This window comes from Chromobacterium sp. FG22, from assembly GCF_057809415.1.
The window spans coordinates 1-112,015 of sequence record NZ_JBMDJX010000015.1; the positions used below are offsets into that span (position 1 = coordinate 1).

Below are 112,015 nucleotides of genomic sequence, written 5' to 3' on the forward strand. Positions count from 1 at the left end.
GCTCCAGCCTGGGCGCGGGCACGGGCTCCCCCGCCGCCGCGCGGCGCGTCACCACGCCGCGTTGCAAGCCGGCCCAGGACCAGCGCGGCTCCGCGCCGTCCGGCTTAACGCTGGCCAGCAGCGGCGCCTGGGCCGCCAGCCGTCGCCGCCGTCCCCTGGCCAGGCCTTGCAGCGCCCGCCATTCTCCGCCCTCCTCCGTCAAAGACAGCACGCCGGGCAAGAGCGGACGGTCCAGGCCTTCGGCCAATAGATAGGGCAGCAGCGCCGACGCCTCGCCGCCGCCGGAGCGTTCGCCGCACAGAATCAGTTCGAAATCGCCCAGCGCGGCGATCAGCGCCGGCGTCGGGTCGCTGTCCGCCGGCGGCTGCAACACGGCGATGGCCGCCGCGCCCTGGGCCAGGTAGTCGGCCAGCGCCTCCTTGTCCGCGTCCCCGGCGTGCAAGACGACGAAGGCTCGGCCCAGCCGGCGCGCCAGCGCCAGCGCCGCCAGATCGCCCGGACCGGCGCAGGGCCGCCCGCTGACCGGATGCGGCGCCGGGGCCACCAGCACCGCCGTTTTCGCCGCCGTTCCGGCGGAAAGCGCCGTCTCGCTCATGGTCCGACCTCCTTGTTCTCAAGCTCCAGCAAGGCCTGCAAGGCCTGAATGAAGGACTGGCAGTCGTCGATCACGCTCAGGTCCGCGCGCTTGACCATGGGCGCGGCCGCGTCCAGATTGACCGCGATCACATGGCGGCAGGCCTTGATGCCTTGCAGGTGCTGCACCGCGCCGGAAATGCCCAGCGCCAGATAGGCGCTGGCCTGCACGCTGCGGCCGGTGGCGCCCACTTGCTGGTCGCGGCGGAAACGCCCGTCGTCCACCGCCACCCGCGAGGCGCCCACCGCCGCGCCCATGGATTCCGCCAGCCGCAGGAAGGCCGGCACGTCGCTGACCCCATTGCCGGCGGCCAGGATCAGGTCCGCCTCTTCCAGCGCCAGTTGCGAGGCCGGGCTGGCGACGCCGCCCAGGTCCCGCACCCGCTCCTCCGCCGCCTCCGGCGCGCAAGCCTGCCGCAGCCCGCGCCCGACGAAGGGCAGGCGGACATCGGCCACGCCGCGCGCGAGCAAGAGCGCCTGGGCGCGCGGGTGCACGCTGAAGCCCGCGCCCGGCCGGCGGCGGCGCACGCCGTCAGCGGCGATTTCCACCACGTCGGTCAGCACCGACAGGCGCTCGCGGCAGGCGAAGCGCCGGCCCAGGTCGGCGTCCTCGCCGCGGTCGGCGAACAGCACATGGCGCGGCTGCTCCCGCCGCCACAGCCGCCGCAACAAGGCCAGCTTGGCTTCCGGCGCAAAGCCCGGATCGGCCGGCGTCAAGACGCGGTCCAAGGCCAGTTCCGCCAGTTCGGCGTCGGCGCAGCCTTCCATGCCGAACAAGACCGCCAGCACCTCCTCGCGCGGGCCGGCCAGCAGGGCAGCGGCGGCGATGGCCTCGCGCGCCGCCTCGTCCAGCTGACCGCGCTCGGCGTGCGCCACCACCAACAGCCGTCCATCGAACGGCCCGGCGCTGCGCAGCGGCTTGAGCTTGGCCGCGCTCGCCGGCGGCGCGTCGCGCAGGCCGCCATTCTCGCCCAGCACGATGCGCTTGAGCCCGTCCGGCGAGCGCACCCAGGGCCGGCGCGGGTCCACCCGCGGCGCGGTCTGCTTCATCGTCATGCCTCCTCCTTCGCCAGCCGGCCTTGCGCCGCCGCGCGCCGCGCATCGCCCCGCTCTTGCCCGGCCTCCGGGCCGGTCTCCAGACGCTCCGCCACCAGTTCCGCCAATTCCACCACCTCCGCCCGCGCGCCGCTGACGCCTTCCAGCATCGCGGTGCAGTTGGGGCAAGCCACCGCGACGCGGCCGGCGCCGGCGGCGCGGACGTCGTCCATGCGCATGTCCGGAATCCGGCGCGGCCCGGGCACGTCGGTAAAGGCCGCCCCGCCGCCCCAGCCGCAGCAGCGAGCGTCGCGGCCGGAGCGGCTCATCTCCACCACCTGGATGCCGATGCCGGCCAGCACGCGGCGCGGCGCGCCGTAGCCCTCGTTGTAGCGGCCCAGATAACAGGGGTCGTGATAGCTCAGCGGCTCGGCCGAGTCGCGGGAGCGCACGCGGATCGCCCGCGTCTCCAGCAGTTGGTCCAGCAGCCGGCTGTGATGCCAGACTTCGTAATGTCCGCCCAGCGCCGGGTACTCATTGGCCAGGCAATGAAAAACATGCGGGTCCGGCGTGACGATGCGGGTGAAGCGATAACGGCCCAGCGTGGCGATATTGGCCAGCGCCAGCCGCTGAAAACCCGCCTCGTCGCCCAGGCGGCGCGCCAGGTCGCCGCAGTCGCGCTCGGCTTCGCCCAGCGCCGCCACGCGCAGGCCGGCGGCCTTGAGCACGGTCAGCAAGGCGCGCAAGGCGCGCTGATAGCGCATGTCGAAAGCGCCCTCGCCCGCCAGCAACAGCCAATCGACGGACTCGCCCTCCCGCAGCAGCGGCAGGTCCAGGTCCGCCGCCCAGTGGTAGCGCGCGCGCAGCGGATGGCCGCCGACGGTGTCGGTATGGCGCAGATTGGCCAGCGCCGCCGCGCCCTTGCCCGGCAGTTCGCCCCGCGTCAGGGTCTGATGCCGGCGCAGATCGATCACCGCGTCGACGTGCTCGATCAGCATCGGGCAGTTTTCCACGCAGGCGCGGCAGGTGGTGCAGGACCACAAGGTGTCCGCCGCCAACGCGCCGCCGACGATGTCCCGGTCCGCGCTCGCGGCCGCGGCCGCCGGCCGGCCCGGATGCGGGCTGCCGGCGTAGGCCGGACCGCCGCCGCCCATGGACGCCACCAGGTCCTGGATCAGACGCTTGGGATTGAGCGGCTGGCCGGCGGCGAAGGCCGGACAGGCGGCTTCGCATTTGCCGCATTGCACGCAGGCGTCGAAGGACAGCAGCCGGTTCCAGGCGAAATCGGCCGCCCGCGCCGCGCCCAGCTCGCCGGCGGCCAGGTTCAAGGGCTTCAGATCGGCGGACTTGCCGGCAAAGCGCTCGGCGCGCGGATGGAAGGCCAGGTGCAGCAAACCGGCCACCGCGTGCTTCATCGGCCGGCCCAGGCCTATGCCCAGGGCCAGCTCCGCGCCGCCCAAGGCCAGCAGCGACAGCGCGACGGCGGCCAGCCCTTGCCCGGCGGCGCTCAGCCAGACCTCGCCGCCGGCCAGGGCCGCCGCCAGCAGCGCGCCCAGCGCGAAACAGGCCAGCCGCGCCGGCAGCCGCTGCCATTCTCCCAACGACAGCCGGGCCGGCGGCGCGCGGCGACGCGCGCGCATCAAGGCCGCGCCGATCAGCATCAGAACGGCCGACGCCGCCAGCAGCAGGTCCAGCCAGCGCTGATGCAGCAGCAGGCCGTAATTGAGCGCGATCAGCAGCAGCGCCGCCGTCCCGCCGCCGGCCGCCGCCACATGGGCGCGCGCCGCGGCCGGATCGCGGGCCACCACGCGGTGCAGGTCCACGAAGTAACGCTTGGGCGCGGCCAGCAGGCCGCGCCAGGACGCCGGCGCGGCGCGGCCCCGCCGCCACAGCCGCGCGCGCCGGAGCAGCCCGGCGCTCAGCAGCAGCGCGCCCAACCAGAACAGGCCGCTGAGGAGATAGGGAAAACTCATGTCAGAAATCCTTGGCCAGCCGCAGCGCGTCGTAGAGCGCGCCGTGGATGTTGTGCATGGAGACGCAGTCGCCGACGCGGAACAGCAGGAATTCCCCGGCCGCCAGCGGCCAGTCCAGACAGGGCTGCGGCTCGGCGGCGAACAGCGCCCGCACATCGGTCTGGCCGCGGTTGCGCGACAAGGGCTTCAGTTGCCCGTACAGGGCGTCGTCCGGCAGCACGCCGTTGTCTATCACCACCTGGTCCACCGCCCGCTCTTCCAGCGCTTCGGTGTATTCGTTGCGCAGCACGGCGATTTTCTTGTCGCCTTCGGCGTAAACCGCCTCCAGCCAGACATTGGGGGTGGGGATGATGCCTTGGGCGTACAGACGGCGGTAGAAGATGGGAAAGGTGGTGCCGCCGGTGTCGTCGCCCACCTTCACGTCCGGCGTGACGATTTCCACCGTGCTGCCGCGGCTGGCCAGATAGTCGGCGACGCCGAAGCCGGCGTGGGTGCTCAGCGCGTCGTAGACCAGCACGTTGCGGGCCGGCTCCACCTGGCCGGACAGGATGTCCCAGCTGCTGACGGCCAGCCCCTCCGCCACGCCCCAGGCCGGCACCTGGCCGGTGTGCGGCCGGCCGCCGGTGGCCAGCACCACGATATCCGGCCGCTCGTCCATGATCATGGAGCGGTCCGCCGCCGCGCCCAGCCGGCGGTCCACGCCCAGGCGCTGGGTTTCCATGTCCAGCCAGCGCACGATGCCGGCCATTTGTTCGCGCTGCGGCGCGCGCGCCGCCAGCAGGATCTGACCGCCCACCTGCGGCTGCCGCTCGAACAGCACCACCTCGTGGCCGCGCTCGCGCGCCACCCGCGCCGCCTCCAGCCCGGCCGGCCCGGCGCCCACCACCGCCACCCGGCGCGGCCGCGCTGCCCGGGAGATCAGATGGGGCATGGTGGACTCGCGGCTGGTGGCGGCGTTCTGGATGCACAGCACGTCCTGGCCGTAGTACTGGCGGTCTATGCAGTAATTGGCGCCCACGCACTGGCGGATCTGGTCTTCCTTGCCGTCCCGGATCTTGATCACCAGATGCGGATCGGCCATGTGGGCGCGGGTCATGCCCACCATGTCCACCATGCCGGCGGCCAGGATGCGCTCCGCCTGCACCGGGTCGCGTATGCTCTGCGCGTGCATCACCGGCACCTTGGACACCGATTTGATGCCGGCGGCCAGATGCACGAAAGGCTCGGGCGGCAGCGCCATCGGCGGCATGCAGTTGGCCAGGCTGTTGTGGGTGTCCGCGCCGGAGCCTATCACCGACAGGTAGTCGATCAGGCCGGTTTCGGACATGGCGGCGGCAATCTCCTTGAGCATGTCGTGGCTGAGGCCGTCTTCGTGGAATTCGTCGCCGCTCATTCTCAGGCCGACGCAGAAGTCCGCGCCCACCTCGGCGCGCACCGCCTGCAGCACCTCCATGCCGAAGCGCAGCCGGTTGTCCAGGCTGCCGCCCCATTCGTCCTCGCGCTGATTGGTGCGCGGGCTCCAGAACTGGTCGATCAGGTGCTGGTGGGCGGCGGCGATCTCGATGCCGTCCAGGCCGGCGGCCTTGACCCGCCGCGCCGCCAGCGCGAAATCCGCGATCACGCGATGGATGTCCTCCGTCTCCATGATCTTGGCGTTGCCGCGGTGCACCGGCTCGCGCACGCCGGAGGGGCTGAGCAGATGCGGCCAGTGTTCGCCTTGATAGCTGGAGCGCCGCCCCATGTGGGTGGCCTGGATCATGATCTTGGCGCCGTGGCGGTGCATGGCTTCCGCCAGCCGCGCCAGCGGCTCTATCACCGCGTCGCTGGCCAGGTTCACCGATTTCCACCAGCCCTGCGGGCTGTCGATGGACACCGGGCTGGAACCGCCGCAAATCGCCAGCGCCAGGCCGCCCTTGGCTTTTTCTTCGTAGTAGCGGATGTAGCGCTCGCCCGGCAGGCCGCCGGCTTCGGCGTAGACCTCGGCGTGGGCGGTGCTGACGATGCGGTTGCGCAAGGTCAGCCGGTTCAGGGTGATGGGTTCGAACAAATGCGGGTAAGACATGGCCGGCTCCTAAGGGTCTGTTGACGTATGTTTTCCCCGCCGCGCTGACCGAGAAAAGTGCGCTCTACAAGGCGAAGGGCGCAGGCCTTGGCAAACCAAGGCCAAGCCTGACAACGCCGTAGAGGAGGCGTTCCTCGGTCAGCCCTCCGGGTTCGTCCCCAGCAGGTGCCTCGCTTTGTCGGCCGCCGCATCCGGCTGGGGACGAACGCAGCGGTAAAACATACGTCAACAGACCCTGACTACAAGGGATGGACCGTGAACGCGCAGTACGGCGCGCCCTGCCCGGCGCACTGGCTTTCGCGGCAGACGGTGCGGTAGTCGCGCCCCAGGCTTTCCCCCACCCAGTCCATCGCGCCGGCGAACCAGCCGGCAAACAAATAGCAGGCCATGTGCTCGCTTTGCGGCGCGCCGGCCTCGCCCTGGGCCAGCACGAAACAGGAGTGGTCCAGCCGGATCTGGGCGTTGCCGCTGGCCACGTCGGCCTCCAAAAAGCGGAAGCAGCCCCAGCCGCGCAGGGACAGCCGGCTCAGGTAGTGCTCGAACACGGCCAGGCCGGCCAGGCCGTGGGTGGCCGCCTCGCTGGCGCACCAGAAGTGGGCGGAGCGATGGCCGGCCTGATAGAGCGCGTCCGCGTACTGGTAACGGCCCAGCGCCGCCTCCATGGCCAGGTGGTTGTTGATGAAGAAATGACGCGGCACGTACAACATGGGCAGGCCGTTGGTGCGCCAGACGCCGCTGTCGGGGTCCACGTCGATGGGAAGTTGCGGTTGCATGCCGTTCTCCTGAGAGCCTGTTCAAGGTCTGCTGCGCTTCGTCGGACATGGCGTGGTGAGTACGGCTTCAGAATGCCCATATGCCGCATGACCCTTCCGCTTCCTCAGCGGTTTTCGCCTTGTCTCGCCCTTGCTCGCCAGACGGTGAACCGGCTCTGAGCAAGTCGGGCGCAGCCCGTCATTGCCGGCATCTTGCCGCAGGCCATTCCGGGCCGGAGCCGTCGGCGCGACCGGTTTTTGCCCATTGCCGACACCGCGCGGCGCGGGCGCAAAAAAGGCGGACCACGGTCCGCCAAGGGGAGGCATGACATTGAACGCGCAGTGGTTCAGGGCGCCCACTCCGCCACCCGCTCCGGATGGGCCCGAATCCAGGAGGCCGCCGCCGCCGCGGGTTTGGCGCCGGTTTCCACCGCCAGCATCAGCGGGCCGATCTCTTCCGGCCGCCAGCGGAAGCGCTGCAGGAAGGCCAGCACCCGCGGCGCCTTGGCGCTCAGGCCGGGATGGGCCACATTGTTGACGTGCTCGGCCTCGCCGAACACTTTTTGCGGGTCGTCGAGAAAACGCAGCTTCCATTTGGCGAACATCCAGTGCGGCACCCAGCCGGTCACCACGATGGGCTTGCGGGCGTTGATCGCACGCGCCAGTTCCGCCGTCATGCCCGGCCCGGAACTGGGCATCAGCGTCAAATTCAACCGGTAGGCCTTGATCGCCGCCTCGGTCTTTTGCATCACCCCGGCGCCGGCGTCTATGCCGACGATGCGCCCCTGATACGCCGCGCGCTCGGCGTTGAGATCGCCTATGGCGCGGGCGGCCACATAGTCCGGCACCACCAGGCCGATGCGGGCGTCGGCGTAATTGGGCCCCAGGTCCAGCACCTTGTCCTTGAACTGCCGGTAATACGCGCCCTGGGTCACCGGCAGCCAGGCCGACAGCGTGGCGTCCAGATCGCCGCGCGCCACGCCCTGCCACATGATGCCGGCGGCCACCGGCATCAGCTCCACCGGGTGGCCCAGCCGGCCGCGAATGATCTGGGCCGCCACCTGGGTGGTGACCACGCTGTCCGCCCAGCCTTCGACGTAGCCGATCTTGATGAGCGGTTTGCCGGGCGTGGCCTCGGCCGCGTGGGCCGGCACGCACAAGAGCAGCAGTAGGATGCAACACCATTGCCTCAACATATTCGTTTCCTCCCTTAAGACCCGCTAAGCCAACCCCCGACCCTGCGTTGCGCCTGCTGGTACTGCCTGCGTCGGCGCGCCTTGGTCCAGCGTCTCTACGAGGTTTTGTTAGCGGCGCTAAAGCGGTTCAAGGTCTGATACAAGCTTGCCAGCGGCGTGAGAATGCCCATGCGCCCCATTCCGCGTCTTCCAGCGCTTATTGAATCTGCTCCGGCTTCACCACCAGCCAGTTGCGGTCCGCCGTCGCCGGCTGGCCCAGCTTGCGCTGCTGCCTGGCCGCTTCCCGGCTCCAGCTGCGGATCCGATCCCAATAACCCGCTTTGCGATCTACCCAGAGCCGCAAGCCGCCCTTGGCCGTGTCGGTGCCGTTCAGCAGCATGTAGCCATCGGACTGCGGCGTGTCGCCGGCCACCAGCACCGGCTTGCGCCATTGGTCTATCCAGCCCAGGATGGTCCCGGCCTTGCCCTCGTACCAGGTCATCGGGTTCATCAGATAGGGGGTCAGTTCCAGGTCCAGATTGCGTTCCGGCTCATAGCCGCCGCGCTTGATCTGCAAACGCGAGGTGGTCAGCGCGCCGTTCGTTCGGTCTTTCAGCAGCAGGTTGACGCCCAGCACGTTCTGCGGCGGCGCCCGGTAGCCGTAGCGCGGATCGCTGGCCACCATGCGCACCAGTTCTTCGCTGGCCGCGGTCATCACGTAGACGGCGATGCCGTTCTCCTGCAGCTTGGCGTACAGCTCGACCATGCCGGTGAACACGCGCGGCGCCGGCACGCTGCCCTCCACCGGCTTGCCCTGATGGAAATACCTGACCGGCACCGGGGCGCCGCTGGCCATCAGCGCGTCCACCTGGGTCTTGAGTTGGCGCAGCGTCAGTCCGGAAAACACCTGCGCCGCCCAGGGGTAGCAGATCAGTTCGTCTATCTCGCACAGCCGCAGATAGTAGCTGTACAGGCTTTCCGGCCGGTCCGGCTCGTCGCGGAAGGGGATCAGCTTCAAGGACGGGTCCAGCCGCTCGCGGCTCAGCAAGCCCTTGGCCTCCATATAAGGCAGCAGCGCTTCTTCCAGATCATAGCGATAGCTGGTGTTGTCCATGTCGAACACCGCGTATTCGCCCTTATGGGCATTGGCCTTGATCATGGCGTTCAGCCGTTCCGCGATCTTGGGCGGCCAGTGCTTCAGCTCGGTCTCCGCCGCCGCCGGCTGGGTCCAAAGCGCGGCCGACAACAGCAAAGCCCCCAATACTTTAACTTGCTTCATAAGTCCTCCTGAATGTGCTTCGGATGCGGCGGGCCCGCCTTGGAACCTGTTCAAAGTCTGCTGCGCTTCAGCGATACGGCGTTGAAAACCAGCTCAAAATGCTCATGTACCACGTGTACATTCCGCTTTTTCGCTTGTTTTCGCCTTGTCTCGCCCTTGCTCGCGAGACTTTGAACGGCTCTTAAGAAATACCCATGCGCCGCTTGCGCGCGAGGAGGCTCAACGCGGGATCAGGGCCGTGGCCGGGGGGCTAAGCCCCCCATACCTCGCCGAACACCCGCAACCAATTCTCGCCCAGCACTTTGCGGATCTTGCGCTCAGGCCAGCCGGCCCGCAGCATCGCCGCGGTCAGATTGGGCGTTTCGCCTATGGTGCGAATGCCTTCCGGGTTGAGGATGGTGCCGAAATCGGTCAGCCGGCGATACCGGCCTTTGTCGTGGGTGATCCAGTCGAAGAAGCCCTGATCGTAGCCCTGGGTGAAGTCGGTGCCGTAGCCAACGCAGTCTTCGCCCACCAGCGCGATCACGTAATCCATCGCTTCCACGTAGTCGTCCACGGTGGCTTCGATGCCGCGGCGCAGAAAGGGCGGAAACATGGTGACGCCGATGAAGCCGCCGTGATCGGCGATGAAGCGCAGCTCCTCGTCGCTCTTGTTGCGCGGATGCGGCTTGAGGCCCGAGGGCAGGCAATGGGAGTAACAGACCGGCTTTTTCGATTCCAGAACGGCTTCGCGCGAAGTCAGGCCGCCCACATGGGACAGGTCCACCATGATGCCGACGCGGTTCATTTCCACAATGACTTCGCGGCCGAAGCCAGACAGGCCGCCGTCGCGTTCGTAACAGCCGGTGCCGATCAGGTTTTGCGTGTTGTAGCACAGCTGCACCACGCGCACGCCCATGTCGGCGAAGGCTTCGACGGATTCCAGCCTGTCCTCGAAGGCATGGGCGTTCTGAAAACCCAGGATGACGCCGGTGCGGCCCTCCGCCTTGGCGCGGCGGATATCCTCGACGCCGCGCACCAGGGTCAAGAGATCGCCGTGCTCGCGGATCAGCCCTTTCATCTCGGCGATATTGTTCACGGTGTCCTGAAAGCCCTCCCACACCGACACGGTGCAATTGGCGGCGCTCAAGCCGCCGCGGCGCATGTCCTCGAACACCGGCCGCGCCCATTTGGCGATGATCAGTCCGTCTATCACCAGCGCGTCTGCGTGCAAATCCATTGCCATCTCCTTCTAGCTTCTTGTCCACGCCTCGGTCCAACTATCCCGCCGCAGCGCCGCGGACTTTGAATAATTTTTTAAGAACTCTCGCTCAGGACCGCCGCCGGCGCCAACTGCGCCAATTGCGCCCACAGCGGATGGCCGGCGTCTTCCGGCAGCTCGCACACCGCGAAGCCGTAAGGCCGCGCCGCGCGCCGCAACAGCAGCCAGACGTAGTCGGCAAAGCTGCGGCGGCACACCACGAACACACCGTCGCCGTCCAGGCGCAGCACTTGAACCGCCGCCTTGCCCAGCAAGGTGCCGACGCCCTGGCCGGGACGCAGCGCTTCGAAATCGTAGCCGCCCAGATGGCGCAGCACGGCCAGGTGCGGCTCGCCGCACAGGTAGACGGCGGTGAAGCCGCCGCTGACGTCCAGCGCCTGGGCGAACAAGCGCTGCTCGGCAAAGCCCCGCTCCAATGCCGGCAGCCAGCCGGCCAGGCGCTGGCGGCGGCTGATCAGCAGCCATTCGTCCGGCGACAGCCACAGCAGCGCGCCGCCCTCCCCCTGGCTCAAGGTCTTGGGCCGGCGCGGCGGCTCCAGCCCGGTGATCCGCGCCGTCAGCTCGAAAAACCCGGCCTCGGCACCGTCGCCGCGCAGCAGCGCGTAGCCCAGATTGGGCGCTTCATTGCCCCAGACGCGGCCGTCGGCGCGGCGCGCTTCGGCCGCTTCCGGCAAATCCAGATGCCGCAAGGGCGATTCCAGCACAGGCTTGAATGTGGATTCAGACATGCTGACGCTCTCCTTCCTTGTCGACGAAGACCGCGGACGCCACCCGCGCCGGCGCGCTATGGCCCTGCCACCACACGTGCACGGTGTCGCCTTCGCGGCGGACGCCGTCCTTCAACACCGCCATGGCGATGGAGCGGCCCAGGCATTCGCTGTGGTAGCTGGAGGTGACATGGCCCTGCATCGCCGCCGGCGCGGCGTCCTTGCCGTCGTTGAGGATTTGCGCGCCTTCCGGCAACACCAGCCGCGGGTCCTCCGTCAGCAGGCCCACCAACTGTTTGCGGCCCGCGCCGGCGGTGTCGGCGCGCAGCAAGGAGCGGCGGCCGAGGAAGCTGAACGGCTTTTTCATGCCCACCGCCCAGCCCATGGCCAGATCGTTGGGGCTCATCGAGCCGTCGCTGTCCTGGCCGACGATGATGAAGCCCTTCTCGGCGCGCAAGACGTGCATGGCCTCGGTGCCGTAGGGCGTGATGCCGAACTCGGCCCCGGCCCGCATCGCCTCCTCCCACAGATAACGGCCGTAGCCGGCGTCCACATTGATCTCGTAAGCCAGTTCGCCGGAGAAGCTGATGCGGAACACCCGCGCCGGCACGCCGGCCACGGTGCCGACGCGGCCCTCCATGAACCGGAAGGCCTGAGGGTCGAGATCAATATCCGTGCACAGCTTGCGCAGCACCTCCCGGCTTTGCGGGCCCACCAGCGCCGTGGTGGCCCAGTGATCGGTGATGGAGCTGAAGCGCACCTTGAGTTCCGGCCATTCGGTCTGGTGCCAGCGCTCCAGCCAGCTGTAAACCCGGGCCGCGCCGCCGGTGGTGGTGGTCATGTGGAAATGGTCGTCCGCCAGGCAGGCGGTGACGCCGTCGTCCATCACCATGCCGTTTTCGTCCAGCATCAGCCCATAGCGGCATTTGCCCGGCTCCAGCTTGCTCCAGGCGTTGCTGTAGACGCGGCCCAGAAACTCGCGCGCGTCCGGGCCGCGCACATCGATCTTGCCCAGGGTGGAGGCGTCCATCACCGCCACCCCCTGGCGGGCGGCGCGGCATTCGCGGCGCACCGCCGCGTGCAGGTCCTCGCCCGGCCGCGGGAAATACCAGGGCCGCAGCCACTGCCCCACCAGCTCGTATTCGGCCCCGCGCGCGGTATGGCTGTCGTGCATGGCGGTGTAGCGGCGCGGGTCGAAAGTTTCTCCGACATGGACGCCGGCCAGCGCGCCGAAGCTGACCGGGGTGTAGGCCGGCCGGTAGGTGGTGGTGCCCACCTCGGCGATGGGCTTGCCCAGCGCCTCGGCGGCGATGGCGAAGCCGTTGACGTTGGACAGCTTGCCCTGATCGGTGCCGAAGCCCAGCGCGGTGTAGCGCTTGACGTGCTCGATGGAGCGGTAGTTTTCGCGCACCGCCAGATGGATGTCGGCGGCGGCCACGTCGTTCTGGAAATCGACGAAGGCCTTGGCGCCGACGCCTTCGCGCCGCCCGTCCGGCAAGCGGAAGATTTCACGCGGCGCGGCCACCTCCTCCGCCTCCACCCGCGGCGCGGCGCCCAGACCGCGCTGGCTTCCCCAGCCAAGCTGGGCCAGCATGGCGGCATGGCATTGGGCCAGGGCCTCGCCCAGCTCCCAGCGCCCGGTGACCGCGCCCACGCAGACGACGCCGGGCCGGCCCGCGTCCGGGCAAACGAAGGACAGACGGTCCGGACGCCACAGCGGACGGCCGCCGTTGTGGCAGAACAGATGCACGGTGGCGCTGAGCCCGCCGGAGGAGAGCACGCCGTCCAGCTCCAGCCGCGGCCCCTTGCCGGCCACGCTCCGGCCATCCGCGGCCAGCTTCACCAAGTCCGCGCCGCTGACGCCGGCGCCGCCGTTCACCCGGGCGATGCCGTAACCGGCCAGCAACTCCACGCCGGCATTCTGCGCGGCGCGGCTGCGCCAGGCCGCCGCGCCGGCTGGGCGAGCATCGGCCAGCGTCACCGCCGCCCCGGCCAAGGCCAGCTCCAGCGCCGCGTCGTAGGCGGCGTCGTTCTGGGTCTGCAGCAGCAGCCGGCGCCCCACCGCCACGCCGTAACGGTTCAAATAACTGTGGCCGGCGGCGGCAGTCATCACCCCGGGCAGATCGTTGTTGCCGAACACCAGCGGCCGTTCGATGGCGCCGCTGGCCAAGACCAGTTGGCCCGCGCGTATCTTGTGCAGGCGCTGGCGCGGCCGGGCCGGATCGCGCTCGGACGGCGGCAGGTGGTCCTGCAACAACTCCACCGCCAAGGCCAGATTGCCCTCATGCAAGGCGAAGACGGTGGCGCGCGGCAAGCGCTGGACATTGGGCAGCGCCGCCAGCTCCTGCAAGCGCTGCTGCGTCCATTCCATCGCCTCCAGGCCGTCGATGCGCAGCCGGCGCTCGCTCAGCAGCCAGCCGCCCATCTCCGCCTGTTCGTCCAGCAGCAGCGTTTTCAGGCCGGCGCGCCCCGCCAGCGTGGCCGCCCACAAGCCGGCCGCGCCGCCGCCCACCACCAGCAGGTCCACGTGGTGGTGCAGATGATCGTAATGCTCCGGGTCCGGCAGCCGCGGCGCTTGGCCGTAACCGGCGGCTTCGCGGATGCGGCGCTCGTAAAACGGCCAGGCCCCCGCCGGCTGCATGAAGGTCTTGTAATAAAAACCCGGCGGCATGAAACGCTCCAGCCGGCCCAGCGCGCCCTTGAGCCGCATGCCCCAGGACGCGTCCCCCAAGCCGCTGAAGGCCTGCAAGCCTTGGTACAGCTCCACCTGGGTGGCTTTGAGATCCGGCGTGCTCAAGGCGCCGCTTTCCAGCTGGATCAAGGCGTTGGGCTCTTCCGCGCCAAAACCGACGATGCCGCGCGGCCGGCCGTACTTGAAGCTGCGGCCCAATAGCCGCACGCCGTTGGCCAGCAGCGCCGAGGCCAGGGTGTCGCCGGCGAAGCCGTGATAGGCCGCGCGGTCCAGGGTGAAGACCAGCGGCCGATTGCGGTCGATGCGCTCGCCGGGACGATGGATGCGATAGCCGCTCACGCCTGATCCTCCTGCAAATAACGGGCCTTGCCCTCGGCCAGCGTCCAGCTGCCGGCGATCTCGTAGCTGACGGTGTGACGCCGGACGGCGAACACCTTGCGGCAGCCGGCGGCGTGCTGCCATTGCTCCCAATGCCAGCCGCGCGGGTTCTTGCGGCAGAACAGGTAATCGCCCCAGGCCTCGTCGTCCACCTGCTCCGGCGCCGCCGGGCGGACGATGAAGGCCTCCCCGGCGTAGTCGAACTCCTCCTCCTCCCGCGCCTCCCCGCAATGCGGGCAATGAATCAGCAGCATCGGCGTCTCCCTCAATGCGCCACGGCGGCGGCGCCGTGTTCGTCTATCAAGCGGCCGGAGGCGAAGCGCTCCAGCGAAAAAGCCGCGTTCAGCGGATGCGGCTGGTCATGAGCGATGGTGTGGGCGAATACGTGGCCGGAACCCGGCGTGGCCTTGAAGCCGCCGGTGCCCCAGCCGCAGTTGAAATACAGGCCCTGGATCCGGGTCTTGCCGATGATGGGGCAGGCGTCCGGCGACACGTCCACGATGCCGCCCCACTGCCGGTTCATCCGCAGCCGCGAGAAGGACGGAAACAGCTCGACGATGGCCGCCGCCGTGTGCTCGATCACATGCGGGCTGCCGCGCTGGCCGTAACCCAGATAGCTGTCTATGCCCGCGCCTATCACCAGTTCGCCCTTGTCCGACTGGCTGATGTAGCCGTGCACCGCGCCGGACATCACCACCGTGTCCAGGCAGGGTTTCAGCGATTCGGACACAAAGGCCTGCAAGGGGTGGCTTTCCAGCGGCAGCCGCAAGCCGGCCATCCGCGCCAGCGTGGAACTGTTGCCGGCGGCCACGCAGCCCACCTTGTCGGCGCGGATCTCGCCGCGCCCAGTTCGCACCCCGCGCACCCGGCCGCCCTCGATCAACAAGCCGGTCACTTCGCACTCCTCGATGATGTCCACGCCCAATTCGCTGGCGGCGCGGGCGAAGCCCCAGGCCACCGCGTCATGGCGCGCCACCCCGCCGCGCGGCTGATAGCTGGCGCCCAGGATCGGATAGCGGACGTCGCCGCCGATGGCGATCAAGGGCACCCGCTCCTTGATCTCCCGCGGGGACAGCACCTCGGCGTCCACGCCGTTGAGCAGGTTGGCGTTGACCCGGCGCTCGATGTCGCGCATGTCCTGCAGGCTGTGGCCCAGGTTCATCACTCCGCGCTGGCTGAACATCACATTGAAGTTCAACTCCTGGGACAGGCCCTCCCACAGCTTGAGCGCGTGCTCGTACAGCTGCGAAGACTCGTCCCACAGATAGTTGGAGCGGATGATGGTGGTGTTGCGCGCGGTGTTGCCGCCGCCCAGATAGCCTTTTTCCAGCACCGCCACCTTGCGGACGCCGTACATGCGGGCCAGGTAATAGGCGGTGGCCAGGCCGTGGCCGCCGCCGCCGACGATGATGACGTCGTAGCTGCTTTCCGGCTGCGGACTGCGCCAGGCCGGCTGCCAGCCCTGGTGATGCCCAAGCCCGTGCCGGATCAGGCTCCACAGCGAATATCGGTTTGCCATCTGCGCTCCCGCCGCCGGGCCGCCATGGGCCCGCGCCGCTGCTGTCGAGGTTGAGGAAGGCCTCATTCTCAGGGCGACGCCGCCGGCGCATTTGGCTGGAAAGGACGGCCTCTTGCCCGCACGCGACACGGCGATGTCCAAAATCCACGCAAAGCGGACGCATGGCGGACAGCGCGCGCGCGGGACAAGGCCTAGATTGGCCCGTGCCGCCCCACAAACAGGACACGCCAATGACCTCAGACGCCCCCTCCTACGTGCTCAGCTTCGCCTGCCGCAGCGCCTCCGGCCAGGTGGCCGGCTTCTCCGCCTTGCTGGAACAGCAAGGCTGTTATATCGATGAACTGGCGGTGTTCGACGACGCCCGCAGCCGGCGCTTCTTCGTGCGCTGCGTCTTCCACCCGGAGCGGCCGGACTTCGCCCCGGAACGGCTGGCCGACGGCATGGCGCGGATGAGCGGCCACTATCAAGACCTGCAATGGCGGCTGCACGACCGGCGCCAGCGCGCGCGGGTGCTGATCATGGTGTCCAAACTGGACCACTGCCTGAACGATTTGCTCTATCGCCAGAAGATGGGCGATCTGGACATGACGGTGGCCGCCGTCGTCTCCAATCACCGCGACCTCGCCCCTATCGCCGAGGCCTACGGCCTGCCCTTCCACCATCTGCCGCTCACCCCGGACAACAAGCCGCGCCAGGAAGCCGCGCTGCTGGCGCTGATGGAGGACAGCCGGGCGGAACTGCTGGTGCTGGCCCGCTATATGCAGGTGCTCTCCAGCGCCGCCGCCGCAAAACTGGCCGGCCGCGCCATCAATATCCATCACTCCTTCCTGCCCGGCTTCAAGGGGGCGCGGCCGTATCAGCAGGCGCACGAGCGCGGCGTCAAACTGATAGGCGCCACCGCCCACTACATCACCGACGATCTGGACGAAGGCCCGATCATCGAACAAGTGGTGGAACGGGTGGACCACGCCTACAGCCCGGAGCAGTTGCAGGCCGCCGGCCGCGACATGGAGTGCCAGGCGCTGGCGCGCGCGGTGCGCTGCCACTTGGAGCGCCGCGTCTTCATCACCGAGCGGCGCACTGTGGTGTTGCGCTGACAGTTGTTCGCCTGGCAGGAACTTTGTCTATTGCAACGCAACAAAAGCAGGGTACAGTAGCCAGTTATCCGTCATACCAACCAAGAGGTGCCGTATGTGGTCGCAAACAGCCGTCTGGTCCAAGCTCTTCTCCTCCAACCCGGTCGCCGACTACTGGCGCGACGCCTGCGAGCGCAGCATCCTCTACTGGGACGTGCTGCATGACCGCGGCGCGGACTATCTGCAACACGTGCAAAGCGGCAAGCCGCCGGTCTTGGTGTTCGACTACAAAATCATCCTGGACGGCCGCAGCCTGCCGGACCCGGCCAACTACGCGCTGGCAGCCATCCTGCCGCCGGCCGGCTGCCCGGCCACCAATCCGGCGCTGCGCCCCTTCGTGGTGATAGACCCGCGCGCCGGCCACGGCCCCGGCATCGGCGGCTTCAAGATGGACAGCGAAATCGGCATCGCGCTGCAACAGGGCCACCCCTGCTACTTCATCATGTTCTTCCCCCAGCCTGTGCCCAGCCAGACCATAGAAAGCGTCAGCCGCGCCGAATACGTCTTCCTCGGCAAGGTCAGGGAACTGCATCCGGACAGCGACGGCAAGCCCTTCGTCATCGGCAACTGCCAGGGCGGCTGGGCGCTGGCCATGCTGGCCTCGGTGGCGCCGGAGCTGTGCGGCCCCATCCTGCTGGCCGGCACCCCGCTGTCCTACTGGGCCGGCGTCACCGGCAAATACCCGATGCGCTACTCCGGCGGCATGCTGGGCGGCACCTGGACCGCCTCGCTGGCCGGCGATCTGGGCAACGGCAAGTTCGACGGCGCCCATCTGGTCAACAACTTTGAAAAGCTGGACCCGGCCAACACCCTGTGGAAGAAGCCCTACAATCTGTACGCCAAGGTGGACACCGAGCGCGAACGCTATCTGGGCTTTGAACGCTGGTGGGGCGGCCACTACCTGCTGAACAAGCAGGAAATGGAATGGATTTCCCAGCAGCTCTTCGTGGGCAACCACCTGGTGGAAGGCAAGATCGTCAGCAGCGACCAGCACCGCGTGGACATGCGCAACATCCGCTCCCCCATCATCGTGTTCGCCTCCTGGGGCGACAACATCACCCCGCCGCAGCAAGCGCTGAACTGGATACCGGACCTGTACGACAACGCGGAAGACATCCGCGACAACGAACAAACCATCATTTACTGCCTGCACAACAAGGTGGGCCACCTGGGCATCTTCGTCTCCGCCGGCATCGCCAACCGCGAACACAGCGAATTCGCCAGCGCGCTGGACCTGATCGACGTGCTGGCCCCCGGCCTGTACGAAGCCATCATCGAAGACGTGGCCCCCGGCACCCCCGGTCAGGAATACATCAAAGGCCGCTACATCATCCGTTTCGAAGCGCGCGAAGTGGCCAACATCCTGGCCCTGGACGACGGCCGCGAAGACGAACAAGCCTTCGAAGTGGTGCGCCGCGTCTCCGAGATCAACCAAGGCGTTTACAACCGCTTCATCTCCCCCGCGCTCCAGGCCGTCAGCAGCGAAGCCAGCGCCCAATGCCAGCGCCAACTCAACCCGGCGCGGCTGGAACGCACGCTGATCTCCCCGCTCAACCCCTGGCTCAGCTGGCTCAAGCCCGCCGCCGAATACGTGCGCGCCCATCGCCATCCGGTGAGCGTGGACAACCCGCTGTGGCGGCTGCAAGAACAATGGTCCGGCTGGATGGCGCAAAGCCTGGACCGCTACCGCGACCTGCGCGACGCCGCCACCGAACACTGCTTCAAGGCCGTGTACGAATCCCCGTGGCTGGCCTCCGTCGTGGGCGTCCAGCCGGCCCGCGAAACCCGCGCCGCCCGCTGCGACAGCTGGGAGAAACGGGAACGGTTGCAACTCAAGCGCCAAACGCTGGACCCCGCCTACGAAACCGGCACCCTGGCAGACGGCTTCGTGCGCCTGCTCACCTACGTGGCGATTGGCCGCGGCATCATAGACGAGCGCCCGTTCAACGCCATCCGCCGCATCATGCGCGACATCCGCCACGAACACCCGCTGACCCTGATGCAGCTGAAAGAAATCGCCCGCAAGCAAGTCTTCCTGGTGCGGCTGGACGAAGCCCGCGCGCTGGCCGGCCTGCCCAAGCTGCTGCCGGAAGAACACCGCCGCCGCCAAGCCTGGCAGCTGGCGCACGAACTGCTGGCGCTCAGCGGCGATATCGCCCCGGAACAACAGCAGCGGCTGGACCAAGTGGCGCACGCGCTGCAACTGGACACCCGCGCGCCGTCGGCTCCGGCCATCCTGCCGCCCACAGAGCCCGTAGCGACAAGCGCAAGCGCTCCCGCCGCGGCGCCCGCCGTCAAAGCCAGCGCGCCGGCCAAGAAAGCGGCCGCTCCGCGCAAACCGGCCGCCAAAGCCCCGGCCAAAGCAGCGACGGCCGACAAGCCCAGCGCCGCCGTCAAACCCGCCGGCAGCACGCCGCCGGTTGCGGCCAAGCCGGCCTCAAGCAAGCCCGCGGCGGCCAAAACCGCCAAAGCGCCTGCCGCCAAGGCATCCGCAGCCAAAACCCCGGCCACGCGCAAACCCGCCGCCGGCAAGGACGCGGCCAAGCCCAAAACGCCGAGCAACTAAGCATCAGCCAGCGCAAAAACGCCCGGACAGCCAAACCGCCGTCCGGGCGTTTTCATGTTGATATCGCACTGCAACATTTTTGCCTCGCCCCATGTATACAGTCGTTGACTGAACAATACAGCAAACGCTAATATCCTTGCCTGCTGCGGGAGAGAGGGGCATGCGCCCCCGCCGAAGACGCAAACTCCCATAATCGCTCAGGCAACAGTACCGCAGCCCATGGATACCAGCCGATTGGAGAGAGGCCCTAAGCGCCCGTTCATCATCTGCTACGCTTCAGCGAGAGCGCGTCGGATGATGTGACCGGCCCTTAGCCGCCCACCGAAGGGGCAAGTGACACCCGGCAAGGCCCGCACACAGGCCGCGCCCGTCATCTAACTCTCAGGTAAAAGGACAAGGGGAGAGGCAATGCCGGCAGCGCCGCGCCGATGCGCGGCCCGCCGGCCGTGCTCAGAACGTGCTCACGATCTCGCGAGCAAGGACGAGACAAGGCGAAAACAGCTGAGAAAGCGGAATGTACTCGTGGTACATGAGCATTTCGAAGCGGGTTTCAACGCCGTATCGTCGCAGCGCAGCAGATCGTGCACCAGCTCTCAAGGAAAACCCGTGTTCGAAACTCTTGCCCAGGCTGCGCGCCACCTGGCATGGCCCGCCCATTGCCAACCCCTTTTCCCACCCGGCTTCGCCGCGCATCTCGGCGCCAGCCTGTTTGACCATTGCAACTACATGCTTACCCTGATCTATCTGATCGCCATCACCGCGGAAGCGATGACCGGCGCGTTGGCGGCCGGCCGCCGCAATATGGACATCTTCGGCGTTACCGTCATCGCCTTCCTCACCGCCCTGGGCGGCGGCACCGTGCGCGACATCGTGCTGGGCCGCTACCCGATAGGCTGGACCCAACACCCGGAATATGTCGGCCTCGTCATCGCCGGCGGCCTGGCCGCTGTGTTCGTGGCCCGCTATATGAAACGCCTGAGCCGCGTCTTCCTGGTGCTGGACGCGCTGGGCCTGATCGCCTTCACCATCATAGGCTGCGGCGTGGCCCAGTCCATGGACTACCACCCGGTGGTGGTGGTGATGGCCGGCATGATCACCGGCATTGCCGGCGGCATCCTGCGCGACGTGCTGTGCAACCGCGTGCCGGTGGTCTTCCGCCAGGAGCTGTACGCCAGCGTCTCCTTCGCCGTGGCCCTGCTCTACCTGGGCCTGATCAAGCTGGGCGTGCCGCATGATCTCAACGTGCTGGCCAGCTTCGCCGTCGGCCTCGCCATCCGCCTGGCCGCCATCTGGCGCGAATGGCGGCTGCCGGTGTTCATGTACCGGCATGATCTGCACTAACTAAGCGCATCTGTTTACCGCTGCCGGCATCAGGATTGAATCCCCGCCAGCAGCAGGAACAAGGCCGCCTGGCTGGACACGCCCAGCTTGGCGTACAGATGGCGGCGGTGCACCTTGGCGGTTTCCAGCGAAATGCCCAGCTCGCGCGCCACGCCCTTGGTGGAGTGGCCGCCGAGTATCAGCAGCGCCACCTCCACCTCCCGCTTGGTCAACGGCGAGGAGCCCTGCGCGCGCAGCGCCTCCTCCAGTTCCCGGCGGCTCTGCCTGCCCGTCCTGGCCGCCGGCTGACGCAGCCCTTCGTCCAGACGCGCGGCCAGCCGTGACAAGGGCAATAGCCAGGGGGCGAACAGATTGCAAACGCCCAGTTCCTGCTCGCTGAAGCGGCGTTTGCTGCCCAGCGACAGGGACAGCACGCCCTCCGGCAACACTTGCAGAAACTGGATTTCATCCGCCACCACATTGCGCGAAAAGTAACGGCGAAAGTACTCCGTCTCCCGGAAACGGTCCGGCGCCACCTCGTCCAGCCGGTACACGCCGGCGGCCGGGCGCTTCAGCGCAAAACCGTAAAACGGGTCCAGCAGATACAGGCCGCGCCGGTAGTCGGCGAACAAATCGTCGGCGGCGTAATTGGCCGCGTGATCCGCCAGCACCCACGGCGGCGCCTCCTGGCGAAACAGCACCGCCACCCAAGTATCGAAACTCAGGCGTTCCCGTAGAAACGCGGCCAACCCTTGCCAAAAGGCCGCGTTGTCGACGCCGTCCAACAAGCGCCCCAATTGCTGGTGAAACACCAGATCCGCCACATTCAGCTGCATGCCAGCTACCCCGATCAGGTTAGTCCCGCCTTCCGCTCTAACGCTTTCGCGTGATGTCCGCCGCCAAGGCGACTGACTAGTATGGCTCCAGCCTGCGCGACAAGACCAGCCGTGATGTGAGCGCTTCCCCCACCCCGTCGCGCCGCCTGAACAGGAGTGATCGCCATGCCCACGCAGGATCTGTCCTACTGGCAAGGCCGCGCCGCCGATTTGCGCCCGCCTTGCCTCGCCTTCATCAACGGCCGCTTCGTGCCCGCCGCCAACCAGCGCACCTTCACCGACATCAGCCCCATCCATGGCCGGCCCCTGGCCGAGATCGCCCGCTGCGGCGAGGCCGATGTCGAACGGGCGGCGCGGGCCGCCCGCGCCAGCTTCGAATCCGGCGTCTGGTCGCGCTGTCACCCGCGCCAGCGCAAGACCGTGCTACAAAAACTGGCGGCGCTGATCCGCCGGCATGGCGACGAACTGGCGCTGCTGGACTGCCTGGACATCGGCAAGCCCATTGCCGATGCGCTCCATATCGATGTGCCGGGCGCCGCCGGCGTGTTCGACTGGTACGCCGAAGCCGCCGACAAGCTGTACGGCGAGGCCGCCCCTGGCGCCGACGACGCGCTGGCCCTGATCACCCGGGAACCGCTGGGCGTGGCGGCGGCGGTGATCCCGTGGAATTTCCCGCTGGACATGGCGGCGTGGAAGCTGGCGCCGGCGCTGATGGCCGGCAATAGCGTGATCCTGAAGCCGGCCGAGCAATCCCCGCTGTCGGCCTTGCGCCTGGCCCAACTGGCCCAGGAGGCCGGCCTGCCGGACGGCGTGCTCAACGTCTTGCCGGGCTACGGCGACGAGGTGGGGCGGCCGCTGGGCCTGCACCCGGACGTGGATTGCCTGAGCTTCACCGGCTCCAGCGAAGTGGGCAAAACCTTTCTGCGCTACGCGGCGGACTCCAATATGAAAAGAGTGGCGCTGGAATGCGGCGGCAAAAGCCCCAATCTGGTGTTCGACGACTGCGACCTGGACGCCGCCGCCCGGCGCGCCGCCTTCGGCGTTTTCTTCAATCAGGGCCAGGTGTGCTCGGCCAACTCGCGGCTCTTGCTGCAACGCTCCATTCAAGACGCCTTCCTGGAACGCCTGCTGCGCGAGGCGGCCGCGCTGCAACCGGGCAACCCGCTGGACCCGGCCACCCGCAGCGGCTGCATCGTCGACGCCCGCCAGGCGGAGCGCATCATGGCCCACATCGACCAAGCCCGCCGCCAAGGCGCCCGCCTGCTGTGCGGCGGCGAGCGCTTCAGCCTGGACGGCGGCGACTGCTACATCCGCCCCACCGTCTTCACCGATGTCCGCCCGGACATGGCGCTGGCGCGCGAGGAAGTCTTCGGCCCGGTGTTGGCGGTGATGCCCTTCGACAGCGAAGCCGAGGCCGTGGCCATCGCCAACGACAGCCCTTACGGCTTGGCCGCCTCGGTGTGGACCCGGGACCTGTCGCGCGCCCACCGCGTGGCGCGCCGGCTACGCGCCGGCACCGTCTCGGTCAACACCGTGGACGCGCTGGACCCCGGCCTGCCGTTTGGCGGCTGCAAGCAGTCCGGCTTTGGCCGCGACCTGTCGCTACACGCCATCGACCACTACACCCACCTCAAAACCACCTGGGTGCAATGGCAAGACGAATAAGCGCCGTCCCGCAGTCGGCACAACAAGATAGTAGGAGACACACCATGCGCACACCGCAAGCCCACCTTGCTCCGCCGCCGGCCCCCGCCCCTTTTCGCGCCAGCCTGGGCCTCGCCCCGCTGCTCGCCGTCGCCATCGGCCTCGTCGTATCCCAAGGCGTGATGGTGCTGATGCTGCAAGGCGCCGGCATGGCCGGCATCGGCTTTCTGATCCCGCTGAGCCTGGCCTTCCTGCTGGCGCTCTGCTACGCCGTATCCTTCTCCGAACTGGCGCTGATGATTCCCCGCGCCGGCAGCCTCAGCAGCTACACCGAGGTGGCCCTGGGCCAGTTCCCCGCCATCCTGGCCACCTTTTCCGGCTATGTGGTGGTGGCGATGTTCGCGCTGTCGGCCGAACTCCTGCTGCTAGACCGCATCGTCAACCAGGTCTACCCCGGCGTCTTTCCCCTCAACAGCGTCGCCTACGGCGTGCTGCTGATCTTCACCCTGCTCAATCTGCTGGGCATTGATGTATTCGCCCGCCTGCAATCGGCGCTGGCCCTGGTGATGATCGTCGCGCTGCTGGCGCTGGGCAGCACCGCGCTGAGCGGCGGCGGCCCGCCGGCGCTGGCCCAGGCCGCCAACAGCGACTGGAACCCGCTGGGCGCCGGCGTGCTGACGCTGGGAGCGCTGGCGATCTGGGGTTTTGTCGGCGCGGAATTCACCTGCCCGCTGGTGGAGGAAAGCCGCCGCCCGCAACGCGACATCCCGCTGGCGATGATGCTGGGCCTCAGCGTGATCTTCATCACCATCGCCCTCTACTGCATGGGCGCTCTCTACCACCTGCCGCGCGCCGCCCTGACCGCAGCGCCGCTGCCGCACCTGCAATACGCCACCGCGCTGCTGGGCCAGGCCGGCAAGCTGACCGTGGTGGTGATCGCCTTCACCGCCACCTGCAGCACGCTCAACAGCTCCCTGGCGGCGGTGCCGCGCATGCTGTACGGCATGGCCTGCAACGGCCAGGTCTTTCCCCAGTTCAAACAGCTGAGCCGGCGCTACCGCACCCCATGGGTGGCGGTACTCTTCGTCGCCCTGATCACCGGCGCGCCGGTGCTGCTGATGGGAGACGACCCCGACACCATAGGCCTGCTGTTGCTGGCGGCGGCCATCGCCTGGCTGCTGGCCTACATCATCTGCCACCTGGACGTGATCGCCCTGCGCCGCCGCTACCCCGCGCTGGCCCGCCCCTTCAAAACCCCGTTCTACCCGCTGCCGCAATGCCTGGGCATCGTCGGCATGCTGATCGCCATCTACCACGTGTCGCCCAGCCCGGACATGAGCGCCGCCATCTTCGCCAGCGCCGGCCTCGTGCTGGGCCTGGTGTCCTTGATCGCCGTCCTGTGGATCAAGCTGGTGATGCGCAAGCCGCTGTTCCGCCCGGAACCATTGGACCAGGCGCTGACCCGGCACTAGCCAAACGCCAAACGCCAAACGCCAAACGCCTAACGCCGGGCCTGGCCCGGCCCCATCCCCAAGCAGGAGACCGTCATGACCGCTTCCACGCCCCGCCGCAGCACCCGCGACTACCAGCAACTGGACGCCGCCCACCACATCAACGCCTTTCTAGACCAGAAAGCCCTGAACCAGGAGGGCCCGCGGGTAATGGCCGAGGGCCGGGGCGTGTATCTGTGGGACACCGACGGCAAGCGCTATCTGGACGGCATGTCCGGCCTGTGGTGCACCCAGGTGGGCTACGGCCGGCAGGAGCTGATTGCCGCCGCCGCCCGGCAGCTGCAACAGCTCAGCTACTACAATGTGTTCTTCCACACCACCCACCCGGCGGTGAACGAACTCTCCGAGCGGCTGTTCTCCCTGCTGCCCGGCGACTACCGCCACGTGATCTACACCAACTCCGGCTCCGAATCCAACGAGCTGCTGATCCGCTGCGTGCGCCGTTATTGGGACGTGATGGGCAAGCCGGACAAAAAAATCTTCATCGGCCGCCACAACGGCTACCACGGCTCCACCGTGGGCAGCGCCAGCCTGGGCGGCATGAAGTTCATGCACGAGATGGGAGACCTGCCCATCCCCGGCGTGGAGCACATCGGCGAGCCCTACTGGTTCGCCCACGGCGGCGGGCTGAGCCCGGAAGCGTTTGGCCGTCAATGCGCGCAAGAGCTGGAAGACAAGATTCTGGCGCTGGGCGCCGACAAGGTGGCCGCCTTCGTGGCCGAACCCTTCCAGGGCGCCGGCGGCATGATCTTCCCGCCGGACAGCTATTGGCCGGAAATCCAGCGCATCTGCCGCCAATACGAGGTGCTGCTATGCGCCGACGAGGTGATAGGCGGCTTTGGCCGCACCGGGGAATGGTTCGCCCACCAGCATTTCAACTTTCAACCGGACACGCTCAGCATCGCCAAGGGCCTGACCTCCGGCTACATCCCCATGGGCGGCCTGGTGCTGTCGCGCCGCATCGGCGAAACGCTGGTGGAGCAAGGCGGCGTCTTCGCCCACGGCCTGACCTACTCCGGCCACCCGGTGGCCGCCGCCGTGGCGCTGGCCAACCTGGGCGTGCTGCAAGACGAAGGACTGGTCGAGCGCGCCAGGACGGACACCGGCCCCTATCTGCAAACCTGCCTGCGCGAGGTGTTTGGCCAGCACCCGCTGGTGGGCGAAATCCAGGGCGCCGGTCTGGTGGCGGCCTTGCAGTTCTGCCGCGACAAAACCACGCGGCAGCGCTTCGCCGACGAAACCGACATCAGCTGGCGCTGCCGCAGCATAGGCTTTGATGAGGGCGTGATCCTACGCTCCACGCTTGGCCGCATGATCATGGCGCCGGCGCTGGTGATCAGCCGCGGCGAGATCGACGAACTCATAGACAAGACCCGCATCGCCGTGGACCGCACCGCGGAGGAGATGGGCCTGCGCTAGCGGGATGGATAAGCGCGCGGCTAGGCCAGGCTGCTGCCTGGCCTTTTCATTTGAAAACTTGGAAAAATCTGACGAGAAAACCACCAAACCAAGCTATTCGCCACTTAGAACAGCTTTGCATCAACCGATGCCGCCTCTATTCAGCGGAATAAGCCAGCCTGTCCCTGAGACGGGCGATGATGTCCATTCGCTCATGCAAGACGGCAAGAATCAAAGCCGGACCGTTCACCCGAGGAAGGCAGAAAATGTAATGGCGCCCAGCCGCCTTCACCCTTAAACCGGGAAGCAGCGAACTCATATCCTTGAACACCCCTTTGCCAGTTGCCACAGCGGCGGCGGCCTTCTCGATCTGCTCGATATAGGTCCGACACTGCGAATCGCCCCAGTGCTTAGCGGTGTAGCGAGCGAGCTCTCGAATATCGGCGGCGGCGCTCTTGGTAAGGATATAAGGCCTGCTCACACAGACTTGCTCGATGCCAGCGCTTCACCGGCAATATCGGTGATGCTGCGGTCGATCACCTCCCCGCTCTGCGCCTCGGCCATGCGGAGGGCCAGCAGCGCTTTCAAATCTTCAAGCGCCTGGCCCTCGTCGGATGCCGAAGGAAACAGCCGCTCAAGAGCGTACTGCTTGATCGTTTTACCTTGCAACGCGGCCGCCGCCTTGAGAGCCTGGTGCTGCTGCTCGGTCACATCAATGGTCAAACGACTCATGGCCTATTACTCCAGATAGATAGATCAGTACCACATTATCACAAATGTGTTTTTGTGGATGAACAAACGGCCAAAGTCCCCTCAGAGCCTGTTCAAAGCCTCGCGAGCAAGAGCGAGACAAGGCGAAAACGAGCGAAAAAGCGGAATGTACAAGTGGTACATGAGCATTTTGAGCTCGGTTTCAACGCCGTATCGCCGAAGCGCAGCAGACTTTGAACAGGTTCTTAGGGCGTCCCTCGTCGGCAGCGCCTCCCAATAATTGCAAACACAGCTCGCGCACCGCCTCCGCCTTGCGCGTCAGCCTCAAGGCCTGCGGCCAGGCCAGCATGATGGGCAGCCGCGGCACCTCGTCGGCAATATCCAGGCAGGCCAGCTTGCCGCCGCCGTAAGCCAGGTCCACCTCCGGTCGCAAATTGAGCAAGGCGTAGCCGAAGCCCGCCGCCACCAGCCCGCGCGCCAGCTCGAAATTGATGGTGCGCAGCCCCACTTTCGGCTCCAGCCGCTGCTGCCGGAACAAGGACAGGAAATACTCGCGGCTGTGCGGCAGGTCCAGCAGTACCAAGGGCTCCGCCGCCAGCTCCGCCAGCGACACCTTGCCGCGCCCGGCCAGCGGATGATCCCCCGCCACCAAGGCGTAAGGACGCGCGCCGGACAGCGGCAGCTTGTGCAAGCCTTCCGGCAGCCCCAGGTCATAGGCCAAAGCCAGCTCGATCCGCCCGTCCGCCAGCGCCTCCCGCAGCTGCCGAGCGTCGCCCTCCAGCAAATCCACTTCCAACTCCGGGTGAGCGTCGCGCAAAGCGGACAACAGCCGCGGCAGCAAGATGGGCGCGATGGTGGTGAAACAGCCCAGCGTCACCCGGCCGCGCAAGGACTGGCTGATCTCCTGCGCTTGCGGCGTCAAATCCTCCGCCTGCTTCAGCAACTGACGCGCGGCGGCGATGAAGCTGCGCCCGGCCGGCGTCAGCGACACCCCGCGCGCGTGGTGGCGCATGAACAGCTGCAGGCCGAACACCTCCTCCAGCTGGGCGATGGCGCTGGACACGCCGGGCTGCGACGTGTGCAGCGCCTTGGCCGCCTCAGTGACGCTGCCGTGATCCGCCACGGCGACCAGATAAGCCAATTGCCTCAGGGTGTATTGCATAATTAAAAATTATCCAATGCAGAAGATATAACTATTTTCCGTATCCAGACTGGCTTCGTAGACTGCCCTTGTCAAGCACGCGACAGGAGGCGTCAAGATGGCAATCGAAACGACAGACACGCTGATCATCGGCGCCGGCCAGGCCGGCATCGCCATCAGCGAACACCTGAGCCGCCACGATGTGCCCCACATCGTGCTGGAGCGCCACCGCATCGCCGAACGCTGGCGCAGCCAACGCTGGGATTCGCTGGTCTGCAACGGCCCGGCCTGGCATGACCGCTTTCCCGGCCTGGAGTTCGCCGGCCTGGCCCCGGACGCCTTCGCGCCCAAGGAACGCGTGGCGGACTACCTGGCCGCCTACGCCCAAAAATTCAACGCGCCCATCCGCACCGGGGTGGAGGTGCTGAAAGTCAGCCGCCACCCGGACCGGTCCGGCTTCATCGTGGAAACCTCGGCCGGCGCCTTCCAGGCCGAACGCGTGGTGGCCGCCACCGGCCCTTTCCAACAGCCCGTCATCCCGGCCATCGCACCCAAGGACGACACGCTGACGCAAATCCACTCCGCCCACTACCGCGCGCCGGAACAGCTGCCGGAGGGCGCGGTGCTGGTGGTGGGGGCCGGTTCCTCCGGCGTGCAGATCGCCGACGAACTACAACGCGCCGGCAAGCGCGTCTATCTCTCCGTGGGCGCGCACAACCGCCCGCCGCGCGCCTACCGCCAGCGCGACTTCTGCTGGTGGCTGGGCGTATTGGGCGAATGGACCGCCACCGCCCCCAAACCGGACGCCGCCCACGTCACCATCGCCGTCAGCGGCGCGCGCGGCGGCCGCACCGTGGACTTCCGCGCGCTGGCGCAACAAGGCCTCACCCTGCTGGGCAGCGCCCAAGCGTTTGAGCGCGGCGTGGCCCGTTTCGCCCCGGATCTGGCCGACAACCTCGCCCGCGGCGACGCCAACTACCTGGCCCTGCTGGCGGCGGCGGACGCCTATATCGAACGTAACCGGCTGGACCTGCCGGAGGAACCGGCCGCGCGCCATATGCTGCCGGACCCGGAATGCGTGACCCACCCCATGCTGGAGCTGGACCTGGCCGCGGCCGGCGTCGCCAGCATCGTCTGGGCCACCGGCTACGCCGCGGACTACAGCTGGCTGCAAGTCCCGGCCTTCAACGAGCAGGGCCAGCCGCAACACCAGCGCGGCGTGTCCAGCGAGCCGGGCGTCTACTTCCTGGGCCTGCCCTGGCTGTCTCACCGCGGCTCCTCCTTCCTCTGGGGGGTATGGCACGACGCCCGCTTCATTGCCGACCACATCGCCACCCAGCGCCAATACGCCGCCTACCGCGACGCCGGCCAACGCGCACAACCCTAACGGAGCCCGCCATGACCCACACCCGCATCCGCCCGTTCAACACCCGGCAAACCTATCCGGAGCAAAATCTGGACAACGATCTGTGTCAGGCCGTGGTGGCCGGCAATCTCGTCTTCCTGCGCGGCCAGATCGGCCAGGACCTGGACAGCCGCGAATCCGTAGGCATAGGCGACGTGGCCGCCCAGGCCGAACAAGCGATGGCCAATGTAAAACTGCTGCTGGAAGAAGCCGGCAGCGAGCTGGGCGACATCTGCAAGATCGTGATCTACCTCACCGATCCGCGCTACCGCGAAGCCGTTTATCTAGTGGTGGGCCGATGGCTGAAAGGCGTCTATCCGGTATCCACCGGCCTGGTGGTGTCGGCGCTGGCGCGCCCGGAATGGCTGGTGGAAATCGACGTCACCGCCGTCATCCCCGAGGAGCGCCGCCGATGACCTTCTCCATTGCGGCCCGCTGCCGGGACAGCGGCATGGTGGGCGTCGCCATCGCCTCCTCCAGCATCTGCGTGGCCAGCCGTTGCGCCCATGTGCGCGCCGGCGTGGGTGCCGCGCTGAGCCAGAACGTCAGCAACCCGCTGCTGGGCCCGCTGGCGCTGGAACGGATGGCGGCCGGCGGCGCGGGCGAAGCGCTGAACGCCGGCCTGCTGGCGGCGGACCCTCACCTGGAGTGGCGGCAACTGGTGCTGGCCCCGCTTCAAGGCCGCCCGCAAGTCATCACTGGTCGGCACGCGCTGGGCCTGCATGGCGCCGCCATTGGCCGCGACTGCGCCGCCGGCGGCAATCTGCTGGCCACGGCCGAGCTGCCCCAAGCCATGGTGGCCGCCTACGAAGCCGCCGGCGGCGGCCTGCCGGAACGCCTGCTGGCGGCGCTGCAAGCCGCGGTGGACGCCGGCGGAGAAGCCGGCCCCATCCATTCCGCCGGCCTGCTGGCCACAGCCGATACCGCATGGCCGGCCATCAATCTGCGCATAGACTGGAGCGACGGCCAGCCGGTGGCGGAACTGGCCGAGCTGTGGCGCCGCTACCAGCCGCAAATGGACGCCTACCTTGCCCGGGCGCAGACCCCGCAGCATGCGCCCAGCTACGGCGTGGCGGGAGACCCATGATGCAACGCTACAGCTCGTTGGCCATGCTGGAACGGCTGGTCGGCTTCGACACCGTCAGCCACCGCTCCAACCTGGAACTGATCCGCTTCGTGCGCGACTACCTGGCCGGCTGGGGCATCTCCAGTCAGCTGATCCGCAGCGAAGACGGCGGCAAGGCCAACCTCTACGCCACCATCGGCCCCGCGGACCGGGGCGGCGTGATGCTGGCCGGCCACACCGACGTGGTGCCGGTGGACGGCCAAGCCTGGAGCGGCGATCCCTTCCGCCTCCAAATACGGGAGCAGCGCGCCTACGGCCGCGGCAGCGCCGACATGAAAGGCTTCATCGCCGCCGTGCTGGCCGCCGTGCCGGACTTCGCCGCCGCCCAGCTGCACACCCCGCTACACATCGCGCTGAGCTACGACGAAGAAATCGGCTGCATCGGCGTGCGCCGGCTGCTGGACGTGCTGGGCGGGCTGCCGGCCCTGCCCAGAATGGCCATCGTCGGCGAACCCACCCTCATGCGCGTGGTGGCCGCCCACAAGGGCAAGCTCGCCTACCATGTGCGCCTGCGCGGCAAGGCCGGCCATTCCAGCCTGCCCCAGGCCGGCGTCAATGCCGTGGAATACGCGGCGGAACTCATCGTCTTCATCCGCCAACTGGCGCGCCGGCGCGCGGCGGAAGGCCCGTTCGACCCGCTCTACCCCGCGCCCCACACCACCCTGCACGTGGGTGCCATGCGCGGCGGCACCGCGCTCAACATCATCCCCGAACACAGCGAATTCGAATTTGAAATCCGCCACCTGCCGGAAGACGAGCCGCAAGCGCTGCTGTCCGCCATCATGGACTTTGCCCGCCAACAACTGCTGCCCGCCATGCGCGCGGTGGACCCCGATGCCGACATCGTCTTCACCGAACGCAGCGCCTACCCCGGCCTGCTCACCGCGCCGGACGCCGACGTGGTGCGCTTCGCGCAATCGCTGCTGGGCGACGCCCGCGCGCCGGCCAAGGTTTCCTTCGGCACCGAAGCCGGGCTGTTCTCCCAGCAAGCCGGCATCCCCGCCGTGGTGCTGGGCCCTGGCAGCATCGCCCAGGCACACCAGCCGGACGAATGGCTGGCGCTGGAACAACTGAGCGCCTGCGACACCCTGCTCGCCGCGCTGCGGCGGCGGCTGAGCGAGCCCGCGCGCTGAGACGACGGGCCCCGACCTCCTTCAGAACCACGCGCCAAGAACGAGTCCAAACAAGCCTGCCGAAAAAGATCACGATCTGCCTTGCCCCATTAGACAATGCACATAGCATGGAATATGCTTGCACATGTCTCCAATTGACTAACGGGAAATGAGCAGGCTATTGGCATGGCAGAACCAACAATCAGCGTGATAGAGCTTGCCCGCCCCTACCAATGGCACCCTATCTCCTTGCCCTTTCCCGTGACGTCGGAAGAACTCGCCTCAGCCCTGATATTCTGTCCCGGCGCCACGAGAGTCTCTTTGGATGAGAACGACGTCCCGGCCTTGGAGGCTGCCATAGAAAATGAACTGTCCGCAGCAGCGTTTCAACAACGTTTGATTCAGGCCCTTCTTGATCAAAGGCTGAGAAAAGAAATCCACTTGAAGTCCTGTACGGACATCCGCGCGTCGATTGAAGGCATCCTGCGCCGAACACTGGGGCGCTAAGATGCCGCTCTCGCCTTCTGTATACCCGTTTCAATTCCGGCGGCTCCCTGACGCTTCTCTCGTCGCAATCAGCGCCACCGGCGATCATGCCTTCCTGCAAGCGACGGAGCTGGACATGCTGATCAACGCGCCGGCCAACCTTCCTCATACCAAGCGCGCCGAACTGCAATCCAAGTTCTTCATGGGCAGCGCCCATTCACGCGGCTCGCTGCGCTTACTAGCCTCCCGCATCGCCGCCAAGCGTGAAACCGTGCTGACAGGCCCAAGCCTGCACCTGATCGTCCCCACCTTGCAGTGCGCTCACACCTGTCGCTACTGCCAGGTCAGCCGCTCTCTTGAAGACGATGGCCATTCCATGTCGCCGGCCGACCTCATTGCCGCCTGCGACACCATCTTTGAAAGCCCATCTCCCACCTTGACGGTGGAGTTCCAGGGCGGAGACCCTCTGCTGCGTTTCGACCTGATACGTCAGGCCGTGGACTACCTGCTGGAACGCAATCAAAGCGAGCAACGCCGGCTGCGCTTCGTGGTCGCGTCGACATTGCACCAACTGACGCCCGCAATGTGTGACTTCTTCCGACAGCATCAAATCTATTTGTCCACCAGCATCGATGGTCCAGCCTCGCTCCACAACAAAAACCGCCCAACCCCTACGCGCAACGCCTATGAGCGAACGGTAGCCGGCATTGAAATGGCTAGGGAGCTACTGGGCCACGACGCCGTCTCCGCCTTGATGACCACCACGCGGGACTCCCTAAGCCAGGCGGAAGCCATTGTCGATGAATATGTAGAGCTGGGGTTTGGCGACATTTTTATCCGGAGGCTAAGCTCCTACGGCTTCGCTCGCCGCAACCAAGTCAAATTGGGCTACAGCCTGGAGGAATTCCAGACCTTCTATCAAGCCGCGCTGGAACGGGTCTTGTATTGGAACCGGCAGGGCACGCCCTTGGTGGAAGTCTCCGCGGCAATCCACCTGAACAAAATTCTCTCCCCTTTCGATGGCGGCTTCGTCGATCTGCAAAGCCCCACCGGCGCCGGCCTGGCTTGCTTGCTCTACAACTACGACGGCTTTGTCTACCCCGGAGACGAAGCTCGCATGTTGAAAGAAATGGGAGACAACTCCCTACGGCTTGGCCGTATTGGAGAGCCGCTTGAGTCGCTGCTGAACTCGGAAACGCAGCGCAACTTGATCCAGGCCAGCCTGGTGGAATTCACCCCCGGCTGCCAAAGCTGCGCTTACAACGCTTACTGCGGCCCTGATCCCGTCAACGCCCAAAGTCAGTTCGGCAGCCCCTACGCCCCGGTACACTTCACCGAGCATTGCCAGAAAAGCCAATGGATGTTCGACCTGATGTTCACCCTGCTGCAAGAGGGCCAGCCAGCGTTCCTCGATATTGCGCATCGCTGGGCCCACCCAAGAGCGGAGGGCGAAGCCCATGCGTAAACTGGCAGTCAAGCTGCAGGGCATCCAACGACGTCAACTCTGCCGCGTCTGCACGCTTTCCGGCTTACAGCAAGAATGGGAACCGGATTTGAATTTTCTGGTGCCCGCATCCTCCCCGGAAGAACTGCGTCAACTGGAAACGTTGACGCAAGCCGGCCTGAGCAATGTGGCCGCCTACCTCCCAAACAACGATGCGGCGCTCCTAAGCGCCATGCCGGCGGTTATCGGACCTCCCGACAGCCTGGAACAAGAAGACATCCTTACCCTGACCCCAGGCTCAAAACACGCCCACATCATTTATCGCCAAAGCGATCTACACCACTCTCTGTTTCTGACCAACCGGTGCAATAGCTATTGTTTGATGTGTTCGCAACCGCCCACTCAGCACGACGACTCCTGGCTGGTGGATGAAGCCTTGCAACTGGCTCGCCACATCAAGACATCGCCCTCCCTGCTTGGCATCAGCGGCGGCGAGCCGCTGCTGACGGGGCCCGCGCTGAGAGAAGTGATCGACACCTTCCAGCGCCTGCACCCGCAAACCGGTCTGGAGGTCCTCACCAATGGCCGGCTCTTTGCCAAAGCGCCGCTGGCGCAAAGCCTGCTGCAGGATTTGGCGCAACCCGTGCGCTGGCTCGTGCCACTTTACGGACACGTTGATTTCTTGCATGACTTCGTCGTGCAGTCCCCCGGCGCTTTTGAACAGACGCTGGAAGGTTTGCTGACGCTGCAAGACTTCCAGCAACCCATACAGCTGCGCATCGTCCTCATTGAACCGGTGCTGCGAGAGTTGTCCGAACTCTGCCACTTCATTGCCCGCAACCTGCCCTTTGTCCAGCAAGTGGCCCTGATGGGCTGTGAACCCATCGGCTTTGCGCTGGCCAACCGCGAGCTCTGCGAAGTCGACTTGCGCGCCTGGCAGCCCCAACTGCTTGCCGGCGCCACCGCCTTGCGCCGCGGCCGTGTGCCTTACGTACTCATGAACGCCCCGCTGTGCGCTTTGCCGGAAACGCTCTGGCCTGATGCGCATCGCAGCATTTCGGACTGGAAGCAAGTTTATGCCCCCGAATGCCAAGGCTGCTCCGTTCAATCCTCCTGTTCCGGTCTTTTCGCCTGGCATGAGCGCGGCTGGAAACCCACTGCAATCAAAGCCATTTCAATGAGGTACACCCATGAGCAAGTTCATTAAATCACTCACCCTCTTCCTGGCCGGACTACCGCTGGTCTCGGGAAAGGCAAGCGCCGCCACGCTGAACGATGCGCCGGCATTAGAGCCGCTGAAACTTGACCCGGTACAACTCCGCCCGCTGAACGGCCCGCTGGACAATCTGTTCGCATCGCACCGCTCCCACTCCAGCCATAGCTCACATTCATCGCACTCCTCCCACTCTTCTCATTACTCCGGGTCTGGTGGCGGCTACAGCTACAACCCCGCCCCCATAGACGACAGCGGCAGTTCATCCAACAGCACGATCTACCCGCGCAGCCACTCAACCCCCTCTTACAACCGTTCCAGGCCCACCGCCGCGGCCAGCGCCCCTGCCACGCAAACCAACCCGGTTCAATCCTTGGCCGAAAAGAGAAGGCTGCAAATCATGCGGGTACAGATTGCACTGACCCGCCTGAAGCTTTACAGCGGCGGCATTGACGGCGTGTTCGGCACGGCAACCCGGGCGGCGCTCACCCGCTACCAAACCATGCAAGGCCTGCCGGTCACCAGCTTGATGACGACCGAAACCTTGAACAGCCTGGGAGTGCCCGCCGCGCGCTAAGCTCAAATCCAGCAGCGGCAGACCCGCTGTGGCTTGAAACCGGAACTTCCCCGCCCGGCGACGGCCTACCCAAACCCATCACCCGCCGAAAGCGCCCCGCATGTTGAGCCTCGCCCCGCAAAACCAGCGCTTGGAAAGCGCCATCGCCTGGGCGCACAGCCGCCCGGACGTGGACGCGCTGATCCTCACCGGCTCCTTTGCTCGCGACGACGGCAGCGCCGACATTCACTCCGATCTGGACCTGGAAATCATCGGCCCGAACCCGGCGGCGCTGGCCGCGGACGACGGCTGGCTGCGCGACATCGGCCCCCTGCTCACCGTGCTGCGCCTGGGCGAAGGCCAAGCCTGGCCCACCCGCCTGGCCATCTACGGCGACAGCGTCAAAATCGACTTCACCCTGGCCGGCCCCGCCCGGCTGCACGCCATGCGCGAGCATGGGCTGGACCCGCTGTACCAGCGCGGCTACCGCGTGCTGCTGGACAAAACCGGCGCGGCCCAAGACCTGCCCGCGCCGCAAGGCCGCCCCGCCGCACCGGCTCTGCCCACGGCGGAAGCGTTCCGCGAGCGGGTGGAAGAGTTCTGGTTCGAGGCCTTTCACATCCCCACATACCTGGCGCGCGGCGAGCTGTTCGTCGTCAAATTCCGCGACTGGACCACGAAGGAACTGCTGCTGGAAATGCTGGAATGGCACGCCCATAGCCGCCCCGACGCGGCGACGGACTGCTGGCATATCGGCACCCGGCTGCAACACTGGGCCGAGCCGGCACACTGGCAGGCGCTGCATCAGGTATTTGGCCGCTTCGACGCCGCCGACGCCGAACGCGCCTTCCACGCCACGCTGCGGCTGTACAGCCAAGTGGCGCGCGAAGTGGCCGCCCGCGCCGGCTTCGACTACCCGGCGGCGGTGGAGGCCGGCATTCGCAGCTTGATCCACGCACCGACGTAAACCAAGGGCCCCACAGCAGCCCCCCGCCCACGCACCGCGCCAGGCGGGTGATTTTTCCTTGGGCTTGATCTTTGAGCTCAGTTAGATAGAATTCTCTATCTTTCAGGCTTTGACTTCAGTCAGCCTTTCCGTCCAGCCACGCGCCTCCTCGCAGCGGAAGCGCGCCAGCCAAGCCATACAAGCCAAGCGCCGCGTCCTCCGCGGCCAGATACTTTGTCAGGAACAAGATGCGTATCCACGCCCTTCTGCTGCCGCTAGCGCTTTACAGCACGGCGGTCTCCGCGGATTCATTCTCCCCCTCTCACCCGGCGTTCAAGCAAATCCACCAATCCATAACGGACAGTTTGCGCATGCAGCAACAACTGATGCGGATGCCAAACCCGCCCGATATGTTCAAGAGAGAGAACAAAGAAGCATCGCCGCCTCAGCACGAGGCGGAGAAGGTTGAGCGCCGGCAGGCTGAGCCGGTGATGACACCGCAACAGCAGCCACACCCTGATGAGCAGGCGGATAGCGAATAACAAGCTCTGTCCCAATTGGCCGCTTCGACGCAGCCGACGCCAAACGCATCCTCCACGCCATCTTGCAGTTGCACAGCCAAGTGGCCGCCCGCGCCGGAAGCAGTGGAAACCGACACCTGCGGCTTGAATCACGCGCCGGCACAAACCCGCGACCACCACGCCTTGACCCTGCCCGCATAGTCGGCAACAATCCCCGCGTGCCGCAAAAAACGGCACCGAGATTGGCATCTCGCAGCGCGTCAACAGCAGGCATGTACGTTCACGTACATGCTTGTGTTTTGCCATGACCTGACGGCAGGTGCATGGTGGGAGAGCGCTATGCGCTCGCCGTTGACGTGCCGGTAATGCCAATCCCATCACGCGCCTGCCAAATCCATTCCTGGATAGGCAGCTTGTTAATCTTGTTTCATCGCAGGAGTAACGACATGCCGCAATCTCTCTTTCCGCGCCGACGGCGCTACCGCACCCCGGCCCTAGAAACCCAGGAAATCCTGCTGCCCTTCGTCAGCTACCTTCCCGGACGCACCTACCCGCATTACTGGCACATGCCGTCCGCGCCGGCCACCCCCGCCCAGGCCCAGGCCTACGGCCGGGAATGCGCCGCCCATCTGCTGCAATGGTTCAAGGACAACCCGGCTTACGTGGGCCAGGGCCTGCTCAGCCGCATCGCCCGCGACATCGACTTCAGCCGCACCGAGCAGCGCGGCTACTGGCTGGGCTTTTTCAACCACCTTGAGCGGCTGATCTCGCTCAGCGCAAGGCGGATGAATGTCTACGCCTACACCGACCATCAGCACCGGATGATGGACGCGCAGGTGGAGCGCTCCTTGCTGGAGCGACGGGTGTTGAAGAAGAGTCCGTAAAGGGAGGCCCCCGGCGGGAGCCGGGGGCATGGGCTTACTAAGCGGGAAAAAACGGCTTCCTGCCTAAACAAGCATCCGGCGGCCATGCGGCAGCTAGCTCGCCGATACGGCAATAAAAAAAGCCGGTCTTAAGACCGGCTTTCTCATTTACTCGACATCTATGCATACGCAAAAAGCCCCATACGGGGCTTTTTTATTGCAGCGATAATGCTTAGAGCGGCTGGATCGCGGTTGCAGCCGGGCCTTTCTGGCCCATTGCTCGGGTGTAGCTTACTTTTTGACCTTCATGCAGGGACTTGAAGCCGTCTGCGCGAATTTCGGAAAAGTGAGCGAAAAGATCATCGCCGCCATTGTCCGGGGTAATAAAGCCAAAACCTTTTGCGTCATTGAAAAATTTAACGATACCAGTTTCCATAATTCACTCCTTGGTGTTCAGATTAAGGGCAACAAATTGCCTGAAAGCATGATAGTCAAGGAATAGATAAGGAAACAAAGCAGACCAACTTGTATGGACAACTGAGGTATCGATAGATATAGCGCTTGAAAATCGCGATAATAATACTCGCAAAACACCGGCTTGGTCAATAGCAATATTTGAATTTTGCAATTTGAGCAGGAATTTGTTGCCAAAAAGCGAGCAGTAGCCAATGAATCGCCCCTCCTTTCCACACCTCTAGAGCCTCACACTAGGCCCTACAAAGAGGCTTCATGGGCAGGTAGCGTTCCCCGAAGAGTTCGAGATTGAAACATCAAACAGGTCACTGAACGCGACTACCCCGTCGCCGACGTCGCCAGCCGTCTCGGCGTGCCTACCCACAGCCTGTATCAATGGCTGAAACGCTACGACCCCTTTGCCAAGGAATCCGGGTAAGGCATGCCTTCATCCAGGCCCACAAGCAACAATTTCCAGTTCGACGACTGCGTCATGTCTGTGCACCCCAGTGGCTACTACGCCTGGAAAGCGTCCCAGCATTCACCTCGTGCCCGCGAAGACCAGCGTTTGCCGGGGCAAATCAAGCAGGCTTGGCTAGAGAGTGGCGGAGCCTATGGCTACCGCAAAATGTATGACGACCTGCGGGCACTGGGCGAGCGCTGCGGCAAACATCGTGGGCACTGCTGATGAAGCAGGAAGGTCTGCGTTCGCAAACAGGCTATCGCCGACGCCCTGGACATTTGACAGTGGCCGTCCGGTGGTGGCCGTACCGAACTACCTGCAGCGCAGGTTTACCGTGGATGCGCCAAATAAAGCCTGGGTGACCAACATCACGTATATCCGCACACATGAGGGGTGGCTGTACTTGGCGGTAGTGCTGGACCTGTTCCTGAGACAGGTCATTGCCGGTGCATTCCGACAAGGGGAGTCAGTTCCAACTGGCAGGGCTCCTTGAAGGTCCATCGCGTGGCACCCAGCATGAGTCGGCGCGGGAACTGCCACGACAATGCTGTAGCGGGGAGTTTCTTCCAGCTACTGAAGCGGGAGCGTATCAAGCGAAAAGTCTATCACTACTGAGAAGCAGCTCGGCGGGACATCTTCGATTACATGGAGATGTTCTACAACCCGAGGTGCCGGCATGGTTCCGCAAATGGGCAATCGCCGATAGCGTTTGCCTAGAGAAGCCGGACCGATTCACCGGCCATGGCTTCGCCATCTTCATGGCCAGTGTTGTTGCCCTCCGTCCTTCCTAGCTCCGATGCAGCTTCTCTTTGGCGTTGAGTCTGCAATGCGACGCTCAGCCGTCATTGGTCAACCGGACATGAACTTCTGCTTTAGCCGATTACCTGCCAAATCTTCATCTGGGAGGTGCCAACTTCACCAAAACTGTCTTTCGACAGACTGATGACCAGCAACCGGCTCATACATAGTTTCTGATATACCCAAATGAACACAGGTGCACGACGGCGTGGGCCGTACATGCGCAATAACTACAAAGCGGGACAGGTTTTGGAGGCTGCGGTTGAAGTCAGCCTAGCCTTCCATATAGGGCAGTACGCAATGCAGGTCTGGATTTGTAGCTCAGGACTTGTTGTGACGCCGGTTCTTGCATACCACACGGAGAACTGGTCTCGTTAGCGGCATTCACCTTGGTATTCCCAGGCCATAGAGAGCCAGCCCTGATGCCGTTCCCTGCAGACAATATCGCCTTTGAAAAAGCTCACGTCACGGCGTAAGGGAACGTGGATGGCAAGCTCTTCCTTGCTGTGGAGGCCCATGGATTTGGTCTGTAGGACAAAGCTTGCGCTTTTGCCCGACGTGATCTGGACATCCTGCACAATGAATTTTTCGGTAGTGAATGGAGCATGATCGAATACACCATTGAGAACAATGACAGTCAATGTGGCATAAGTAAAAATGGCGAGTGTGAAGAAGTAATTTTTACTGCGCCCCTGCTTGTTCTTTATTGAAACCAACTGAGATAACGCAAAAGAGATCGCCACCAAGATAATCCATACTACCGCATACCTCTCCGGGAGTGACGGCGCAAAATAATGGTACTCGCTGGCTGCCGAGAACAAGAGCAGACATAGAATAGCAATCGAGAACAACAAAATGACACTGCAGTTAACCCTGGCCGCATACTCCCTTTTATCCAGCAGAGATACGGAGAAGAATTTTGTAGAAATTGCCGGCAGCAAAATAGCGACACCTCCGGAACAGATGGCGATGACCGAGTACGCGGAGGGATACAAGGGATATATGGACAGCAGAGTCAGAACAAAAAGTGCAATCAATATAGTTAGATTAACAACCTTGATTAATCGCAATGTTTTCCTTCTCGCCACTGGGGTAGCACCATAGCCGGCATTGGATACAATCAAACTTTGGATAGCTCTCTCATCATTAAATTTGAGATTAGCATGGCGACTGATAAAATCATGAAGCGCATATTTTTCCACATACTCATACGGCCATGAAAAAAGAGAAACGCCCTCACCATTCCCATAGAAATTTATGCAATCCCTTTGCCCCACCCTTTCGATCCTATACCCACAGATATCAGCAGTCCTTATTATTTTTGCGAATAAGATACTTCTAATAATTACTTCGTTTTTTTTGACAATCGTTTTTTCAAAAACAAGCACATCAATGATGAATATTTCAAGCAAGGGTAGAAGGATATAGGCCGTAACTTTGATAACTATGTCAGCACCACTGGCCCGACTAAGCAAGAAGATGAGCACTAACATGGAGAGCATGAAAAAAACAAACTTTGCACGCATGGGAAGGGTAATGATTTTTTCGAAGTCCGGCTGCTTGTCCATGCGTGAGGCTCTGCTGCATTGGAATGATAAAGATATATTGTGACGCAGCACACTCAGCCAGCCAAGTAGGAGGGGGCGGCGTCGTAGACAGCATACCCGCCTCCTCTCCCGTCAGCCCCGCCCCTGCCCCTCACTCCCCCCGCTTAAGCTGCTCCAACATCTCCTGCCACAGCTCCCGGTACACCGGATTGCTGGCGCCTTCTCCATGTCCGGGGTTGTCGGCGTTGGGGCGGCGTATCGGTTTATTCAGCGCAAACTGGTGGTCGGCCGGGATGCGCATCGCGTTATAGGAATTGCGGATGAGATCGGCAAAGCGCTCTTGCACGTGATAGGTGCCGAACAACCTGTCCGGCGGCGTGGCGCCGGGAGAGGCGTACCAGGAGGCGATGCGATTGTTGGCGCGCATGTCCCAGCCGCCGGAAAAGTCGATCACGCCTCTGACCGCCACGCGCTTGGCGATATAGGCGGCCATGCCGCCGCCTTGGGATTGACCGGACAGCACGATCTTGCTCCAGTCCACGGCTTGCTTGTCCAGATACTGTTCCCAACGGCCTTGGGGATCGGTCTTGGCCAGGTAGCGCAGCAGAGCGGTCAGTCTATGGACAATGGCGTCTTTGGGTTTGTCCTGGATCAGCGGGGTGGCGTTTTCCCCAAAGGCGCGCTTCTGGCGCATTTGTGCCGCGCAGTCCGGATTGGTCGCCAGCACTGGCCGGGTGCAAACCTGGGAAACGGCCGGCGTGTCGATGTAGGACAGGATGATGAAGCGGTAGCCCTGAGCCAGGGCGGTGTCGATGAAAGCCTGTTCGCCCACTACGGTGCGCGTGGTTTCGCCGCCGGTTCCAGGCAGGAAGACCAGCAGCGGCGCGTGTCCGCCCCTTTCCGTTGAGAAAACGATGTGCGGCCCGCTGTTCGCCACGATCCCGCCATCGGTATCCGCGGGGAGAATATCCTTGCGGACAGCGTCCGCCCATGTGGCCGTGGCGATACTGAACAGCAGCGCCGCCGCGGCCGTCTTGCCGGCCCATTTCCAAACTGTCATTGCATTCCTCGCATCTTCAATAAGAGCGGCTAACAAACTCAGTTTCACGTCTGAGGCCAGGCGCGCCGCGCAGGCAGTATTGAGTACGGCAAGTCGGCGCAACGCGGCATCAGGGGTTTGTCAGCCGCTCTGTAAGTGGGTTGAATTGCCCCGACGGCCTTGGGCCTACGTGAGCCCTTGGCTAGTTTTCTCAGAACCTGTTCAAAGTCTGCTGCGCTTCAGCGATACGGCGTTAAAAACAAGCTCAAAATGCTCATGTACCACCTGTACATTCCGCTTTTTCGCTCGTTTTCGCCTTGTCTCGCCCTTGCTCGCGAGACTTTGAACAGGCTCTAAGAATCGGTTTACGATCTGCTGCGCGTCGGCGATACGGCGTTGAAAACAACTTCAGAATGCTCATGTACCCCTTGTACATTCCGTCTTCTCGGCCGCTTTCGCCTTGCCTCGTTCTGGCTCGCGAGATCGTAAACACGCTCTCCGACTCTACTCGCGCTGTCCTGCGCGCAAAAGCGCGGCAAGGCGGATTTAGGCCAAGAATTTGTTTACAATTGTTTACATCGAAAAGTTTAAAAACAGCAAGACAAGGCACAGACCGTTGGACAAGCGGAAGGTAGGCACGGCGGGGTCTTCATCAAGACTTCAGGCGCGCATCCCAAGGCACGTCCCGCACGCTGAGTATCCGGCAGGCGCCGGCGTCCGGATGGAGGGGGTTGAGCAGGTAGTTGTGGGCGTTGGGGGCCACCGCGCTGGGCACTTGCAGCGCGGCGGAGGCCTGACGTTGCAGCCAGTGATGGCCCAGGCCCTGGGTGAGCGCGGGTTGCAGGGTCCAGTCAGCCGGCAGGCTGGCCTGGTCCAGCGTCTGCACCAGCCGGTCCGGCAGTTCCACTTGCAGCAGGGTGAAGGTGGCGGGCAGGACGGCCACTTCCAGGTGCACCAGCGCTTCCAGCATGGCGCTGGCCGGGTGGTCCGCCAGGTAAACGATGGGCTGGCCGGCGGGATGCCAGCGGCCGGGCCAGCGCAGCCCGCCCAGGCCCTTGAGGTCTGCGTAGCGGCTGATGCGCCAGGCAATCACGCCGCGTAGCCTTCGTTGGCTTGGGCGATCAGTTGTTCCACCAGCCGCGCGCCGGGCTCGGTATGGGCCATGTCCAGCGGCGATTTGCCCTCAAAGCGGTGCAGCGGCTTGCGCAGCCATTGGGCGGCGGCGTCCTTGTCGCCGAACAGGTCTTCCGCCAGCAGCAGCAGCTTGGCCACGCGCACGCCGCGTTCGGATTCCTCGGTGTTCAGCGTCTGGCCCTTCTTGATGCGATGGGACAGGGTGCGCGGCGGGATGACGAACTCCAGTTCGCCGCGGCTGAGGCCGGCGTCCACCAGGCGTTCCAGCATGCCGGTGTCCACGCCCAGCTCCACCACTTTGGCCACGTCGAAATCGTTGAGCATTTCCTGCCCCACCAACACGCTCAGTTCCTGCAACAGGCTGTGTTCCACCATGGGCGGGACCGGCGTCTCCGGCACGAATACTTGCAGCGCTTTCATGGCCCCTCCTTGATTTGGCAATTTGCTCATTTATTATCGGCATTTTGCCAAAACAAAACAAGGGCGCGGCTTGGCCGGCTTCCCTCTTCTGACTCTAAGAGCCGCTAACAAAACCTCGCAGAGAACCTGAGCCAAGGCGCGCCGACGCAGGCAGTACAAGTAGTATGACAAGGAGGCGCAACGCAGGATCAGGGGTTTTGTTAGCGGGTCTAAACGCAACAGAAGCTGCACGCCGGACGCTTAGATTAGGCCGCCCCAATCTTGACGTTTGAAAGCGGCAATGCGGGTTTTATGTCTTTTACATTGCACAGGACATGAAAAAACCTCATATCGGCCCCATGCCCGGCCTTGGCACCCCGCCTTGCCCCGCTTGCCCGGACATACACCCTATGTTCCCGCTTTGCGATGCAAAAATAACCATTAGGACTATCGGCGCGGCGTGAATTATGATTGCGCCTATTCAATGAACGTCGCACCGCTTCCGCCTCCGCACGAGGAGGGGCGCTGGCATTGAAACACTCCGTCATTCCGGCCTGTGGGCCCGTTCCCGATGTTCCAGAGTCCCGGCCCAAGCTGGAGTCCGTGCCGGCACGAAGCGCTGCGTCTTCACACATTGATGCAATCGCCAATTCATAGGCGTTTGCTATGAAAAAAGATGAATATCAGCGCCTATGGGGGGCATTATGTTAAGTCAATTCACGATCGGGCAGCGCATCGCCGCGCTGGCGGGCAGCCTGCTGTTTGCAGTGGCTCTGGTGGGCGGTTCCGGCTGGTGGTCGCTGAACCAGATGGATGGCGAGCTGACCTCGCTGTTTGACCAGAAAATCGCGTTCCGCTACCAGATGAACGCCATGCAAAGCAATATGCTGCACATCCGCCAGGATGAGAAGAACATCTTCATCAGCATCGGCAATCCGGACAACTCGGATCAGAGCATCCAGACCAATAAGCAGTTGCTGGACAAGCACATCGCCGAATTCAAGAGCCAGGCGGCCACCGCCAAGTCCATGGCCATGGCTGCGGATCACCAGAAAACCTTCGACAGCATGCTGACCGGCATCTCCGGCTACGAGCAGGGCATGAACGGGCTGTATCAGAAGATCGCCAGCGGCGAGATCAGCCGGGCCAATGTCGGCGACGCCGGCATCACCCCGTTCAAGCCCAAGCTGTACGAGGCGCGCGACGCGCTCAACAGCCTGAGCAAGCTGGCGGACGAGTCCGCGCAGTCCGCGGAGGACGCGCTGGCGGTCAGCATGAAGAACACCCGCAATATGATGCTGACCATTCTGGGCCTGGCCCTGGTGGTGGGCGTCGCGCTGGCCTTCGCCATCGTCCGTTCCATCACCCGTCCCTTGCAGGCCATGCAACAGACCATGCGCCACGCGGCGGAGAAGAACGACCTGACGGTGACGGTGGATCAAACCGGCCGCGACGAGGTCAGCGAAACCGGCCGCGCGCTGGCGCAACTGCTGGGCAATCTGCGCGCCTTCCTGCAGCAGACCCGCGAGGACGCCAAGCAGGTGAACGACACCGCCCACGCGCTGTCCGGCGTGTCCAAGCGCATTGCCGAGGCGTCCCAGGTACAGACCGACGCCTCCTCGTCCACCGCCGCCGCGGTGGAAGAGATGACGGTCAGCATCAATCTGGTGGCCGAGCACGCGGTGGAAATGGCCGGCGAGGCCAAGAGCAGCATGAACGAGGCGGTGAGCGGCAGCGAGGTGGCCGGCCAGGCCGCGCAGCAGATGTCCGAGATCGCCAGCGTAATCAGCCGCTCCGAGACCATCATCATCGGCCTGAACCAGCGTTCCGATGAGATCGGCAACATCGTGGACGTGATCCACGACATCGCCGAGCAGACCAATCTGTTGGCCTTGAACGCGGCCATCGAGGCGGCGCGCGCCGGCGAAACCGGCCGCGGCTTCGCCGTGGTGGCGGACGAGGTGCGCAAGCTGGCTGAACGCACCGCGCAGGCCACCGGCGAAATCTCCGAAAAAATCAAGGCGGTGCAAGGCGACACCACCACGGCGGTGGCCAGCATGCGCGAGGCCACCGAACGAGTGGAAACCGGCGTGGCGCTGAGCGGCACGCTGTCCGAGCGCCTGGCCCAGATCCGCGTGCTGTCCACCCGTCTGCTGGAGAAAACCAGCGAGATCGCCGAGGCGATGCGCGAGCAGAGCACGGCCAGCAACGACGCCGCCAAGAACGTGGAGCGCATCGCCAATATGGGCACGGAAAACGGCTTGTCGGTGGAGGAATCCTCCGCCATGGCGCAGCAGTTGTCCGGCCTGGCGCATGGACTGGATGCGGCGATTAACCGCTTCCGCGCGGATTAAATTCAGAACCTGTTTACGATCTGCTGCGCGTCGTGAAACGTGACACGGTGAGTACCGCTTCGAAATGCTCATGTACCACGAGTACATTCCGCTTTCTCAGCCGGTTTCGCCTTGTCTCGCTCTAGCTCGCAAGATCGTGAATGGTTCTAAAGCTTCAGCCCTTGAACGCCTTCTAAACACCCAGCCTCTCAAGCATGAGGGCGCGTCCGGCTTGGTCCGGCCGCGCCCTCATGCCACAATCCGGGTTTTCGCCCGCCCCCTTCTCCCATGTCCGTCCTCGAGCCGCTGTACGCGCCGTTCGCCCCCTCTCCCGCCGTGCTGCTGTGGCCAGCGCTGTTCCTGTTGCTCAGCCGTCAGTTGCGCCGCCGCGCCTGGTTCTGGCCCTATGTGGCGCTGTCGCTGCCGGGCACGGTGCTGCACGAGCTCTGCCACTTCCTAGTGGGCTGGCTGCTGCGGGCGCGGCCCAGCCGCTTCAGCGTGTGGCCGCGCCGCAACGGCCGGCAGCTGACGCTGGGTCAGGTGGGCTTCAACCGGCTGACGTGGTGGAACGCGCTGCCCATCGGCATTGCGCCCTTGCTGTTGCTGCCGCTGGGTTGGGGCCTGCTGGCGCTGGCGGCGCGCTGGCCGTGGCTGAGTCCGGCCGCGGCCGGACTGGGCTTTCTGGCGGCGCAGTGCTGGGACGGCTGCCTGCCCAGCAGCACGGACTTGAGCCACGCCGGCCGCTCCGCGCTGGCTTACGGCGCGCTGGCCTGTATCCTGTTTGGCGCTTACGCGCTGCTGCATTACGGTTTCCGCGCGCTGGCCGGACAATAAAAAAACCGCCGGGAAACCGGCGGTTCTTAGTTGAGGCAAACGTGGACTTAGGCCGGCGCCATGCCCACCCAGCCTTGCGGAATGGACTCCAACAGCTTGCGGGTATAGCTCTGCCGCGGCTCGCGGTAGATCTGGTCCGCGTCCGCCTGCTCCACCACCTCGCCCTTGTTCATCACCATCACCTGGTCGGAGATATGCTTCACCACCGCCAGATCGTGCGAGATGAACAGATAGGACAGGCCGTATTCGTCCTGCAGGTCTTGCAGCAGGTTCAGCACTTGCGCCTGCACCGACACGTCCAGCGCCGACACCGATTCGTCGCAGATCAGCACTTCCGGCTTCAAGGTCAGGCAGCGCGCGATCGCGATGCGCTGACGCTGGCCGCCGGAGAATTCATGCGGGTATTTCTGCAGCGCCCCGGCCGGCATCCCCACTTTGTCCAGCAGCTCCTGCGCCAGCTTGCGCCGCTCGCCACCGTCGCGGCCGATGCCGTGCAGCTGCATCGGTTCGCTCAGGATCTGCTCCACGGTGAAGCGCGGGTTCAGCGAGGCGTAGGGGTTCTGGAAGATGATCTGGATGCGCCGCTTGTAAGCGTGGAAGGCCTTGGCGTCCATGCCCAGCAGGTCCTGGCCGTGGAACAGCGCCTGGCCGCCGCTGGCCTGGTGCAGCCGCACCAGGGTCAGACCCACCGTGGTCTTGCCGGAGCCGGATTCGCCGACGATGCCCAGGGTTTTGCCCTTGGCCAGCTTGAAGGACACGTCCTTGACCGCGTGGAACTGGCGTTTGCCGAACAAGCCTTCGCGCACGTCGAAGGATTTGCTCAGCCCGCGCACGTCCAGGATGATTTCGTCGTCGTCCCGGTAGCCGCGCTCGCGTTGCGGCGGCTCCACATAGCCGCCCGGCTGCAGGAAGTCGTCGATCACCGCCAGCCGTTGCGGCCGCCGGTCCAGGTGCGGGCGGCAGGCCAGCAGCGCCTTGGTGTAGGCGTCCTGCGGCGCGTCGAAGATTTGCTGCACGCTGCCCTGTTCGCGGATTTCGCCGTGACGCATGACGATGACTTCGTCGGCGAACTCGCCCACCACGCCCAGGTCGTGGGTGATGAACAGCACCGCCATATCGTGTTTCTTCTGCAGGTCCGCGATCAGTTGCAGGATCTGCTTCTGGATGGTCACGTCCAGCGCGGTGGTGGGTTCGTCGGCAATCAGCAGCTTGGGTTCGCAGGCGATGGCCATCGCGATCATCACCCGCTGCTGCTGGCCGCCGGACAGCTGGTGCGGGTAGCTGTCCACCTTGCTTTCCGGTTCCGGCAGGCCCACTTCGCGCAAGAGTTCGATCGCGCGCCGGCGCGCGGCGCGGCGGCCCAGCTTGGCGTGCAGCATCAAGGCTTCCATGATCTGCTCGCCCACGCTGAACACTGGGTTCAGCGAGCTCATCGGCTCCTGGAAGATCATCGCGATGTCTTTGCCGCGCAGCGCCCGCATCTCGGCGCCGCCGGCCTTGAGCAGATCCCGCCCTTGCAACAGGATCTGGCTGTCCGGGTGGATGCTGGCGTGCTGCGGCGACAGCAGGCGCATGATGGCCATGGAGGTCACCGATTTGCCGGAGCCGGATTCGCCCACCAAGGCGACGGTGCGCTTGGCCGGGATGTCGAAGCTGACGCCCTTGAGCGCCTGGAAATCGCCGCCGTTCTCCTGACGGAACGCCACTTTGAGATTGCGCACCGACAGCAGGGTCTGGTTCTGAGTCATAGTCTGTTCTCCCCGCTCACTTCGCCGCCGCGCGCGGGTCCAGCGCGTCGCGCAGCGCATCGGTCAACATGCTGAAGGCGGTCACCAGAGTGGACATGAACACCACCACCATGGCCAGTTGCCACCAATAGCCCTGCAACAGCTCTTCCGGCACTTCCGCCAGCATGGAGCCCCAGCTGACCTGGCGCACGTCCACGCCGAAGCCGAGGAAGGACAGGATCACTTCGTACTTGATCAGGCCCACCATCAAGAGGGAGAACTGCACCAGCAGCAGGTGGGAGACATTGGGCAGGATGTGGATGAACATGCGGCGGCTGTGGCTGGCGCCGATGGCGTCGGCGGCCTGCACGTACTCGCGCGAGCGGTTCTTGATGAACTCGGCCCGCACCAGGCGGAAGGTGCCGGTCCAGCTGGTCAGCGACAGCACCAGAATGACGGTGGCGATGCCGCGCCCGGCCACAGCGGCGAAGGCGAGCAGCAGCAGCATGTCCGGCACCGAGGTGAACACGCTGTAGAACCACATCAGGAAGTCGTCCACCTTGCGGCCGAAATAGCCGGCCATCGCGCCCAGCGAGGTGCCGATCAGGATGGACAGCAGCGCGCCGAAGAAGCCCACCAGCAGCGAAGTGGCGGTGCCCTTGATCACCTTGTCCAGGATGTCGCGGCCGCGCTGATCCGCGCCGAAGGTCAGCGACGCCACTTTCTTCACTTCCGGCACCGCGTACTGGGCGGCGTGCGGGCGCGCGGCTTCCAGCCAGTCGTGGATGGGATCTTCCGACGGTTTCAAGCGTTCGGTGGGCACGATGGCGGTGGACTGGCCGCCGGCCGCGGCCGGCGTTTCCTGCTGGCGGTATTTCTCCAGCAATAAAGTGGGCGGCGCGTAGGAGGCGGCGATTTCGTCGTTCCAGCCGCGGCCGGCCAGATTGAGCCAGCCGGCGGCGGCCAGCAGCATGAAGGCGGCCACCACCCACAGGGAGACGAAGCCGATGCGGTCGCGCTTCAAGCGTTGCCAGCCCAGCGCCCACAGGCTGCGCGAGGGGGCGGCCGGCGGCGCGCCGGCAGTGTTTTGCAATGTTGTCATGTCTTGTGCTCCGCGCTCACTTGAGTTGCACGCGTGGATCGATCCACTTGTAGATGATGTCGGCCAGCAGGTTGAACACCATGGCGGCGGCGGCGATGGTCACGGTAATGGCCTTGATCACCGGGAAATCGCTCTTGTCCACCGCCATCAGCAGTTCATTGCCCATGCCGGGAATGCCGAAAAAGCGCTCCAGCAGCATCGAGCCCAGCACCAGGAAGGGCAAGGACATCATCACCGCGGTGACCACCGGGATCAGCGCGTTGCGCAGCACATGCTTGAACAGCACGGTTTTTTCCGACAAACCCTTGGCGCGCGCGGTGCGCACGTAGTCGTGGCCCAGTTCTTCCACCACGAAGCTGCGGTAGAAGCGCACATTGGGCGCCAGCGACACCAGCATGCCCAGGATCAGCGGCAGCGGCACATAGATCAGCAAGCTGCGCAGCAGGCTGTCGTCGTCCCAGCCCATCACCGGGAACCAGTCCAGTTTGAAGGCCAGCAGGTATTGGCCGACGATGATGTAGGCCAGCGAGCTGACGGACATGGCCACGGTGCAGATCAGCGTCACCATGCGGTCGGTCAGCGTGCCGCGGTAGTAAGCCACGACGATGGCGATGGGCAGCGCGGTCAGCAGTTCGAACACCAGCAAGGTGCCGGTCAGCGTCAGCGAGGGGCCGATGCGCGAAGCCAGCGTGGCGGTGACGGACTGCTGGGTGGACCAGGAGGTGCCGAAGTCGAAGGTGGCCACTTGCTTGACGAAGAGCCAGAACTGCTGCGGCAGGCTCAGGTCCAGGCCCAGCTGGGCGCGGATATTGGCCATGATTTCCGGCGTCAGGCGTTTGCCGGCCAGGATGTAGGTGGGGTCTCCGCCCACCCAGTTGAACAGCACGAACACCAGCAGCATGACGCCGAACATCGTCGGCACCATCTGCCAGATTCGGCGGATGATGAAATTGAACATCTGCTTCTCCAGAATATAGCGGCGCGGCTGCGCCCCGGATCAAGGCGCTTAGCGGCGCTTGCTCAGGTCGATGTCGACATAACGCCAGGACACCCCAATCGTGGCCAGCGGATGCGGCTTGTAACCCTTGAGATAGTCGTGGCTGACGACGTTTTCGAAGCGGGTCACGCCCAACACATAGGGCTGGTAAGCGGCCACCACCCGGTTCATGCGGTCGAACAGCGCGTCGCGCTCCGGCCCGTTGGGCAGCACTTGCGACGCCTCATAAGCCTTGTCGAACTCCGGCCGGCTGAAGAAGGGCAGGTTGCCGATGCCGATCTGCTTGGTCCACAGGCCGGTGACGAAGTCGTCGCCGTCCGGAATGGCGGCGGAACCGCCCAAGGACCACATCTGCACCTTGCCGGCGTAGGCGGCCTTGAGGTTTTCATTCCATTTGGCCACTTTGAAGGTGACGCGCAGCTTGATGCTGTCAAAGGCCTTCTGCCAGATCTGGTTGAACTGCTTGTCGAAAGCGCTGCCCTGGGTGGCCTGGGTGATCAGCAGCGGCTGGCCGTTGGGCTGGCGGCGGTAGCCGTCCGGACCGATCTTGTAGCCGGCCTGGTCCAGCAGCGCGTTGGCCAGCGCCGGATCGAAGTCCGCCGCGCCGTGAAAACGCGGATCGTTGCCCACCATGTTCAAGGGCACCAGGTTTTGCAGCTGGATGGCCTGGCCGCTGTACAAGAGCTTGATCACTTCCTTGCTGGGGTAGGCCATGGCGATGGCGCGGCGCAAGGCGATCTTTTGCTTGCTGTAGCCGCCCACCACCGGGTCACGCATATTGAAGAAGGCGTAAGTCAGGTCCATGCCCAGATTGTGGTGCAGGCGGATGCCGCGCTGCGCCAGCGTCGGGTTGAGGCTGGCCTGGAAGGGGTTGGCCTCGCTGCTGTGCACGGTGGACGGGATGGCGGACTTGGGCACGCCGATGTAGTCGATCTGCTTGTTGAGGAAGGACAGCCAGCGCGGCTGTTCTTCTTCTATCACCTTGATGTCCACGCGGCCGATGACAGGCAGGGTCTTGCCGCGCAGTTGCTCGGCGATTTCGCGGTCCTGCGGCGGCGCGTCGGCGGCCGGTTCGTCGGCGAACACTTCCTTGCGGTAGCCGGGATTGGCTTCCAGGATGATGCGGTTGCCCGGCTTCCATTCCTTCAGCACAAACGGCCCGGTGCCCACAGGGTGGGCGTTGGTGTTGCTGTCGTAGGTTTCAATCACCTCGCGCGCCACCGCGCCGCTGAATTTGGCGGCCACGGTGTAGAGGAAGTTGTAATTGGGCTTTTTCAGCGTCAGCTGCAGGGTGTAGCGGTCCAGCGCCTTGATGCCTTCGATAGGCTTGTCGTAGTCGAAGCGCCCTTTCTTGCTGGCGGCGCTGCCCGCCTCCGCCAATCCCAGCACGTAGTCGGTATAGGAAGTGGCGTTGGGCGAGCTGACCTTGGGGTCGGCGAAGCGCTTGATGCTGTAGGCGTAGTCCGCCGCGGTCAGCTCGCGCTTCTTGCCCTTGAAGGCCGGGTCGTCGGCAAAATAAATGCCGGGCCGGACCTTGAAGGTGAACACCTGGCCGTCCGCCGATATCTCCGGCAGGGCCACGGCGGTGCCCGGCTTGAGCTTGAGCGGCCGCGCCAGGTAGTCGTACCTGAGCAGGTTGTCGAAAATGTTCTCGATCACGCCCAGCGAATAAATATCGCTCATCTTGGCCGGGTCGAATCCGGTCTCGGGCGCCAGGAAGGACACCTTTAGCGTCTTGCTCATATCGGCCGCTTGCGCGGACGCGAGCAGGCCCGCCCCCGCCAGCAGCAGGGGCAGCCATTTCCAGCGATTCATCTCGCTTACTCCTTTGTGTCACGGAGCCGGGAAACCCGGCGTCTCTATTGTTATGCCTGCTCCGGCATGAGGAAATGCCATGAGCAAGTGCCGTGACTGTAAAGCGAATCCGCGGGCTAGATCAACAAGAAACTATCAAAATGGCATCAAAGAAAATACATGTCTATGCATAGAAAAACTCATGCTAAGCCAAGGACTTGGCGCCGTCTCAGGTGGCCGCGCGCAATGCCCAGTCAAAACAACGGGTTGGCAGCAGGCGACGCAGCCACCAATACAATTTGGTGGGGAAAGTCACCCGGTAGCGCGCCGCCGGCTTGGCCGCGGTGATGGCGCGGTGCACCGCCTCCGCCACCGCGCTGGCCGGCAGGGTGAACGGCGCGGCGTGGCCCTCTTTCTTCAGCCGCGCCAGCTGCTGCTGATAGGCCTCGCGGTGAAAACTGGCGTCGATGTCCACGTTCTTCAGGAAACGCGCCAGCGCATTGGGGCGGAAACGGCTTTCTATCGGCCCCGGCTCCACCAGGGACACATGGATGTCGGTGCCGTGCAGCTCGTGGCGCAGGGTGTCGCACAGGCCTTCCATCGCGAACTTGCTGGCGTTGTAAGCGCCGCGCCAGCGCATGGCGGCGAAACCCAGAATGGAGCTGTTGAACACGATGCGGCCATGGCCCTGGGCGCGCATCACTTTGAGCGCGGCGTTGCTCAGCTCCCAGGGGCCGAACAGATTGGTTTCGAACTGCTCGCGCATCGCCGCGCGGCTGATGTCCTCCACCGCGCCCGGCTGGCCGAAGCCCGCGTTGTTGAACAAGGCGTCCAGGCGGCCGCCGGCCAGCTCCACCGCCTGGGCCAGGCCGTCGCGGATGGAATCGGCGTCGTCCACGTCCAGCCGGATGCAAGTCATGCCCTCGCTGCGCAGGCGCTCCACGTCGGCGGCGGCGCGGCAGCTGGCGATCACGCGCCAGCCGCGCTGGGCCAGGATGACGGCGGTGTGGTAGCCGATGCCGCTGGAGCAGCCGGTGATCAGAATGGATGGTTGCGAATGCATGCTGGCCCCTGTCGTTTTCAATTGGCGACACCCTACCGCAAATGCGGGCGGCGGGGAATTGTCCGCTAGGCGCGTTCACTTTCCGCGCCGCCGGCATCTCCACGGCATTCGCGCTTGCCAAAAGCGCTCAATCGCCTCTGTCGCCGCACCGGGAAATTGGACTAGAATGACGGCCTTAAAGAGCCGCCCGCGCCCTCGCGACACCGATAGAACACGCACGGCCCGGCCACCACAAAGCACAATAAGGAAAACGCCATGGCTAAAGCCAGCAAAGCGCCGGCCAGTTTCGAAACCGCACTGGCCCAACTGGAAGACATCATCCAGGCGATGGAAAGCGGCGACATGCCGCTGGAAACGGCGCTCGGCTCCTACAAGCAGGGCATAGAATTGATCAAGTTCTGCCAGACCAAACTGGCCGACGCGGAACAGCAGCTGAAAATCCTGGAAAACAACGAACTCAAACCGCTGGAATTGTCCAATGGACAATAAACCGTTCATGGCCTGGATGACCGAGATCCAGCAGCAAGTGGAAGGCGCGCTGGAGCGCCTGCTGCCCTCCCCCCAGCACACGCCGCAAAAATTGCACGAAGCGATGCGCTACGTCTGCCTGGGCGGCGGCAAGCGGGTGCGCCCGCTGCTGGTGTTCGCCGCCGGCGAACTGGTGGGCGCCTCGGCCGACAATCTGGCCCGCATCGGCTCCGCGCTGGAGATGGTCCACGTCTATTCCCTGGTGCACGACGACATGCCCTGTATGGACGACGACGTGCTGCGCCGCGGCAAGCCCACTTGCCACGTGGCTTACGACGAGGCCACCGCGCTCCTGGTGGGCGACGCGCTGCAAACCCTGGCTTTCGACGTGCTCTCCGCACCCATGGCCGGCGTGGAGGCCTCGGCCCAGCTGGCGATGACGCATACGCTGGCGCGCGCCGCCGGCCACGCCGGCATGGCCGGCGGCCAGGCCATCGATCTGGCCAGCGTGGGCAAGGCGCTGAATCAGCCTGAGCTGGAGTATATGCATTTGCTGAAAACCGGCGCGCTGATCCGCGCGTCGGTGCTGCTAGGCGCCATGGCCGGCCGGCCGCTGAGCGAAGACGAGACCGCCCGCCTGGACGTGTTCGCCAAGCGCATGGGCCTGGCCTTCCAGGTGGTGGACGACGTGCTGGACTGCGAAGCGGACACCGCCACCCTGGGCAAGACCGCCGGCAAGGACGCCGCCCACGACAAGCCCACCTACGTCAGCCTGATGGGGCTGTCCGAAGCCAAGCAGTTTGCCCGCGACTTGCGCGACGAGGCGTTTGCCGCGCTGGAAGGATTTGGCGATTCCGCCCAACGATTGAAGGAACTGGCCGACTACATCGTCGCGCGCTCGTTCTGAGAAGCAGAAAACTATGTATCCCTTGCTCGAGACCATTCAAAGCCCCACCGACCTGCGCAAGCTGTCGCGCCAGCAGCTTGCGCCGCTGGCCACGGAACTGCGCGACTTCCTGGTGGAAAGCGTCAGCAAGACCGGCGGCCACTTCGCCTCCAACCTGGGCAGCATCGAGCTGACCATCGCCCTGCACTATGTGTTCAACACCCCGGACGACCGCCTGGTGTGGGACGTGGGCCATCAAACCTACCCGCACAAGATTCTGACCGGCCGCCGCGAGCGCATGGGCAGCATGCGCCAGAAAGGCGGCCTGGCCGGCTTTCCCAAGCGCGACGAATCGCCGTACGACACCTTCGGCGTCGGCCATTCCTCCACCTCCATCGGCGCGGCGCTGGGCATGGCGGTGGCCGCCAAGACCCAGGGCATTGAGCGCAAGTGCGTGGCCATCATCGGCGACGGCTCCATGACCGCCGGCCAGGCCTTCGAGGCCCTCAACAACGCCGGCGCGATGGACACCGATCTGCTGGTGGTGCTCAACGACAACGAGATGTCGATCTCACCCAATGTCGGCGCGCTGAACAACTACCTGGCCAAGCTGATGTCCGGCCGCTTCTACGCGGCGATGCGCGAAGGCTCCAGCAAGGTGCTGGGCATCGCCCCGCCGCTGAAGGAGATCGCCAGCAAGGTGGAGGAGCACGTCAAGGGCTTCTTCACCCCCGGCACCCTGTTCGAGGAGTTCGGCTTCAACTACATCGGCCCGATCGACGGTCACGACGTGGACGTGCTGGTGGACACCCTGAGCAATATCCGCAGCCTCAAAGGCCCGCAGTTCCTGCACATCGTCACCAAGAAGGGCCACGGCTACAAGCTGGCGGAGAGCGACCCGGTCAAATACCACGGCGTCACCAAGTTCGACCCCAGCAACGGCCTGGCCAGCGGCAAGGGCGGCGGCAAGCCGCAATACACCCAGGTGTTCGGCGACTGGATCTGCGACATGGCCAAGCGCGACCCGCGCCTGGTGGGCATCACCCCGGCGATGCGCGAGGGCTCCGGCCTGGTGCGCTTCGAGCAGGAGCACGCGGACCGCTATTACGACGTGGCCATCGCCGAACAGCACGCGGTCACCTTCGCCGCCGGCCTGGCCTGCGACGGCGTCAAGCCGGTGGTGGCGATCTACTCCACCTTCCTGCAACGCGCTTACGACCAGCTGATCCACGACGTGGCGCTGCAGAATCTGCCGGTGCTGTTCGCCATCGACCGCGCCGGCCTGGTGGGCGCGGACGGCCCCACCCACGCGGGCGCCTTCGATCTGTCCTTCCTGCGCTGCATTCCCAATCTGACGGTGATGGCGCCCTCGGACGAAAACGAATGCCGGCAGATGCTGTACACCGGCTTCCAGATGAATAGCCCGGCCGCGGTGCGCTATCCGCGCGGCACCGGCCCCGGCGCCGAGATCCAGGCCGAGATGACGGCGCTGCCGCTGGGCAAGGGCCTGTTGCGCCGCCAGGGCGAAAAAGTGGCCTTCCTCGCCTTCGGCAGCATGGTGACGCCGGCCCTGGCCGCCGCCGAGGCGCTGAACGCCACCGTGGCCGATATGCGCTTCGTCAAGCCGCTGGACGCGGAACTGGTATGCCGGCTGGCGGAGAGCCACGATCTGATCATCACCGTGGAGGAAAACGTGGTGATGGGCGGCGCCGGCTCGGCCTGTTTGGAGGCGATGCAGGCGATGGGCATCCTCAAACCGGTATTGCAACTGGGCCTGCCGGATGATTACGTGGAGCACGGCGACCCGGCCGGCATGCTGGCCGATTGCGGCCTGGACGCCGCCGGCATCGAGCGCAGCGTGCGCCAGCGGCTGGCGATGCTGTAAGTAAAACTTGTCGTCCAACTTCAACGCCCGGCTCCGCCGGGCGTTTTGCTTTGCCCCCTGAGAACCCACGCCAAGCGCCCATGTCGTCCGCCGTCGCTGAAGCGGCGTTCAGCTTTTGTCAGCCGCGCGCATTTGCCACCGACATACAATCCATTCAGAGCGCGACGCCGCCGCGCCATTCAACCGCAATGGAGTCATTCAATGTCGAACTATTGGGATTATATTGCCGAGTTTAAGAATGATATTGATGAGCTGCTGGAGAAGATCAGGCAGCGCACCGATGAACTGTCGCGGGCCAATCATCACATTATCGCCGCCGTGGCCGACGAGAAAGAAAATCCGGCCAAGGGCGTGGTGTTTTATGCGCCGGCCAACCAGGGCAATATCCAGAAGAACAATGCCGGCTGGCAGAAACTCTATATCGAGGCCAAGCCCAAAGGCGACGATCAGGCCGCCTACAATACAGAATTATTCGACAAGATTCGCAACAAACTGAACAGCTTGTCGCCAGCCGAGGCTTTCGGCGCCAAGCTCTTGCTGTCGGACAGCAAGGGCGGCAAGGCCACCATCACCCTGTTCTATCCCACCACCCACATCAAACTGCCCGTCATCAAGCCGCCCATCCCGCTGCCTGCCTGGCTATACACCTGCTACTTCGAGCCCTATATCGAAAACGTGGCCGACAAGCTGAATTCCGCCCTGAATTTCAGCGGCCCTAGCTTCTCCCTGCTCGCTTACTCCGACGAGGACGGCTCGGACGCCAAAGGCGTCATTTATAACAAACTGGGACTGAGCAACCCCGAGCTGGCCCATGTCGGCCATGCTTGGGCGCTGAAAACCTATTCCAGCAAAGCCGGTGGCCGCGACCAAGCCACCTACAAGGCCGAGCTGTTCGACAAGATCAAGACCGACCTGAACTCCCTGCCGGAACAGCATCTGTTGTTGGCCCAGCTGTTCTTGACCGATCGCTCCGAAGGCAGAGCCCATATCGCCCTGCTCTACCCGCAAGAGATCCGCCCCATCTAGCCCGCCTGGAAGCGGCGGCGCTTCGCCGCTCAAACGCAAGCCGCAGTCAAAACGGAAGCCCCCGGGCTTCCGTTTTTTGCGCCGCCGAATCCCCGCTCAGGCCTCCAGCAGATCCAGGATGCGCCGCGCCGTTTCCACCGGCCGTTCCAGCGGAAACAGATGGCTGCCCTGCTGCATCTGCACCTGGATATTGAAGTGCTTGCGCATGAAGCGCAGGTCCGCCGGTTTCAACACATCGGAGCCGACGCCGGCGATAAAAGCCGCCGGCACTTTCAATTGGCCGCGATAACGCGGAAAATCATGCGGCAGCGAACAATAGATGTCATGTTCGATCCGCGGACGGAATTTAAGCTTGCGTCCGCCCTGGCCGTCGTCCACCGTGCCGTGCTCGGCGTAGTCGGCCAGGCAGTCCGGATCGAAGCGGGCGAACATGGACTTGCGGGCGAAGTAGTCGTGAACCATGGCCACCGACGCCCAGTTGTCGCGCCGCTTCAGGGTGTTGCCGCCCGGGGTGATGCGATCGATGAAGCCCAGCTTCTTGGCCAGCCAGATGCCGCGCGAGCGGAACGGCCCCATCAGCGGCGAATCCAGGATCACGATGCGCTTGAACAGCTCCGGCCGGCGCAAGGCGGCGTAGAACATCAGGAAGCCGCCCAGAGAATGGCCGACGCCGACGATAGGGCCCTGATAGTGGCTTTCGATGTGGGCGATGGTTTCCTCCACCAGATGCGGCCAGCAGTCGGTGACCGGATAGGCCGGATCGTGGCCGATGGCGTCGAGGAAGCCCACCTGGCAGCGCTCGCCCAGCGCGTCCAGGAATTTGCGGTAAACCGAGGCCGGGAAACTGTTGGCATGAGCAAAGTGAATCGTTTCTCGCATGATGTCTGGTGTTGCGCCCTAGTTTTTATATAAATATTCTATCTTACCGTTTGCCCGTTATTTGAATTTAATGCATATTGTTTTCGCATAGCAAGACGCGGCCGCGACCAAGTCCGCCGCCTTCCGCACCCCGCCCGGCCGCCATGGAACCAAGCCTTCGCGCGCCGGTCATTCAAACGCTAACGACCATAAACCATAGAGTCATCCCGTGCCAATCAACTTATCGCTACTCTCATCCCGGATCGTGGGCTTGCTCGCGGTCACGCTGGCCTGCCTGGGCTTGAGCCTGCCCGCGCACGCCGTCAACCAGGACGACTTGCTGCCGGCCGAACAAGCCTTCGCCGCCAAGGTTGAGCGCGCCGGCGACCAGCTTCAGCTGACGCTGGACGTGGCCCCCGGCTACTACCTGTACCGCGACCGCACCCAGATCAGCAGCCAGCCGGCCAATCTGGTGGGCGCGCCGCAATTCCCCGCCGGCAAGGAAAAGAACGACCAGTACTTCGGCAAGCAGACCGTGTTCATCGGCAAGAACGTGGTGACCGTGCCCCTGCAGCCCAATGCGCCGGCCGAATTCGAACTGCAGGTCAAACTGCAAGGCTGCGCCGACGCCGGCGTGTGCTACCCGCCCTACACCCACAAGCTCAAGGTGGGCGGCACGCCGGCCGCCGGCGGCAAGCTGGGCGAATGGCTGTCGGAGGCCTCCCCGCAGGGAAAGTCCTCGGCCGGCAACAATGAGCTGGCAGCCCAGGGTTGGCTGACCACATTGGGCACCTTTCTGCTGGCGGGCATAGGCATGGCCTTCACCGCCTGCATGTATCCGCTGCTGCCCATCGTTTCCTCATTGATTGCCGGCCAGGGCGCAACGCTGACCCGCCGCCGCGGTTTCCTGTTGTCCTTCACCTATGTGCAAGGCCTGGCGCTGACCTATACCCTGGTCGGCGTGGTCGCCGGCCTCACCGGCGCGCTGCTGACCGTGTGGCTGCAACAGCCGGCGGTGGTGCTGAGCGCCAGCGCGCTGATGGTGGTGTTCGCGCTGTCCATGTTCGATCTGTTCACCATCCAGCTGCCGTCGGCGCTGCAGTCGCGGCTGGCCGACACCTCCAACCGGATGTCCGGCGGCAAGTTCGCCACCGTGTTCATCATGGGCGCGCTGTCCGCGCTGATCATCGGCCCCTGCGTCGCGCCGCCGCTGGCGCTGGCGCTGGGCTATATCGGCAGCACCGGCGACGCCGCGCTGGGCGGGGCCGCGCTGTACGCGATGGCGCTGGGCCTGGGCCTGCCGCTGATCCTGATCGGCACCTTCGGCGGCCAGGTGCTGCCGCGCGCCGGCGGCTGGATGAAAACCGTCAAGGCCTGCTTCGGCGTGGTGATGCTGGGCCTGGCCATCTGGCTGGCCACGCCCTTCCTGCCGGGCGCGCTGGTGATGCTGCTGTGGGCCTTGCTGCTGATAGGCAGCGCGGTGTCCCTGGGCGCGCTGGAAGCGCTGCCCGGCAACGCCGGCGCGCCGCGGCGGCTGGGCAAGGCCGCCGGCGTGGCGCTGCTGCTGATAGGCGCGGCCCAATTGGCCGGCCTGCTGGCCGGCGCCGACAACCCGCGCTACCCCTTGCGCTGGCTGGGCCAGGGCCAGGCGGAAGCCAAGGCCGCCGCCGTGTTCCAGCCGGTGGCGAACAGCGCTCAGCTGGACGCGCTGCTGGCCAGGGCCAAGACGGAAGGCAAGCCGCTGCTGCTGGACTTCTACGCCGACTGGTGCGTGTCCTGCAAGGAGATGGAGGCGGAAACCTTCCCGGACGCCGCGGTCAGCCGCCAGATGCAGGGCTATGTGCTGGCCAAGGCCGACGTGACCGCCAACAACGCCGAGCACCAGGCGCTGCTCAAGCGCTTCGGCCTGTTCGGCCCGCCGGGCATCATCCTGTTCGACAAGCTGGGCCAGGAGGCGGACCGCGTGATCGGCTTCACCCCGGCGGAAGCCTTCGCCAAGACCTTGGCGGCTGCGAATCCGCAATAGCCGCAAGCGCCAATTGCATTCACGCCCATTGCATTGCAGAATCAGCGGGCCGATCTTCCGATCGGCCCGTTTTCATTTTCCGAGAGCCCCATGGCCATCAATAAAGCGTTCTCCAATGTCAGCATTCTGGCCGTGTTCCAGATCGCCATCATCGCCCTGCTGGTGATGTCTTGCCTGCGCGTGATCCAACCCTTTCTCGGCGCCCTGACCTGGGCCTCCATCATCGCCATTTCCGCCTGGCCGCTGCATTGCCGGCTGCGGCAAAAACTGGGGGAGCGCCACAAGCTGGCCGCCCTGCTCATCGTGTTGGCGCTGGCGCTGGCGCTGGCCATTCCCATCGGCCTGATGGCGCTGACCTTGGCGGACACCCTGCCCCATCTGTCCGGCCTCACCCATGATCTGACCCAGCTGACCCTGCCCAACGCGCCGGCCTGGCTGGCCAATATCCCGGTGGTGGGCGAAAGCCTGCAAAAGCTGTGGGGCAGCGTGCAGGCCGACTTGCCCGGCTTCTTCGAAAAAATCCGCCCGGCGGTGAACCAGGGCGCGCTGTGGCTGTTGTCCGGCGGCGCCAATCTCAGCCTGAGCCTGCTGGAGATCGTGCTGGCCATCATCGTGTCCGGCCTGCTGTTGATCAACGGCGACCGGCTGTGGGACATGGTGGAGCTGATCGTGATCAAGCTGGGCGGCGCGCCGGCCGGCGAACTGCCGGACGTGATCGCCCGCACCATACGCAGCGTCACCACCGGGGTGGTGGGCACCGCGCTGGCGCAGACCATTCTGTGCGTGATCGGCCTCTTGATCGCCGGCGTGCCCGGCGCGCTGGTGCTGGGCTTCCTTTGCTTCATCGTCGCGGTGGCGCAGATGCCGACGCTGATCGTCTGGCTGCCGGCCGCCGCCTGGGTGTTTTACATCGGCAACACCGGCCTGGGCATCTTTCTGCTGGTCTGGGGCTTTTTGCTGATCAACACCATAGACAACATCCTGAAGCCCTTGCTGATCAGCCAGGGCGCGCAGATGCCGCTGTCGCTGATCTTCCTGGGCGTGATCGGCGGCCTGATCGCCTGGGGGGTGATAGGCCTGTTCATCGGCCCCACCCTGCTGGCGGTGGCCCTGACCATGCTGCGCCACTGGCTGCGCCCGGAATGTCCGGATCCCAAGGCCGGCGAGGCCGAAGCGCGCGGCGAGCGGCAGACCGCGGATTAAGAGATCGATACCGGACGGAGACTTGTTCATGACTTTCGCCACCCTGCTCGCCTTCGCCTTCATCATGTCCGTCGGCATTCTCACCCCGGGGCCGACGGTGTTGCTCGCGCTGAGCAACGGTTCCCGCTTCGGCCTGCGCTACGCGCTGTACGGCATGCTGGGCGCGGTCTTGGCCGACTTGCTGCTGGTGCTGTTGGTGGGTCTGGGTTTCGGCGCGCTGTTGGCGGCGTCCGAAACGCTATTTCAGATCGTCAAATGGCTGGGCGTGGCCTTTCTCGCCTATGTCGGCCTGCAGATGCTACGCGCCAAAGGCGGGCCGGCCTTGATCCGAGACGCCGCGCGCCAGCCTTCGCGCTGGGCCGCCGTCGCCAAGAGTTTTTCCGTGGCCATGGGCAACCCCAAGTATTATTTCTTCATGTCCGCGCTATTGCCTCAGTTCGTCTCGCCGGCCGAAGCCCAGTTGCCCCAGTACCTGGCCTTGGCCGCCGTGATCGTGGCGATAGACGTGCTGGCGATGAGCGGCTACGCGCTGCTGGGCGCGAAGTCTCTGCAACTGTGGCGGGAAAACGGCGTGAAGTGGCTGAACCGCATCAGCGGCGGCGCCTTGTTGGCCTTGGCGGGGTCGATCGCGCTGTACCGCAGGAGCGCTTGAGCGCCCAATGCCATAAACAAGGGCCCCTACGGGCCCTTTTTGTTGGCGCTCAAAACGCCGGACACTCCACTTCCCAATCGTCCTCGCTCAGATGCAGGTGGCAAGCCAGCCGCCAAGGCCGCGCCTCGGTCCAGCATTCGCTGGCGGCCTGGGCAGCGTCTATGGCGCCGGCGCGCAGCAGCACATTGCGTTCCTTGCGGCTGGGCCGCTGCTCCGCCTCCGGCGTCGCCAGCCTCACCTTGCAGGTGCCGCAAGTGCCCTGGCCGCAACGCCAATGCAGGGGCACGTCCGCCAGCCGCGCCAGGTCCAGCAGATTGTCTCCGGGCATGGCCTGCTGCTCGCCGAGCAGCGCGCCCTTGTCATCGACGAAGCGGATGGTGGGCACGGCTTACTGCACCAGCGGCAGATAGGCCAGCATGTCGCCGCGCGCCACCGCCTGGCCCGGCTCCAGCCGCACCAGGCCGTCGGCCCAGGCGCAGGACATCAGCACGCCGGAGCCTTGCTGCGGGTACAGTTCCAGCTGCCAGCGGCCGTCGACGCACACGCGCCGCACGCGGATGAACTCGCTGCGGCGCGCGTCCGGCCGGGTCCAGTCGAAGGCCGCCGGATACGGGCCTTCCGGCGCCAGCGCCGAGACCGGCAGGCCGGCGCGCCGTTCCAGGAAGGCGCGCGCCAGCACCTGGAAGGTGACGAAGCCGGACACCGGATTGCCCGGCAGGCCGATGAAGTCAGCCTGCCCCACCTTGCCGTAAGCCAGCGGCTTGCCCGGCTTGATCGCCAGTTTCCACAGGTCCAGCGAGCCCTCGGCCTCCACCGCGGCCTTGACGTGGTCTTCCTCGCCCACCGACACCCCGCCGCAGGTCATGATCACGTCGGCGGCGTCGGCGGCGTCGCGCAGCGCCTCTCGGGTGGCGCCCAGGGAATCGCGGACGATGCCCAGATCGATCACCTCGCAGCCCAGGCGCATCAGCGCCGGCGTCAGCCAGTAGCGGTTGGAGTTGTAGATCTGGCCGGCGGCCAGCGGCCGGCCCGGCTCCACCAGTTCGTCGCCGGTGAAGAACACCGCCACCCGCAGCGGGCGGCGCACCGTCAGCGTTTCCACGCCGATGGACGCGGCCAGGCCGATGTCGGCCGGGTTCAGCACTTTGCCAGCCGGCAGGATTTCCTGGCCGGCGCGGATGTCCTCGCCGCGACGGCGGATGTTCTGGCCGGCGCTGGCCGGCTGGCTGAAGCTCACCGTGCCGTCGGCGGCGGTTTCCGCCTGTTCCTGCATGATGACGGCGTCGGCGCCGGGCGGAATGGGCGCGCCGGTGAAGATGCGCGCCACGCTGCCGGCGGCCAGCGCCTGCGGCACGCTGCCGGCTGGCACCCGCTGCGACACCGGCATCGCCGCCGCTTGTTCGTCGGCGCGCAAGGCGTAGCCGTCCATCGCGCTATTGTCGTGCGGCGGCACGTCCAGCGTGGCCAGCACAGGCTCGGCCAGCACGCGGCCGGCGGCGGCCAGCAATTCGACTTGTTCGGTGGCGCTCAGCGGCTGGGCGCGCTCCAGCAGCCAGTCACGGGCTTGTTCAAAGCTCAGCATGGGGCAGATCCAATCGTGAAATCAGGAAGGCGGCGACGGCGTCGACGTCGTCGCGGTGAAACCAGGGAAGGTCCAGCGTTTGCGGCAGATCGCCGACCACGGCCAGAACTTGCGGATCGACAGGATGCAAGGCCGGTGCGGCCAGCGCGCTGTTGACCACTTCTATCTTGGGAATGGCTTCGTGCTTGAAGCCTTCGGCCAATACCAGATCGCAAGGGCCCAGCATGGCCAGGTGGGCGGCCAGCGGCAGATCGTTGCTGTCCGCCAGTTCCTCCACCAGCATGCGGCGGCGGGCCGAGGCCAACAGCACTTGCGCGGCGCCGGCCTGGCGATGCCGCCAGCTGTCCTTGCCCGGCGTGTCCCAGTCCACGTCGTGGTGGGTATGTTTGACCACGGCGACGCGCAGGCCGCGGGCGGTCAGACGGGGAATCAGTTTTTCCAGCAAGGTGGTCTTGCCGCTGCCGGAATAGCCGGCGAAACCCAATACATGCATAGCGCCGACGCCCCCATAAAGATTCAGGCGGCCATGATAGCATGGCCGCCTGTAGGCTTGACTCCTACCAAAGAGCTAGCCGCCTAAGCCGCGTGAGCGAGCTTGTTGGCGGGTTCCGGCGTCTCAAAACGTTTCCAGTCCACGATCATCACCTGGGTCAGGCCGCAGTCCACCGCCAGCTGCGCCTCGATCTCCTCCAGCACCTGATGGCAATGGATCACGCCGTTGATCACCACTTCGGCCCGGCGCATCACGCTGTCGTCCGGCGTGACAAACCATATGCAGTAATGGCCCATATTCGCTCCCCCAGGTGGTTTCATCGCGACGGCCGACGCATTGTCCCGCCGTCAACTACAAATATCGTCCCAGTTGCCGCCAAACTTCAAGTTTTCTGTCAAAGGCCAGGGTATGCGCCGGGCTGGAAGAAGGCAAGGCCAGGATGTCCAGCCCCAGACCGTCCAGCTGTCCGGCCGCGCGCGCGGCGGTGGCGCCGTTGAAGGCGACCGCTCGCAGCCGCGGCAGGCTTTGCGCCAGTTCGCGCAGATCGTTGGCCTGCTGATCGCGGATGTCGGCGTCCAGGCTGCCGCGCCGCCGCGCGCTGGCGATCACGTCCCACAAGGCCACGCCGGCCTGTTGCAGCGCGTTCAGGCGTTCGGCGTAGGCCAGCTCGACCAGCGGCCGGCCGGTGATCGCCTGCAGCAGCGGCCAGAATTGATTGCGGGGATGAGCGTAGTACTGGCCGGCCTGCAAGGAGGCGTCGCCGGGCAAGGAGCCCAGCACCAAGACGCGGGCGTCCGGCCGCGCCACCGGCGGGAAACAGGATTTGGCGGCCGCGCCGCTCAAAACAGCTGTCCCTGCTGACGCAGCAGCCAGGCCTTGACCGGGCCGAAGCTTTTGCGATGCGCCGGCAAGGCGCCGTGCTGCTCCAGCGCGGCCAGATGTTCGGCGGTGGGGTAGCCTTTGTGGCGGGCGAAGCCGTATTGCGGATGCAGGGCGTCCAGCGCCACCAGTTCGGCGTCGCGCGCGGTCTTGGCCAGGATGGAGGCGGCGGAGATGGCCGCCACCTTGGCGTCGCCCTTGACGATGGCTTCTCCCGGCACCGGCAGGCCCTTGGGCACGCGGTTGCCGTCGATCAGCGCGCGCGTCGCCTGCGGCTGCAGGCCTTGCACCGCCCGCGTCATCGCCAGCATGGTGGCGTGCAGGATGTTGAGCGTGTCGATTTCCTCGACGCTGGCGCTGGCGATGCACCAGGCCAGCGCGTCGCGCTTGATCAGCGGCGCCAGTTCATCGCGGCGGGCCTCGCTCAGCACTTTGGAATCGGCCAGGCCGGCGATGGGCTTGGCCGGGTCCAGAATCACCGCGGCGGCGAACACCGCGCCGGCCAGCGGACCGCGGCCGGCTTCGTCGACGCCGGCGATCCGCTCCAGATCCAGCCCGCTCATTGCCGCCCCGCCACTTGCAACACCGCGTCCGCGGCCAGCGCGGCGGTGTCCTGGCGCAGCGACTGATGCAGCTCGGTAAAGGTCTGCACCATCTCGCGGCGCGCGTCCTGATCTTCGTACAGCCTTTGCATCTCCGCCGCCAGCTTGGCCGGCGTGGCCTGTTTCTGCAGCAGTTCCGGCACCACGAAGCGGCCGCACAGGATATTGGGCAGGCCGACGTAGGGCAGACGGATCTTGCGTTTGACCAGGCGGTAAGTCAGCGGGGACAGCTTGTAGCTGATCACCATCGGCTTCTTGGTCAACGCCACTTCCAGCGTGGCGGTGCCGCTGGTGACCAGCACCGCGTCGCTGGCGATCATCGCCATCTGCGCGTGGCCGAACAGCTTGCGCAAGGGCAGATCCCAGCCCTTGCAGCGGCTCAACATGCGGTCGAACAGCTCCATGGTGGGGCGGGTGGCCAGCGGCACCAGGAACTGGGCGTCCGGATAGCTTTTCAGCAGCAGCTTGGCGGTTTCGATGTACAGCGGCGCCATGTGCTCCAGTTCGCCGATGCGGCTGCCCGGCATCAGGGTGAACACCGGCGCGCGCTGCGGCAGCCCCAGCTGCTCGCGCATCGCGCCCTGGTCCGGGCGCAGCGGAATCTCGCTGGCCAGCGGGTGGCCGACATAGGTGACCGGCACCCCGGCCTGACGGTATAAGGGCGGCTCCATCGGGAACAGGCACAGCATGTGACTGACGCTGCGGCCTATCTTCTGCACCCGCTCCGGCCGCCAGGCCCAAACCGAGGGGCTGACGTAGTGAACGGTGGGAATGCCGGCGCGCTTGAGCGCGGCCTCCAGGTCCAGATTGAAGTCCGGCGCGTCGATGCCGATGAAAACGTCCGGCTTTTCCGCGATCAGGCGGTCGCGCAGGGTGCGGCGGATGCGCAGCAGTTCCGGCAGGCGCTTGAGCACCTCGGCGTAACCCATCACCGCCAGCCGGCTTTGCGGCGCGTGGCTGACAAAGCCTCTGGCCTCCATCCGCGGGCCGCCGATGCCGGCGAACTCGATGTCGGGATAGCGCGCCAGCAGCGCGTCCATCAGGTGGGCGGCAAGAAGGTCGCCAGAGGCTTCCCCAGCCACCATGGCGACCTTCAGTGCCCGCTTGCTTTTAAACAAAGTGTCGGGCATGGATCTCAGCGAATGATGCCTCTGGCGGACTGGCCAAAGAAGCGGGTGAACGGAGCCAGTTCATCGTGGCCGGCGGCGGCTTCCTCCAGGATGGCGGCCTTGGCGTCCTCAAACGACAGGCCCTGACGGTACAGCGTCTTGTAGGCGCCCCTCACGCGGCGGATCTGCTCGGCGCTGAAGCCGCGGCGCTTCATGCCTTCGGCATTGATGCCGGAGGGCACCGCGCGGTTGCCGTGCGCCATCACGAACGGCGGCACGTCCTGGGCCACGGCGCTGGCGAAGGCGGTCATCGCGTGCTCGCCGATGATGGCGAACTGGTGCACGCTGGTGAAGCCGCCCAGAATCACCCAGTCGCCCAGCTGCACGTGGCCGGCCAGCGTGGCGTTGTTGGCCAGGATCACGTTATTGCCCACCTGGCAGTCATGCGCGACGTGCACATAGGCCATCACCCAGTTGTCGTTGCCGACGCGGGTCACGCCCGCGTCCTGGGCGGTGCCGGTGTTGAAGGTGCAGAATTCGCGAATGGTGTTGTTATCGCCGATTTCCAGACGGGTCGGCTCGCCGGCGTACTTCTTGTCCTGTGGCTGGGCGCCCAGCGAACAGAACTGGAAGATGCGATTGTTCTTGCCGATGGCGGTGTGACCCTCGATCACCACGTGAGGGCCCACCCAGCTGCCGCTGCCGATGCTGACGTTGGGGCCGATAATGGTGTAAGGGCCGATTTCCACGTCGTCGGCGATCTGAGCCTTGGGGTCGACGATGGCGGTTGGATGGATGGCCATGATCACACCTCGCGCTTGGCGCACATGATTTCGGCTTCGCAAGCCAGTTGGCCGTCCACCAGCGCGCGGGCGGAATACTTGCCGATGCCGCGCTTGCTGGTGATCAGTTCCACTTCGAAGGTCAGCTGGTCGCCCGGCACCACTTGGCGCTTGAAGCGGGCGTTGTCGATGCCGACGAAGAAATACAGCTCGTTCTCGGCGCGCTCGCCCTGGCTGCGGATGGCCAGGATGCCGGCGGCCTGGGCCATCGCCTCGATGATCAGCACGCCCGGCATCACCGGGTATTGCTCGAAGTGGCCGACGAAGAACGGCTCGTTGATGGTGACGTTCTTCAGCGCCTTGATGCGCTTGTTTTCCTCGAACTCGGTGACACGGTCCACCAGCAGGAAAGGATAGCGATGCGGCAGATAGCGCATGATCTCGCGGACATCGATGGTGACGGCGTGTTCAGACATTGGGGGATTCCTCCTGATTCTTCATTTCTTTGAGCTCGCGCTCGAGCTGCTTGAGCCGCTTGGCCATATCGTCCAGATGACGGACGTGCACGGCGTTGGCCAGCCACTCTTTCATAGGTTGCAAGGGGTAAGACGAGGCGTAGGTGCCCGGCGTCTTGATCGACTTCGACACCAGGGTGCCGCCGCCGATATGGGTTTTGTCCGTAATCTCGATGTGGCCGACGAACATCGCCGCGCCGCCCACGGTGCAATAAGCGCCGATCTTGGCGCTGCCGGCGATGCCGACACAACCGGCGATGGCGGAATGCTCGCCGATCTGCACGTTATGGGCGATCTGCACCAGATTATCCACCTTGGCGCCCTTGCGGATCACGGTGTCCGCCATCGCGCCGCGGTCCACCGTGGTGTTTGCGCCGATTTCCACATCGTCCTCAATGATGACGCGGCCGGTTTGCGGAATTTTGAACCAGTGGTCCTTATCCCAGGCCAGACCGAAGCCGTCGGCGCCGATCACGCTGCCGGAGTGCACGCCGACGCGGTGGCCCAGCACGCAGCCGTGATAAAGCGTGACGTTGGGATAGAGCACCACATCGTCGCCCAGCACGCAGTCGTCGCCCACCACCACGCCCGGCATCAGCCGGCAGCGCTCGCCGATGACCGCGTTGCGGCCGATGCTGACGTGCTCGCGCACCTCCGCGCTGGCCGCCACCCGCGCGCCCTCGCCCAGCACCGCGCTGGGATGCACGCCGGCGCGGGCCAGCGGCTGCGGGTGGAATAGCGCGGCCAGCCGCGCGAAGTAGAGATAAGGGTCCGCGGCGACGATCCAGGAGCGCTGCTTCCAGACCTCGGTCTGCGCCAGCTCTTCCGCCATCTTGGGCGCGACGATCACCGCGCTGGCGGCGCTGTCGTCCAGCTGCTTGCGATACTTGGGATTGGCCAGAAAGGCGATGTCGCCGGCCGCGGCCGCTTCCAGCGGCGCCAGGCGGCCCACCGTCAGGTCCGAGCCGGCCAGTTCGCCGCCCAGCTGCCCGGTAATGAATGAGAGGGTATAAGCCATCAAAAACGAAAGCCGACCTGGGGTCGGCTTGCTCCCGTAATGTGAGTTGGCGCGCGGCCATGGCCGCGCGCATTCGGAACGGCCCTTGCGCCGCCCCGCCCTGCCTTCAGCGGTCCAGTTCTTTCAGAACCTTGGGCGTCAGGTCGTACTTGGGGTTCACATACACCACGTCTTGCAGGATCAGGTCGTACTGTTCGCGCTCGGCCAGCTGCTTGAGCGCGCGATTGGCCCGCTCCTGCACCGAAGCGAACTCCTCGTTGCGGCGCTGGTTGAAGTCCTCGGACAGCTCGCGGCCCTTGGCCCGGTAATCCCGGTCCAAGGCCGCGTATTCACGCTCGTAGCGCTTGCGGTCGTCGGAGTTCAGGCTGCTCTTGGCCAGTTGGGACTCCAGCTCCTTGGCACGCGCCTCCATCTTCTTCAGCTCGTTGCGCCGCTCGCCAAACTCCTTGTCCAGACGTTTCTGGATGGCGATCGCCGGCGCCGCTTCGCGATAGATGCGCTCGGTGTTGACATAGCCCATTTTGAGATCGGCCGCCTGGGCCGACATGGCGGCCATGGATAAGAGCACGGCCGCCCATTGCAATGCTTTCATATAACAACCCCGTCAATTTTAGAACACGGTACCCAGCTGGAATTGGAAGCGCTGGACTTTGTCGTTGTCCTTCTTCTTCAGCGGATTGGCGATACTGAATTTCATCGGTCCGATCGGAGACAGCCAGGTCAACGCCACGCCTGCGGAGTAGCGCATGCCGTCGCCGGCGGAACTGCCGGCCACCGACGGATCCCACAAGGTGCCGGCGTCGAAGAACAGGCTGGTGCGCACCGACTTATTGTCCTTCATTCCCGGGAAGGGGAACAGCACTTCAGCGTTGGCCACCGCCTTGCGGGTACCGCCCAGGTAGTCGCCGTTGGTGTCGCGCGGGCCGATACTGCTGGTGTCGTAACCGCGCACCGAGCCCAGACCGCCCATGTAGAAGTTCTGGAAGAACGGCAGACGCGAAGTCTTGCCGTAGCCGTCGGCATAGCCCAGCTCGCCGTTCAGCATCAGCGTGAAGGTCTTGGTCAGCGGGAAGAACCAGGTCTGCTGATGGGTCAGGCGGTAGTACTGCAGATCGCCGCCCGGCAGGCCGGCGTCCGCGCCCACCTTGATCACCGCGCCGCGAGTCGGCCACAGCGCGCTGTCGCGGGTGTCGCGGCCCCAGCTGATGGTGCCCAGCAGCGTGTTGTTGCTGGCGCCGTACTGGTTGACGAAGTCCTTGTAACGCTGCGGACTGTTGTTGTAGGTGCTGATCTTGGTGTTTTCCGCGCCGATGCTGAAGTTGATGCGGTCGTACTCGGTCACCGGCACTCCGAAGCGCACCGCGCCGCCGATGGTGCTGGTCTTGTACGCGGAAATATTGGTGGCGTCCGGGTTGTAGACGCGGTTGTACAGGTCGTAGCCCAGGCTGACGCCGTCCGGCGTGAAGTACGGATCGGTGAAGGACAGTGACAGGTTCTTGTTCACCTTGCCGGTGGACAGGCCCAGCGACATATACTTGCCGGAGCCGAAGATATTGCTCTGCGACAGGTTGGCGGACAATTGCACGCCCTCGCCCTGCACGAAGCCGATGCCGGCGGACACGCTGCCCGTGGAGCGCTCCTTCAGGCTGATGTTCATGTCCACCTGGTCGGCGGCGTCCGGCACGGCCGGGGTTTCGATGTTGACGTCCTCGAAATAACCCAGCAGCTCCACGCGCTCCTTGCTGCGCTTGATCTTGTCGGCGCCGTAAGGCGCGCCTTCCAGCTGGCGCAGTTCGCGGCGGATCACTTCATCGCGGGTCTTGGTGTTGCCGGCGATGTTGACGCGGCGCACATAGGTCTTGCGGCCCGGATCCACGAAGAAGGTGAAGGCCACGGTCTGTTTGTCGTGGTCGATGTCGGGCAGCACGTTGACGTTGGCGAAGGCGTAGCCGGCCTGGCCCAGGCGGTCGCTCAGCGACTTGACCGACTCGGTGATTCTTTCATTGTTGAAAGTGTCCCCGGCCTTGGCCTGGATCAGCTTGCGCAGATCGGCTTCCGGCACTTTGAGGTCGCCGGCCAGCTTGATGTCGGAGATGGTGAATTTCTTGCCTTCGTGAATATTCACCGTCAGGAACATATCCTGCTTGTCGGCGCTGATCGACACCTGGGTGGAGTCGATGTTGAATTCCAGATAGCCCTGGTTCTGATAGAAGGCCTTGAGCTTTTCCAGATCGCCGGTCAGTTTCTGCTTGGAGTACTGGTCGTCCTTGGTCACCCAGGACAGCCAGCCGCCGGTGGTCAGGCTGAACTGGTCCACCAGGTCGGACTGCTTGAAGGCGCTGGCGCCGACAATGCGGATTTCCTTGATGCGCGCGGTCACGCCCTCGTTGATGTCCAGCGTCACCGCCACGCGGTTGCGTTCCAGCTTGGTCACCGACGGGGTCACTTCCACCGAGTACTTGCCGCGGCTGTAATACTGGCGCTTGAGTTCCTGCACCGCGCCGTCCAGCAGCGCCTGATCGAAGATCAGCGATTCGGCGAAGCCGTTGTCCTTCAAGGCCTTTTTCAGCTGGTCCTTACTGAACTCCTTGGCGCCGTTGATGTTGAGCTGGCTGACCACCGGGCGCTCGGCCACGGCCACGATCACCACGCTGTCGCGCGATTCGATGCGCACATCGTTGAAGAAGCCGGTGGCGAACAGGGCCTTGATCGCCTCGTTGGCTTTCTGGTCATTGAAGGTGTCGCCCACCTTGACCGGCAGATAGTTGAATACGGTGCCGGGCTCGGTGCGCTGCAAGCCTTCAACGCGAATGTCTTTGATGACAAAAGGATCAGCAGCCCAGGCCATGGAGGCCGAAGTCAGGCCCAGTACGGCTGCTGCAAGCAATTTCAATTTCATAGATCGGTTTTAACCCCCAAATAGGCGGCTGAAATCATTCAGCAAAGCGAACGCCATCAAAGACGCCAGCAAGATGAAGCCAATTTTTTGTCCGAACAATTGCGCCCGCTCACTGACGGGGCGGCCTCTGATCAACTCCGCGACATAATACATTAAGTGCCCGCCATCCAGAACTGGAATCGGCAGCAGATTCAGCACGCCTATGCTGATGCTGATCAGCGCCAGGAACTCCAGATAAGGCGTCAGGCCCTCGCGCGCGGTCTGGCCGGCGACGTTGGCGATGGTCAGCGGGCCGGACAGATTATCCAGCGAGGCCTGGCCCATCAGCATGCGTCCCATGAACTTGACGCTCATCCAGCTGGTGTCCCAGGTCTTGGCCAAGGCGGCCAAACCCGCCTGCGCCGCGGAATAGTGTTCGGTGTACAGCAACTGACGACCCCAGCCGGCGTCCGGCTGCGGCGCGGCGCCGATGCGCCCCACCACTTCGCCGTCCTGCTGGTGCGCCTGCGGCCGCACTTTGATGTTCAGCGTCTCCGCGCCGCGCTGGACTTTCACGTCCAGATCGCGCCCCGGGCTGTTGCGCACCTGCGCCACCCAGCCTTCCCAGCTGTTCAGCGCCTGGCCGTTGAGCGCCAGCAGCTTGTCGCCCGGCTTGAGGCCGGCGCTTTGCGCGGCGCCGCCCTCCTCCAGCGCGCCTATCACCGGCAGGAAACGCCCCGGCGTCAGGCCGGTGTTGCCCTGTTGCATCGCAGTCACCGCCTTGTCGCCGAAGCGGGCGGGGTCGATGCGGCGATCGGCCTTGGCGCCGGCCGCGGTTTCCACCTGCACCACGGTGGCGTCCGGCGACATCGCCGCCTCCACCAGGGCGAGACGAATCTGCTGCCAGTTGGCCACCGGCTGGCCGGCCACGCTCAGGATGCGGTCGCCGGGCGCGAAGCCGGCCGCCGCGGCCGGCGTCTGCGCCACCACCGTGCCAACCAGAGGCTTGACCTGGGTCACGCCCTGGCCCATCACCACCCAGTACAGCAGCACCGCCAGCAAGAGATTGGCCAGCGGGCCGGCGGCGACGATGGCGATGCGCTTCAACACATGCTGATTATTGAAGGCCTGCGGGCGCAGTTCTTCCGTCACCGGGCCTTCGCGCTCGTCCAGCATGCGCACATAGCCGCCCAGCGGAATCGGACAGATCACCCACTCGGTGCCCTTGCGCCAGTAAGTCCACAGCGGCTTGCCGAAGCCGATGGAAAACCGCAGCACCTTAACGCCGCACCAGCGGGCCACCCAGTAGTGGCCCAGTTCGTGGAAGGTCACCAGCACGCCGATGGCCACCAGGAAGGCGAGCAGGGTCAGCATGCGGCCACCCGCTGCAGCGCGAAGGCGCGCGCTTCCTCATCCTTGGCCAGCAAGGCCTCGACCGAGCCGCTGCCGGCCAGGCTGACGCCGTCCAGCGCGGCGGACACCACGGCGGGGATGTCGACGAAACGCAGCCGCCCATGCAGGAAGGCGTCCACCGCCACCTCGTTGGCCGCGTTCAGCACCGCCGGCGCGTCGCCGCCCAGGCGCAGCACGTCGAAAGCCAGCTTCAGACAGGGGAAGCGCTCCGGGTCCGGCGCTTCGAAAGTGAGGTTGGACAGCGAGAAAAAGTCCAGCGAACCCACGCCCGCCTCGATGCGCTCCGGCCAGGCCAGCGCGCAGGCGATGGGCGTGCGCATGTCCGGCGAACCCAGCTGGGCCATCACCGAACCATCGCGATACTGCACCATGGAATGAATCACGCTTTGCGGATGCACCACCACGTCGATGCGCTCCGGCGGCGCGGAGAACAGCCAGTGCGCCTCGATCACCTCCAAGCCCTTGTTCATCAGCGAGGCGGAATCGACGGAAATCTTGCGCCCCATCACCCAATTGGGGTGGCGGCAGGCGTCGTCCGGGGTCACGCGCAGCAAGTCTTCGGCCGAAGACTGACGGAAGGGGCCGCCGGAAGCGGTGAGAATGATTTTGCGGATGCCGGCGGCGTCCAGATTGCCGGCGTAGTCGTGGGGCAGCGATTGAAAGATGGCGCTGTGCTCGCTGTCCACCGGCAGCAGGGTCGCGCCGTGGCGGCGCGCCGCGTCCATGAACAGACGGCCGGCCACCACCAGGGATTCCTTGTTGGCCAGCAAGATGCGCTTGCCGGCGCGCGCCGCCGCCATGGCGGACGGCAGACCGGCGGCGCCGACGATGGCGGCCATCACCACCTCGGCCTCCGGCAAGGCCGCCACCTGGACCAGCGCGGCCGGGCCGTGCAGCACCTCGGCGTTCACCCCCGCCTCGGCCAGCCGGCCGCGCAGAGCGTCGGCGGACGCGGCGTCGCCGGTCACCACGTAGGCAGGCCGGAATTGCAAAGCCTGTTGGAACAGGCGATCCACCTGGCGGTTGCCGGTCAGCGCCACCACCCGGTAACGCTCGGGGTGGCGCGCCACCACGTCCAGCGTATTGACGCCCACGCTGCCGGTGGCGCCGAGAACGACAATCCCTTGCGGTTTCGTCATTTGAGTTTCCTGCGGTTACATGCCGCCCAGAACGCGCAGCGCGTTGCTGACGGCGAGGACGGCGATAAGACTGTCGATGCGGTCGTACACGCCGCCGTGGCCGGGCAGCAAGCGGCTGCTGTCCTTGATGCCCGACGCGCGCTTGAACCAGGATTCCAGCAGATCGCCCATCACGCTGACCGCGGTCAGCGGCAAGGCCAGCAACAGCAGCGCCCACACCGGCAAGCCGGTGTCTATCCAGCCCAGATGGTCCACCAGCGCCACGTACAGCGCCACGCAGATCACGCCGCCGTAGACGCCCTCCCAGCTCTTGCCCGGGCTGATGGACGGCGCCAGCTTGCGCCGGCCGAAAGCCTTGCCGGAAAAGTAGGCGGCGATGTCCGCCACCCACACCAGGCCCATCACCGCCAGCAGGGCGAAGGCGTCCGCCGCGCCAGGCTGCGGCCGCCACTCCAGGAAGGCGAACCAGGCCGGCAGCATCAGCAGCCAGCCCAGCAGCCAGGCCAACGGGCCCGGGGGGATGCGCCAGCGCTTGGCCAGCCAGCACGGCACCAGCAGCAGCCAGAAACCCAGCGTCAGAACGTGCTCAAGCGGGCCCAACCGGTAATGGCCGAACCAGGCGGCCGCGGCCAGGCCGCTGCTCGCCGCCAGATACAGCCATTTGCCGGCGCCGGTCATGCCGGCCATCCGGCTGAACTCCCACATGGCCAAAACGACGATCAGCCAGGAGAAGCCCGCCCAGGCCTCGGCCGGGAACAGAAACAGCGCCGCCAACATCAGGGGCAGCAAGACCAGAGCCGTCAGAACGCGTGTCAGCAGCATGGCTTAACGCCCGTCCCGACGCAGATGCTCGGGCAGTTGCTCGCTGGTGCGTCCGAAGCGGCGCTCGCGGCATTGGTATGAATCAATGGCGGTTTCCAGCGCCGCGCGGTCGAAGTCCGGCCACAGCGTCTCGGTGAAGTAGAGCTCGGAATAAGCCAGCTGCCACAGCAGGAAGTTGCTGATGCGCTGTTCGCCGCCGGTGCGGATGAACAAATCCGGCTCCGGCGCCCACGGCATCGACAGGCGCTGGCTCAGCGCCTCCTCCTCGATATGGGTGGCGCCCTCGGCAATCAGGCCGTTGACCGCGTTGAGGATGTCCCAGCGGCCGCCGTAGTCGGCGGCGATGTTCAAGGCCAGACCGTCGTTGCCGGCGGTCTTTTCCTCGGCGCGCAGGATGCGTTCCTGCAAGTCCGCGCTGAAACGCTCGCGCGAACCCAATACCCGCAAGCGGATATTATTGCTGTGCAGCTTGCTGACCTCGTGCTCGAGCGCGCGGATGAACAGGTCCATCAGAAAGGACACTTCCTCCTGCGGACGCCGCCAATTCTCGGTGGAGAAGGCGAACAGGGTCAGGCATTCGACGCCCAGTTCCTTGCAGGCTCCGACGATCTCGCGCACGGTGTCCAGGCCCCGCTTGTGGCCGGCCACCCGCGGCAGAAAACGCTTTTTGGCCCAGCGGCCGTTGCCATCCATGATGATGGCGATATGCCGAGGCACGGAACGCACCTCCGGCACATCCTTGGTAGAGCTTGCAAACAAGGTACGGCGCTCCTTAGACGGCCATCAGGTCGGCTTCCTTGGCGGCCAGGGCCTTGTCGATTTCGACGGTGTACTTGTCGGTCAGCTTCTGGATCTCATCCTGGCCGCGACGCTCGTCGTCCTCGGTAATGGCCTTGTCTTTAAGCAGGTTCTTGAATTCGTTGTTGGCGTCGCGGCGGATATTGCGCACGGCCACGCGCGCGCCCTCGGCCTCGCCGCGCACCACCTTGATGAGATCCTTGCGGCGCTCTTCGGTCAGCATCGGCATCGGCACGCGGATGATCTCGCCCATGGAGGCCGGGTTCAGGCCCAGGTCGGAGTCGCGGATCGCTTTTTCGATCTTGGCCAGCATCGGCTTTTCCCAGGGTTGCACGCCGATAGTGCGCGCGTCCACCAGGGTGACGTTGGCCACCTGGCTGATGGGCACGTCGCTGCCATAGTAATCCACCATGACATGATCAAGAATGCCGGTATGGGCGCGACCGGTGCGCACCTTGCTCAGGTCGGTCTTGAACGCGTCCAGCGACTTCTGCATTTTCTGCTCGGCCGATTTCTTGATGTCGTTAATCATGTCCACTCCAAATCGAAACTTAAAAAGACAAGGCGAAAACGGCCATTGCCGCTTTCGCCTTCAGCAATTTTCAAACTCAGCAGTGTACCAGCGTGCCTTCGTCTTCGCCAAGCACGACCCGGGTCAGCGCGCCGCTCTTGAAGATGCTGAACACCTTGATGTTCAGGTTCTGGTCGCGGCACAGCGCGAAGGCGGTGGCGTCCATCACTTTCAGGTTGCGCGAGATCGCCTCGTCGAAGGTCAGGGTCTGGTAACGTATCGCGTCCGGGTTCTTTTTCGGATCGTCGGTGTACACGCCGTCCACCTTGGTGGCTTTCAGCATGATGTCCACGTTCATTTCCATGCCGCGCAGCGCCGCGGCGGTGTCCGTGGTGAAGAAGGGGTTGCCGGTGCCGGCGGCGAAGATCACCACCTTGCCCTCTTCCAGGTATTGCATCGCCTTGCCGCGCACATAGGGCTCGGCGATCTGCTGCATGGTCAGCGCCGACTGCACGCGCGCGATCAACCCAGCCTTGGTCATCGCGTCCTTCAACGCCAGCGCGTTCATCACCGTGGCCATCATGCCCATGTAGTCCGCGGTGGCGCGATCCATGCCCGCGGCCGCCGGCGCGACGCCGCGGAAGATGTTGCCGCCGCCGATCACCACGCCCACTTCCACGCCAAGCTCCACGACTTCCTTGATCTGACCAACGATCTGCTCGATCGTGGCACGGTTGATGCCATAGCTGTCATCGCCCATCAGGGCCTCGCCTGAAAGTTTCAGCAGGATGCGTTTATAGGCAGGAACTTGGCTCATGGTAACCTCGGTTTGGCTGGATATTCGGTTTTCAGTTTGCAAAACGGCACCCTGCAGGCAGGGTGCCGTCAATACGTCTCGCGACTGGGCGCTTACAGCTTGGCGGCTGCAGCCACTTCAGCGGCGTAGTCTACTACTTTCTTCTCAATGCCTTCGCCCACTACGAACATGGCGAACGCCTTGACCGAGGCTTTCTTCTCGGCCAACAGTTTTTCCACGGTCTGGTCCGGGTTCTTGACGAAGGGCTGGCCCATCAGGGTCACTTCGGCCAGGAACTTGTTGACGCGGCCTTCAACCATCTTGGCGACGATGTCGGCCGGCTTGCCGGATTCGGCGGCCTGAGCGGTGTAGATCTTGCGCTCTTGCTCCAGGATGTCGGCGGAAACCTGATCCTTGGACACGCAGATCGGCTTGGAAGCGGCGATGTGCATGGCCACGTCCTTGCCCACTTGCTCTTCGCCGGCGAAGTCGACGATCACGCCGATCTTGGCGCCGTGCAGATAGGTGGCGATCGCGCCTTCGGTCTGGTAGCGAACGAAACGACGGATGGTCATGTTCTCGCCCAGCTTGGCGATGGCGGCCTTGCGGATGTCTTCAACGGACTGGCCGTCGATTTCCACGGCGGACAGCGCTTCCACGTCGGCCGGGTTGGCTACGACCACAGCCTTGGCGGCGGCGGCGGCCAGGGCCAGGAAGGTCGGGTCCTTGGCAACGAAGTCGGTTTCACAGTTGACTTCCACCAGGGCGCCAACGCCGCCTTCAACGAAGGAACCGATGATGCCTTCGGCAGCCACGCGGCCAGCCATCTTGGAAGCCTTGTTGCCGGACTTGATGCGCAGAATTTCTTCAGCCTTGGCGGCGTCGCCTTCGGCTTCCACCAGGGCTTTTTTGCATTCCATCATGCCGAGGCCGGTGGCCGCGCGCAGATCCGAAACCATTTTTGCGGTAATGTCCGCCATACTTCGTACTCCTGAATGATTTTGATTACGTGGGTCTAAAAAAAGGGGCTTACGCCCCTTTTCGTCTGCTTACTCGGCTTGAGCCGATTCAGCAGCCACGATCTCGTGCAGAGACTGGGCGCGGCCTTCCAGCACCGCGTCGGCCATGCCGCGAGCGTACAGGCGGATGGCGCGGCTGGAGTCGTCGTTGCCCGGGATCACGTAATCGATGCCGTCCGGGGTGTTGTTGGTGTCAACAACGCCGATAACCGGGATACCCAGTTTCTTGGCTTCGACGATGGTGCCCTTCTGGTAACCAGTGTCGATAACGAAGATGGCGTCCGGCAGGCCCTTCATATCCTTGATGCCGCCCAGCGAACGCTCCAGCTTGTCGACTTCGCGTTGCAGGTCCAGCAGTTCTTTCTTGTTGTAACCGGTATCGCCAGCGGATTCCAGGATGGCGCGCTTCTCTTCAAGACGCTTGATCGACTGCTTCACGGTCTTGTAGTTGGTCAGCATGCCGCCCAGCCAGCGGTGGTCAACAAACGGCATGCCGCAACGGGCAGCTTCTTCACGTACGATCTCACGAGCCTGACGCTTGGTGCCCACGAACATGATGGAACCTTTGTTGGCGGCCAGACGACGCACATAGTCCTGGGCTTCTACGAACAGCGGCAGAGTCTTTTCCAGGTTGATGATGTGAATCTTGTTGCGGCTGCCGAAGATGTACTTGGCCATCTTCGGGTTCCAGAAGCGGGTTTGGTGGCCGAAGTGAACGCCGGCCTCAAGCATTTGACGCATGGTAACGTTGGTGGACATGCAAAAACTCCTTAAAGGGTTAAGCCTCCATCCGCGCAGACAACCTCGAAGCGAGGCACCCTTTGGCGCGGATGTGCGTAATAGATGATTTTCCCCCGCCAGGATGGCAAGGGACGCGGGATTCTAACACCGGACGGCGGAGCGCTCAAGCCTCCTCGCGCGCCTCGCGGGCTTTTTCCCGCTGACGGCGCAGCTTGCGCCGCGTCATCCGCGCCACAAAGAAGGTGGGCAGCACGCCCAGAAAGAACACGGTGGACAGCGAAGCCAGCACGCTGTGCTGCGCCACCGCCAGCATCAGCACCACATAGAGCCAGCCCAGCAACACGATCAGCAACATATTTAAACAATCGTTTGAATTTTCCGGCAAAGCCGACAACAATGACAGCGCCGGGTCAAACCCGCTGCGCCCGCCAACCCCAGACCGACAGACATTGTAAAGCGAGCCCCGCCCCATGCAAACCGCCATCACCCGCCTGCTCGGCATCCAGCGCCCGCTGATCTGCCCCGGCATGAGCTATATCGCCACCCCGGAACTGGTGGCCGCCGTCGGCAACGCCGGCGGCCTGGGCATACTCGCCACCGGCCCGCTGACGCCGGAGCTGACGCGACAAGCGATACGCCGCGTGCGCGAGCTGAGCGACGCCCCCTTCGGCGTCGGCTGCACGCTGATGATGCCCGGCGCCAAGGAAAACGCCATGGTCGCGCTGGAAGAACGCGTGCCGGTAATCAATTTTTCCCTGGGCAAGGGGGATTGGCTGATTGAACGCGCCCACGCCTACGGCGGCAAGGTCATCGCCACCGTGGTGACGGAGAAGCACGCGCGCTCGGCGCAGGCGTCCGGCGCCGACGCCCTGCTGGTCACCGGCCACGAGGCCGCCGCCCATGGCGGCGCCGTCACCTCGCTGACGCTGATTCCGGCCATCCGCAAGGCCAGCGAGCTGCCCATCATCGCCGCAGGCGGCTTTGCCGACGGCCGGGGCCTGATCGCCGCGCTGGCGCTGGGCGCCGACGCCGTGGCCATGGGCACGCGACTGGCGATGAGCCGGGAAAGCCCGGTGCACCAGCACACCAAGGAGATGATCCGTCAGCGCGGCGTGGCCGACACCTTGTATTCCAAGAATTTCGACGGCCTGTGGTGCCGGGTGATGGACACCCCGGCCGCCCGCCAGGCCACGCGCAAGCCGCTAAGCTTACTCGCCGCCGCCTGGCGCGCCAGCGCCGCCGCGCGCAAGCTGGACATGCCCATCGCCAAAGTGGTGCTGGGCGGCCTGCTGAGCCAGCCGCAAGCGCTGCGCCAGCTGGCGCAATTCGGCGCCGCCACCGAGTCCATCCGCCTGGCGATAGAGGACGGCGACCTCGACAAGGGCGTGCAGCTGATCGGCCAGGCCCAGGGCCTGATCGACGACGCGCCCAGCGTGGCCGAGCTGTTCGAACGCATACTGACCGAGGCGGACGCCTGCCGGCGACGGCTGAACGCCTTAAGCGACTAAGACCTCGCTCACCTCATGAAGCGCCGCACGGCGAGCACACACTCCAAGACATAAAAAAAACCGCCGCCCCATCAAGGGTACGGCGGTTTTTGCCAGACCGGCGTCGATCAGGACGCGGCGTTGGCCTTGGCCATCTTGCGACGATCCGATTCGTTCAGGTAACGCTTGCGGATGCGGATGGACTTCGGCGTGATTTCCACCAGCTCGTCGTCGTCGATGAATTCAACGGCGGATTCCAGCGTCAGCTTGATCGGCGTGGTCAGACGCACGGCTTCGTCGGTGCCGGAGGCGCGCACGTTGGTCAGCTGCTTGCCCTTGACCGGGTTCACCACCAGGTCGTTGTCGCGGCTGTGAATGCCGATGATCATGCCTTCGTACAGCTTCTCGCCCGGAGCCACGAACATGCGGCCGCGGTCTTCCAGCTTCCACAGCGCGTAAGCCACCGCTTCGCCATTCTCTTGCGAGATCAGCACGCCGTTGTGACGGCCCGGCATGTCCGGCTTGACCGGCGCGTAGTCGTCGAACACGTGGCTCATCAGGCCGGTGCCGCGGGTCATGGTCATGAAGTCGGACTGGAAGCCGATCAGACCGCGCGCCGGAATATGGTATTCCAGGCGGGTGCGGCCGTTGCCGTCGGATTCCATATTGGTCAGTTCGCCGCGGCGACGACCGATCTCTTCCATCACGCCGCCCTGGTGATCGTCTTCCAGGTCGATGGTCAGGTTCTCGTACGGCTCGCTCTTCTGGCCGTCGATTTCCTTGAACACCACGCGCGGCTTGGCCACGGCCATTTCAAAGCCTTCGCGACGCATGTTTTCCAGCAGAATGGTCAGGTGCAATTCACCGCGACCGGACACGCGGAATACGTCGGAGTCGCCGGTGTCTTCCACGCGCAGCGCCACATTGGTCAGCAGTTCCTTGGTCAGACGGTCGCGGATTTGACGCGAGGTCACGAACTTGCCCTCGGTGCCGGCCAGCGGCGAGGAGTTCACCATGAAGTCCATGGTCAGCGTCGGCTCGTCCACGGACAGCATGGGCAGGCCTACCGGCTGCTCCTTGTCGCAGATGGTCACGCCGATGCCGATGTCTTCCAGGCCGGAGATGATGATGATGTCGCCCGCTTCGGCTTCTTCAACCGGCACGCGGTCCAGACCCTGGTAACCCAGCACCTGGTTGATGCGGCCCGTGGCCACTTGATCGTCGTGGTTCATCACCACCACTTGCTGACCCGGCTTGATGCGGCCGTTCAGCACGCGGCCCACGCCCAGGCGGCCGGTGTAGGTGGAGTAATCCAGCGCGGAAATCTGCAGCTGCAGCGGCGCGTCGGCGCTGCCCGGCGGGGTCGGCACGTGCTTGAGCACGGTGTCGAACAGCGGGCGCATATTGTCGGACTCTTCCTCCAGCTCCAGCTTGGCGAAGCCGTTCAGGCCGGAAGCGTAGATGATAGGGAAGTCCAGCTGTTCGTCAGTCGCGCCCAGCTTGTCGAACAGGTCGAAAGTCTGATCCACCACCCAGTCCGGACGCGCGCCCGGACGGTCCACCTTGTTGATCACCACGATCGGGCGCAGACCCAGCGCCAGCGCTTTCTTGGTAACGAAACGGGTTTGCGGCATCGGGCCTTCTACGGCGTCCACCAGCAGCAGCACGCCGTCCACCATGCCCAACACGCGCTCAACTTCGCCGCCGAAGTCGGCGTGTCCCGGAGTGTCGACGATATTGATGTGCACGCCTTCGTATTCGATGGCGGTGTTCTTGGCCAGAATGGTAATGCCGCGTTCTTTTTCAAGATCGTTGCTGTCCATTACACGCTCGTCCACTTGCTGGTTCTCGCGGAAGGTGCCGGATTGGCGCAGCAATTGGTCTACAAGCGTGGTCTTGCCATGGTCGACGTGGGCGATGATGGCGATATTGCGAATTTGTCGGGTCATTTTAGGAAGGAGGATGGATACAGAAAAATCGCTGGATAATAGCACAAAAAACTGTCCATACCAAAAATTCCAGCGGGCGACAAGCGCTGGGCTTTTGCGTACACTGCGCGGCAAACCGACTTCGACGAGGAAACGCTCCATGTACGACTGGAACGCCTTATGGCATGAACACGAAGCCTACCGCACCGGCTACGCCGTTCAGCACAACGATGCCAACCAACTGGCCGACGCCCTGTCCGCCCAACTGATCAAGCCGGCCGCCGGCATAGACGACGTGGCCGTTTACGACGATGGCGACCGCTATCTGCTGGCTGGCCACAAGGACGGCCTGCAATTGCTGGACATCTCCAAACACAGCCTGTTCGACATCACGCTGCGCTTCGTCACTGAGGAAGAAGATCAGGACATCGCCCCGCCCTATATCGAAATCCACGTCGACAACCTGGCCACCGAAGAGCAAGCGGTCTGGCGCGCTGCGGTCAGCCGCGACGAGGAAGGCCGGATATGGGTGGGCAAGCGCGCGCTGGACGAAGGCGTGGTGCCGGCCATGCCCTTCGACGAACTGTCCTTCACCGACAACGCCCGCTTCCGCGAAGAACTGACCCGGGTCTGGCATGAAGACCTGCCGCAACTGAAGCCGGCGCTGGAAGCCTGGTTCCAGCACGGCGCGCTGAGCGCCCCGGCCGACGAGCCGGCCCATTACGGCGACGCCCCGCGGGTACAGCAGATCTGCGACCGCTACGCCGAGATCGTGCGCCGCGAACAGGCGCTGCTGTCGCGCCAGTTCAGCGATCCGGAACTGCACCTGATCGCCCAGGTACTAAAAGGCGTGCGCTTCGACGACGCGGCCTCCTGCCGCGGCGTGTGGCTGGCGGTGGAGGCGCGCATCATCGAGGAAGAGCTGGACCAGCAATGGAAAGTGGACGGCGAAAAACTCCTGACCAAGATGAAGGCGCTCAGCTACGCGCAGGAAGTGGCCTTGATAGAAGCGCTGTCGCCGCTGACGTCCGACTGAACACCTCAAACCGGATCGCGGGTAGAATGCCCCCGATCCGAGCAATCACTCCAAACACATCCAAGTGACCGGCCCCGCCATCACGCGCCGCGCCGGTCCGCATCGAGAAAGATAAAGACATGGCTCAAACCAGCGCCCTGAGACAGCTTCCGCAAAGCACCCTGTTCCGCCCCGGCGACGTCTTCGTCCTGTTCGGCGAACTGTTCGGCCGCGGCTACGCCAACGGCCTGATCAATGAAGCGCGCAAGGCCGGCATGGACATCATCGGCATGACCGTGGGCCGCCGCGACGAGAACAACCAGCTGCGCCCGCTGAACGAGGAAGAACTGGCCGCGGCCGAAGCCAACCTCGGCGGCCGCGTGATCAATGTGCCGCTGATGGCCGGCTTCGACCAGGACGGCTCGCCGACGCCGACCGAGCTGCTGGCCTCCCTGACGCTGAAAAGCTGGCAGGACGACAAGCTGGACTGGGAACACATCGAGCAATGCCGCCAAATCGGCGTGCAGCGCTTCAAGGACGGCGTCGCCCAGGCGATGGCGCAGCTGGACGGCATGATAGCCGACGGCCGCAATGTGTTCTTTGCCCACACCATGGCCGGCGGCATTCCCAAGGCCAAGGTCTTCCTGGCCATCGCCAACCGCGTCTACAAGGGCCGCGGCGAGCGCTTCCTGTCCACCCAGGCGCTGTTGGACAGCGATCTGGGCAAGCTGATCCTGCAAAACTTCGACGAAGTCACCGCCAACACCTTCCAGCACCTGATCGACGGCAGCGCCGCGCTGCGCGGCCGGCTGGAAGCCGCCGGCGGCCAGGTGCGCTACACCGCCTACGGCTACCACGGCACCGAGATCCTGATCGACGGCGACTACCAGTGGCAGACCTACACCAACTACACCCAGGGCTACGCCAAGATGCGGCTGGAAAACGTCGCCCGCGCCGCCTGGGAGCAAGGCGTCAAGGCCACGGTGTTCAACTGCCCGGAAATCCGCACCAACTCCTCGGACATCTTCGTCGGCGTGGAGCTGCCGCTGCTGGCGCTGCTGCGCGCGCTGAAGCGCGAGGACGGCGGCGCCTGGGCCGACACGCAATGGCAGGCCTGCGCCGCCCTGCTGCAGGACGGCCACACGCTGGAAGAGGTGCTGGGGAAGATAGACGCGCTCAATAGCGGCGAGGTGATGCGCGGCTTCCGCAATTTCGAAGCCTGGCCAATGCCGAACAGCCCGGAACTGGCCGAGGTGATGATAGGCACGTCCGACGCCATCGTGGACCTGCATCAGGATAAGAAGGCCTTGATCACCGACCATCTGAGCAGCCTGGTGATCGACGCCACCGGTCCGCTGATGTTCCACGAAGCCGCCGCGCCCGCCGGCCCGGTGCTGTGGCTGAACCATGACATCATCGCGCGCCAGTTGAACCGGATGCATGCTTAAAACCACCTCGGCCGATGGCTGACACAAAACGGCGCGCCCATTCGGGCGCGCTTTTTTTTAAGGCGTCACCCAGCCAGCACCGGAAACAGCGTCAACACCACCTTGCCCAGATTGCGATTGGCCTCCACATACGCATGCGCGTCGGCCACCTGGGCCAAGGGGTAGCTGGAATCCAGCGTCAGGCGCAAGCGGCCCTGCTCCAGCGCCGGCAAGATCCGGGTTTCCAAAGCCCGCGCCAAGCGCGCCTTCACCTCCAGCGGCTGCGGCCGCAGCGTGGAGCCGATCAAGGCGATGCGCTTCATCAGCAGCGCGCCCAGATTCAACTCCGCCTTGGCGCCGCCAAGCAGGCCGATATTGACCAGCCGCCCATCCGGCTTCAAAGCCGACAGATTGTCGTTCAGATAGCTGGCGCCCACCGGGTCCAGCACCACGTCGACGCCGCCCCAGTCCTTGACCATGGGGCCGAAGGCCGGCATTTGCCGGTAGTTGAACACCCGCGCCGCGCCCAGCTCGCGGCAGAACCCGGTCTTCTCCTCGCTGCCCGCGCTGGCGAAAGCCTGCGCGCCCAACAGGCCCGCCAGCTGGATCGCCGCCGCGCCGACGCCGCTGGCGCCGGCGTGCACCAGCACAGTCTCGCCGGCCTGCAAGCCGGCCTTTTCCACCAGATTGAACCAGGCCGTCATCCAGGCCTCGGGCAGGCTGGCCGCCTCCACCCAGGACAGCCAGTCCGGCTTGGCGATGGCCAAGGCCTCGTCCAGCAGCGCGTATTCGGCGTAAGCTCCGCCGCCGATCAGGCCGAACACCGCATCGCCGGGCTGGAAACGCGAATCCGCGTCCGCCTCCTCCACCACGCCCGCCACTTCCAGCCCCAGAATCGGGCTGGCGCCCGGCGGCGGCGGATACTGCCCGGCGCGTTGCGCCAGGTCCGCGCGGTTGACGCCCGCCGCCATCACCCGCAACAGCAATTGCCCGGCGCCGCGAACCGGCGGCGCGATCTCGTTCAAACGCAAGGTGTCGACTCCGCCCGGAGCCGACTGCACAACTGCCAACATACCCCCTCCTTTCGCTCTCAAGCGACTGATTAGCAATGTCAAATACCTTTGCCAAGGCGGACGCAGGCGCGTATCATCTCCGCCCTTGCCCTGTTCCAGCCTCGCCGGACCGGGCCAACCGAATCTGCATTGGGTTCCCTCACCCCAATCCAATAAAAAGGCCGACATCATGTTTAGCTTTACCCGCCAACAGCGGCTGTCCGCGCTGCTGTGGCTGTCCTTGTTCCACATCGCCATCATCGCGTCCAGCAACTACCTGGTGCAATTGCCCATCACCGTGTTCGGCTTCCACACCACCTGGGGCGCGTTCACCTTTCCCTTTATTTTCCTGGCCACCGATCTGACCGTGCGCGTATTCGGCGCGCCGCTGGCCCGCCGCATCATTTTCGCGGCGATGCTGCCGGCCCTGGCGATCTCCTACCTGATCTCCACCCTGTTCTACCAGGGCGCCTGGCAAGGCGCGTCGGCCCTGGCCAGCTTCAATGTATTCGTCGCCCGCATCGCCGTCGCCAGCTTCGCCGCCTACGCGCTGGGCCAGGTGCTGGACGTGCAGGTGTTCAACCGCCTGCGCCAGCTGAAAACCTGGTGGATCGCCCCCGCCTCGGCCATGTTGTTCGGCAATATCAGCGACACGCTGGCCTTCTTCTTCATCGCCTTCTACAAGAGCAGCGATCCCTTCATGGCCGCCAACTGGGTGGAGATCGCGCTGGTGGACTACAGCTTCAAGCTGCTGATCTGCCTGCTGTTCTTCCTGCCCATGTACGGCGTGATCCTGAACCGCATCCTCAAGCAGCTCAGTTTGCGCGGTGTGGAAGCTCAATTGCACGCGGCTTAAACGACTCCAAGCCCGGGCCGGACGCCCCCAGGAAATGGGGGCTGCCGCGGCTGATTCCAACACGCTAGCGCAAGCCAAACGCGGCCGGATTGATTACAATCGGCCATCATGAGTGAAAACTGCTTCCACTGCGGCCTGCCGGTGCCGCCCGACGTCCGGTTCCCGGTCAAATACCGCGAAGTCGACCAGCCCACCTGTTGCGCCGGCTGCCAGGCGGTAGCCGTCACCATCATCCAGTCCGGCCTGTCCGATTACTATCAGCACCGCACCGAGGGCGCGCGCCAGGCCGAGCCGGTGCCGCTCGAACTGCTGGAGCAGATCAAACTCTACGATTCCGACGAGCTGCAGCGCAGCTTCGTGCGCTTCGAGGCCGAAAACCTGCGCGAGGCCTCCTTGATGCTGGAAGGCATCACCTGCGCCGCCTGCGTCTGGCTCAACGAGCAGCACATCCGCCAGCTGCCCGGCATCGTCAGCGTAGACATCAATTACAGCAATCACCGCGCCCGCGTGCGCTGGGACAATAGCCGGGTCCAACTGTCCGCCATCCTGGAGGCGGTCAGCGCCATCGGCTACCGCGCCCACCCCTACGACGCCGAACGCCAGGAAGCGCTGAACCAGAAAGAGCGCAAGCAGGCGATCAACCGCCTGTGGGCGGCCGGCCTGTCCATGATGCAGGTGATGATGTACGCGGTGCCCATCTATCTGGCGCCGGACGGCGAGATTTCTCCGGACTTCCTGTGGCTGCTGCACTGGTCCAGCTTTATCCTGACGCTGCCGGTGGTGCTCTACTCCGCCGTGCCCTTCTACCGCGCCACCTGGCGCGATCTCAAGACCCGGCGCGTGGGCATGGACACTCCGGTGACCATAGGCATTCTCACCGCCTTCCTGTCCAGCTTCTGGGCCTTGATCAACAAGGTGGAACATGGCGTCTATTTCGACTCGGTGTCCATGTTCGTGTTCCTGCTGCTGGGCGGCCGTTATCTGGAAGGCATCGCCCGGCGCAAGGCCGGCGAAGCCACCGAAAGCCTGGTCAAGCTGATCCCCGCCTTCGCCCACCGCCTCAGTGGCTGGCCCGCCAGCCGTCAAAGCGAGGAAACCACGGTGACGCAGCTGCGTCCCGGCGACGTGATTCTGATCAAGCCCGGCGAGACCATTCCCGCCGACGGCGTGGTGCTGGACGGCCACAGCGCCAGCAACGAGGCGTTGCTGACCGGAGAGAGCCGGCCGGTGAGCAAGGAGGCCGGCTCCGCGGTGATCGCCGGCAGCGTCAACGCCGCCAGCCCGCTGGTGGTGCGGGTGGACCAGACCGGCCAGGACACCCGGCTGGCCGGCATCGTGCGGCTGCTGGACCAGGCGCTGGCGGAGAAGCCGCGGCTGGCGGTGATCGCCGACCGCTTCGCCAGCTGGTTCGTGGCCCTGCTGCTGCTGGCCGCCGCCGGCACTTACATCGGCTGGCACTATATCGAGCCGGACCGCGCGCTGTGGATCATGGTGGCGGTGCTGGTGATTTCCTGTCCCTGCGCGCTGTCGCTGGCCACCCCGGCGGCGCTGACCGCCGCCTCCGGCCACCTGGCGGCGCTGGGCGTGCTGACCACCCGCGGCCATGCGCTGGAAACCCTGCCCAAGATCAGCGATGTGGTGTTCGACAAGACAGGCACCCTGACCCATGGCGATATGCGGCTGCTGGACAGCTGGACCGCGCCCGGCCGCGACGCGGCGGCGGCGCTGGCCACGGCGGCGGCGCTGGAACAGGGTTCGGAACACCCAGTGGCGCGCGCGCTGCTGGCCGCCGCCGGCGACGGCCCGTACCAGGCCGCGGACGCGCTGCGCAACCATCCCGGCCAGGGCGTGACCGGCCAGCTGGATGGCCGCGCCTGGCGCATCGGTTCGCCGGAATTCATCGCCGCCCAGCTGGGCGACTGCCCGCTGCCCGCCGCCGACTGGCACGGCGACAAGACCCTGATCGCGCTGGCGGACGAAACCGAACTGGTGGCCTTGTTCGCCATCGGCGACGCGGTGCGCGCCGACGCGACGCCGCTATTGCGCCAGCTGAAACAGCGCGGCCTGCGCGTGCATCTGCTCAGCGGCGACGGCGCCGGCGCGGTGGCCAGCCTGGCGCGCCAGCTGGATATGGACGCCCACATCGCCCGCGCCGCGCCAGAGGATAAGCTGGCCTATGTCGGCCGGCTGCAAGCCGCCGGCAAGCGCGTGCTGATGGTGGGCGACGGCATCAACGACGCGCCGGTGCTGGCCAAGGCCGACGTGTCCATCGCCATGGGCGGCGGCACCGACGTGGCGCGCGCCAGCGGCGACATGGTGCTGATAGGCGACCGGCTGGGGCTGATCGCCAGCGCTTTCGAGCTGTCGCGCAAGACCTTGTCTGTGATTCGTCAAAACCTGTGGTGGGCCGCCGCTTACAATATCGTGGCGCTGCCCTTGGCCATCGCCGGCCATGTCACGCCGTGGATCGCCAGCCTGGGCATGGCGTCCAGCTCCCTCATCGTAGTCGGCAACGCCCTCCGACTGGTCAAACGGAGACCCTGATGGAAAGCCTGTATCTGCTCATCCCGCTCAGCCTGGTGCTGGCCTTCGTCATCGGCGGCATTTTCTGGTGGGCCACCCGCAACGGCCAGTTCGACGACATGGAAGGCCCGGCCCACCGCATCCTGATGGACGACGACAAGCCCAAGGACGCCAAGGACGAGACGCCGCGGCGCGACTGAAGCCCCGCGCTCGCCCAAACCCCTCCCGGCGCATCCCCGCGCCGGGATTTTTTTGCTCCGACGCGGCGCGCCCGCATGTCCCGCCGCCGGACCAATCTTCACCCAAATCGAATAAAATCAAGGACAAAGCGTCGCAATCGCTTTCGTTATCCGATTTTTGCTGTAAAATCGCGCCCCTTGAGCAATATTAGCTAATCATCATCTAATAATCGTTGGATCCGCCTTGTCCGGCGCCGCGCGCCGGCTTGTCAACTTCCGCACCATCATCTCAGGGTTGTTCGTGAATACCTTACAAGCTCTCGTCGGCATGTTGTTCCTGCTGGGCACCGCCTATGCGCTGTCCACCAATCGCAAAGCCATCAATTGGCGCATCGTGCTGATCGGTCTGATCATGCAAAGTTCGCTGTTCCTGGTCATCAACTACGTGCCCGCCGCGCGCGCGGTGTTCGAAGCCTTCGGCTCCGGCTTCGCCAAAGTGCTGACCTTCTCCGGCGAAGGCGCCAGCTTCGTGTTCGGCGACCTGGCCAAACCCAGCGGCAGCATGGGCTTTTTGTTCGCCTTCATGGTGTTGCCGGTCATCATCTTCTTCTCCGCCTTCAGCGCCCTGCTCTACCATCTGGGCATCCTGCAACGCGTGGTGGCCGGCATGGCCTGGGTGATGAAGCGCAGCATGAAGCTGTCCGGCCCGGAAAGCCTGACCGTGGCCGGCAACATCTTCCTCGGCCAGACCGAGGCCCCGCTGCTGATCCGCCCCTACATCCAGCACATGAGCCGCTCCGAGCTGGCTTGCGTGATGATCGCCGGCATGTCCACGCTGGCCGGCGGCGTGCTGGCCGCCTACGTCGCCTTCCTCGGCGGCAGCAATCCGGCAGAGCAAGCCAAGTTCGCCACCTATCTGCTGATGGCCTCCTTCATGAACGCGCCGGCCGCCGCGGTGTTCGCCAAGATCATCTACCCGGAAACCGACCGCGACCACGCCTCCAGCGACAAGCTGGACTACAGCCAGGACGACGATCAGGGCAGCTTCATCAACGCCATCGTCAACGGCGCGATGTCCGGCATGAAGATGGCCGCCGCGGTGGCCACCATCATCCTGGCCATCGTGTCCATGATCGCGCTGGCCAACTTCGTGGTGAAGGACGGCATCGGCGCCGCGCTGGGCGTCAACGAGATGATCAAGGCCTCCACCAACGGCGTGTTCGACGGCCTGACGCTGCAATACCTGTTTGGCCAGGCCTTCCGCGTGTTCGCCTTCATGATGGGCGTGAGCTGGCACGAAACCCTGGAAGTGGGCAGCCTGCTGGGCCAGAAGATCGTGGTCAACGAGTTCATCTCCTACCTGGACCTGGCCAAGATGAAGGCCGCCGGCACCCTGTCGCCGCAAGCCATCCTGATTTCCACCTTCGCGCTGTCCAGCTTCTCCAACTTCAGCTCGGTGGGCATCTGCGTCGCCGGCATCGGCGCGCTGGCGCCGTCGCGGCAGAAGGAACTGGCCCAGATCGGCATGCGCGCGCTGGCCGCCGCGGTGATGGCGGGTTTCATGACCGCGACCACCGCCGGCCTGTGGATGTCCATTTTCTAAGAACCTGTTTACGATCTGCTGCGCGTCGTGGAGCGTTACACGGTGAGTACAGCTTCGAAATGCTCATGTACCACGCGTACATTCCGCTTTCTCAGCCGTTTTCGCCTTGTCTCGCCTTAGCTCGCGAGATCGTAAACCGGTTCTAAAAGCAATCACCGCGTTTTGATCTAGTTGTAGCGTGGACAAGCCCAAAGGACTTGCCCACGCTACGAACTCAGGCCTTTGTCCGCGGCGTCTTAAGCAACATGCAACCCCGCGCTCCGGCGCGGGGTTTTTCATGAACCCGCGGCGGCGTGCTAAGCTGCCGCCATTTTCACGCGCGGCACCGCCAATGGAACGCAAACACTGGGATATCTTCTGCGCCGTGGTCGACAACTACGGCGACATCGGCGTCGCCTGGCGGCTGGCGCGTCGGCTGGCCCACGACCTCGGCCTGGAAGTGCGGCTATGGGTGGACGACCTGGCCAGCTTCGCCCGCATTGCGCCCGATCTGGACCCGGCCCTGCCCGCCCAGCGTCTGGCCGACATCGACGTCCGCCACTGGCCGGCGGACGGCCCGCCCGCGGACACCGTGCCCGCCGAGGTGGTGATCGAGGCCTTCGGCTGCCGGCTGCCGGAGAACTTTGAACAGGCGATGGCCGCCAAGGCGGTCAAGCCGGTGTGGATCAATCTGGAATACCTGTCGGCGGAAGACTGGACCCGCGGCTGCCACCGCCAGCCCTCGCCGCATCCGCGGCTGCCGCTGACCAAGCATTTCTTCTTTCCCGGCTTCGAGGCCGACACCGGCGGCCTGATCTGCGAACAGGGCCTGCTCGACGTCCGCCGCCAGTGGCAGGACGACGCACTGGCGCGCCGCGCCTATTGGCAATTGCTGGAACTGCCGGAGCCCGCCGTGGACGAATTCCGGGTCAGCCTGTTCGCCTATGAAAACCCGGCGGTCACCAGCCTGCTGGCCACCTGGGCGCTGGGCGAGCGCCCGGTCACCTGCCTGGTGCCGGAGGGCAAGGCGCTGCCTGATGTGGAACGCGTGTTCGGCCACTCACTGCGCGCCGGCATGCTGGCGCGCCAGGGTCCACTGACGGTCAAGGTGCTGCCGATGACCGACCAGGACAGCTACGACCTGCTGCTATGGTCCTGCGACCTCAATCTGGTGCGCGGCGAAGACAGCTTCGTGCGCGCGCAATGGGCCGGCCGGCCGTTCCTGTGGCACATCTACCCGCAGGACGACGCCGCCCATCTGGCCAAGCTTGATGCCTTTTTGTCACAGTACGGCGCGGCGCTGCCCGCCGGCGCGGCGCAGGCGCTGAGCGCCGCCAGCCATGCCTGGAACCACGGCGCCGACATGGCCGCCGCGTGGACGGAACTGGCCGCCTGGCTGCCCGCCTGGCGCGAGCATGCCGCCGCCTGGCCGGAAAAATTGCTGGCGGACGGCGATCTGGGCGACAGACTGCTGCACTTTGTCCGGGAAATCGGCTAGAATACGCCGTTTTTCGGAAACCTTTTTTTCCGACTTCAATCAAGAGTTTGGGACTTTTAGTAATGAAAACCGCACAAGAACTCCGCGCCGGCAACGTATTCATGGTAGGCAGCGACCCGATGGTCGTGCAGAAGGCTGAATTCAGCAAATCCGGCCGCAACGCCTCCGTTGTGAAAATGAAGATGAAGAACCTGTTGACCGGCGCCGGCAGCGAAGCCGTATACCGCGCCGACGACAAGTTCGACGTCATCGTGCTGGACCGCAAGGACTGCACCTACTCCTACTTCGCCGATCCGATGTACGTGTTCATGGACACCGAATTCAATCAGTACGAAGTGGAAGCCGACAACCTGGGCGACACGCTGAACTTCATCGTCGACGGCATGGAAGAAGTGTGCCAAGTGACCTTCTACGACGGCAAGGCCATCTCGGTTGAACTGCCGACCACCGTGGTTCGCGAAGTGGAATACACCGAACCGGCCGTACGCGGCGACACCTCCGGCAAAGTGCTGAAGCCGGCTCGCCTGGTGGGCACCACCTTCGAAGTTCAGGTTCCGGCCTTCGTCAACACCGGCGAAAAGATCGAAATCGACACCCGCACCAACGAATTCAAGAAGCGCGCCTAAGCGCCCTCTTGCTTCGCAGTGCCCAAAGCCGCCCGGCGCCATGCGCCGGGCGGCTTTTGTTTTGAGCGCAGCGTGTCAGCGACAGGCCATCAGCGCTTGATCCTGGATAAGGGGTCGTCCGGCCGGTAAGTCGGCGTCATCGGCCGCGGCGACCCCACCATCACACAGAGCAAGGCGTCGTCGTCGCCCACATTCTCTTCGCCGCGGTAGATCCCCGGCGGAATCGAGATCAGATCCCGCGGGCCGACGACCGCCTCCCAACGCTCCCCTTCCAAAGATTCGCAAAACAGCTTCACCGTGCCTTGCAACACAAAGAAAATCTCCTCCGCGTCGGTGTGCAGATGCAGGGGGCCGATATGGCCGGGCGGAATCTTCATCGTGGAAAAAGTGAAGTGCACCGCCGGCACGGTATTGCCGTCGGCGGCCACCCCGGTGGCGCCGGTGCCGACATAGCGCATCTGCGCGCGGCCGTACTCCGGCTTGAAATCCGCCTGAAACTTCAAGGCGTCCCAGTCGTAACGGCGGGTGGAACGCAACACGCAACGCGACGCCATCCACTCGGCAAAGCTCTTGCCGGCCGGCCTGGCCAAGGAAGGCAGAGCCTCCCGCACCAATTCATTCAAACGATCATTGTTCATGGTGGTCTTTCAACGGCGGGCAGCCTGCTCGCAGGCTGGAATGTCGAAACCGGAACGCAGGGCGCGGCGCAGGGCGCCTCATTTGTTCCGTCTATGAAACATGATTTCATTAATGAAATCTTCTATAGCCTAGGCAAGCCGAACCCAGGCCAAACATTAGGGAAAACCCTAATATTTTGCTCGGTTTTCACCTCATAAAGTCGATCATGTTCCACAAATAAATCCTTGTTTTATAGGTGGAACAAAAATAAAAACCGGCGCATTCAATGACGACCAGGTTTATGAGGAGAAACAGCAATGCCCCCTATCCGCTTGCCCTGTACTCGACCGTCCCGCGTCCGACGCCCCCGGACGCTGGCCGCGCTCTGCCTGGCCCTGTCCGCGCCCGCCTACGCCGCGGACTGGTCCGACACCTTCATCGGCTACCGCTTCGGCAACGCCTATCAGGAGCCCGGCAACAACCGGGACATCCGCAAACAAATCCTCACCCTCAACCACAGTTCCGCCTATCGCTTAGGCAGCAATTTCTTCGTGCTGGATTACCTGCGCTCCAACGGCGCCGACCCGTCCAGCTCCGGCGCGGACAACGGCGCCACGGAGTTCTATCTCGCCTACCGCCATCAGCTGCAATGGAAAAAGCTCAGCGGCAGCACCGCCGACTTCGGCCCGATCCGCGACTTCTCGCTGCAAGCCGGCTTCGACGTGGAAACCAAGAACTCCGCCTTTTCCCCGGCCAAACGCATGCTGGTCATCGGCCCCACCGCGCAGTTCGACGTGCCCGGCTACCTCAATCTGGCCCTGCTCTACGCGCGGGAATGGGGCGAATGCGGCCTGAACCCCTGCCGCCAGGCGGGCAACAGCAATAGCGTCGCCTTCGATCCCTTTCCGCGCCTGGAACTGGCCTGGGGCCTGCCTTTCCAGTGGGCCGGGCTGCCGCTGAAATTCCAGGGCTACGCCTTTTACAACGCCAAGAAGGGCAAGGATTACCAGAACCGGGACACCGCCGCCGAATACCTGATCCGCCCCTCGCTGATGGCCGATATCGGCCTGCTGGCCTTCAAGGCCAAGAACGCGCTCTGGCTGGGCCTGGGTTACGAGCTGCGCCGCAACACCTACGGCAACAGCGGCGGTCCCGGCATCGACACCAATACGCCCAGTCTGAATCTGGAATGGCATTTCTAATCCGCAAACGGCCTCGCGCCCACGCCAACCCTATCAAGGAGATTTCATGCCGGACAACCTCAAGAACAGACGCATTCTGATCACCGGCGGCGCGCGCGGCCTGGGGCTCGCCTTCGCCGAGAGCGCGGCGCGCGAAGGCGCCGCGGTGGCGATAGCGGACCTGCGCCATGAACAGGCGCAGGCCCAGGCCGAACGACTGCGCGCCGCCGGGCATCAAGCCTGGGCGCTGCCGCTGGATCTGGCCGACCCGGACGCCATCCGCCGCTGCGCCGAGGACGCCGTCCAGCGCCTGGGCGGCTTGGACGGCCTGGTCAACAACGGCGCGGTCACCGATTCCGGCGGCGTCTCCGCCGCCGAGCTGGATATTGAGTGCTGGGACCGGGTGATGGCGGTGAACGTGCGCGGCGTCTGGCTGATGACCATGGCCTGCTCCCAGGCGCTGGGCGCGTCCGGGCGCGGCGCGGTGGTCAACCTCGCTTCCGACACCGCCTTGTGGGGCGCGCCGCGGCTGCTGGCCTACGCCGCCAGCAAGGGCGCGGTCATCGCCATGAGCCGCAGCCTGGCCCGCGAACTGGGGCCGGCCGGCATCACTGTCAACGCCGTCGCGCCCGGGCTGACCCTGGGCGAGGCCACCGAGCAGGTGGCGGCCGAGCGCCACCGCCACTATGTGGCGCAACGCGCGCTGGAACGGCCGCAAACCCCGGACGACGTCTGCGGCGCCGTGCTGTTCTGTCTATCCGACCTGTCCCGCTTCGTCACCGGCCAATTGCTGGCGGTCAACGGCGGTTTCGTCATGCACTGAAGGAAAACCGCCATGAGCGCACTGGACCTGCCCGCTAACGCCGATGAAACCCTGCTCCTCAAACTGCGCCGACGCTTGCGCCAATGTTTTCCGGAACGCCGGCTCCAGGTGAACGACCGCGTCGTCGCCTACCGCGAATGCGGCGCCGGCGACGCCACCATCGTGCTGCTGCACGGCATAGGCTCCACTTCGGCCAGCTGGATGGAGGTGGCCGCCGCGCTCGCCCCCCGCGCCCGCGTGCTGGCCTGGGACGCCCCCGGCTACGGCGACACCAGCCCCTTGCCGCAGGCCCGCCCCAAGGCCGACGACTACGCGCAGGCGCTGGAAGGCTTTCTCAAAGCCGCCGGCGTCACCCGCTGCGCGCTGGTCGGCCATTCCCTGGGCGGACTGATGGCCGCCGCCCATGCGCGCCGGCATCCGCAGCGGCTGGAACGGCTGCTGCTGGTCTCGCCGGCCCAAGGCTACGGCGCGGCCGATCGGCGCGCCGACGGCGCGCGCATCCGCGGCGAACGGCTGCGCGCGCTGCACGCCCAGGGCCTGGCCCAAGTGGCGGACCAGGCGCCGGCCAGGCTGCTCTCCGCCTCCGCCGACGCCGCCGCGCGCGCCTGGGTGCGCTGGAATATGGCCCAACTCAAGGAGGACGGCTACGGCCAAGCCGTCGAACTGCTGACTGGCGACGACATCGCCCGCTACGCGCCGTCGCCGCTGCCGGTGACGGTGTTCTGCGGCGAGCGCGATCTGGCCACGCCGCCGGCGGATTGCCAGGCCGTGGCCGCCGCCTTCAACGCGCCCTTCCATCTGATTCCCGGCTGCGGCCACGCCTGTCACGTGGAGGCGCCGGCGGCGCTCGCCGACTTGCTCAGCGCCGCTCTCGCCCCGTCCCACCCCCACACCAAGGAAGCCCATCATGGATGAGCAGAACCTCAACGACGCGGCCGCCCGCTATACCGTGCCGGCCCTGGAGCGCGGCCTGCGCCTGCTGGGTGAATTCAGCCGCGGCGAGCCCACGCTGAGCGCGCCGGAGCTGGCGCGCCGGCTGGCGCTGCCGCGCTCCACCGTGTTCCGCATGCTGGCCACGCTGGAACAGCTGGGCTTCATCGAACGCGCGGAAGGCGGCCGCGACTATCGGCTGGGCATCGCCGTGCTGCGCCTGGGTTTCGAATACCTGTCCTCGCTGGAACTGACCGAACTGGGCCTGCCGGTGCTGGGCCGGCTGCGCGACCGGATCGGCCACGCCTGCAGCCTGGTGGTGCGCGACGGACGCTCCATCGTCTACGTCGCCAAGGTCAACCCGCCGTCCTGGATCGCCTCCAACATCAATATCGGCGCCCGGCTGCCCGCTCACGCCACCGTGTTCGGCCGCATCCTGCTGTCGGAACTGCCGCTGGAGAAACTGCGCGAGCTGTATCCGGAAGAGCATCTGGACATCCATTCCAGCCAGACCCCGCGCAACACGCTGGAGCTGTTCCACCTGCTGCAGCAAGACCGGGAGCGCACCTGCCTGGTGGGCGAAGGCTTCTTCGAAACCAATATCTCCACCGTGGCGGCCCCGGTGCGCAACCACGGCGGCGCCATCATCGCCGCCATCGGCGCCACCCTCCCCATGCCCAGGCTGGAGCCCGGCCAAGCCGATGCGCTGGCCGGCCACATCCGCGCCGCCGCCGCCGAACTGTCCCGCGCGCTGGGCCACGCCGGCGGCGGCATGGGCAAAGTCATTCACCTGTGAACGGAGCCTCCGATGAGCTTTTGCGATCTTGATCAGTCCGTCGCCGTCGTCACCGGCGGCTCCTCCGGCATCGGCCTCGCCTGCGTCGAACAATTTCTCGCCGCCGGCGCCGCGGTGGCTTTTTGCGGCCGCGATCCCGCCCGGCTGGCTCAGGCCGAAGCGCTGTTGCGGCAACGCTTCCCCGCCGCCCGGCTGCTGGCCCGCGCCTGCGACGTGCTCGACCGCGAAGCGGTGAACGCCTTCGCCGCGGAAACGGAGGCCGAGCTGGGCCCGGCATCCATCCTGGTCAACAACGCCGGCCAGGGCCGCGTGTCCACCTTCGCCGACACCAGCGATGAAGACTGGCTGGACGAGCTGCGGCTGAAATTCCTGTCGGTCATCCATCCCACCCGCGGCTTCCTGCCGCAGCTGGAGCGCCGCGCGCCGGCCGCCATCGTCTGCGTCAACTCCCTGCTGGCCCTGCAGCCGGAACCGCATATGGTCGCCACCTCCGCCGCCCGCGCCGGCGTGCTCAATCTGGTTCGCTCGCTGGCCACCGAGTTCGCCCCGCGCGGCGTGCGCGTCAACGGCATCCTGATCGGCCTGGTCGACTCCGGACAATGGCGGCGGCGCTTCGCCGAGCGCGAGGACCCAACACAAGACTGGGACCAATGGAGCGCCGCGCTCGCCGCGCGCAAACAAATTCCGCTCGGCCGGCTGGGCCTGCCGCAAGAGGCCGCCCAAGCCGTGTTCTTCCTCGCATCCCCGCTCTCTTCCTACACCACGGGAAGCCATCTCGACATCTCTGGAGGCCTGTCGCGTCATGCCCGATAAACACACTGTCACCGTCGGCGAAGCGCTGGCGATCTTCCTCGAAAACTGCGGCGTCAAAGCCGCCTTCGGGGTGATCTCCATCCACAATATGCCCATACTCGACGCGCTGAACCAACGCGGCCGCATCCGCTTCGTGCCGGCGCGCGGAGAGGCCGGCGCCGCCAATATGGCCGACGCCTGCGCCCGCACCACCGGGCGGCTGGGCGTCTGCCTGACCAGCACCGGCACCGCCGCCGGCAACGCCGCCGGCGGCATGGTGGAGGCGCTGACCGCGGGCACGCCGCTGCTGCACATCACCGGCCAGATTGAAACGCCCTATCTGGACCAGGAGCTGGCCTACATCCATGAAGCGCCCGAGCAGCTCGACATGCTGCGCGCCGTGTCCAAGGCCGCCTTCCGCGTGCGCAACGCGCAAACCGCGGTCGGCGTGTTCAAACAGGCGGCGCGCGCCGCGCTGAGCGCGCCCTGCGGACCGGTCAGCATAGAAATCCCCATCGACATCCAGGCCGAGCGCATCCCGCTGCCGACCGATCTTACGCCGCTGCCGCCCTTGATCGCCGTCCCGTCCGAGGCTGCGCTCGACGCGCTGGCGGACCGGCTGGCCGCGGCGCGCCGGCCGCTGCTGTGGCTGGGCGGCGGCGCGCGCGGCGCGGCCGACGCGGCTCAACGCTTGCTGCGCCTGGGTTTTGGCGTGGTCAGCAGCACCCAGGGGCGCGGCATTGTGCCGGAAGACGATGAACGCAGCCTGGGCGCTTACAACCTGCACCCGCCGGTGGAGGACCTCTATCAAAGCTGCGACGCCATGCTGGTGGTCGGCTCCCGCCTGCGCGGCAATGAAACCCTGAAATACCAGCTCAAGCTGCCGCGCCCCTTATACCGCATCGACGCGGACCCCGCGGCGGAAGGCCGCGGCTACGTCGACGACGTCTTCGTTTGCGGCGACGCCGCATTGGCGCTGGACGGGCTGGCGCGGCGGCTGGAAGGCCGGATGCGCGTGGACCCGGCCCTGCCCGCCGATCTGTGGCGCGCGCGCCAGGCCACCGTGGACGCGCTGCTGGACGGGCTGGGGCCCTATCGCCGCCTGGTGGAAACCTTGCAAGCCCGCATCGGCCGCGACTTCAACTGGGTGCGCGACGTCACCGTCTCCAACAGCACCTGGGGCAACCGCCAGCTGCGGCTGTTCTCCGCCACCGCCGGCGTCCACGCGCTGGGCGGCGGCATCGGCCAGGGGCTGGCAATGAGCATAGGCGCCGCCATCGGCGCGGCCGCCTACGGCAGCGGCCGCAAAACCCTGGGCCTGGCCGGCGACGGCGGCTTCATCCTCAATCTGGGCGAGCTGGCCACTGCGGTTCAGGAGCAGGCGGATCTGGTGATGATTCTGATGAACGACCAGGGCTACGGCGTGATCAAGAACATCCAGGACGCCCACTACGGCGGCCGCCGCTGCTATGTGGACCTGCACACCCCGGACTACGCCCAGCTGTGCGCCTCGCTGCGGCTGCCGCACCGCAAGGTCAGCCGGCTGGAGGAGCTAGATCAGGCGCTGACCGCGGCGCTGGAGCACAGCGGCCCCTTCCTGCTGGAAATCGACATGCTGGCGATAGGCCGCTTCAAAAGCGTCTTCGCCGGCCCGCCCACCAAGCAACAGGACTGAGCCCATGGACCGCTCTCATCCCAAACCCGTGCTGGACATCGCCCTGGTGGGCTGCGGCGCCGTCGGCGCCGGCGTGCTGGAAGGGATCGCGGCGGAGCCGGCCCTGCGCGTCGGCCAGGTGCTGGTGCCCGCGCCGGACGACGCCCGCGTCCGCGACACCCTGGCCCGCCTCGCCCCGCTGGCGAGGCCGCGGCGCGCGCTGGACCCGGACGCGCCCGCGCCGGATCTGCTGGTGGAATGCGCCGGCCACGCCGCCGTCGCCCAACACGTGCTGCCGGCGCTGGAGCGCGGCATCGACTGCCTGATCGTCTCCGCCGGCGCGCTGACCGAAGACGGCTTGGCGGAACGGCTGGAACAGGCGGCCCGGCGCGGCGGCGCGCAAGCGCGGCTGCTCTCCGGCGCCGTCGGCGCCATCGACGCGCTGGCCGCCGCTCGTCTGGGGGGGCTGGAACAGGTGAGCTACACCGGCCGCAAGCCGCCGCTGGCCTGGCGCGGCACGCCGGCGGAACGGGATTGGGATCTGGCGGCCTTGAGCCAGGCGCAATTGATCTTCTCCGGCAGCGCGCGGGAAGCGGCGCGGCGTTTTCCCAAGAACGCCAACGTCGCCGCCACCGTGGCGCTGGCCAGCCTGGGCCTGGACCGGGTGCAGGTCCGGCTCTACGCCGACCCGGCCGCCCACGGCAACCAGCATTGCATAGACGCCCGCGGCGGCTTCGGCGAGCTCAGTCTCAGCCTGCAAGGCCAAGCGCTGCCCGGCAATCCGAAAACCTCCGCCCTCACGGTTTACAGCGTGGTCCGAGCCTTGCTCAACCATGTCCGGGCCATCGCCATCTAGGAGCCATCATGAGCACACTCTCCTCCCCCCTGCCCATTTGCATTGCCGGCGCGTGGCGGCCAGGCCGCGGCGATCTCTATCACAGCCGCTACCCCGCCACCGACGAAGCCGTGGCCTGTCTGCACGCCGCCAGCCTGGACGATGTGGAAGACGCCGTCCAGGGCGCGCAACGCGCCTTCGACGCCAGCGGCTGGCCGCAGTGGAAGCCGCACCAACGCGCGCGGGTGCTCTACCGCGTGGCCGAAGGCATCCGCGCGCGCGCCGAAGAACTGGCCCAGTTGCAAAGGCTGGACAACGGCAAGCCCATCCGGGAAACCCGCGCCTTGGTGGCCAGCGCCGCCGACACCTTTCAATTCTTCGCCGCCGCCTGCGAAACGCTGGAAGACAGCGTCACCCCCTCGCGCGGCGATTATCTGAGCCTGAGCCTGCACGAGCCCATGGGCGTGGTGGCCGCCATCACCCCCTGGAACTCCCCCATCGCCAGCGAGGCGCAAAAACTGGCTCCGGCCCTGGCCGCCGGCAACGCCGTGGTGCTGAAACCGGCCGAGGCCACGCCGCTGCTGGCGCTGGAGCTGGCCAGGATCTGCGAACAGGCCGGCCTGCCCAAGGGCCTGCTCAGCGTGCTGCCCGGCAAGGGCTCGCTGATCGGCGACGCCATCGTGCGTCACCCGCTGGTGCGGCGCGTGGCCTTTACCGGCGGCACCGCCACCGGCCGCCACATCGCCGCGCTGGCGGCGCAAAAACTGATGCCGGTCTCGCTGGAGCTGGGCGGCAAATCCCCGACCATCGTGTTTGCCGACGCCGACCTCGACCACGCAGTGGCCGGCGTGCTCTACGGCATCTTCAGCTCCTCCGGCGAATCCTGCGTCGCCGGCTCCCGGCTCTTCATCGCCCGCCCGCTGTACGCCGACTTCATCGCCCGGCTGTCGGCCGGCGCCCGGCGCTTGCGTCTGGGCGACCCGGCCGACCCCCTCACCCAGATGGGACCGCTGATCAGCGCCGCCCACCGCGAACAGGTGGAAGCCCATGTGGCGCGCGCGCTGGAGGACGGCGGCCGCCTGCTCTGCGGCGGCGAGCGTCCGCGCGGCGCCCTGTTTGATCGCGGCCATTACTACCCGCCCACCATCGTCGACGGCCTGGACAACCAGGCGCGGCTATGCCGGGACGAAGTCTTCGGCCCAGTGCTGGCGGCGCTGCCCTTCGACGACGAGGCCGATCTGATCGCCCAGGCCAACGACAGCGTCTACGCGCTGGCGGCCGGCGTCTGGACCCGCGACGCGCAGCGCGCCTGGCGCCTGGCGCGCGCGCTGCAGTCCGGCACCGTATGGATCAACACCTACAAACAGTTCTCGGCGGCCACCCCTTTCGGCGGCTGGCGCGACAGCGGGCTGGGCCGCGAAAAAGGCCGGCACGGCATCTTGCAATACATGGAGCAGAAAGGCGTGTACTGGGGGCTGAATCCGGAACCGCTGCCCTGGGCCAACTAAGAGTCCGCTCACAAAACCCCTAGCTGGGCTCAGGCTCTCTACGCGGTTTTGCCAGCGGCTCTAAACCGCATTCCACCGGCTTCACAACAAGAGGAGGATCCGCCATGGCGGTGCTTGGCATAGACGAAGTGAACTATCGCGCGGCCGATCTGGCCGCCTGCAAACGCTTTTTCCTGGATTGGGGACTGCGCCTGGAGCGGGAAAGCGATCAGCAACTGGAATTCCGCAGCCTCAACGACTGCGTGGTGCGCGTCTCCCATCCGGACCTGCCCGGACTGCCCGCCGGCCTGGAGGAAGGGCCCACCTTGGTGGAAGTGGTCTGGGGCGTGGAAAGCGCCGGCGATCTGGATCAATACGCCGCGCAGTTGCGCAATCTGCCCGGCTTCCGGCGCGAAGCGGAGCGGCTGCGCTGCCAGGACCCTTGCGGCCTGAGCATCGCGCTGCAAGTCAGCCGCAAGCGCCCGCTGCAACTGGACTGCGCCCGCTTCAACAGCTGGAGCGAACGGCCGCGCGTGGATCAGCGCGCCCCGGTTTACGAACGCGCCCAACCGATAGAAGTGGGTCATGTGGTGCTCTTCGTCGACCAGCGCGAAGCCATGGTGCGCTTTTACTGCGACCGGCTGGGCTTCGCCCTGTCCGACCAATACCCGCAACGCGGCAGCTTCCTGCGCTGCGCGCCGCGCGGCGGCCACCATGATCTATTCCTGCTGCAATTGCCCAGCGGCAAGAAAGGCCTCAACCACGTGGCCTTCGCGGTGCGCGACATACACGAAGTGATAGGCGGCGGCCTGGCCATGGACCGGCTCGGCTGGAAAACCGAACTGGGCCCGGGCCGCCACCCCATCTCCTCGGCCTACTTCTGGTATTTCGAAAACCCGGCCGGCGGCCTGGTCGAGTACTACAGCGACGAAGACGAACTGACCGAAGCCTGGCAGCCGCGCGATTTCGAGCCCGGGCCGGAACGCTTCGCGGAATGGGCGGTGACCGGCGGCCTGGACGGCCACACCCGCCGCCCCAAACACGCAGAGACGCCGCGCCGGGGCTTTCTCACCGACAAAACCGGCGAAACCGACCGCTAAACCGCAGCCCGTCCCAAGGAGAACCCCATGAGCCGAGTCATCCCGTCCCGCTATCTGGAGCCCCGCCAGGCGCAGCAAACCGCCCCCACGCCTTACGAAGATCTGCTGGGCGACGCCCTGGAGCGCGCTTACGCGCAGGAAATCCACGATCTGAACGCCTTGCTTGCCCACCTGAACCAGCACGGCCCGTCCGCGCCCAACGGCGGCAGCTGGAACGAAGCGCTGTTCCGCGCCGAAATGGCGCGCCTGGCGCAATAAACCCATCGAGGAGAACATCATGAGCGATTTCAGCATGGAACAAATCGACGCCTATCTGGCCAAGGGCCTCAAAGACCGCTGGCACATGGTCTGTCCGTCCCGCTTCGTCGGCGATCGCGCCGTCAGCCTGCGCCGCCTCGGTTACAAGCTGGCGCTGTGGCGCGAGCCGGCCAACGGCAAGGTCCACTGCCTGGAAGACCACTGCCCGCACCGCGGCGCGCCGCTGTCCATGGGCTTTGTGCTGGGAGACCGCCTGGGCTGCGCCTATCACGGCGTGGAGGTGGACTGCCGCGGCACCGTCACCCGGGTGCCGGGCAGCCCCGGCTGCAAGCTGGAAGGCGCCAAGGCCACTCGCGCTTTTCACGTGGAGGAGCAGGCCGGCATGATCTTCATCTACAACGCCAGCCAAGAGGTGGACGCGCCGCCTCCGCTGCGGCTGCCGGAGTATCTGAACTCCGACGAATGGAGCCACTTTCCCTGCTATGTGGAATGGGGCAACGACTACCGCTACGTGGCCGACAATGTGATGGACCCGATGCACGGCGCCTTCCTGCACAAGCAATCCCACACCATGTCCGAGGGCGCCAGCCAGGCCGAATTCGCCATCCGGGACCTGGAGCAAGGCTTCGTCTTTGAAAAAACCGGCCAAAAAAACGTCAACTTCGACTGGACCGAACTCATAGACGACGGCACGGCGATGTGGCACCGGCTGGAAATCCCCTATCCCAAGACCGGCGGCCCCGGCGGCAACTTCACCATCATCGGCATGTACACCCCGATCAGCCGCGAACTGTGCGCCGTGGTGTTCTGGCGCTGCCGCAAGGTCAGCGGCTGGCAGCGCGACACCTGGCGCTTTCTGTATAAAAACCGGCTGGAGGCGCGCCACTGGCAGGTGCTGGAACAAGACCGTGTAGCCTTGGAAAACATGGAGCTGGACGCCTGGGACCGGGAGTTCCTGTACCAGCACGATATGGGCATCGTGCGTCAGCGCCGCTATCTGCGCCGCCTCGCCGCCGAACAAATGGCCGCCGCTCAAGGCTGAACCCCGCGTCGGAGCGGCCATGCCGCTCCGCGCCCGCAACGAGATCCCGCCATGACTCAAACCCTGCTCACCCTGCGCCTGGAGGCGATGCGTCGCGAAGCCGACGGCGTGCTCAGCCTGGAGCTGGCCCGGCCGGACGGCGGCCCGCTGCCGCAAGCCGAGGCCGGCGCCCACATCGATCTGCACCTGCCCAACGGCATGGCGCGCAGCTACTCGCTGGTCACGCCGCGCTGCGCGCCGCGCGCCTACGTGGTGGCCGTCCAGCTGGACCGCGCCAGCCGCGGCGGCTCTCTCTACATCCATCAGCAGCTGCGCGTCGGCGCGGAACTGCCGGCTTCCGCGCCCCGCAATCATTTCCGGCTGGAAGAAAGCGCCGGCCAAACCGTGCTGATCGCCGGCGGCATCGGCATCACCCCCATCTACAGCATGTACGCGCGGATGCGCGAACTGGGCCGGCCGGTCAGCCTGCTCTACTGCGCCCGCACCCGCGAACAGGCGGCCCTGGCCGACGACATCGCCCGCGGCGGCCAGCCGATAGACTGGCATATCGACGCCGAAGCCGGCTGCCCGCCCAAGCTCGCCGGCTTTCTGGAGCGCTTCCCCGCCGACAGCCATTTCTATTGCTGCGGCCCCGGCCCCATGCTGGACAGCTTTGAGCAAATATGCGCGGACCTGGCCCTGCCCCATGTCCACATCGAACGCTTCGCCGCCAAGCCCGCCGCGCAGGCCGACGCCGCCGAGCGCGCGCCCTACGAAGTGGTGCTGGCCCAAAGCGGGCGCAAGCTCAATGTGGCCGCCGGCCAATCCCTGCTCGACGCCTTGCTGGCCCACGGCGTCAAGGTGGACTGCAGCTGCCGGGAAGGCATTTGCGGCGCTTGCGAAACCCGGGTGCTGGACGGCGAGCCGGAGCACCGCGACTCGGTGCTGAGCCCGGCCGAACGCCAGGCCGGCAACACCATGATGATCTGCGTCTCCGGCTGCAAGAGCCGGCAGCTGGTCCTGGATCTCTAAACGCGCGCCCGCGATGGGCGCGACGGTCTCCCCCTTCACCACAACCGGCCCCAAGCGGGCCGGCGGGGAGCCTTTGCGCCCGCTGCCGGCGCGCCTCGAGCGGCGACAAGACCGCCCCACGCAATAGGAGAAAGAGCAATGAACACACGCAATCAACGCTGGCTGGGCGTGGCCACGCTGTTCCTGGTGGTCGCCATTTCCTACGTCGACCGGATCAATATCGCGGTGCTGATCACCCAGAACGACTTTCTGCGCCACCTGGGCATCACCGTGCACGATCGCGGCGCGCAAGGGCTGCTGGCCACCGCCTTCATGGCCGGTTACGGCCTGTCCGCCATCCTGTTCACCCCATTTTGCGCCGCTTTGTTCGGCGTGCGCCGCAGCCTGATCTACGGGCTGTGCCTTTGGGGGCTGATCACCTTTGTTTCACCCTGGTTCAACAGCTACGGCATGTTGCTGACGTCGCGCGCGCTGCTCGGCTTCGCCGAAGGGCCGCTGTTCGCGCTGGGCTCCTCCTATATCAAGGCCCACTTCGACAGCGGGGAAAGCGGCAAGCCCAACGCCCTGTTCAATATGGGCACCGGCCTCGGGCTGGCGGTCGGCTATCCGCTGATCGGCTACACCGTGGCGCTGCTGGACTGGGAATCGTCCTTCCACCTGCTGGGTCTGCTCAATGTGCTGCTGGGCGTGCCGCTGGTGCTGGCCTTCGTGCGCATGCCCCTCTCTTACGCCGCCTTGCCGCGGCCGGAGTCCCCACGCGCCGCGCTCGCCACCGTGGCCGATCTGTTCCGGGGGGCCTTCCACACCCGCCACATCCTGACCATGACCCTGCTCACCGCCGCTTTTCTCGCCTATCTATGGGGCAGCAGCAACTGGCTGCCGGCCTATTTGCAGCAGGCCCGGGGCTTCTCCCTGCGTGAAATGGGCTGGCTGGCCTCGCTGCCGCAATACGCGGTGGTGCTGGGCGTGCTGCTGGGCGGCCTGCTGCTGGATCTGACCCCGCGCCGCCGCGTGCCTTTGATCTTCGTCTTCGCCAGTATGGGCGTGGCGCTGGCGGTGCTGCTGGCCATCAACAGCGCGGACCGCTACACCGCCGCCTATTGCCTGACCGCCGCCGGGCTGTGCTGGGGACTGCAAAGCCCGGCGATTCCCAGCACCGTCCAGTACTACTCGCGGGCCGAGCACGTGGCCTGCGCCTTCGGCATCACCAATGGCGTAGGTGGGCTGACGGCCGGCCTCATGCCGGTGTTGATGGGCTGGCTGATCAGCCTGAGCGGGGACAGCGGCGGCGGCTTCGCCATGGGTTTCGCCAGCCTGATCGGCACCCAGGTGGTGGTGATCGCCTGCGGCCTGGCCTTGCTGCGCGGAGACGCCGTCGCGACGGCTCAGACGCAAGCCAGGCCGGCGGTCTGAGGCCTGCCGGCGTCGGAATGGGAACAGCGCGCCGCGCGCGGCGCTTGTAAACCGGATATCAGAGCGTGTTTACGATCTCGCGAGCTAAGGCGAGACAAGGCGAAAACGGCTGAAAAAGCGGAGTGTACACACGGTACATGAGCATTTTGAAGCTGCTTTCAACGCCGTATCGCCGACGCGCAGCAGATCGTAAGCAGGCTCTCAGACGCCGGCCCGCCGCCGCGCGAACTCCAGCCACAGGGCGGCCACCCGGCGCGGCTGTTCCATCATCGGCAGATGGCCCACCTGCTCCAGCACCTGCTTTTCGCTGCCGGCGATGGCGGCGGCGAAGCAGTCCGCGTCCTCCACGTGCAGGATGCGGTCCTCGCGGCCCCAGACAATCAAGGTCGGCGCCTGGATGCTCGCCAGCACCGGCCGCTGATCCACGCTGTCGAACAGATCGTCGAAAATCCTGCGCTCCACCTCGGCGCGTTCCGCCTTGCGCGCCGCCGCCACCTCGATGGCGAAGCCGGGCACCGGCGGCGGCCGGTACATCGCCCAGTCCAGCATCGCCCTCACCCCGTCCGCGCTCGTCATGTCCAGCATCGGGTTGTCCCCGCTGCGCTGCCACGACTCGGCCATTTCACTGGCGCTGACGCCGGCGCCGGCGGCGTTGAGCAGGGTCAGACTGGCCACCGACTGCGGATAGCGCGCGGCGAAGTTGGCGGCGATGGCGCCGCCCATGGAATTGCCGATCAAATGGACGCTCTCCACGCCCCAGGCCTCCAGGAAAACGCGCAGCCGGTCCGCCTGAGCCTCCACCCGGTAGCTGATGTCCAGGCCGGACATGCTGTCGCCGTGACCGGGCAAATCCGGCAGGATCAAACGGAAGGTCTTGGGCAGGCAGCGCGCCAACATCGCCCAATGGTCTTTCTCCGCGCCGAAGCCGTGCAGCATCAGCACCGTAGGCGCGCCGGCCGGCGCCGGACGCTCCAGCCAGCTCAACTCGCCCTGCTCCAGCCGCAGCCGCCGCGGCCTCAAGCCGGCCCAGCGCCGCTGCTGGCGCACGCCCCAGTCAAACAACCATTGCTTGCCGTTCCAGATCCAGCGTCGCCACATTGCGGCCTCCTTGGAGAAACATCGATGGTGAATAGTGCTTAGAACGTGTTTACGATCTCGCGAGCTAAGACGAGACAAGGCGAAAACGAGCGAAAAAGCGGAATGTACAGGTGGTACATGAGCATTTTGAGCTCGGTTTCAACGCCCATTTCTATCCATCCCGCCGACGCGCGGCAGATCGTAAACAGCTTCTCAGCCGCGCTCCAGCACCTCGGCCACCCGCTGCCGCAAGGCCGGCAGCAGCTCGGCCTCGAACCAGGGATGACGGCGGAACCACAGCTGATTGCGCGGGCTGGGGTGCGGCAGCGGCAGCAAGGCCGGCCAGTGTTCGCGCCAACGCTCCACCGCCTCGGTCAGCCGCGGATAGCGGCCCGGCAGGTGGTAGCGCTGCGCGTACTGCCCCAGCAAAATCGTCAATTGCAGATGCGGCAGGCCGGCCAGCAAGGGCCGGCGCCAGGCGGCCGCGCATTGCGGCGGCGGCGGCAGATCGCCGGATGGGCCGGTGCCGGGATAACAGAAAGCCATCGGCAGGATGGCGATGCGGGTTTCATCGTAAAACACCGTCTTGTCCACGCCCAGCCAATCGCGCAGCCGCTCGCCGCTGGGGTCGTCGAACGGCAGGCCGGACGCGTGCACGCGCCGCCCCGGCGCCTGGCCGGCGATCAGGATGCGCGCGTCCGGATGCCATTGCAGCACCGGGCGCGGGCCGTGCGGCAGGCTGTCCGCGCACAGCCGGCAGGCGCGCACTGCTTGCAGCAGGCCGGCGGCGTCCATGTCCGCGGCCGTTTACAGCACCACGCCGACCGGCGGCTGGTCGTGGGTCTGGCCGACGGACTGGTGCGGCAGCTCCAGATAGCTGCGCGATTGCATCTCGGTCAGCCGGCTGGCGGTGCGGAAGAATTCGCCGGCCTGCAGCCCCTCGGTGTACAGCTGTTCCGGCTCGGCGGCGGCGGAGGCCACCAGCTTGACGCGGTTGTCGTAGAACACATCCACCAGCCAAGTGAAGCGGCGGGCGATGGACGCCTCGCGCGCGGTGATCTTGGGAATGCCGCTGACGAAGACGGTATGGTATTCGGTGGCGATTTCCAGGTAATCGGTCTGCGCGCGCGGGCCGTCGCACAAGGCCAGGAAATCGAACCAGATCGCCCCGGCGGCCAGGCGCTTGACCGGAATCTCGCGGCCCAGCACCTCGATGGCGCGTTTTTTCTGCTCCACGCCGTGGCTCAGGCGCTGGAACAGCTGCTCCATCTTCTCCTCGCTGGCCGCGTCCGCCGGCACCATGAACAGCGGTTCGCGCGTCAGCACGCGTAGCCGGTAATCGTTGCCGCCATCCACGTTCAGCACTTTCAGCTCGCGCTTGATCAGTTCAATGGTGGGCAGGAAGTTCTGCCTTTGCAGGCCGTTGGGATAGAGGCCGTCCGGCGCGTAGTTGGAGGTGGTGACCAGCACCACGCCGCGCTCGAAAAGCGCCGACAGCAGCCGGCCCAACATCATCGCGTCGGCGATGTCGCTGACGTGGAATTCATCGAAGCACAGCAGACGGGTGTCGCGGGCGATCTTGTCGGCATAGGCCAGCAAGGGGTCCTTGCTGCCGGCCAGCGCGCGCAACTCGCGGTGCACCTCGGCCATGAAATTGTGGAAATGAATGCGGCGCTTGCGGCGGTAAGGCACGCAGGCGTAGAAGGCGTCCATCAGAAAGCTCTTGCCGCGCCCCACCCCGCCCCAGAAATACAGGCCCTTGGGCACGTCCGGGCTGCGCAGGCTGCGCCCGAGGAAGCGATTGCGCTTGTTCTTGAACTCCACCAGCTGATGCCACAGCAGGTCCAGCTCCTCGATCGCCGCCGCCTGGGCCGCGTCGTGAATGAAGCCGGGTTTTTCGCTGGCGGCCTGATACCAGGCCTTGGGGCTGAGATGGGCGTTCCCATCCGGGGAGAAAGTATGCTGGGACATGGGCGGCGGAGTGTGCAAACGCTATAAACGATACGGTCTGCCATCATACCCCGTTTGGACCTGCGGGCAAAAACGATGCGGCCGCCCGATAAGGCGGCTGCGTGCTCTCAAGAAGCGGCTCAATGCCCGCCGCGCATGGCGATGCGGCATTGAACCGCTTGTCGAAACATTCAGACCTGGCCGTTTCTTTGCGCCCTCACCTTGGCCAGCAGCGCGTCCAGCACTTTCCGCGTCTGCACCGGCTGGGCCGCGGCGAGCACGTATTTTCCGTCCACCACCAGCATGGGCGTGCTGCTAATCCGGTAATCCTTGGTGAACTTGGCGGCGGCTTCCACCTGGGCTTTGACCGCGAAGGAATGGTATACCGCCATGGTCTTGGCGGCGTCCACGCCCGGCTGGCGGCGCAGCCATTTCTCAAACTCCGCCTCCTTGCCCAGATTGATCTTGTCATGCTGCACCGCGCGGAAAGCGGCCACATGCAAACGATCGGCCAAACCCGCGGCGTTCAGGGTGGCGAACACCCGGGCGAAGCCTTCCATCGGCCGGCCCCACACCACATGCTTGCGCACCACGTTCACATCCTTGGGCTGAGCCTTCAACCAGGCCGTGATCGCGGCGTCCTGAGCGTAACAATAGTGACAGGGATAGGAGAAAAACTCCGCCACCTCGATCTTGTCGCCGCTGGACACCGGATGCGGCTTGGGCAGCACCAGGTAATCCTTGCCCACCGTCGGCTGCGCTTGCGCCGCGCCCAAGGCCAATAAAAACCAGCACAACAGCAAAAATGCTCTCATGAAAACTCCGCTCATATGGAATCCGCCGCCAGCCGGCCGCTCCAGTCAGATTCAGGCCGTGGCCAGCAAAGTCGGCACCTCGGCCGTCTTTTCCACCTTGTTCAGCTTGGGCTCGGTCTTGCCCAGCGAGCGCAGGCGCTGCAACTCTTCCCTCAACAGCTTGATTTCTTCCTGCATTTTCTGGCGCATGTCCGCCTCCGCCTTGCGTACGTCCAGGCTCAGTTTTTTGTCCATTTCCGACGTCAACTTCTCATCGAGAAACGATTCGTACTTTTTGAACAACTCATCGCGGTAAACATCCAGCTGCAAACGCAACATGAGGTTTTCCTCCTCCATTTCGGCCAATTTGTGCTGGAACTGGGCGACATTCATATTGAAGTTCATGCTTTCTCCTAGCAGATGGCTCGCAAACGGCGCGATCAGCTCGTGCCGACAGGCCGGAGCGGGATTCCGGTTAAAAAAATATCCCTCTCCACGCAGGGAGAGGGAGGCAAACATAATGGGTTTGCAATAGACACTAGGCAGCTCAACACCGGGGGATCGGCGTGAGACCCTATGCGGCAGGGCGCCGCACAAGATGAGGCAAGTATGCGCAAGCGCGCCGTCAAAAAATATCTGACCAGTACGAAAAGCCGGCCCCGACGCGCGGTTGCGCGCGCATCGCCGCGGCGGGGCTCAAACCAGGCGGTTAAGAACGTTCAAGCCCTGGCTCAGCCGCTGCTGCACCGGCTCCAGCAAGGCCGCCGCCTCCTCGCTGCTGAACAGCAAGGGTTCGTCGCGGCGTTGCAGCACGGTCAGAATGGCTTGCAAACCGACATGGGCTGAGCGGATCTCCATCAAGCCCTGCAACAGGCAGGCGTCCATCTCCGCGCACT

At 65.3% G+C, this 112,015-nt stretch carries 105 protein-coding genes, 2 pseudogenes and 2 riboswitches (1 of these 109 cut by a window edge); of the genes and pseudogenes, 49 read left to right on the top strand and 58 right to left on the bottom strand.

The window, feature by feature from the left end; all coding sequences use genetic code 11:
* From ACODSD_RS15195 to ACODSD_RS15250, 12 genes and pseudogenes are all read right to left on the bottom strand, one after another.
* Positions 1-595, bottom strand: a pseudogene (locus ACODSD_RS15195) (hypothetical protein); the annotation flags it as partial.
* Positions 592-1,689: an electron transfer flavoprotein subunit alpha/FixB family protein gene (locus ACODSD_RS15200; protein WP_488877706.1), complete on the bottom strand. Its 1,098-nt coding sequence runs from the start codon at positions 1,687-1,689 to the stop codon at positions 592-594. The pseudogene ACODSD_RS15195 and the gene ACODSD_RS15200, both read right to left, overlap by 4 nt.
* Positions 1,686-3,641, bottom strand: a complete 1,956-nt coding sequence (locus tag ACODSD_RS15205; RefSeq protein ID WP_488877707.1) for a DUF3483 domain-containing protein — start codon at positions 3,639-3,641, stop codon at positions 1,686-1,688. The genes ACODSD_RS15200 and ACODSD_RS15205 overlap by 4 nt, the downstream gene beginning before the upstream one ends.
* A 1-nt stretch (position 3,642) precedes the next feature.
* Positions 3,643-5,703, bottom strand: a complete 2,061-nt coding sequence (locus ACODSD_RS15210; protein WP_107799496.1) for an NADH:flavin oxidoreductase — start codon at positions 5,701-5,703, stop codon at positions 3,643-3,645.
* Between the two features lie 239 nt (positions 5,704-5,942).
* Positions 5,943-6,476, bottom strand: a complete 534-nt coding sequence (locus ACODSD_RS15215) for a DUF5943 domain-containing protein (RefSeq protein ID WP_488877708.1) — start codon at positions 6,474-6,476, stop codon at positions 5,943-5,945.
* Positions 6,477-6,802: 326 nt separating this feature from the next.
* Positions 6,803-7,651, bottom strand: a complete 849-nt coding sequence (locus ACODSD_RS15220) for a glycine betaine ABC transporter substrate-binding protein (protein WP_488877709.1) — start codon at positions 7,649-7,651, stop codon at positions 6,803-6,805.
* 196 nt (positions 7,652-7,847) lie between these two features.
* Positions 7,848-8,909 (bottom strand): HAD family hydrolase, encoded by a 1,062-nt coding sequence (locus ACODSD_RS15225; RefSeq protein ID WP_227103783.1) that lies wholly within the window; start codon positions 8,907-8,909, stop codon positions 7,848-7,850.
* Positions 8,910-9,159: 250 nt separating this feature from the next.
* On the bottom strand, positions 9,160-10,128 hold the full coding sequence (locus ACODSD_RS15230; protein ID WP_488877710.1) for a dipeptidase: 969 nt from the start codon (positions 10,126-10,128) through the stop codon (positions 9,160-9,162).
* A gap of 77 nt (positions 10,129-10,205) precedes the next feature.
* On the bottom strand, positions 10,206-10,898 hold the full coding sequence (locus ACODSD_RS15235) for a sarcosine oxidase subunit gamma (RefSeq protein WP_488877711.1): 693 nt from the start codon (positions 10,896-10,898) through the stop codon (positions 10,206-10,208).
* Complete coding sequence (locus tag ACODSD_RS15240; protein ID WP_488877712.1) at positions 10,891-13,908, bottom strand: sarcosine oxidase subunit alpha family protein; 3,018 nt, start codon at positions 13,906-13,908, stop codon at positions 10,891-10,893. Before ACODSD_RS15240 ends, ACODSD_RS15235 begins: the two co-directional genes overlap by 8 nt.
* Positions 13,905-14,201: a sarcosine oxidase subunit delta gene (locus ACODSD_RS15245; RefSeq protein WP_235089148.1), complete on the bottom strand. Its 297-nt coding sequence runs from the start codon at positions 14,199-14,201 to the stop codon at positions 13,905-13,907. The genes ACODSD_RS15240 and ACODSD_RS15245 overlap by 4 nt, the downstream gene beginning before the upstream one ends.
* 11 nt (positions 14,202-14,212) lie before the next feature.
* Positions 14,213-15,466, bottom strand: coding sequence for a sarcosine oxidase subunit beta family protein (locus tag ACODSD_RS15250; protein WP_235089150.1), 1,254 nt, complete (start codon positions 15,464-15,466; stop codon positions 14,213-14,215).
* A gap of 230 nt (positions 15,467-15,696) precedes the next feature.
* On the opposite strand from ACODSD_RS15250, the gene purU reads away from it, so the two are divergent.
* Complete coding sequence (purU, locus tag ACODSD_RS15255; RefSeq protein WP_107799505.1) at positions 15,697-16,563, top strand: formyltetrahydrofolate deformylase; 867 nt, start codon at positions 15,697-15,699, stop codon at positions 16,561-16,563.
* A 94-nt stretch (positions 16,564-16,657) separates the two neighbouring features.
* Positions 16,658-19,168 (top strand): DUF3141 domain-containing protein, encoded by a 2,511-nt coding sequence (locus ACODSD_RS15260; RefSeq protein ID WP_488877713.1) that lies wholly within the window; start codon positions 16,658-16,660, stop codon positions 19,166-19,168.
* A gap of 136 nt (positions 19,169-19,304) precedes the next feature.
* Positions 19,305-19,391, top strand: a riboswitch (glycine riboswitch).
* A 1-nt stretch (position 19,392) separates the two neighbouring features.
* A riboswitch (glycine riboswitch) is annotated at positions 19,393-19,575 on the top strand.
* 43 nt (positions 19,576-19,618) lie between these two features.
* Here ACODSD_RS15260 and ACODSD_RS15265 read toward each other — a convergent pair.
* Positions 19,619-19,885 carry a hypothetical protein gene (locus ACODSD_RS15265; protein WP_488877714.1) on the bottom strand — a complete coding sequence of 89 codons (267 nt, stop codon included), beginning with the start codon at positions 19,883-19,885 and terminating at the stop codon, positions 19,619-19,621.
* A 9-nt stretch (positions 19,886-19,894) separates the two neighbouring features.
* On the opposite strand from ACODSD_RS15265, the gene ACODSD_RS15270 reads away from it, so the two are divergent.
* Complete coding sequence (locus ACODSD_RS15270; RefSeq protein WP_107801818.1) at positions 19,895-20,509, top strand: trimeric intracellular cation channel family protein; 615 nt, start codon at positions 19,895-19,897, stop codon at positions 20,507-20,509.
* 29 nt (positions 20,510-20,538) lie between these two features.
* On the opposite strand, the gene ACODSD_RS15275 is transcribed toward ACODSD_RS15270, so the two are convergent.
* On the bottom strand, positions 20,539-21,324 hold the full coding sequence (locus ACODSD_RS15275; protein WP_107799507.1) for a LuxR C-terminal-related transcriptional regulator: 786 nt from the start codon (positions 21,322-21,324) through the stop codon (positions 20,539-20,541).
* A gap of 165 nt (positions 21,325-21,489) precedes the next feature.
* On the opposite strand from ACODSD_RS15275, the gene ACODSD_RS15280 reads away from it, so the two are divergent.
* The 3 genes from ACODSD_RS15280 (at position 21,490) to ACODSD_RS15290 (ending at position 25,898) form a co-directional block, all read left to right on the top strand.
* A complete protein-coding gene (locus tag ACODSD_RS15280; protein WP_488877715.1) occupies positions 21,490-22,989 on the top strand; it encodes an aldehyde dehydrogenase in 1,500 nt (499 codons plus the stop codon).
* A 44-nt stretch (positions 22,990-23,033) separates the two neighbouring features.
* Positions 23,034-24,440 carry an APC family permease gene (locus tag ACODSD_RS15285; RefSeq protein ID WP_488877716.1) on the top strand — a complete coding sequence of 469 codons (1,407 nt, stop codon included), beginning with the start codon at positions 23,034-23,036 and terminating at the stop codon, positions 24,438-24,440.
* A 75-nt stretch (positions 24,441-24,515) separates the two neighbouring features.
* Positions 24,516-25,898 (top strand): aspartate aminotransferase family protein, encoded by a 1,383-nt coding sequence (locus ACODSD_RS15290; protein WP_488877717.1) that lies wholly within the window; start codon positions 24,516-24,518, stop codon positions 25,896-25,898.
* A 136-nt stretch (positions 25,899-26,034) separates the two neighbouring features.
* Here ACODSD_RS15290 and ACODSD_RS15295 read toward each other — a convergent pair whose 3' ends face one another.
* From ACODSD_RS15295 to ACODSD_RS15305, 3 genes are all read right to left on the bottom strand, one after another.
* Positions 26,035-26,358, bottom strand: coding sequence for a type II toxin-antitoxin system RelE/ParE family toxin (locus tag ACODSD_RS15295; RefSeq protein WP_081548032.1), 324 nt, complete (start codon positions 26,356-26,358; stop codon positions 26,035-26,037).
* The gene (locus tag ACODSD_RS15300) at positions 26,355-26,609 is read right to left on the bottom strand and encodes a type II toxin -antitoxin system TacA 1-like antitoxin (RefSeq protein ID WP_107799512.1); all 255 of its coding nucleotides are present in this window, start codon (positions 26,607-26,609) and stop codon (positions 26,355-26,357) included. The genes ACODSD_RS15295 and ACODSD_RS15300 overlap by 4 nt, the downstream gene beginning before the upstream one ends.
* 181 nt (positions 26,610-26,790) lie before the next feature.
* Positions 26,791-27,750, bottom strand: coding sequence for a LysR family transcriptional regulator (locus ACODSD_RS15305; protein ID WP_488877718.1), 960 nt, complete (start codon positions 27,748-27,750; stop codon positions 26,791-26,793).
* A 97-nt stretch (positions 27,751-27,847) separates the two neighbouring features.
* On the opposite strand from ACODSD_RS15305, the gene ACODSD_RS15310 reads away from it, so the two are divergent.
* The 11 genes from ACODSD_RS15310 to ACODSD_RS15360 all read left to right on the top strand — a co-directional run bounded on the left by ACODSD_RS15310 (position 27,848) and on the right by ACODSD_RS15360 (position 37,422).
* A complete protein-coding gene (locus tag ACODSD_RS15310; protein ID WP_488877719.1) occupies positions 27,848-29,116 on the top strand; it encodes a flavin-containing monooxygenase in 1,269 nt (422 codons plus the stop codon).
* An 11-nt stretch (positions 29,117-29,127) separates the two neighbouring features.
* Positions 29,128-29,550, top strand: coding sequence for a RidA family protein (locus ACODSD_RS15315; protein WP_107799515.1), 423 nt, complete (start codon positions 29,128-29,130; stop codon positions 29,548-29,550).
* A complete protein-coding gene (locus tag ACODSD_RS15320) occupies positions 29,547-30,221 on the top strand; it encodes a DUF1028 domain-containing protein (protein WP_488877720.1) in 675 nt (224 codons plus the stop codon). The genes ACODSD_RS15315 and ACODSD_RS15320 overlap by 4 nt, the downstream gene beginning before the upstream one ends.
* Positions 30,218-31,393 (top strand): acetylornithine deacetylase, encoded by a 1,176-nt coding sequence (argE, locus tag ACODSD_RS15325; protein ID WP_488877721.1) that lies wholly within the window; start codon positions 30,218-30,220, stop codon positions 31,391-31,393. The genes ACODSD_RS15320 and argE overlap by 4 nt, the downstream gene beginning before the upstream one ends.
* Before the next feature lie 165 nt (positions 31,394-31,558).
* Entirely contained in the window at positions 31,559-31,879 is a 321-nt protein-coding gene (locus ACODSD_RS15330; protein WP_227103813.1) for a hypothetical protein, read from the top strand.
* Position 31,880: 1 nt separating this feature from the next.
* Positions 31,881-33,323 (top strand): His-Xaa-Ser system radical SAM maturase HxsB, encoded by a 1,443-nt coding sequence (gene hxsB / locus ACODSD_RS15335; RefSeq protein ID WP_227103815.1) that lies wholly within the window; start codon positions 31,881-31,883, stop codon positions 33,321-33,323.
* A complete protein-coding gene (hxsC, locus tag ACODSD_RS15340) occupies positions 33,316-34,509 on the top strand; it encodes a His-Xaa-Ser system radical SAM maturase HxsC (protein ID WP_488877722.1) in 1,194 nt (397 codons plus the stop codon). Before hxsB ends, hxsC begins: the two co-directional genes overlap by 8 nt.
* A complete protein-coding gene (gene hxsA, locus ACODSD_RS15345; protein WP_488877723.1) occupies positions 34,493-35,092 on the top strand; it encodes a His-Xaa-Ser repeat protein HxsA in 600 nt (199 codons plus the stop codon). Before hxsC ends, hxsA begins: the two co-directional genes overlap by 17 nt.
* A gap of 100 nt (positions 35,093-35,192) precedes the next feature.
* Positions 35,193-36,038, top strand: a complete 846-nt coding sequence (locus ACODSD_RS15350) for an aminoglycoside 6-adenylyltransferase (RefSeq protein ID WP_488877724.1) — start codon at positions 35,193-35,195, stop codon at positions 36,036-36,038.
* Between the two features lie 227 nt (positions 36,039-36,265).
* Positions 36,266-36,559: a hypothetical protein gene (locus ACODSD_RS15355; RefSeq protein WP_488877725.1), complete on the top strand. Its 294-nt coding sequence runs from the start codon at positions 36,266-36,268 to the stop codon at positions 36,557-36,559.
* Between the two features lie 425 nt (positions 36,560-36,984).
* Positions 36,985-37,422 (top strand): hypothetical protein, encoded by a 438-nt coding sequence (locus ACODSD_RS15360; RefSeq protein WP_488877726.1) that lies wholly within the window; start codon positions 36,985-36,987, stop codon positions 37,420-37,422.
* A 211-nt stretch (positions 37,423-37,633) separates the two neighbouring features.
* Here ACODSD_RS15360 and ACODSD_RS15365 read toward each other — a convergent pair whose 3' ends face one another.
* The gene (locus ACODSD_RS15365) at positions 37,634-37,837 is read right to left on the bottom strand and encodes a cold-shock protein (RefSeq protein ID WP_107799522.1); all 204 of its coding nucleotides are present in this window, start codon (positions 37,835-37,837) and stop codon (positions 37,634-37,636) included.
* Between the two features lie 325 nt (positions 37,838-38,162).
* Between ACODSD_RS15365 and ACODSD_RS15370 the strand changes: the two are divergent.
* Positions 38,163-39,034: pseudogene (locus ACODSD_RS15370) on the top strand (IS3 family transposase).
* 455 nt (positions 39,035-39,489) lie between these two features.
* Here ACODSD_RS15370 and ACODSD_RS15375 read toward each other — a convergent pair.
* From ACODSD_RS15375 to ACODSD_RS15390, 4 genes are all read right to left on the bottom strand, one after another.
* The gene (locus ACODSD_RS15375) at positions 39,490-40,683 is read right to left on the bottom strand and encodes a hypothetical protein (RefSeq protein ID WP_488877727.1); all 1,194 of its coding nucleotides are present in this window, start codon (positions 40,681-40,683) and stop codon (positions 39,490-39,492) included.
* A 130-nt stretch (positions 40,684-40,813) separates the two neighbouring features.
* Positions 40,814-41,770 carry a BPSS1187 family protein gene (locus ACODSD_RS15380; RefSeq protein ID WP_488877728.1) on the bottom strand — a complete coding sequence of 319 codons (957 nt, stop codon included), beginning with the start codon at positions 41,768-41,770 and terminating at the stop codon, positions 40,814-40,816.
* A 583-nt stretch (positions 41,771-42,353) separates the two neighbouring features.
* Positions 42,354-42,794, bottom strand: a complete 441-nt coding sequence (locus tag ACODSD_RS15385) for an RES family NAD+ phosphorylase (protein ID WP_235089194.1) — start codon at positions 42,792-42,794, stop codon at positions 42,354-42,356.
* Positions 42,791-43,255, bottom strand: coding sequence for an Xre family toxin-antitoxin system antitoxin (locus ACODSD_RS15390; protein WP_158274289.1), 465 nt, complete (start codon positions 43,253-43,255; stop codon positions 42,791-42,793). Before ACODSD_RS15390 ends, ACODSD_RS15385 begins: the two co-directional genes overlap by 4 nt.
* Before the next feature lie 683 nt (positions 43,256-43,938).
* Between ACODSD_RS15390 and ACODSD_RS15395 the strand changes: the two genes are divergently transcribed.
* Both ACODSD_RS15395 and ACODSD_RS15400 read left to right on the top strand, forming a co-directional pair.
* Positions 43,939-45,588: a methyl-accepting chemotaxis protein gene (locus tag ACODSD_RS15395; RefSeq protein WP_488877729.1), complete on the top strand. Its 1,650-nt coding sequence runs from the start codon at positions 43,939-43,941 to the stop codon at positions 45,586-45,588.
* A 267-nt stretch (positions 45,589-45,855) separates the two neighbouring features.
* Complete coding sequence (locus ACODSD_RS15400) at positions 45,856-46,401, top strand: hypothetical protein (RefSeq protein ID WP_107799536.1); 546 nt, start codon at positions 45,856-45,858, stop codon at positions 46,399-46,401.
* Positions 46,402-46,448: 47 nt separating this feature from the next.
* Here ACODSD_RS15400 and ACODSD_RS15405 read toward each other — a convergent pair whose 3' ends face one another.
* The 5 genes from ACODSD_RS15405 to ACODSD_RS15425 all read right to left on the bottom strand — a co-directional run bounded on the left by ACODSD_RS15405 (position 46,449) and on the right by ACODSD_RS15425 (position 53,084).
* Positions 46,449-48,149 carry an ABC transporter ATP-binding protein gene (locus ACODSD_RS15405; protein ID WP_227107757.1) on the bottom strand — a complete coding sequence of 567 codons (1,701 nt, stop codon included), beginning with the start codon at positions 48,147-48,149 and terminating at the stop codon, positions 46,449-46,451.
* 16 nt (positions 48,150-48,165) lie between these two features.
* Positions 48,166-49,230, bottom strand: coding sequence for an ABC transporter permease (locus tag ACODSD_RS15410; RefSeq protein WP_253315383.1), 1,065 nt, complete (start codon positions 49,228-49,230; stop codon positions 48,166-48,168).
* 16 nt (positions 49,231-49,246) lie between these two features.
* Positions 49,247-50,188 (bottom strand): ABC transporter permease, encoded by a 942-nt coding sequence (locus tag ACODSD_RS15415; protein ID WP_107799093.1) that lies wholly within the window; start codon positions 50,186-50,188, stop codon positions 49,247-49,249.
* A gap of 48 nt (positions 50,189-50,236) precedes the next feature.
* Positions 50,237-52,042, bottom strand: a complete 1,806-nt coding sequence (locus ACODSD_RS15420; protein WP_107799094.1) for an ABC transporter substrate-binding protein — start codon at positions 52,040-52,042, stop codon at positions 50,237-50,239.
* Between the two features lie 208 nt (positions 52,043-52,250).
* Complete coding sequence (locus tag ACODSD_RS15425) at positions 52,251-53,084, bottom strand: SDR family NAD(P)-dependent oxidoreductase (RefSeq protein WP_107799095.1); 834 nt, start codon at positions 53,082-53,084, stop codon at positions 52,251-52,253.
* A gap of 255 nt (positions 53,085-53,339) precedes the next feature.
* On the opposite strand from ACODSD_RS15425, the gene ACODSD_RS15430 reads away from it, so the two are divergent.
* The 4 genes from ACODSD_RS15430 to ACODSD_RS15445 all read left to right on the top strand — a co-directional run bounded on the left by ACODSD_RS15430 (position 53,340) and on the right by ACODSD_RS15445 (position 57,349).
* The gene (locus ACODSD_RS15430; protein WP_048412271.1) at positions 53,340-53,573 is read left to right on the top strand and encodes an exodeoxyribonuclease VII small subunit; all 234 of its coding nucleotides are present in this window, start codon (positions 53,340-53,342) and stop codon (positions 53,571-53,573) included.
* Positions 53,563-54,459 (top strand): polyprenyl synthetase family protein, encoded by an 897-nt coding sequence (locus tag ACODSD_RS15435; protein ID WP_107799096.1) that lies wholly within the window; start codon positions 53,563-53,565, stop codon positions 54,457-54,459. The genes ACODSD_RS15430 and ACODSD_RS15435 overlap by 11 nt, the downstream gene beginning before the upstream one ends.
* A 13-nt stretch (positions 54,460-54,472) precedes the next feature.
* On the top strand, positions 54,473-56,323 hold the full coding sequence (gene dxs, locus ACODSD_RS15440; RefSeq protein WP_488877730.1) for a 1-deoxy-D-xylulose-5-phosphate synthase: 1,851 nt from the start codon (positions 54,473-54,475) through the stop codon (positions 56,321-56,323).
* Between the two features lie 201 nt (positions 56,324-56,524).
* Positions 56,525-57,349: a hypothetical protein gene (locus ACODSD_RS15445; protein ID WP_488877731.1), complete on the top strand. Its 825-nt coding sequence runs from the start codon at positions 56,525-56,527 to the stop codon at positions 57,347-57,349.
* A 96-nt stretch (positions 57,350-57,445) separates the two neighbouring features.
* On the opposite strand, the gene ACODSD_RS15450 is transcribed toward ACODSD_RS15445, so the two are convergent.
* The gene (locus tag ACODSD_RS15450; RefSeq protein ID WP_107799099.1) at positions 57,446-58,228 is read right to left on the bottom strand and encodes an alpha/beta fold hydrolase; all 783 of its coding nucleotides are present in this window, start codon (positions 58,226-58,228) and stop codon (positions 57,446-57,448) included.
* Between the two features lie 250 nt (positions 58,229-58,478).
* On the opposite strand from ACODSD_RS15450, the gene dsbD reads away from it, so the two are divergent.
* The 3 genes from dsbD to ACODSD_RS15465 all read left to right on the top strand — a co-directional run bounded on the left by dsbD (position 58,479) and on the right by ACODSD_RS15465 (position 62,088).
* Complete coding sequence (dsbD, locus tag ACODSD_RS15455) at positions 58,479-60,233, top strand: protein-disulfide reductase DsbD (protein ID WP_256477518.1); 1,755 nt, start codon at positions 58,479-58,481, stop codon at positions 60,231-60,233.
* A 90-nt stretch (positions 60,234-60,323) separates the two neighbouring features.
* Positions 60,324-61,436: an AI-2E family transporter gene (locus ACODSD_RS15460; protein WP_235089204.1), complete on the top strand. Its 1,113-nt coding sequence runs from the start codon at positions 60,324-60,326 to the stop codon at positions 61,434-61,436.
* A 28-nt stretch (positions 61,437-61,464) separates the two neighbouring features.
* Complete coding sequence (locus ACODSD_RS15465) at positions 61,465-62,088, top strand: LysE family translocator (protein ID WP_107799102.1); 624 nt, start codon at positions 61,465-61,467, stop codon at positions 62,086-62,088.
* A gap of 49 nt (positions 62,089-62,137) precedes the next feature.
* Here the strand turns inward: ACODSD_RS15465 and ACODSD_RS15470 are convergent, their stop codons facing one another.
* From ACODSD_RS15470 to ACODSD_RS15570, 21 genes are all read right to left on the bottom strand, one after another.
* A complete protein-coding gene (locus ACODSD_RS15470; protein WP_107799103.1) occupies positions 62,138-62,473 on the bottom strand; it encodes a 2Fe-2S iron-sulfur cluster-binding protein in 336 nt (111 codons plus the stop codon).
* A gap of 3 nt (positions 62,474-62,476) precedes the next feature.
* Complete coding sequence (locus tag ACODSD_RS15475; protein ID WP_488877732.1) at positions 62,477-63,670, bottom strand: molybdopterin molybdotransferase MoeA; 1,194 nt, start codon at positions 63,668-63,670, stop codon at positions 62,477-62,479.
* On the bottom strand, positions 63,657-64,163 hold the full coding sequence (gene mobB / locus ACODSD_RS15480) for a molybdopterin-guanine dinucleotide biosynthesis protein B (RefSeq protein ID WP_227103859.1): 507 nt from the start codon (positions 64,161-64,163) through the stop codon (positions 63,657-63,659). Before mobB ends, ACODSD_RS15475 begins: the two co-directional genes overlap by 14 nt.
* 83 nt (positions 64,164-64,246) lie before the next feature.
* The gene (locus ACODSD_RS15485) at positions 64,247-64,459 is read right to left on the bottom strand and encodes a hypothetical protein (protein ID WP_166453119.1); all 213 of its coding nucleotides are present in this window, start codon (positions 64,457-64,459) and stop codon (positions 64,247-64,249) included.
* Positions 64,460-64,514: 55 nt separating this feature from the next.
* Positions 64,515-65,006, bottom strand: coding sequence for a DNA-deoxyinosine glycosylase (locus ACODSD_RS15490; RefSeq protein ID WP_227103861.1), 492 nt, complete (start codon positions 65,004-65,006; stop codon positions 64,515-64,517).
* Complete coding sequence (rnhB, locus tag ACODSD_RS15495; RefSeq protein ID WP_107799107.1) at positions 65,003-65,605, bottom strand: ribonuclease HII; 603 nt, start codon at positions 65,603-65,605, stop codon at positions 65,003-65,005. The genes ACODSD_RS15490 and rnhB overlap by 4 nt, the downstream gene beginning before the upstream one ends.
* Entirely contained in the window at positions 65,602-66,774 is a 1,173-nt protein-coding gene (gene lpxB, locus ACODSD_RS15500; protein WP_107799108.1) for a lipid-A-disaccharide synthase, read from the bottom strand. The genes rnhB and lpxB overlap by 4 nt, the downstream gene beginning before the upstream one ends.
* A gap of 5 nt (positions 66,775-66,779) precedes the next feature.
* Positions 66,780-67,556: an acyl-ACP--UDP-N-acetylglucosamine O-acyltransferase gene (gene lpxA / locus ACODSD_RS15505; protein ID WP_253315391.1), complete on the bottom strand. Its 777-nt coding sequence runs from the start codon at positions 67,554-67,556 to the stop codon at positions 66,780-66,782.
* Between the two features lie 2 nt (positions 67,557-67,558).
* Entirely contained in the window at positions 67,559-68,011 is a 453-nt protein-coding gene (gene fabZ / locus ACODSD_RS15510; RefSeq protein ID WP_019100286.1) for a 3-hydroxyacyl-ACP dehydratase FabZ, read from the bottom strand.
* On the bottom strand, positions 68,004-69,068 hold the full coding sequence (gene lpxD / locus ACODSD_RS15515) for a UDP-3-O-(3-hydroxymyristoyl)glucosamine N-acyltransferase (RefSeq protein WP_488877733.1): 1,065 nt from the start codon (positions 69,066-69,068) through the stop codon (positions 68,004-68,006). Before lpxD ends, fabZ begins: the two co-directional genes overlap by 8 nt.
* Positions 69,069-69,174: 106 nt before the next feature.
* A complete protein-coding gene (locus ACODSD_RS15520; protein WP_488877734.1) occupies positions 69,175-69,660 on the bottom strand; it encodes an OmpH/Skp family outer membrane protein in 486 nt (161 codons plus the stop codon).
* 18 nt (positions 69,661-69,678) lie between these two features.
* A complete protein-coding gene (gene bamA, locus ACODSD_RS15525; RefSeq protein WP_488877735.1) occupies positions 69,679-71,967 on the bottom strand; it encodes an outer membrane protein assembly factor BamA in 2,289 nt (762 codons plus the stop codon).
* 9 nt (positions 71,968-71,976) lie between these two features.
* Positions 71,977-73,320, bottom strand: a complete 1,344-nt coding sequence (gene rseP, locus ACODSD_RS15530) for an RIP metalloprotease RseP (protein ID WP_107799112.1) — start codon at positions 73,318-73,320, stop codon at positions 71,977-71,979.
* Positions 73,314-74,498: a 1-deoxy-D-xylulose-5-phosphate reductoisomerase gene (ispC, locus tag ACODSD_RS15535; RefSeq protein WP_488877736.1), complete on the bottom strand. Its 1,185-nt coding sequence runs from the start codon at positions 74,496-74,498 to the stop codon at positions 73,314-73,316. The genes rseP and ispC overlap by 7 nt, the downstream gene beginning before the upstream one ends.
* Positions 74,499-74,513: 15 nt before the next feature.
* Positions 74,514-75,320: a phosphatidate cytidylyltransferase gene (locus ACODSD_RS15540; protein ID WP_107799114.1), complete on the bottom strand. Its 807-nt coding sequence runs from the start codon at positions 75,318-75,320 to the stop codon at positions 74,514-74,516.
* 3 nt (positions 75,321-75,323) lie between these two features.
* Positions 75,324-76,013 (bottom strand): polyprenyl diphosphate synthase, encoded by a 690-nt coding sequence (gene uppS / locus ACODSD_RS15545; RefSeq protein ID WP_233246784.1) that lies wholly within the window; start codon positions 76,011-76,013, stop codon positions 75,324-75,326.
* A gap of 79 nt (positions 76,014-76,092) precedes the next feature.
* The gene (frr, locus tag ACODSD_RS15550; protein WP_107799116.1) at positions 76,093-76,650 is read right to left on the bottom strand and encodes a ribosome recycling factor; all 558 of its coding nucleotides are present in this window, start codon (positions 76,648-76,650) and stop codon (positions 76,093-76,095) included.
* Between the two features lie 76 nt (positions 76,651-76,726).
* Positions 76,727-77,446, bottom strand: a complete 720-nt coding sequence (pyrH, locus tag ACODSD_RS15555; protein ID WP_048412252.1) for a UMP kinase — start codon at positions 77,444-77,446, stop codon at positions 76,727-76,729.
* Positions 77,447-77,538: 92 nt separating this feature from the next.
* Positions 77,539-78,405, bottom strand: a complete 867-nt coding sequence (tsf, locus tag ACODSD_RS15560; RefSeq protein WP_107799117.1) for a translation elongation factor Ts — start codon at positions 78,403-78,405, stop codon at positions 77,539-77,541.
* A 69-nt stretch (positions 78,406-78,474) separates the two neighbouring features.
* Positions 78,475-79,203, bottom strand: coding sequence for a 30S ribosomal protein S2 (gene rpsB / locus ACODSD_RS15565; RefSeq protein WP_107799118.1), 729 nt, complete (start codon positions 79,201-79,203; stop codon positions 78,475-78,477).
* A gap of 145 nt (positions 79,204-79,348) precedes the next feature.
* Complete coding sequence (locus ACODSD_RS15570) at positions 79,349-79,540, bottom strand: hypothetical protein (RefSeq protein ID WP_107799119.1); 192 nt, start codon at positions 79,538-79,540, stop codon at positions 79,349-79,351.
* Positions 79,541-79,655: 115 nt separating this feature from the next.
* Here ACODSD_RS15570 and ACODSD_RS15575 point away from each other — a divergent pair, with 115 nt between their 5' ends.
* Positions 79,656-80,693, top strand: coding sequence for an NAD(P)H-dependent flavin oxidoreductase (locus ACODSD_RS15575; RefSeq protein ID WP_488877737.1), 1,038 nt, complete (start codon positions 79,656-79,658; stop codon positions 80,691-80,693).
* 107 nt (positions 80,694-80,800) lie between these two features.
* On the opposite strand, the gene typA is transcribed toward ACODSD_RS15575, so the two are convergent.
* Positions 80,801-82,621: a translational GTPase TypA gene (gene typA / locus ACODSD_RS15580; RefSeq protein ID WP_107799121.1), complete on the bottom strand. Its 1,821-nt coding sequence runs from the start codon at positions 82,619-82,621 to the stop codon at positions 80,801-80,803.
* 139 nt (positions 82,622-82,760) lie between these two features.
* Here typA and ACODSD_RS15585 point away from each other — a divergent pair, with 139 nt between their 5' ends.
* Entirely contained in the window at positions 82,761-83,636 is an 876-nt protein-coding gene (locus ACODSD_RS15585; RefSeq protein ID WP_486636923.1) for a hypothetical protein, read from the top strand.
* Between the two features lie 119 nt (positions 83,637-83,755).
* Positions 83,756-85,063 carry an enoyl ACP reductase FabMG family protein gene (locus ACODSD_RS15590; RefSeq protein ID WP_488877738.1) on the top strand — a complete coding sequence of 436 codons (1,308 nt, stop codon included), beginning with the start codon at positions 83,756-83,758 and terminating at the stop codon, positions 85,061-85,063.
* Positions 85,064-85,128: 65 nt separating this feature from the next.
* Here ACODSD_RS15590 and ACODSD_RS15595 read toward each other — a convergent pair whose 3' ends face one another.
* Positions 85,129-86,115: an NAD(P)H-quinone oxidoreductase gene (locus tag ACODSD_RS15595; RefSeq protein WP_488877739.1), complete on the bottom strand. Its 987-nt coding sequence runs from the start codon at positions 86,113-86,115 to the stop codon at positions 85,129-85,131.
* A 169-nt stretch (positions 86,116-86,284) separates the two neighbouring features.
* Here ACODSD_RS15595 and ACODSD_RS15600 point away from each other — a divergent pair, with 169 nt between their 5' ends.
* From ACODSD_RS15600 to efp, 6 genes are all read left to right on the top strand, one after another.
* Positions 86,285-86,950 (top strand): 7-cyano-7-deazaguanine/7-aminomethyl-7-deazaguanine transporter, encoded by a 666-nt coding sequence (locus tag ACODSD_RS15600; RefSeq protein ID WP_107799126.1) that lies wholly within the window; start codon positions 86,285-86,287, stop codon positions 86,948-86,950.
* Between the two features lie 108 nt (positions 86,951-87,058).
* Entirely contained in the window at positions 87,059-89,494 is a 2,436-nt protein-coding gene (locus ACODSD_RS15605; RefSeq protein WP_488877740.1) for a heavy metal translocating P-type ATPase, read from the top strand.
* Entirely contained in the window at positions 89,494-89,673 is a 180-nt protein-coding gene (gene ccoS / locus ACODSD_RS15610; RefSeq protein WP_019103031.1) for a cbb3-type cytochrome oxidase assembly protein CcoS, read from the top strand. Before ACODSD_RS15605 ends, ccoS begins: the two co-directional genes overlap by 1 nt.
* Positions 89,674-89,953: 280 nt before the next feature.
* Positions 89,954-91,255: a NupC/NupG family nucleoside CNT transporter gene (locus tag ACODSD_RS15615; protein WP_107801759.1), complete on the top strand. Its 1,302-nt coding sequence runs from the start codon at positions 89,954-89,956 to the stop codon at positions 91,253-91,255.
* 331 nt (positions 91,256-91,586) lie between these two features.
* Complete coding sequence (earP, locus tag ACODSD_RS15620) at positions 91,587-92,732, top strand: elongation factor P maturation arginine rhamnosyltransferase EarP (protein ID WP_488877741.1); 1,146 nt, start codon at positions 91,587-91,589, stop codon at positions 92,730-92,732.
* 62 nt (positions 92,733-92,794) lie between these two features.
* Positions 92,795-93,358 carry an elongation factor P gene (efp, locus tag ACODSD_RS15625; protein ID WP_048412240.1) on the top strand — a complete coding sequence of 188 codons (564 nt, stop codon included), beginning with the start codon at positions 92,795-92,797 and terminating at the stop codon, positions 93,356-93,358.
* Positions 93,359-93,447: 89 nt separating this feature from the next.
* Here the strand turns inward: efp and ACODSD_RS15630 are convergent, their stop codons facing one another.
* Positions 93,448-93,996, bottom strand: a complete 549-nt coding sequence (locus ACODSD_RS15630; RefSeq protein ID WP_107799129.1) for a cupin domain-containing protein — start codon at positions 93,994-93,996, stop codon at positions 93,448-93,450.
* 297 nt (positions 93,997-94,293) lie between these two features.
* On the opposite strand from ACODSD_RS15630, the gene ACODSD_RS15635 reads away from it, so the two are divergent.
* The 13 genes from ACODSD_RS15635 (at position 94,294) to ACODSD_RS15695 (ending at position 107,298) form a co-directional block, all read left to right on the top strand.
* A complete protein-coding gene (locus ACODSD_RS15635) occupies positions 94,294-95,178 on the top strand; it encodes a hypothetical protein (RefSeq protein WP_227103883.1) in 885 nt (294 codons plus the stop codon).
* Between the two features lie 46 nt (positions 95,179-95,224).
* A complete protein-coding gene (locus tag ACODSD_RS15640; RefSeq protein WP_488877742.1) occupies positions 95,225-95,980 on the top strand; it encodes an SDR family oxidoreductase in 756 nt (251 codons plus the stop codon).
* A gap of 12 nt (positions 95,981-95,992) precedes the next feature.
* On the top strand, positions 95,993-96,895 hold the full coding sequence (locus ACODSD_RS15645; RefSeq protein ID WP_253315402.1) for an alpha/beta fold hydrolase: 903 nt from the start codon (positions 95,993-95,995) through the stop codon (positions 96,893-96,895).
* Positions 96,888-97,706: an IclR family transcriptional regulator gene (locus ACODSD_RS15650; RefSeq protein WP_107799132.1), complete on the top strand. Its 819-nt coding sequence runs from the start codon at positions 96,888-96,890 to the stop codon at positions 97,704-97,706. The genes ACODSD_RS15645 and ACODSD_RS15650 overlap by 8 nt, the downstream gene beginning before the upstream one ends.
* A 12-nt stretch (positions 97,707-97,718) precedes the next feature.
* A complete protein-coding gene (locus tag ACODSD_RS15655) occupies positions 97,719-98,519 on the top strand; it encodes an SDR family oxidoreductase (protein ID WP_107799133.1) in 801 nt (266 codons plus the stop codon).
* The gene (locus ACODSD_RS15660) at positions 98,509-100,173 is read left to right on the top strand and encodes a thiamine pyrophosphate-binding protein (protein WP_488877743.1); all 1,665 of its coding nucleotides are present in this window, start codon (positions 98,509-98,511) and stop codon (positions 100,171-100,173) included. The genes ACODSD_RS15655 and ACODSD_RS15660 overlap by 11 nt, the downstream gene beginning before the upstream one ends.
* A 4-nt stretch (positions 100,174-100,177) precedes the next feature.
* On the top strand, positions 100,178-101,008 hold the full coding sequence (locus ACODSD_RS15665) for an aspartate dehydrogenase (protein WP_488877744.1): 831 nt from the start codon (positions 100,178-100,180) through the stop codon (positions 101,006-101,008).
* 8 nt (positions 101,009-101,016) lie between these two features.
* Positions 101,017-102,495 (top strand): aldehyde dehydrogenase, encoded by a 1,479-nt coding sequence (locus tag ACODSD_RS15670; RefSeq protein ID WP_488877745.1) that lies wholly within the window; start codon positions 101,017-101,019, stop codon positions 102,493-102,495.
* A 104-nt stretch (positions 102,496-102,599) separates the two neighbouring features.
* Complete coding sequence (locus ACODSD_RS15675) at positions 102,600-103,574, top strand: VOC family protein (protein ID WP_227103898.1); 975 nt, start codon at positions 102,600-102,602, stop codon at positions 103,572-103,574.
* A 27-nt stretch (positions 103,575-103,601) separates the two neighbouring features.
* Positions 103,602-103,832: a recombinase-like helix-turn-helix domain-containing protein gene (locus tag ACODSD_RS15680; RefSeq protein WP_107799138.1), complete on the top strand. Its 231-nt coding sequence runs from the start codon at positions 103,602-103,604 to the stop codon at positions 103,830-103,832.
* Between the two features lie 19 nt (positions 103,833-103,851).
* Positions 103,852-104,874, top strand: coding sequence for a Rieske 2Fe-2S domain-containing protein (locus ACODSD_RS15685; protein ID WP_488877746.1), 1,023 nt, complete (start codon positions 103,852-103,854; stop codon positions 104,872-104,874).
* Between the two features lie 51 nt (positions 104,875-104,925).
* The gene (locus tag ACODSD_RS15690) at positions 104,926-105,885 is read left to right on the top strand and encodes a PDR/VanB family oxidoreductase (protein WP_488877747.1); all 960 of its coding nucleotides are present in this window, start codon (positions 104,926-104,928) and stop codon (positions 105,883-105,885) included.
* Between the two features lie 138 nt (positions 105,886-106,023).
* A complete protein-coding gene (locus tag ACODSD_RS15695) occupies positions 106,024-107,298 on the top strand; it encodes an MFS transporter (RefSeq protein WP_488877748.1) in 1,275 nt (424 codons plus the stop codon).
* Positions 107,299-107,499: 201 nt separating this feature from the next.
* Here ACODSD_RS15695 and ACODSD_RS15700 read toward each other — a convergent pair whose 3' ends face one another.
* The 6 genes from ACODSD_RS15700 to ACODSD_RS15725 form a co-directional block, all read right to left on the bottom strand.
* Complete coding sequence (locus ACODSD_RS15700; protein WP_488877749.1) at positions 107,500-108,396, bottom strand: alpha/beta fold hydrolase; 897 nt, start codon at positions 108,394-108,396, stop codon at positions 107,500-107,502.
* A gap of 192 nt (positions 108,397-108,588) precedes the next feature.
* Positions 108,589-109,170 (bottom strand): uracil-DNA glycosylase family protein, encoded by a 582-nt coding sequence (locus ACODSD_RS15705; protein ID WP_227103906.1) that lies wholly within the window; start codon positions 109,168-109,170, stop codon positions 108,589-108,591.
* A 12-nt stretch (positions 109,171-109,182) separates the two neighbouring features.
* Positions 109,183-110,346 (bottom strand): cell division protein ZapE, encoded by a 1,164-nt coding sequence (zapE, locus tag ACODSD_RS15710; RefSeq protein ID WP_488877750.1) that lies wholly within the window; start codon positions 110,344-110,346, stop codon positions 109,183-109,185.
* A 170-nt stretch (positions 110,347-110,516) separates the two neighbouring features.
* Positions 110,517-111,140 (bottom strand): thiol:disulfide interchange protein DsbA/DsbL, encoded by a 624-nt coding sequence (locus ACODSD_RS15715; RefSeq protein WP_158274268.1) that lies wholly within the window; start codon positions 111,138-111,140, stop codon positions 110,517-110,519.
* Positions 111,141-111,191: 51 nt separating this feature from the next.
* Entirely contained in the window at positions 111,192-111,524 is a 333-nt protein-coding gene (locus tag ACODSD_RS15720) for a hypothetical protein (RefSeq protein WP_107799146.1), read from the bottom strand.
* Between the two features lie 291 nt (positions 111,525-111,815).
* Positions 111,816-112,015, bottom strand: partial view of a DUF1484 family protein gene (locus ACODSD_RS15725; RefSeq protein ID WP_146176616.1) — the 3' portion only. The gene runs 112 nt beyond the window's last position; only the last 200 of its 312 coding nucleotides appear in the window; the start codon falls outside the window, past its right edge; the stop codon is at positions 111,816-111,818.

Bases quoted from the DNA above. Each gene is read 5' to 3' on its own strand.
- ACODSD_RS15200 (WP_488877706.1), bottom strand. From the start codon at position 1,689: ATGACGATGAAGCAGACCGCGCCGCGGGTGGACCCGCGCCGGCCCTGG.
- ACODSD_RS15205 (WP_488877707.1), bottom strand. From the start codon at position 3,641: ATGAGTTTTCCCTATCTCCTCAGCGGCCTGTTCTGGTTGGGCGCGCTG.
- ACODSD_RS15210 (WP_107799496.1), bottom strand. From the start codon at position 5,703: ATGTCTTACCCGCATTTGTTCGAACCCATCACCCTGAACCGGCTGACC.
- ACODSD_RS15215 (WP_488877708.1), bottom strand. From the start codon at position 6,476: ATGCAACCGCAACTTCCCATCGACGTGGACCCCGACAGCGGCGTCTGG.
- ACODSD_RS15220 (WP_488877709.1), bottom strand. From the start codon at position 7,651: ATGTTGAGGCAATGGTGTTGCATCCTACTGCTGCTCTTGTGCGTGCCG.
- ACODSD_RS15225 (WP_227103783.1), bottom strand. From the start codon at position 8,909: ATGAAGCAAGTTAAAGTATTGGGGGCTTTGCTGTTGTCGGCCGCGCTT.
- ACODSD_RS15230 (WP_488877710.1), bottom strand. From the start codon at position 10,128: ATGGATTTGCACGCAGACGCGCTGGTGATAGACGGACTGATCATCGCC.
- ACODSD_RS15235 (WP_488877711.1), bottom strand. From the start codon at position 10,898: ATGTCTGAATCCACATTCAAGCCTGTGCTGGAATCGCCCTTGCGGCAT.
- ACODSD_RS15245 (WP_235089148.1), bottom strand. From the start codon at position 14,201: ATGCTGCTGATTCATTGCCCGCATTGCGGGGAGGCGCGGGAGGAGGAG.
- ACODSD_RS15250 (WP_235089150.1), bottom strand. From the start codon at position 15,466: ATGGCAAACCGATATTCGCTGTGGAGCCTGATCCGGCACGGGCTTGGG.
- purU (WP_107799505.1), top strand. From the start codon at position 15,697: ATGACCTCAGACGCCCCCTCCTACGTGCTCAGCTTCGCCTGCCGCAGC.
- ACODSD_RS15260 (WP_488877713.1), top strand. From the start codon at position 16,658: ATGTGGTCGCAAACAGCCGTCTGGTCCAAGCTCTTCTCCTCCAACCCG.
- ACODSD_RS15265 (WP_488877714.1), bottom strand. From the start codon at position 19,885: ATGGTCAAACAGGCTGGCGCCGAGATGCGCGGCGAAGCCGGGTGGGAA.
- ACODSD_RS15270 (WP_107801818.1), top strand. From the start codon at position 19,895: ATGCTTACCCTGATCTATCTGATCGCCATCACCGCGGAAGCGATGACC.
- ACODSD_RS15275 (WP_107799507.1), bottom strand. From the start codon at position 21,324: ATGCAGCTGAATGTGGCGGATCTGGTGTTTCACCAGCAATTGGGGCGC.
- ACODSD_RS15280 (WP_488877715.1), top strand. From the start codon at position 21,490: ATGCCCACGCAGGATCTGTCCTACTGGCAAGGCCGCGCCGCCGATTTG.
- ACODSD_RS15285 (WP_488877716.1), top strand. From the start codon at position 23,034: ATGCGCACACCGCAAGCCCACCTTGCTCCGCCGCCGGCCCCCGCCCCT.
- ACODSD_RS15290 (WP_488877717.1), top strand. From the start codon at position 24,516: ATGACCGCTTCCACGCCCCGCCGCAGCACCCGCGACTACCAGCAACTG.
- ACODSD_RS15300 (WP_107799512.1), bottom strand. From the start codon at position 26,609: ATGAGTCGTTTGACCATTGATGTGACCGAGCAGCAGCACCAGGCTCTC.
- ACODSD_RS15305 (WP_488877718.1), bottom strand. From the start codon at position 27,750: ATGCAATACACCCTGAGGCAATTGGCTTATCTGGTCGCCGTGGCGGAT.
- ACODSD_RS15310 (WP_488877719.1), top strand. From the start codon at position 27,848: ATGGCAATCGAAACGACAGACACGCTGATCATCGGCGCCGGCCAGGCC.
- ACODSD_RS15315 (WP_107799515.1), top strand. From the start codon at position 29,128: ATGACCCACACCCGCATCCGCCCGTTCAACACCCGGCAAACCTATCCG.
- ACODSD_RS15320 (WP_488877720.1), top strand. From the start codon at position 29,547: ATGACCTTCTCCATTGCGGCCCGCTGCCGGGACAGCGGCATGGTGGGC.
- argE (WP_488877721.1), top strand. From the start codon at position 30,218: ATGATGCAACGCTACAGCTCGTTGGCCATGCTGGAACGGCTGGTCGGC.
- ACODSD_RS15330 (WP_227103813.1), top strand. From the start codon at position 31,559: ATGGCAGAACCAACAATCAGCGTGATAGAGCTTGCCCGCCCCTACCAA.
- hxsB (WP_227103815.1), top strand. From the start codon at position 31,881: ATGCCGCTCTCGCCTTCTGTATACCCGTTTCAATTCCGGCGGCTCCCT.
- hxsC (WP_488877722.1), top strand. From the start codon at position 33,316: ATGCGTAAACTGGCAGTCAAGCTGCAGGGCATCCAACGACGTCAACTC.
- hxsA (WP_488877723.1), top strand. From the start codon at position 34,493: ATGAGCAAGTTCATTAAATCACTCACCCTCTTCCTGGCCGGACTACCG.
- ACODSD_RS15350 (WP_488877724.1), top strand. From the start codon at position 35,193: ATGTTGAGCCTCGCCCCGCAAAACCAGCGCTTGGAAAGCGCCATCGCC.
- ACODSD_RS15355 (WP_488877725.1), top strand. From the start codon at position 36,266: ATGCGTATCCACGCCCTTCTGCTGCCGCTAGCGCTTTACAGCACGGCG.
- ACODSD_RS15360 (WP_488877726.1), top strand. From the start codon at position 36,985: ATGCCGCAATCTCTCTTTCCGCGCCGACGGCGCTACCGCACCCCGGCC.
- ACODSD_RS15365 (WP_107799522.1), bottom strand. From the start codon at position 37,837: ATGGAAACTGGTATCGTTAAATTTTTCAATGACGCAAAAGGTTTTGGC.
- ACODSD_RS15375 (WP_488877727.1), bottom strand. From the start codon at position 40,683: ATGGACAAGCAGCCGGACTTCGAAAAAATCATTACCCTTCCCATGCGT.
- ACODSD_RS15390 (WP_158274289.1), bottom strand. From the start codon at position 43,255: ATGAAAGCGCTGCAAGTATTCGTGCCGGAGACGCCGGTCCCGCCCATG.
- ACODSD_RS15395 (WP_488877729.1), top strand. From the start codon at position 43,939: ATGTTAAGTCAATTCACGATCGGGCAGCGCATCGCCGCGCTGGCGGGC.
- ACODSD_RS15400 (WP_107799536.1), top strand. From the start codon at position 45,856: ATGTCCGTCCTCGAGCCGCTGTACGCGCCGTTCGCCCCCTCTCCCGCC.
- ACODSD_RS15405 (WP_227107757.1), bottom strand. From the start codon at position 48,149: ATGACTCAGAACCAGACCCTGCTGTCGGTGCGCAATCTCAAAGTGGCG.
- ACODSD_RS15410 (WP_253315383.1), bottom strand. From the start codon at position 49,230: ATGACAACATTGCAAAACACTGCCGGCGCGCCGCCGGCCGCCCCCTCG.
- ACODSD_RS15415 (WP_107799093.1), bottom strand. From the start codon at position 50,188: ATGTTCAATTTCATCATCCGCCGAATCTGGCAGATGGTGCCGACGATG.
- ACODSD_RS15420 (WP_107799094.1), bottom strand. From the start codon at position 52,042: ATGAATCGCTGGAAATGGCTGCCCCTGCTGCTGGCGGGGGCGGGCCTG.
- ACODSD_RS15425 (WP_107799095.1), bottom strand. From the start codon at position 53,084: ATGCATTCGCAACCATCCATTCTGATCACCGGCTGCTCCAGCGGCATC.
- ACODSD_RS15430 (WP_048412271.1), top strand. From the start codon at position 53,340: ATGGCTAAAGCCAGCAAAGCGCCGGCCAGTTTCGAAACCGCACTGGCC.
- ACODSD_RS15435 (WP_107799096.1), top strand. From the start codon at position 53,563: ATGGACAATAAACCGTTCATGGCCTGGATGACCGAGATCCAGCAGCAA.
- dxs (WP_488877730.1), top strand. From the start codon at position 54,473: ATGTATCCCTTGCTCGAGACCATTCAAAGCCCCACCGACCTGCGCAAG.
- ACODSD_RS15445 (WP_488877731.1), top strand. From the start codon at position 56,525: ATGTCGAACTATTGGGATTATATTGCCGAGTTTAAGAATGATATTGAT.
- ACODSD_RS15450 (WP_107799099.1), bottom strand. From the start codon at position 58,228: ATGCGAGAAACGATTCACTTTGCTCATGCCAACAGTTTCCCGGCCTCG.
- ACODSD_RS15460 (WP_235089204.1), top strand. From the start codon at position 60,324: ATGGCCATCAATAAAGCGTTCTCCAATGTCAGCATTCTGGCCGTGTTC.
- ACODSD_RS15465 (WP_107799102.1), top strand. From the start codon at position 61,465: ATGACTTTCGCCACCCTGCTCGCCTTCGCCTTCATCATGTCCGTCGGC.
- ACODSD_RS15475 (WP_488877732.1), bottom strand. From the start codon at position 63,670: ATGCTGAGCTTTGAACAAGCCCGTGACTGGCTGCTGGAGCGCGCCCAG.
- mobB (WP_227103859.1), bottom strand. From the start codon at position 64,163: ATGCATGTATTGGGTTTCGCCGGCTATTCCGGCAGCGGCAAGACCACC.
- ACODSD_RS15485 (WP_166453119.1), bottom strand. From the start codon at position 64,459: ATGGGCCATTACTGCATATGGTTTGTCACGCCGGACGACAGCGTGATG.
- rnhB (WP_107799107.1), bottom strand. From the start codon at position 65,605: ATGAGCGGGCTGGATCTGGAGCGGATCGCCGGCGTCGACGAAGCCGGC.
- lpxB (WP_107799108.1), bottom strand. From the start codon at position 66,774: ATGCCCGACACTTTGTTTAAAAGCAAGCGGGCACTGAAGGTCGCCATG.
- lpxA (WP_253315391.1), bottom strand. From the start codon at position 67,556: ATGGCCATCCATCCAACCGCCATCGTCGACCCCAAGGCTCAGATCGCC.
- fabZ (WP_019100286.1), bottom strand. From the start codon at position 68,011: ATGTCTGAACACGCCGTCACCATCGATGTCCGCGAGATCATGCGCTAT.
- lpxD (WP_488877733.1), bottom strand. From the start codon at position 69,068: ATGGCTTATACCCTCTCATTCATTACCGGGCAGCTGGGCGGCGAACTG.
- ACODSD_RS15520 (WP_488877734.1), bottom strand. From the start codon at position 69,660: ATGAAAGCATTGCAATGGGCGGCCGTGCTCTTATCCATGGCCGCCATG.
- bamA (WP_488877735.1), bottom strand. From the start codon at position 71,967: ATGAAATTGAAATTGCTTGCAGCAGCCGTACTGGGCCTGACTTCGGCC.
- rseP (WP_107799112.1), bottom strand. From the start codon at position 73,320: ATGCTGACCCTGCTCGCCTTCCTGGTGGCCATCGGCGTGCTGGTGACC.
- ispC (WP_488877736.1), bottom strand. From the start codon at position 74,498: ATGACGAAACCGCAAGGGATTGTCGTTCTCGGCGCCACCGGCAGCGTG.
- ACODSD_RS15540 (WP_107799114.1), bottom strand. From the start codon at position 75,320: ATGCTGCTGACACGCGTTCTGACGGCTCTGGTCTTGCTGCCCCTGATG.
- uppS (WP_233246784.1), bottom strand. From the start codon at position 76,013: ATGGATGGCAACGGCCGCTGGGCCAAAAAGCGTTTTCTGCCGCGGGTG.
- frr (WP_107799116.1), bottom strand. From the start codon at position 76,650: ATGATTAACGACATCAAGAAATCGGCCGAGCAGAAAATGCAGAAGTCG.
- pyrH (WP_048412252.1), bottom strand. From the start codon at position 77,446: ATGAGCCAAGTTCCTGCCTATAAACGCATCCTGCTGAAACTTTCAGGC.
- tsf (WP_107799117.1), bottom strand. From the start codon at position 78,405: ATGGCGGACATTACCGCAAAAATGGTTTCGGATCTGCGCGCGGCCACC.
- rpsB (WP_107799118.1), bottom strand. From the start codon at position 79,203: ATGTCCACCAACGTTACCATGCGTCAAATGCTTGAGGCCGGCGTTCAC.
- ACODSD_RS15570 (WP_107799119.1), bottom strand. From the start codon at position 79,540: ATGTTGCTGATCGTGTTGCTGGGCTGGCTCTATGTGGTGCTGATGCTG.
- ACODSD_RS15575 (WP_488877737.1), top strand. From the start codon at position 79,656: ATGCAAACCGCCATCACCCGCCTGCTCGGCATCCAGCGCCCGCTGATC.
- typA (WP_107799121.1), bottom strand. From the start codon at position 82,621: ATGACCCGACAAATTCGCAATATCGCCATCATCGCCCACGTCGACCAT.
- ACODSD_RS15585 (WP_486636923.1), top strand. From the start codon at position 82,761: ATGTACGACTGGAACGCCTTATGGCATGAACACGAAGCCTACCGCACC.
- ACODSD_RS15590 (WP_488877738.1), top strand. From the start codon at position 83,756: ATGGCTCAAACCAGCGCCCTGAGACAGCTTCCGCAAAGCACCCTGTTC.
- ACODSD_RS15595 (WP_488877739.1), bottom strand. From the start codon at position 86,115: ATGTTGGCAGTTGTGCAGTCGGCTCCGGGCGGAGTCGACACCTTGCGT.
- ACODSD_RS15600 (WP_107799126.1), top strand. From the start codon at position 86,285: ATGTTTAGCTTTACCCGCCAACAGCGGCTGTCCGCGCTGCTGTGGCTG.
- ACODSD_RS15605 (WP_488877740.1), top strand. From the start codon at position 87,059: ATGAGTGAAAACTGCTTCCACTGCGGCCTGCCGGTGCCGCCCGACGTC.
- ccoS (WP_019103031.1), top strand. From the start codon at position 89,494: ATGGAAAGCCTGTATCTGCTCATCCCGCTCAGCCTGGTGCTGGCCTTC.
- earP (WP_488877741.1), top strand. From the start codon at position 91,587: ATGGAACGCAAACACTGGGATATCTTCTGCGCCGTGGTCGACAACTAC.
- efp (WP_048412240.1), top strand. From the start codon at position 92,795: ATGAAAACCGCACAAGAACTCCGCGCCGGCAACGTATTCATGGTAGGC.
- ACODSD_RS15630 (WP_107799129.1), bottom strand. From the start codon at position 93,996: ATGAACAATGATCGTTTGAATGAATTGGTGCGGGAGGCTCTGCCTTCC.
- ACODSD_RS15635 (WP_227103883.1), top strand. From the start codon at position 94,294: ATGCCCCCTATCCGCTTGCCCTGTACTCGACCGTCCCGCGTCCGACGC.
- ACODSD_RS15640 (WP_488877742.1), top strand. From the start codon at position 95,225: ATGCCGGACAACCTCAAGAACAGACGCATTCTGATCACCGGCGGCGCG.
- ACODSD_RS15645 (WP_253315402.1), top strand. From the start codon at position 95,993: ATGAGCGCACTGGACCTGCCCGCTAACGCCGATGAAACCCTGCTCCTC.
- ACODSD_RS15650 (WP_107799132.1), top strand. From the start codon at position 96,888: ATGGATGAGCAGAACCTCAACGACGCGGCCGCCCGCTATACCGTGCCG.
- ACODSD_RS15655 (WP_107799133.1), top strand. From the start codon at position 97,719: ATGAGCTTTTGCGATCTTGATCAGTCCGTCGCCGTCGTCACCGGCGGC.
- ACODSD_RS15660 (WP_488877743.1), top strand. From the start codon at position 98,509: ATGCCCGATAAACACACTGTCACCGTCGGCGAAGCGCTGGCGATCTTC.
- ACODSD_RS15665 (WP_488877744.1), top strand. From the start codon at position 100,178: ATGGACCGCTCTCATCCCAAACCCGTGCTGGACATCGCCCTGGTGGGC.
- ACODSD_RS15670 (WP_488877745.1), top strand. From the start codon at position 101,017: ATGAGCACACTCTCCTCCCCCCTGCCCATTTGCATTGCCGGCGCGTGG.
- ACODSD_RS15675 (WP_227103898.1), top strand. From the start codon at position 102,600: ATGGCGGTGCTTGGCATAGACGAAGTGAACTATCGCGCGGCCGATCTG.
- ACODSD_RS15680 (WP_107799138.1), top strand. From the start codon at position 103,602: ATGAGCCGAGTCATCCCGTCCCGCTATCTGGAGCCCCGCCAGGCGCAG.
- ACODSD_RS15685 (WP_488877746.1), top strand. From the start codon at position 103,852: ATGAGCGATTTCAGCATGGAACAAATCGACGCCTATCTGGCCAAGGGC.
- ACODSD_RS15690 (WP_488877747.1), top strand. From the start codon at position 104,926: ATGACTCAAACCCTGCTCACCCTGCGCCTGGAGGCGATGCGTCGCGAA.
- ACODSD_RS15695 (WP_488877748.1), top strand. From the start codon at position 106,024: ATGAACACACGCAATCAACGCTGGCTGGGCGTGGCCACGCTGTTCCTG.
- ACODSD_RS15700 (WP_488877749.1), bottom strand. From the start codon at position 108,396: ATGTGGCGACGCTGGATCTGGAACGGCAAGCAATGGTTGTTTGACTGG.
- ACODSD_RS15705 (WP_227103906.1), bottom strand. From the start codon at position 109,170: ATGGACGCCGCCGGCCTGCTGCAAGCAGTGCGCGCCTGCCGGCTGTGC.
- zapE (WP_488877750.1), bottom strand. From the start codon at position 110,346: ATGTCCCAGCATACTTTCTCCCCGGATGGGAACGCCCATCTCAGCCCC.
- ACODSD_RS15715 (WP_158274268.1), bottom strand. From the start codon at position 111,140: ATGAGAGCATTTTTGCTGTTGTGCTGGTTTTTATTGGCCTTGGGCGCG.
- ACODSD_RS15720 (WP_107799146.1), bottom strand. From the start codon at position 111,524: ATGAACTTCAATATGAATGTCGCCCAGTTCCAGCACAAATTGGCCGAA.